General features: G+C 51.7%; 94 protein-coding genes and 2 pseudogenes (1 of these 96 running past the window's edge). 47 read left to right on the forward strand and 49 right to left on the reverse strand.

Going from position 1 to position 115,343, the window contains the following annotated elements:
• Positions 1 to 314: 314 nt before the first annotated feature.
• The 12 genes from EYC87_RS11425 to EYC87_RS11480 form a co-directional block, all read right to left on the reverse strand.
• Positions 315 to 2,111 (reverse strand): flavin monoamine oxidase family protein, encoded by a 1,797-nt coding sequence (locus tag EYC87_RS11425; RefSeq protein WP_279252991.1) that lies wholly within the window; start codon positions 2,109 to 2,111, stop codon positions 315 to 317.
• A gap of 73 nt (positions 2,112 to 2,184) precedes the next feature.
• Positions 2,185 to 2,496: a hypothetical protein gene (locus tag EYC87_RS11430; protein WP_279252992.1), complete on the reverse strand. Its 312-nt coding sequence runs from the start codon at positions 2,494 to 2,496 to the stop codon at positions 2,185 to 2,187.
• 23 nt (positions 2,497 to 2,519) lie between these two features.
• Positions 2,520 to 2,990, reverse strand: a complete 471-nt coding sequence (locus tag EYC87_RS11435; protein WP_279252993.1) for a type IV pilin protein — start codon at positions 2,988 to 2,990, stop codon at positions 2,520 to 2,522.
• Positions 2,990 to 6,910 (reverse strand): pilus assembly protein, encoded by a 3,921-nt coding sequence (locus EYC87_RS11440; RefSeq protein WP_279252994.1) that lies wholly within the window; start codon positions 6,908 to 6,910, stop codon positions 2,990 to 2,992. The genes EYC87_RS11435 and EYC87_RS11440 overlap by 1 nt, the downstream gene beginning before the upstream one ends.
• A gap of 60 nt (positions 6,911 to 6,970) precedes the next feature.
• Entirely contained in the window at positions 6,971 to 7,474 is a 504-nt protein-coding gene (locus EYC87_RS11445) for a pilus assembly PilX family protein (RefSeq protein ID WP_007228812.1), read from the reverse strand.
• Positions 7,474 to 8,499, reverse strand: a complete 1,026-nt coding sequence (locus tag EYC87_RS11450; protein ID WP_279252995.1) for a PilW family protein — start codon at positions 8,497 to 8,499, stop codon at positions 7,474 to 7,476. The genes EYC87_RS11445 and EYC87_RS11450 overlap by 1 nt, the downstream gene beginning before the upstream one ends.
• On the reverse strand, positions 8,496 to 9,152 hold the full coding sequence (pilV, locus tag EYC87_RS11455) for a type IV pilus modification protein PilV (protein ID WP_279252996.1): 657 nt from the start codon (positions 9,150 to 9,152) through the stop codon (positions 8,496 to 8,498). The genes EYC87_RS11450 and pilV overlap by 4 nt, the downstream gene beginning before the upstream one ends.
• The gene (locus tag EYC87_RS11460; RefSeq protein ID WP_279252997.1) at positions 9,124 to 9,816 is read right to left on the reverse strand and encodes a GspH/FimT family pseudopilin; all 693 of its coding nucleotides are present in this window, start codon (positions 9,814 to 9,816) and stop codon (positions 9,124 to 9,126) included. Before EYC87_RS11460 ends, pilV begins: the two co-directional genes overlap by 29 nt.
• A gap of 828 nt (positions 9,817 to 10,644) precedes the next feature.
• Complete coding sequence (locus EYC87_RS11465; protein WP_279252998.1) at positions 10,645 to 12,186, reverse strand: 4-hydroxyphenylacetate 3-hydroxylase family protein; 1,542 nt, start codon at positions 12,184 to 12,186, stop codon at positions 10,645 to 10,647.
• A 335-nt stretch (positions 12,187 to 12,521) separates the two neighbouring features.
• On the reverse strand, positions 12,522 to 13,946 hold the full coding sequence (locus EYC87_RS11470) for an ATP-binding protein (RefSeq protein WP_279252999.1): 1,425 nt from the start codon (positions 13,944 to 13,946) through the stop codon (positions 12,522 to 12,524).
• A gap of 8 nt (positions 13,947 to 13,954) precedes the next feature.
• Positions 13,955 to 14,476, reverse strand: a complete 522-nt coding sequence (locus tag EYC87_RS11475; RefSeq protein ID WP_279253000.1) for a YfiR family protein — start codon at positions 14,474 to 14,476, stop codon at positions 13,955 to 13,957.
• A gap of 33 nt (positions 14,477 to 14,509) precedes the next feature.
• Positions 14,510 to 15,547 (reverse strand): transporter, encoded by a 1,038-nt coding sequence (locus EYC87_RS11480; protein ID WP_279253001.1) that lies wholly within the window; start codon positions 15,545 to 15,547, stop codon positions 14,510 to 14,512.
• A gap of 719 nt (positions 15,548 to 16,266) precedes the next feature.
• Between EYC87_RS11480 and EYC87_RS11485 the strand changes: the two genes are divergently transcribed.
• Both EYC87_RS11485 and EYC87_RS11490 read left to right on the forward strand, forming a co-directional pair.
• Positions 16,267 to 17,418, forward strand: coding sequence for a hypothetical protein (locus EYC87_RS11485; RefSeq protein ID WP_040541017.1), 1,152 nt, complete (start codon positions 16,267 to 16,269; stop codon positions 17,416 to 17,418).
• 55 nt (positions 17,419 to 17,473) lie between these two features.
• A complete protein-coding gene (locus EYC87_RS11490) occupies positions 17,474 to 18,592 on the forward strand; it encodes a hypothetical protein (protein ID WP_279253002.1) in 1,119 nt (372 codons plus the stop codon).
• Between the two features lie 192 nt (positions 18,593 to 18,784).
• On the opposite strand, the gene EYC87_RS11495 is transcribed toward EYC87_RS11490, so the two are convergent.
• The gene (locus tag EYC87_RS11495; protein ID WP_279253003.1) at positions 18,785 to 19,081 is read right to left on the reverse strand and encodes a 4a-hydroxytetrahydrobiopterin dehydratase; all 297 of its coding nucleotides are present in this window, start codon (positions 19,079 to 19,081) and stop codon (positions 18,785 to 18,787) included.
• A 295-nt stretch (positions 19,082 to 19,376) separates the two neighbouring features.
• On the opposite strand from EYC87_RS11495, the gene EYC87_RS11500 reads away from it, so the two are divergent.
• The gene (locus EYC87_RS11500) at positions 19,377 to 21,176 is read left to right on the forward strand and encodes a DUF1800 domain-containing protein (RefSeq protein ID WP_279253004.1); all 1,800 of its coding nucleotides are present in this window, start codon (positions 19,377 to 19,379) and stop codon (positions 21,174 to 21,176) included.
• Positions 21,177 to 21,199: 23 nt separating this feature from the next.
• Positions 21,200 to 22,576, forward strand: a complete 1,377-nt coding sequence (locus EYC87_RS11505; RefSeq protein WP_279253005.1) for a DUF1501 domain-containing protein — start codon at positions 21,200 to 21,202, stop codon at positions 22,574 to 22,576.
• Between the two features lie 104 nt (positions 22,577 to 22,680).
• Here EYC87_RS11505 and EYC87_RS11510 read toward each other — a convergent pair whose 3' ends face one another.
• Complete coding sequence (locus EYC87_RS11510) at positions 22,681 to 24,117, reverse strand: serine hydrolase domain-containing protein (RefSeq protein WP_279253006.1); 1,437 nt, start codon at positions 24,115 to 24,117, stop codon at positions 22,681 to 22,683.
• 169 nt (positions 24,118 to 24,286) lie between these two features.
• Between EYC87_RS11510 and EYC87_RS11515 the strand changes: the two genes are divergently transcribed.
• Positions 24,287 to 24,748, forward strand: a complete 462-nt coding sequence (locus EYC87_RS11515; protein ID WP_279253007.1) for a pyridoxamine 5'-phosphate oxidase family protein — start codon at positions 24,287 to 24,289, stop codon at positions 24,746 to 24,748.
• A gap of 45 nt (positions 24,749 to 24,793) precedes the next feature.
• On the opposite strand, the gene EYC87_RS11520 is transcribed toward EYC87_RS11515, so the two are convergent.
• The 3 genes from EYC87_RS11520 to EYC87_RS11530 form a co-directional block, all read right to left on the reverse strand.
• The gene (locus tag EYC87_RS11520; RefSeq protein WP_279253008.1) at positions 24,794 to 25,177 is read right to left on the reverse strand and encodes a hypothetical protein; all 384 of its coding nucleotides are present in this window, start codon (positions 25,175 to 25,177) and stop codon (positions 24,794 to 24,796) included.
• A 398-nt stretch (positions 25,178 to 25,575) separates the two neighbouring features.
• Positions 25,576 to 27,921, reverse strand: coding sequence for a TonB-dependent receptor (locus EYC87_RS11525; protein WP_279253009.1), 2,346 nt, complete (start codon positions 27,919 to 27,921; stop codon positions 25,576 to 25,578).
• 28 nt (positions 27,922 to 27,949) lie between these two features.
• On the reverse strand, positions 27,950 to 28,642 hold the full coding sequence (locus EYC87_RS11530) for a TetR/AcrR family transcriptional regulator (protein WP_279253010.1): 693 nt from the start codon (positions 28,640 to 28,642) through the stop codon (positions 27,950 to 27,952).
• A 300-nt stretch (positions 28,643 to 28,942) separates the two neighbouring features.
• Here EYC87_RS11530 and EYC87_RS11535 point away from each other — a divergent pair, with 300 nt between their 5' ends.
• On the forward strand, positions 28,943 to 29,311 hold the full coding sequence (locus EYC87_RS11535; RefSeq protein ID WP_279253011.1) for a limonene-1,2-epoxide hydrolase family protein: 369 nt from the start codon (positions 28,943 to 28,945) through the stop codon (positions 29,309 to 29,311).
• An 86-nt stretch (positions 29,312 to 29,397) separates the two neighbouring features.
• Here the strand turns inward: EYC87_RS11535 and EYC87_RS11540 are convergent, their stop codons facing one another.
• The gene (locus EYC87_RS11540; RefSeq protein ID WP_279253012.1) at positions 29,398 to 29,742 is read right to left on the reverse strand and encodes a putative quinol monooxygenase; all 345 of its coding nucleotides are present in this window, start codon (positions 29,740 to 29,742) and stop codon (positions 29,398 to 29,400) included.
• A 172-nt stretch (positions 29,743 to 29,914) separates the two neighbouring features.
• On the opposite strand from EYC87_RS11540, the gene EYC87_RS11545 reads away from it, so the two are divergent.
• Entirely contained in the window at positions 29,915 to 30,940 is a 1,026-nt protein-coding gene (locus EYC87_RS11545) for an NADP-dependent oxidoreductase (RefSeq protein ID WP_279253013.1), read from the forward strand.
• Between the two features lie 58 nt (positions 30,941 to 30,998).
• Here the strand turns inward: EYC87_RS11545 and EYC87_RS11550 are convergent, their stop codons facing one another.
• Positions 30,999 to 31,436: a nuclear transport factor 2 family protein gene (locus tag EYC87_RS11550; protein ID WP_007228707.1), complete on the reverse strand. Its 438-nt coding sequence runs from the start codon at positions 31,434 to 31,436 to the stop codon at positions 30,999 to 31,001.
• Positions 31,437 to 31,759: 323 nt separating this feature from the next.
• On the opposite strand from EYC87_RS11550, the gene EYC87_RS11555 reads away from it, so the two are divergent.
• From EYC87_RS11555 to EYC87_RS11575, 5 genes are all read left to right on the forward strand, one after another.
• A complete protein-coding gene (locus EYC87_RS11555; protein WP_279253014.1) occupies positions 31,760 to 33,148 on the forward strand; it encodes an aromatic ring-hydroxylating oxygenase subunit alpha in 1,389 nt (462 codons plus the stop codon).
• Positions 33,145 to 34,752, forward strand: coding sequence for an AMP-binding protein (locus EYC87_RS11560; RefSeq protein ID WP_279253015.1), 1,608 nt, complete (start codon positions 33,145 to 33,147; stop codon positions 34,750 to 34,752). The genes EYC87_RS11555 and EYC87_RS11560 overlap by 4 nt, the downstream gene beginning before the upstream one ends.
• A 3-nt stretch (positions 34,753 to 34,755) precedes the next feature.
• Positions 34,756 to 35,763, forward strand: a complete 1,008-nt coding sequence (locus EYC87_RS11565; RefSeq protein ID WP_279253016.1) for an NADP-dependent oxidoreductase — start codon at positions 34,756 to 34,758, stop codon at positions 35,761 to 35,763.
• 239 nt (positions 35,764 to 36,002) lie between these two features.
• Entirely contained in the window at positions 36,003 to 37,022 is a 1,020-nt protein-coding gene (locus EYC87_RS11570; RefSeq protein WP_007228772.1) for a zinc-binding dehydrogenase, read from the forward strand.
• Positions 37,023 to 37,060: 38 nt separating this feature from the next.
• Positions 37,061 to 38,320: a cytochrome P450 gene (locus EYC87_RS11575; protein WP_279253017.1), complete on the forward strand. Its 1,260-nt coding sequence runs from the start codon at positions 37,061 to 37,063 to the stop codon at positions 38,318 to 38,320.
• Between the two features lie 42 nt (positions 38,321 to 38,362).
• Here EYC87_RS11575 and EYC87_RS11580 read toward each other — a convergent pair whose 3' ends face one another.
• The 3 genes from EYC87_RS11580 to EYC87_RS11590 are packed head-to-tail and all read right to left on the reverse strand — an operon-like array spanning position 38,363 to position 41,536.
• Positions 38,363 to 39,046 carry a glutathione S-transferase family protein gene (locus tag EYC87_RS11580; RefSeq protein ID WP_279253018.1) on the reverse strand — a complete coding sequence of 228 codons (684 nt, stop codon included), beginning with the start codon at positions 39,044 to 39,046 and terminating at the stop codon, positions 38,363 to 38,365.
• A gap of 29 nt (positions 39,047 to 39,075) precedes the next feature.
• Complete coding sequence (locus EYC87_RS11585; RefSeq protein ID WP_279253019.1) at positions 39,076 to 40,701, reverse strand: class I adenylate-forming enzyme family protein; 1,626 nt, start codon at positions 40,699 to 40,701, stop codon at positions 39,076 to 39,078.
• A 46-nt stretch (positions 40,702 to 40,747) separates the two neighbouring features.
• A complete protein-coding gene (locus tag EYC87_RS11590; protein WP_007228850.1) occupies positions 40,748 to 41,536 on the reverse strand; it encodes an enoyl-CoA hydratase/isomerase family protein in 789 nt (262 codons plus the stop codon).
• Between the two features lie 229 nt (positions 41,537 to 41,765).
• Between EYC87_RS11590 and EYC87_RS11595 the strand changes: the two genes are divergently transcribed.
• The 5 genes from EYC87_RS11595 to EYC87_RS11615 all read left to right on the forward strand — a co-directional run bounded on the left by EYC87_RS11595 (position 41,766) and on the right by EYC87_RS11615 (position 48,081).
• Positions 41,766 to 43,310 (forward strand): acetyl-CoA acetyltransferase, encoded by a 1,545-nt coding sequence (locus tag EYC87_RS11595; protein ID WP_279253020.1) that lies wholly within the window; start codon positions 41,766 to 41,768, stop codon positions 43,308 to 43,310.
• Positions 43,311 to 43,434: 124 nt separating this feature from the next.
• Positions 43,435 to 43,998 (forward strand): pyridoxamine 5'-phosphate oxidase family protein, encoded by a 564-nt coding sequence (locus EYC87_RS11600; protein ID WP_279253021.1) that lies wholly within the window; start codon positions 43,435 to 43,437, stop codon positions 43,996 to 43,998.
• A gap of 189 nt (positions 43,999 to 44,187) precedes the next feature.
• Positions 44,188 to 44,667 (forward strand): hypothetical protein, encoded by a 480-nt coding sequence (locus EYC87_RS11605; protein ID WP_279253022.1) that lies wholly within the window; start codon positions 44,188 to 44,190, stop codon positions 44,665 to 44,667.
• A gap of 143 nt (positions 44,668 to 44,810) precedes the next feature.
• Positions 44,811 to 46,109, forward strand: coding sequence for a spinster family MFS transporter (locus EYC87_RS11610; RefSeq protein ID WP_279253023.1), 1,299 nt, complete (start codon positions 44,811 to 44,813; stop codon positions 46,107 to 46,109).
• Positions 46,110 to 46,206: 97 nt separating this feature from the next.
• Positions 46,207 to 48,081, forward strand: coding sequence for a DUF3604 domain-containing protein (locus EYC87_RS11615; protein ID WP_279253024.1), 1,875 nt, complete (start codon positions 46,207 to 46,209; stop codon positions 48,079 to 48,081).
• 38 nt (positions 48,082 to 48,119) lie between these two features.
• Here EYC87_RS11615 and EYC87_RS11620 read toward each other — a convergent pair whose 3' ends face one another.
• The gene (locus tag EYC87_RS11620) at positions 48,120 to 49,139 is read right to left on the reverse strand and encodes an MDR family NADP-dependent oxidoreductase (RefSeq protein ID WP_279253025.1); all 1,020 of its coding nucleotides are present in this window, start codon (positions 49,137 to 49,139) and stop codon (positions 48,120 to 48,122) included.
• A 350-nt stretch (positions 49,140 to 49,489) separates the two neighbouring features.
• Here EYC87_RS11620 and EYC87_RS11625 point away from each other — a divergent pair, with 350 nt between their 5' ends.
• Both EYC87_RS11625 and EYC87_RS11630 read left to right on the forward strand, forming a co-directional pair.
• Positions 49,490 to 50,083, forward strand: a complete 594-nt coding sequence (locus EYC87_RS11625) for a pyridoxamine 5'-phosphate oxidase family protein (protein WP_007228937.1) — start codon at positions 49,490 to 49,492, stop codon at positions 50,081 to 50,083.
• A gap of 334 nt (positions 50,084 to 50,417) precedes the next feature.
• On the forward strand, positions 50,418 to 51,290 hold the full coding sequence (locus tag EYC87_RS11630) for an MBL fold metallo-hydrolase (protein ID WP_279253026.1): 873 nt from the start codon (positions 50,418 to 50,420) through the stop codon (positions 51,288 to 51,290).
• A gap of 138 nt (positions 51,291 to 51,428) precedes the next feature.
• Here EYC87_RS11630 and EYC87_RS11635 read toward each other — a convergent pair whose 3' ends face one another.
• Positions 51,429 to 52,649: an aminotransferase class V-fold PLP-dependent enzyme gene (locus EYC87_RS11635; protein WP_279253027.1), complete on the reverse strand. Its 1,221-nt coding sequence runs from the start codon at positions 52,647 to 52,649 to the stop codon at positions 51,429 to 51,431.
• Between the two features lie 409 nt (positions 52,650 to 53,058).
• Here EYC87_RS11635 and EYC87_RS11640 point away from each other — a divergent pair, with 409 nt between their 5' ends.
• From EYC87_RS11640 to EYC87_RS11650, 3 genes are all read left to right on the forward strand, one after another.
• The gene (locus EYC87_RS11640) at positions 53,059 to 54,333 is read left to right on the forward strand and encodes a TAXI family TRAP transporter solute-binding subunit (protein WP_279253028.1); all 1,275 of its coding nucleotides are present in this window, start codon (positions 53,059 to 53,061) and stop codon (positions 54,331 to 54,333) included.
• Between the two features lie 174 nt (positions 54,334 to 54,507).
• The gene (locus tag EYC87_RS11645; RefSeq protein ID WP_279253029.1) at positions 54,508 to 55,218 is read left to right on the forward strand and encodes a hypothetical protein; all 711 of its coding nucleotides are present in this window, start codon (positions 54,508 to 54,510) and stop codon (positions 55,216 to 55,218) included.
• 77 nt (positions 55,219 to 55,295) lie between these two features.
• Complete coding sequence (locus tag EYC87_RS11650; RefSeq protein WP_279253030.1) at positions 55,296 to 56,312, forward strand: SDR family oxidoreductase; 1,017 nt, start codon at positions 55,296 to 55,298, stop codon at positions 56,310 to 56,312.
• A gap of 123 nt (positions 56,313 to 56,435) precedes the next feature.
• Here EYC87_RS11650 and EYC87_RS11655 read toward each other — a convergent pair whose 3' ends face one another.
• The 3 genes from EYC87_RS11655 to EYC87_RS11665 form a co-directional block, all read right to left on the reverse strand.
• A complete protein-coding gene (locus tag EYC87_RS11655) occupies positions 56,436 to 57,449 on the reverse strand; it encodes a zinc-dependent alcohol dehydrogenase (protein ID WP_279253031.1) in 1,014 nt (337 codons plus the stop codon).
• Between the two features lie 150 nt (positions 57,450 to 57,599).
• Positions 57,600 to 60,791 carry an efflux RND transporter permease subunit gene (locus EYC87_RS11660; RefSeq protein WP_279253032.1) on the reverse strand — a complete coding sequence of 1,064 codons (3,192 nt, stop codon included), beginning with the start codon at positions 60,789 to 60,791 and terminating at the stop codon, positions 57,600 to 57,602.
• Positions 60,788 to 61,903: an efflux RND transporter periplasmic adaptor subunit gene (locus tag EYC87_RS11665; protein WP_279253033.1), complete on the reverse strand. Its 1,116-nt coding sequence runs from the start codon at positions 61,901 to 61,903 to the stop codon at positions 60,788 to 60,790. Before EYC87_RS11665 ends, EYC87_RS11660 begins: the two co-directional genes overlap by 4 nt.
• A gap of 541 nt (positions 61,904 to 62,444) precedes the next feature.
• Between EYC87_RS11665 and EYC87_RS11670 the strand changes: the two genes are divergently transcribed.
• From EYC87_RS11670 to EYC87_RS11685, 4 genes are all read left to right on the forward strand, one after another.
• Complete coding sequence (locus tag EYC87_RS11670; RefSeq protein WP_279253034.1) at positions 62,445 to 64,616, forward strand: TIR domain-containing protein; 2,172 nt, start codon at positions 62,445 to 62,447, stop codon at positions 64,614 to 64,616.
• 26 nt (positions 64,617 to 64,642) lie between these two features.
• Positions 64,643 to 65,074 carry a hypothetical protein gene (locus EYC87_RS11675; RefSeq protein ID WP_279253035.1) on the forward strand — a complete coding sequence of 144 codons (432 nt, stop codon included), beginning with the start codon at positions 64,643 to 64,645 and terminating at the stop codon, positions 65,072 to 65,074.
• A 401-nt stretch (positions 65,075 to 65,475) separates the two neighbouring features.
• Positions 65,476 to 67,599, forward strand: coding sequence for a S8 family serine peptidase (locus tag EYC87_RS11680; protein WP_279253036.1), 2,124 nt, complete (start codon positions 65,476 to 65,478; stop codon positions 67,597 to 67,599).
• 59 nt (positions 67,600 to 67,658) lie between these two features.
• Positions 67,659 to 67,949 carry a hypothetical protein gene (locus tag EYC87_RS11685; RefSeq protein WP_279253037.1) on the forward strand — a complete coding sequence of 97 codons (291 nt, stop codon included), beginning with the start codon at positions 67,659 to 67,661 and terminating at the stop codon, positions 67,947 to 67,949.
• A gap of 67 nt (positions 67,950 to 68,016) precedes the next feature.
• Here the strand turns inward: EYC87_RS11685 and katG are convergent, their stop codons facing one another.
• The 6 genes and pseudogenes from katG to EYC87_RS11705 all read right to left on the reverse strand — a co-directional run bounded on the left by katG (position 68,017) and on the right by EYC87_RS11705 (position 73,031).
• Positions 68,017 to 70,170: a catalase/peroxidase HPI gene (gene katG / locus EYC87_RS11690; RefSeq protein ID WP_279253371.1), complete on the reverse strand. Its 2,154-nt coding sequence runs from the start codon at positions 70,168 to 70,170 to the stop codon at positions 68,017 to 68,019.
• A gap of 637 nt (positions 70,171 to 70,807) precedes the next feature.
• Positions 70,808 to 71,173 carry a winged helix-turn-helix domain-containing protein gene (locus tag EYC87_RS19485; protein WP_423243977.1) on the reverse strand — a complete coding sequence of 122 codons (366 nt, stop codon included), beginning with the start codon at positions 71,171 to 71,173 and terminating at the stop codon, positions 70,808 to 70,810.
• A 168-nt stretch (positions 71,174 to 71,341) separates the two neighbouring features.
• Positions 71,342 to 71,620, reverse strand: a pseudogene (locus tag EYC87_RS11695) (integrase core domain-containing protein); the annotation flags it as partial.
• Positions 71,621 to 71,648: 28 nt separating this feature from the next.
• A pseudogene (locus EYC87_RS19490) lies at positions 71,649 to 71,789 on the reverse strand (transposase); the annotation flags it as partial.
• Positions 71,790 to 72,035: 246 nt separating this feature from the next.
• Positions 72,036 to 72,233, reverse strand: coding sequence for a CPXCG motif-containing cysteine-rich protein (locus tag EYC87_RS11700; protein ID WP_007228752.1), 198 nt, complete (start codon positions 72,231 to 72,233; stop codon positions 72,036 to 72,038).
• A gap of 180 nt (positions 72,234 to 72,413) precedes the next feature.
• Positions 72,414 to 73,031, reverse strand: a complete 618-nt coding sequence (locus tag EYC87_RS11705; RefSeq protein WP_279253038.1) for an HD domain-containing protein — start codon at positions 73,029 to 73,031, stop codon at positions 72,414 to 72,416.
• A 363-nt stretch (positions 73,032 to 73,394) separates the two neighbouring features.
• Here EYC87_RS11705 and EYC87_RS11710 point away from each other — a divergent pair, with 363 nt between their 5' ends.
• The 3 genes from EYC87_RS11710 (at position 73,395) to EYC87_RS11720 (ending at position 76,148) form a co-directional block, all read left to right on the forward strand.
• The gene (locus EYC87_RS11710) at positions 73,395 to 74,798 is read left to right on the forward strand and encodes an alanine dehydrogenase (protein WP_279253039.1); all 1,404 of its coding nucleotides are present in this window, start codon (positions 73,395 to 73,397) and stop codon (positions 74,796 to 74,798) included.
• A 194-nt stretch (positions 74,799 to 74,992) separates the two neighbouring features.
• The gene (locus tag EYC87_RS11715) at positions 74,993 to 75,538 is read left to right on the forward strand and encodes a hypothetical protein (RefSeq protein ID WP_279253040.1); all 546 of its coding nucleotides are present in this window, start codon (positions 74,993 to 74,995) and stop codon (positions 75,536 to 75,538) included.
• Positions 75,539 to 75,557: 19 nt separating this feature from the next.
• Positions 75,558 to 76,148 (forward strand): hypothetical protein, encoded by a 591-nt coding sequence (locus tag EYC87_RS11720; protein WP_279253041.1) that lies wholly within the window; start codon positions 75,558 to 75,560, stop codon positions 76,146 to 76,148.
• 561 nt (positions 76,149 to 76,709) lie between these two features.
• Here the strand turns inward: EYC87_RS11720 and EYC87_RS11725 are convergent.
• From EYC87_RS11725 to EYC87_RS11755, 7 genes are all read right to left on the reverse strand, one after another.
• On the reverse strand, positions 76,710 to 78,464 hold the full coding sequence (locus EYC87_RS11725; protein WP_279253042.1) for a DUF885 domain-containing protein: 1,755 nt from the start codon (positions 78,462 to 78,464) through the stop codon (positions 76,710 to 76,712).
• Between the two features lie 180 nt (positions 78,465 to 78,644).
• Positions 78,645 to 78,998 carry a UrcA family protein gene (locus tag EYC87_RS11730; RefSeq protein ID WP_279253043.1) on the reverse strand — a complete coding sequence of 118 codons (354 nt, stop codon included), beginning with the start codon at positions 78,996 to 78,998 and terminating at the stop codon, positions 78,645 to 78,647.
• A 358-nt stretch (positions 78,999 to 79,356) separates the two neighbouring features.
• Entirely contained in the window at positions 79,357 to 80,454 is a 1,098-nt protein-coding gene (locus tag EYC87_RS11735; protein ID WP_279253044.1) for an NADP-dependent oxidoreductase, read from the reverse strand.
• 110 nt (positions 80,455 to 80,564) lie between these two features.
• Positions 80,565 to 81,449 (reverse strand): SDR family NAD(P)-dependent oxidoreductase, encoded by an 885-nt coding sequence (locus EYC87_RS11740; protein WP_279253045.1) that lies wholly within the window; start codon positions 81,447 to 81,449, stop codon positions 80,565 to 80,567.
• A 243-nt stretch (positions 81,450 to 81,692) separates the two neighbouring features.
• The gene (locus EYC87_RS11745) at positions 81,693 to 83,117 is read right to left on the reverse strand and encodes an aldehyde dehydrogenase family protein (protein WP_279253046.1); all 1,425 of its coding nucleotides are present in this window, start codon (positions 83,115 to 83,117) and stop codon (positions 81,693 to 81,695) included.
• A 341-nt stretch (positions 83,118 to 83,458) separates the two neighbouring features.
• Positions 83,459 to 84,991 carry an alpha/beta hydrolase domain-containing protein gene (locus EYC87_RS11750; protein WP_279253047.1) on the reverse strand — a complete coding sequence of 511 codons (1,533 nt, stop codon included), beginning with the start codon at positions 84,989 to 84,991 and terminating at the stop codon, positions 83,459 to 83,461.
• Between the two features lie 163 nt (positions 84,992 to 85,154).
• On the reverse strand, positions 85,155 to 85,814 hold the full coding sequence (locus EYC87_RS11755; RefSeq protein ID WP_279253048.1) for a hypothetical protein: 660 nt from the start codon (positions 85,812 to 85,814) through the stop codon (positions 85,155 to 85,157).
• A 153-nt stretch (positions 85,815 to 85,967) separates the two neighbouring features.
• Here EYC87_RS11755 and EYC87_RS11760 point away from each other — a divergent pair, with 153 nt between their 5' ends.
• The 4 genes from EYC87_RS11760 to EYC87_RS11775 are packed head-to-tail and all read left to right on the forward strand — an operon-like array spanning position 85,968 to position 90,930.
• Positions 85,968 to 87,185 (forward strand): M24 family metallopeptidase, encoded by a 1,218-nt coding sequence (locus tag EYC87_RS11760; protein WP_279253049.1) that lies wholly within the window; start codon positions 85,968 to 85,970, stop codon positions 87,183 to 87,185.
• A gap of 56 nt (positions 87,186 to 87,241) precedes the next feature.
• Positions 87,242 to 89,482 (forward strand): S9 family peptidase, encoded by a 2,241-nt coding sequence (locus tag EYC87_RS11765; protein WP_279253050.1) that lies wholly within the window; start codon positions 87,242 to 87,244, stop codon positions 89,480 to 89,482.
• A 21-nt stretch (positions 89,483 to 89,503) separates the two neighbouring features.
• Positions 89,504 to 90,406 carry a DMT family transporter gene (locus EYC87_RS11770; protein WP_279253051.1) on the forward strand — a complete coding sequence of 301 codons (903 nt, stop codon included), beginning with the start codon at positions 89,504 to 89,506 and terminating at the stop codon, positions 90,404 to 90,406.
• The gene (locus tag EYC87_RS11775; protein WP_007228872.1) at positions 90,403 to 90,930 is read left to right on the forward strand and encodes an MOSC domain-containing protein; all 528 of its coding nucleotides are present in this window, start codon (positions 90,403 to 90,405) and stop codon (positions 90,928 to 90,930) included. The genes EYC87_RS11770 and EYC87_RS11775 overlap by 4 nt, the downstream gene beginning before the upstream one ends.
• 93 nt (positions 90,931 to 91,023) lie before the next feature.
• On the opposite strand, the gene EYC87_RS11780 is transcribed toward EYC87_RS11775, so the two are convergent.
• The 3 genes from EYC87_RS11780 to EYC87_RS11790 all read right to left on the reverse strand — a co-directional run bounded on the left by EYC87_RS11780 (position 91,024) and on the right by EYC87_RS11790 (position 93,618).
• A complete protein-coding gene (locus tag EYC87_RS11780) occupies positions 91,024 to 92,322 on the reverse strand; it encodes a serine hydrolase domain-containing protein (protein ID WP_279253052.1) in 1,299 nt (432 codons plus the stop codon).
• A gap of 265 nt (positions 92,323 to 92,587) precedes the next feature.
• Positions 92,588 to 92,899, reverse strand: a complete 312-nt coding sequence (locus tag EYC87_RS11785; RefSeq protein WP_279253053.1) for a hypothetical protein — start codon at positions 92,897 to 92,899, stop codon at positions 92,588 to 92,590.
• A gap of 188 nt (positions 92,900 to 93,087) precedes the next feature.
• Entirely contained in the window at positions 93,088 to 93,618 is a 531-nt protein-coding gene (locus EYC87_RS11790; RefSeq protein ID WP_279253054.1) for a glutathione peroxidase, read from the reverse strand.
• 217 nt (positions 93,619 to 93,835) lie between these two features.
• Here EYC87_RS11790 and EYC87_RS11795 point away from each other — a divergent pair, with 217 nt between their 5' ends.
• The 3 genes from EYC87_RS11795 to EYC87_RS11805 all read left to right on the forward strand — a co-directional run bounded on the left by EYC87_RS11795 (position 93,836) and on the right by EYC87_RS11805 (position 95,786).
• Positions 93,836 to 94,279 carry a hypothetical protein gene (locus EYC87_RS11795; RefSeq protein ID WP_279253055.1) on the forward strand — a complete coding sequence of 148 codons (444 nt, stop codon included), beginning with the start codon at positions 93,836 to 93,838 and terminating at the stop codon, positions 94,277 to 94,279.
• 61 nt (positions 94,280 to 94,340) lie between these two features.
• Entirely contained in the window at positions 94,341 to 94,769 is a 429-nt protein-coding gene (locus EYC87_RS11800) for a DUF3429 domain-containing protein (protein ID WP_279253056.1), read from the forward strand.
• A 12-nt stretch (positions 94,770 to 94,781) separates the two neighbouring features.
• Entirely contained in the window at positions 94,782 to 95,786 is a 1,005-nt protein-coding gene (locus EYC87_RS11805) for a zinc-dependent alcohol dehydrogenase family protein (protein ID WP_279253057.1), read from the forward strand.
• Positions 95,787 to 95,849: 63 nt separating this feature from the next.
• Here EYC87_RS11805 and EYC87_RS11810 read toward each other — a convergent pair whose 3' ends face one another.
• The 4 genes from EYC87_RS11810 to EYC87_RS19495 all read right to left on the reverse strand — a co-directional run bounded on the left by EYC87_RS11810 (position 95,850) and on the right by EYC87_RS19495 (position 99,711).
• Positions 95,850 to 96,710 (reverse strand): SDR family NAD(P)-dependent oxidoreductase, encoded by an 861-nt coding sequence (locus EYC87_RS11810; protein WP_279253058.1) that lies wholly within the window; start codon positions 96,708 to 96,710, stop codon positions 95,850 to 95,852.
• Positions 96,711 to 96,845: 135 nt separating this feature from the next.
• Positions 96,846 to 97,796, reverse strand: coding sequence for an alpha/beta hydrolase (locus EYC87_RS11815; protein ID WP_279253059.1), 951 nt, complete (start codon positions 97,794 to 97,796; stop codon positions 96,846 to 96,848).
• 6 nt (positions 97,797 to 97,802) lie between these two features.
• Entirely contained in the window at positions 97,803 to 99,269 is a 1,467-nt protein-coding gene (locus EYC87_RS11820; protein ID WP_279253060.1) for a flavin-containing monooxygenase, read from the reverse strand.
• A gap of 196 nt (positions 99,270 to 99,465) precedes the next feature.
• Positions 99,466 to 99,711, reverse strand: a complete 246-nt coding sequence (locus tag EYC87_RS19495) for a YgaP family membrane protein (protein WP_423243978.1) — start codon at positions 99,709 to 99,711, stop codon at positions 99,466 to 99,468.
• Between the two features lie 161 nt (positions 99,712 to 99,872).
• Here EYC87_RS19495 and EYC87_RS11825 point away from each other — a divergent pair, with 161 nt between their 5' ends.
• A complete protein-coding gene (locus tag EYC87_RS11825; protein ID WP_279253061.1) occupies positions 99,873 to 102,968 on the forward strand; it encodes a carboxypeptidase regulatory-like domain-containing protein in 3,096 nt (1,031 codons plus the stop codon).
• Between the two features lie 32 nt (positions 102,969 to 103,000).
• On the forward strand, positions 103,001 to 103,603 hold the full coding sequence (locus EYC87_RS11830; RefSeq protein ID WP_279253062.1) for a flavin reductase family protein: 603 nt from the start codon (positions 103,001 to 103,003) through the stop codon (positions 103,601 to 103,603).
• 89 nt (positions 103,604 to 103,692) lie between these two features.
• Here the strand turns inward: EYC87_RS11830 and EYC87_RS11835 are convergent, their stop codons facing one another.
• The gene (locus tag EYC87_RS11835) at positions 103,693 to 104,007 is read right to left on the reverse strand and encodes a DUF4197 family protein (protein WP_279253063.1); all 315 of its coding nucleotides are present in this window, start codon (positions 104,005 to 104,007) and stop codon (positions 103,693 to 103,695) included.
• Positions 104,008 to 104,224: 217 nt separating this feature from the next.
• On the opposite strand from EYC87_RS11835, the gene EYC87_RS11840 reads away from it, so the two are divergent.
• The 9 genes from EYC87_RS11840 (at position 104,225) to EYC87_RS11875 (ending at position 114,811) form a co-directional block, all read left to right on the forward strand.
• The gene (locus tag EYC87_RS11840) at positions 104,225 to 104,824 is read left to right on the forward strand and encodes a DUF2452 domain-containing protein (protein ID WP_279253064.1); all 600 of its coding nucleotides are present in this window, start codon (positions 104,225 to 104,227) and stop codon (positions 104,822 to 104,824) included.
• Between the two features lie 123 nt (positions 104,825 to 104,947).
• Complete coding sequence (locus tag EYC87_RS11845) at positions 104,948 to 107,095, forward strand: PQQ-dependent dehydrogenase, methanol/ethanol family (RefSeq protein ID WP_279253065.1); 2,148 nt, start codon at positions 104,948 to 104,950, stop codon at positions 107,093 to 107,095.
• 21 nt (positions 107,096 to 107,116) lie between these two features.
• Positions 107,117 to 108,586: a flavin-containing monooxygenase gene (locus tag EYC87_RS11850; protein WP_279253066.1), complete on the forward strand. Its 1,470-nt coding sequence runs from the start codon at positions 107,117 to 107,119 to the stop codon at positions 108,584 to 108,586.
• Positions 108,587 to 108,641: 55 nt separating this feature from the next.
• Positions 108,642 to 110,300: a M28 family metallopeptidase gene (locus tag EYC87_RS11855; RefSeq protein WP_007228817.1), complete on the forward strand. Its 1,659-nt coding sequence runs from the start codon at positions 108,642 to 108,644 to the stop codon at positions 110,298 to 110,300.
• Positions 110,301 to 110,479: 179 nt separating this feature from the next.
• Positions 110,480 to 110,830: a DUF3127 domain-containing protein gene (locus EYC87_RS11860; protein WP_279253067.1), complete on the forward strand. Its 351-nt coding sequence runs from the start codon at positions 110,480 to 110,482 to the stop codon at positions 110,828 to 110,830.
• Positions 110,831 to 110,971: 141 nt separating this feature from the next.
• Entirely contained in the window at positions 110,972 to 111,169 is a 198-nt protein-coding gene (locus tag EYC87_RS19430) for a hypothetical protein (protein WP_007228852.1), read from the forward strand.
• A 142-nt stretch (positions 111,170 to 111,311) separates the two neighbouring features.
• Positions 111,312 to 111,941: a PAQR family membrane homeostasis protein TrhA gene (trhA, locus tag EYC87_RS11865; protein WP_279253068.1), complete on the forward strand. Its 630-nt coding sequence runs from the start codon at positions 111,312 to 111,314 to the stop codon at positions 111,939 to 111,941.
• A 160-nt stretch (positions 111,942 to 112,101) separates the two neighbouring features.
• The gene (locus EYC87_RS11870) at positions 112,102 to 112,602 is read left to right on the forward strand and encodes a YehS family protein (protein WP_279253069.1); all 501 of its coding nucleotides are present in this window, start codon (positions 112,102 to 112,104) and stop codon (positions 112,600 to 112,602) included.
• Positions 112,603 to 112,813: 211 nt separating this feature from the next.
• Entirely contained in the window at positions 112,814 to 114,811 is a 1,998-nt protein-coding gene (locus EYC87_RS11875; RefSeq protein WP_279253070.1) for an alkaline phosphatase D family protein, read from the forward strand.
• Between the two features lie 56 nt (positions 114,812 to 114,867).
• On the opposite strand, the gene EYC87_RS11880 is transcribed toward EYC87_RS11875, so the two are convergent.
• Positions 114,868 to 115,343: the 3' portion of a pseudouridine synthase gene (locus tag EYC87_RS11880; protein WP_279253071.1), read on the reverse strand. 262 nt of this gene lie beyond the right edge of the window; 476 of the gene's 738 nt are visible here — the last part of the coding sequence; its start codon lies beyond the right edge, outside the window — the gene reads right to left on this strand; it ends in the stop codon at positions 114,868 to 114,870.

The following is a 115,343-nucleotide window of genomic DNA, read 5'->3' on the forward strand; positions in this document are numbered from 1 at the left end:
GGGTTAACCATTACAACCACGAGCGGTATCACGAATCACTGGAAAACGTGACACCAGCTGACGTGTACCAGGGTAGGAGAAACGACATTCTGGAGCAGCGTGCGATTATCAAATCCCGCACGCTGAACCAGCGAAAATTACACAACCTGCGATTTGCAGGCTAGACTGGAGAAGCAACTGGCAGAAAAGTGTCTCTTAAAAATCGGGCCCATTGGTCCCAAGTTGGCTGACGACGTACAATATCTTCCTGTCGCTGTGAAAAAAGTGGACATTCAAAACGGGTGAGCATTACAAAATGGCTCGCAATCGGACTGTCAGTACCCAGGAAGGTCAGGTGGATTATTGGGGTTTCCATTTACCACATGAACATCATTAGCGGCTCGTTCACCCTCATGTAGCGCACCGACCACTGTCGCTGAATGGGTGATATTTGAAGCCTCCCCAGCAAGGAACACTCTATTTTCTGCGATAGGTGCCTGCAGATCTCTGCGTTTGTTGTCAGCTCTGGACTTAAAAGTATCGACCTTGGGGTATGAATATACGCCCAATGTATAAGGGTCTGCGCCCCAATTTTGTACAAAACCCTCCAGATAGGTTTCCGTAGCCTGACCCGGAGCTTGGGGGAACGTATTATCAAGGTCTTTTAAAATGGCATTCGTAATTGCAGCATCACCGGCAACACCGCCACCGGCGGCAACTGCAATATTATTAAGTGCCACACTATTTTCCCCCATGGGATAGCACATCAAAATATGTGAAGTCGCATTTAACTTGTAATTGCTGGGCGGCCAACAGGCGCCAGCGACTCCCTCGGTCACCAACCAGGCCATCTTGCCACTTTCTGTTTCCCACCAGGGGGCGCTGAAACGCATAGGCACTTTCATGCCTTTATCGATACCAATGGCGTTGTAAGCCGCAACTGTTGAACTAGGCAAGTCAGGAATAAAGTCAATCATCTCAGCCTGTAAGACGCCAAGCGATACCGTCACTATCACCTGTCTCGCAGCATGCATATCGCCCGCAGCGTCTACGACAATCACATCATCACCGCGAGTGTCGATACTCACTACAGGGTTGTTAAGTAGCAAATCATTATTAGCGACTACGTCATTCCACCAGATATTTTCCAACACGTCTGCGTAGCCAAGCTCTTTATCCGCAAGCACTCTGATTTGCTCGGAAAGGTCCCACTCGTTGCTTTGTAGGGCAAGACTCCTCGCCCCCAGTTTATCCAAGTTGGTGGCATATGAGCCGCCAGCAAAGCCTGCATCATAAAGGTGGTAGGCGCGATGGCCGAAGCCGACGCCGTATTTGTGAAGCACATCTTCAGCGAGAGATGAAGCTGAATCCTGATGCTGCCCGGGTTTCCAGTACCACTGCCAGAATGCACCTACAGCGGTAACATCCGAATCTACGGAGCAGGGATGTAGCGCAGTGCTTGATGTCCAGCAAGTGCTTCTGCCATCGTCCATTGAGTAAACGTCAAGACCCTGGTACGCCAGCGCATAAATAGAGTCGCCATATTTTTGCCTCACTGCTGGCCATACCGGATTTTCTCCCGCTGCCATGTAATGCTCTTCGGCTCCAAGATCGACGCGCACATCGCCCAGCGTGCGACTCTTTACGCGACCACCGATGCGTTGGGCCGCCTCGATGATCAACACATCATATCCAAATTCGTGAAGAGTCTTTGCAGCATACAACCCTGCACTGCCTGCACCGACAATCACTACGTCGTGAGTCGTATTTTTTATGGGGCTGAAAACAGCGGTGAGTGCTGGAATGGGAATATCGCTATGCTTTTCGTCCCAGGACGCAACTGCTGAGGCATTCACATCAATGCGACAATTTTCATCGACAGAGAGAGGGCCACACCATCCGTCCCAGTGGCTAAAACGCCAACCTGTATTTGGCACTCCAGCATAATTTACAAAATAGTCACCTCGTACATCATTTTCGCATGCGGTAACGTCCGCGCTAAAGACTTCCAAGGTGCAGCCGAAACCCCCAGCATTAAGATCGACAATATCTCCTTCGCCCACAATCAGCAGAGGATGTTTACACGCCTGCAGGAATATCAGCAGCGTCAGAAAAGTTGAAATTCGCCACATAAAAAACACTTCACTCTTAATACCCTAAAATCTCACATCAGCCAGAATACTGCCGTCAAATGCGTTCCCTTTACTACTCCGCTAGTTCATCGCGCCAACCTTGAAACGCGGCATCATAAAAATTTTCATCGGTGGTCAAATCAATACACTGCACTACTGAGACTGCGGTTTCTATCACCTCTTGATCATTTAAGGCTTGAAGACCAACAACCCGTTGCATGGCGTCCTGACGTGTGAAAGTTTGCAAAGAAACCAGACCACGCGCACCTGATTCAGTAACAACCTGACACTCAAATTGTTTGTCTGGCCACTCTCGCTCGGCGAAGGCCCAATGAGCAGAAAGGCAATAGAACGTGATAACAGCGACATTTTTCAGCTTAGGCATGGTTGAAACCTCGAGTAATTAGCTTACCAACAGGCATTAGAATCAGTCCCAGTAGCGGTTTTAGCGCCAGTTGAATCCAATATGAAGGTCGCACAGCGGCTGTCTTTGGACTGCAGTCCGCCGTTAACCGGTGTAGCGGTTAGCACATAACAACGCTGAATGGTTCCGGCAGCGCAAATACCAGCATCGACCGTATAAAATCCATCCGCGGACGCCATAGGATCCGAAGCGAATCCGAGTTCGGTCATGTTCTGCGTATAGGTGCTGCGGTCTAACATGAACTGCTCCTGGCGATTTGCAACATCCATCAGGGCAGACATAGCGTCACTCCGGCGCCCCTTTTGCAAACTGTTTTGATAGCTTGGCAGTGCCACTGCCAGCAGTACGGCCACAATCACAACAACAAACATAATTTCGATCAAGGTAAAACCTGCAGCGAAACGGGCCCCCGCGCCCTGCGATGGTCCGCAGGGTTTACAACGTGATTGATTCACTAATAGGCCTCCTGGAACCAGTAGTTCCCGTAAGGCCGACGAAGCGACTCAAAGACATCACAGACACCGCCACTGCAATCAACATCACGGGGGTTATCCAAACTTGCTGCGGGCGTGCCCGGTGGCAGAAGCGCTCGAATTTTTCCGTCCTCTCCAAAGTGCACAGACAAGGTGTCTGGTATGATGCCGCCGAGATTTATAATGCCACGATCGCCATCGTACATGTCGATCACATAAAGCAAACCAGTACCGGCTTGCGGCTCGCAGACATTGATATCATCGAGTAAGCTCGACGGGGTGAAGGTCGTTGCGTAAATTCGACCATTAAGTGTGAGCGTCTTCGCGAGACTCTTTTCGCCCCCGTTGGCCAGATCCATGCGCCAGCCGTGAGACGTCTTCAGCGCCTCTTGTGCATTGGTTTTTTCAGTTTCTGTACCGTTGGACAGCAGATTTTCAGTGATGTCGTGAAGGTCACTTTCATAGAGCGGCAGATCGCATCGGAAATCAAGAACGTCCGGATCTGAACATTCCGATGTAGTTGGCGCCTCGGTGTTGTAAGGCACTGTTTTCTGATCCCGAATCATATACAAACTGTTATCGACATCCGTTGCATTAGGATTCGTGCGATCGCCACTTCCTATCACCACGGCGTCTGATGCCTGACCATTAAAGCGAATGCGAACAACGTCCGGCGCATTAAAGAAGCGACGGTCGGTTGGGTTCAGCCCTCCATTGAAATCTCCCAGCTTGGTAATGAACCAACTATCCTGGCTTGAAGAGGGAAGCGCATTGCCGGGTAAATCTATACGCCAAACGTTGCCGCCCGTATCGCCGAAGTAAATGCGATCGGTTAACTCATCGGCATTACTGTCCAGAACAGTGACGTCGCCAGGAACAGCATGTAACAAGCCAGGAGCAGACATATTCTTAGCGTCATTAGCTGCCGGTGTCAGGCTCCAGACCAATGCGCCGGTCTGCGCATCCACAATGAATATACCGCGCCCCTGGCTGTCGATCGTGCCTACCCCTGAGCCATCTTTGTTTGTATCGTAGCCAGCACCGAATATCAGTACGGGTTTCGGTATACCCTCATCGTCTTTATAGCCAGGAATTCGGGTGACCACTGGTTCTGACCAGGTTTGGCCGAGCTCGCTGAACCCGCTGACGTCTTGCCCTATGCGCCACATAAATGAGGGCGTGTTTGGGCTGGTGATATCCAACGCGTAATAGGAATTACCGCCACGGCGCATGCCAAAGAAAGCCCACACTTTATCGCCGTCTGCAGACTTGATCGTCCCGTCGGCATTAGCGTCCAAGGTATAGGCGACGGGGGTGAGGTCCATGCCATAAACATGCTCACTGGACATGGCGTCTCTTCGCCGAAGCGGCAATATCGAAGCCAGTTCCTTTGGGAAAAAGCCCCAGGCTTCCTGGCCATCGGAGCTCTTAAACATATGTACAAAACCAGAATTGCTTCCCACCAACAGCCGCATGTCAGGATTTTCTGCGGTATAGCCACCGCCAGTAGCACCATAGTTAACCACCAGAGGCTGGCTGTGCAATATGTCGCCTAAAACCCAGCTGCGAGAATTACCGGTATTGTCGGTGTTGGCGTCTCCTTCAGTGTTATAAGCGTCATAGCCCTGAGCCCATGCGACCTGCTTAACAAAGGCTGCTTGATTGGAGGCGCCAAAAAGACTGTAAAGAGCTCCATCACTGCCAGTGCCCATTGCTGCAGCGTCGATATTGGTAGTGTTCATCACCTCCAGGGCACCGCTTTCACCCGTATTAATATAAAGCGAGCGACTGTTGGGATCGCGCGCGGCCAATAACGCTCCAACGCCTCCTTCTCCTACCGAACCGCCATCCTGGGAAGAACCCCAAAATGTAACTGCCGTTGGCTTAATGTCGCCCGTATCGGCATCAATCGCTGCATTGCCATTAGCGTCAACTAATGAAGCCGTGCCGTTAACCACTTCGAGCCTCAACTTCTTGATGTTACCCGCCCAGTCGATGCTCTCGCGGGGCTTGAACATCGCATAAAACACTTCATCGCGACTCTGGGTTCGAGTAAAAGTGTCAACCGCGACTGCTGGTGATGTAAAGGTAGTATCCCGGGAGAGAATGCTGACTATAGCGCCTTGAAAGGCTTCGGTGAGCTCAGCTGCACTGTCTGCGGTGTAGTACTCACCTTTGCCTTTTTCAGCGGTATCTTGAAGCAACTGCTGATCAGTAGCGAAACCGATAGTATAGGTAATACCAAACTGGCTGCCATTGGTCGTGTCTCCGTCCAAATCGTTGGTGGCCATATATTCGGCGAGCTGAGGCATGCAATTTTTGCTGCTACCTTCTTCACTATCATACATATCACAGCCCTTTTGAGTCAGGGTCTCTATCGCATCATTGGCCCCCCCGTCTCGACCAGGTAGACCGTCGGTCATTATGATGATGTATGTGTAAGCACAGTCCGTATTCGGTGAGACATAGTTTCCGCCGCTCATGGCCGCAGAGTCACTCGCTGCTATATCGTAACGCCAACCCCTGGAGAGACCGCCACTAGCAGAGCCTGAGTACACTGGACTCTCGCCGGCCAGGTATCGGTATGCTTCGTAGGTGGATTCACATAACGGCGTCCAGCCAGCAGGCTCCAAGGCATCTACAAGATTAATAAGGTTGGTGCGGTTGGTTGCTGTCATGTTCTGGATAATTCGCTGGGTGACGCGTCCCCCCTCTCTATAGTTGAATTCCAATAGTCCGAAATCAACACTGGTATTAGTATCAATTATCGTGGTGATAACGTCTGCCGCGATGTCGATTTTAGGCCGCGGGGTTACCAGGGAATCATCGTGCCACCAGTTCATATAATGCGATGTATAAAAGGTGTAAGCCGTGTTACCCCAACTGATATCGCCATCGACAGACCCTCCATATTCGTTGCCGTCCATTGCATTACTTTGTGGATAGCCATCACCCTCACCACTGCCGTTGCCTGCATTTAAGCTGTTTACATCATCAAGGCACTCCACATGGTCGGGCGTATGCACGGTATTTGAGAGTGCCGCCCAGTTTCCAGGCACCGGGGTGTCAGGCTCACAAATTTCCACGCGGGGGCCAGAAAACTGCCACTCTGTTGTGACCGTTGTAACCGGTTCTTCTAAAAGTTCAAAACAAGCATCGTAACGGTCATTATTGCCTGAGCCTGCTGGGTTAACGATGAGACGGTTCATGCCAGAAGGACAGTTGTTTCCGCTATCGTTTTGGCGATACACCCAACCTGATATGGGATCGAGGGTAGTGACCGTGTCGTAGCAGCCTTTTTCATTGCTCGGTTTGATCCTCACCCAAGTCAATGAGTTTGAAGAGCTTTGGTTGCAGTTTGCCCTGTTAGTCGATTCCACGAACACCAGCTTGGGCGCAGGTGTTTCATTAGTGACCTGCTGATAACAACCAGCGTTGTTAGGCCCGGGCGGATTTTGGTAGGTCTCTCCCGCAGGACAAGCGGTGGTGCATTGCCCCTGCTGAATAGTCGAGTTCACCCAGCGCCGTGCCCGCTCTGGTGTGAATCGACCAGCGTCGCTGAGGCTGCTAAAAGAAGAAGCACAGCGATTTTTACTCGCTGAAAAATAGTCGTTGCTGCCAGTACCAGGCACACTGCCGTTCGTCGACCAGTAAATACGATCGGCGGAGACGCTGGTATCATAAGTCGCGTTAGGATCGTAAGGCGGGCGCTGCTGATCGATTTCATTGCGCATACTTCCCGAGTCATCGAACACGATAAGTACCTTGGGCCTGGCGCCTGTTGAGGCACTGTAATCTGCTTGGTATATCTCGGTGTCGTCTGCCAACACAAAGCCCGTAAACACTGCAAGCAACGCCAGCAGCCCCGGGGCTTTAAAGACACATAAAATCCTTTTCACCATTGTACTATCCTCCACAACCTGCCTTCCGTTACAGGCGTTCACTCAAATTTCAGTACCAATTTAGCCACTGCTACCAATGACGGTCTTGACGACACCCAGTTCGACTCTTGTACGGGCTTTACCCGGAAGGTCGTGTTCTGACTTGATTCGATAAAAGTCACAGTTCAGCAGGCCAACGCTAGTGCCACCGCCAGAGGTCGGCGGCCTTGGACATGTTCGTTCGATCGATATCAGAAATACATCTACGTCGACTGGCACATCATTGGGGTCAGTGGCCATATCGCGCAATGGGTGCTGGGTTACCGACGCAAAAGGCGCTTCCACAACGGCCTGTCGCATAAAAGGATCTTGCGCCGAGCCCGATTGTCCCAGGGCGGCGTAAATACCAGCCTCCGCAGCTGAGAACGATTGATAAGCATCCTGCATATTGGCCGACATGCGTAAGCCTAGCGCACTGCTGTTGGCCGCCGTCACGCTGATAAGAGTGACGACCAGCAAAAAAAGCAGAGAAGTTATCAAAGCGATCCCCTGCTCACGCGCGCTCAAGAATTTTTTCCTCGCCATCAGGCACCTCCTCTCAACACCAGCCGGGGGTTCCGGAGGGTGATTTCTGTTTGCATCAATAACCTGCGAATATCGTCTGCGGGCGCTAACGTGATATCGCCCAACCGATAGGTTTTCTCGTTGATATAGCCGGGGTCGGTCTCCTGGCTACGAAGCAAAATAAAAGCCTGCATCGAGATCACTCTATCCCATGCATTGGCTGCATCGACCGCAGCCAAACTGTTGATGCTGTCAACATCACCATCGTTATTGCTGTCAAAGCCAAACAGGAAGCGCATGTTCTCAACTCCCTGCACCAGGTTCTCACTTTCTATCGCCATTGCAGTGCCATTCCAACCCAATACTTTCCGACTGAGGACTGGGCCCGCGACACTGTTACGAATATAAAAGATCTGAATTCTGTAAGGCCAAGCGACGCCAAGCGCTAGTTCACTTCCCTCATACACGTCAGGCTTCGCATCCGCGCCATCGACAATCAAACCGGCTTCACTGTTGGCGACAACATAGACGGACTCTGCGTCCCATCCCCCCGCCGGAAATGAAATGACGCCATCGCGCAGAGCGTTTGGATCATCCGGATTGGCGTCGTACAGAGGCTTGGCCCTGACGTTTTTTAATACCAAAACATCGGTGTTGGGCATGGCATCGTCAATACAACCCAATACATCGGCACTCGTTGCCCGCACGGCGAAGAATGTGGCGGAAGTGTTGTAGGCGCTCGCGGGATCATCACAATCGCCTGACACAGCCCCGAGAGAAGCATCCTTGCGAATGTCTGCCGGTGCGGCACTGCCGAAAAAAGCAGCATGTCTGGCAGCATAATTTAAAATCTGCAGCGCGAAACGACCATTTTCAGAGACCGAGGCGAACTGCTCCGACTCGATGAGGGAGTTCTTGGAAGCGAGGTAGACTGAAGTTGCGCCGCTGATAATGATAAGGCCAAGCACCATGGCAATCATGAATTCTATTAATGAGAAACCACGATTAGTTTTACTGACTAATGGCATTGACAGCGTCACGCTCATATCTCAGCCTCATCAACTAGATAGCTGTCGATAACAACTTGCCTGCGCGTCGGATCAGAATTAGCCGACGCGCCGCCGCAAACTGACCCACCAATACCAACCGCATCGCTTGTTTCACGCATTCCTTGCCATTGCAAGATGACACTCACAATGCCGGTATTAGCTTTACCTGTATCAGCAGTAAAAGTGACGCAGCCGCGAAGACCGCTCATTGATGTGGCGCTTACCGTGTTTCCACCACTGGTAACGGTGACTGCTGAACCATCTAGTAACTGCTCCCAGACCCAACGGTCGTGAGCAGCCAATTGCAACGGCGTACAACTAGCAGAACTGCAACTGGGATCGGGCTCCTCGCTAATTGTGCTATTACCAAGGGGAAGGTTGAATCCCGAAGTGCCGGTGCGGTAAGTGGCGATGCCAGCTGGATTACGGCGAATACGTTCAAGCATATGATCTGCCATGGAGATTGCGCGAGTGCGCTGCATAGCTTCATGCTGAGACGCTTTCGCCATCGCCAGTAGGCTGACCACGCCAATTATCCCGATTGCTAAAATGAGACCAGTAATTAACGCCTCAATTAGGGTGACACCGCGAAGTCTCAGCGGCGGCGCTCTTCTGATAATGTTAACAGCCAATGTTGACGCCGCCGTCATCGTTAACTATGTCGTCACCATCGGTATCCAGAGCGCCACGCACCGACCCAACTGGATTTAAAATCAGCGCTCGTGCCTTGTTGGCACCACGCCTGTCACACAACGTAAAAGTGCCTTGTGAACTCAGGGCATAGCCTCGCGGATCGAACCGAACCACGTTACTGGCATTATCAAAAGCGAGCATGGCATCAACACCGAGTACGTATTGGATGATTTCCTCGTCTGGGTCATTAGGGTCGGGGGCCAAGTCGTCGTTAGTGTCGACAAAGCTCATATACCCAGAAAACCAGTTGGGGAGCGTTGTATCGCAAGTAACTCCATTGTTCGTCGGGCAGACCACCACCGGAGCGCGCCTGGTCATGGCCTCAGAACGGGCATTACTGAGTGCGGCACGCAAAGAATAAGATTCGCCGAGCGATCGATTATTGAGAATCAGGCTCTGATACCCCGGCACAGCGACCGTTAACATAACAATCAGCACTGCGATCACGGCCATCAGTTCTATCAAAGTAAAGCCCTGCTGCTGTCTTACCTTGGGCGAAAAATGCCCATGCTCTGTGTCATAAGGTACGTTGCCAGAGGTGCGAAGGCTGCTCCAGCTCTGGTTGACGTAGTCGCCACCAGGAGGTCTGGTCAACATTAGGTTGTTAGCATTTGTCTCCATATAAACCCACCTTTAACTCTTCTCGATCCACGTCTGGGCTTTAGCTGCTTCGACGGTGCAACTGTTATTGACGCACTGTTGAAACAGTCGTTTCAATTTTCCGTACAATAACACTAAAAACAACAAATAGTTGCGAACCGGTTCTCAAAATTGGGAAAAAATCGCAAACTTTCGTCAATAAATGCGCTGTCGCCTATCGCTGGAAGCCCTGCAGTGCCTGCGTATTAGTCGTCTGCGCGGAAGGGAAAGTGAATATCTTGCCCCTTGAGGGGAATGTAGGCCGAAAATGCCCGTGTGCGCCCACGAAGACTTCTACGTATCAGTAGAAAGGGGTTTTGCAGAATTTTAGAGGCAGTTGCCAGTGAATGTGGGATTAAAGCGCCCGCGGACGCAGGGAAATTAGCTGCGCTTAGGCATTACCCTTCCAAGATGAAACCGCATGGACTCCGGGAACAGGCTCATTCCTGCTTCCAGGTTGCTGAAGTGCGAGATCTGACTCACATTTCTCCCAAATCTTTTTCACCTGCTCCAGCCATTTTGAAACGATGTATTGAACGAACGCCGCCTTATTGGGGAAGAATCTCTACAACGAAGATATATCCACGCCAGCGCGATTCGCTATGGAATTGGTGTTCAGCGCAAGTACGCCCGATTCTTGAGCGATGGCAACGGCAGCGCCACAAATTTTATCCACCAAATCGCGTGAACGGGCCTGCTTAGGCTGTTGCCAATACTTGGAATTAGACCTGAACGTTGCGGCTAAGCTTATTGCCCAAAAGACTCCTTAAGCCGCATTTTTTTTCGCTAAAATAGCATTGCGAATTGGCGTCAGTCAGCGTCACTCGCGATGACGTCAATGCCCGCCAGATTTTCGGCGTAGCGCTTTTTACGCTCTACATCCATGCTGCGTAGAATTTGTATGCGCTGGGCTTGCGGTGAACCAGCCCCGTGCAATGACTCAGTCAGGTAACCCACAGCATTCCTGCCCAGGGTCATGTTCTCGATAAGGCGGAGCATGCGCATACGCTTTTCTACCGGTATGTCCGACCTGCCCTTCAGGTACTTTGCCAGTATTGGGCCAGCTTCTTCATGTTCAAAGTCCTGTTGCGATGGCAGCGTTACCATGAGGCCTCCGGCAAGATCCTGCGCAAATCGTGCAATCTCATAGGGAAAGCGCGTTACGTTGTGCTTACAGACGTTAGACAGCAGTTCATCGTTCATAAAGATGCCGGAATCTAACTGACTGGCCTGATACGAAGAGGCGATGCCTGAAGAAAATATGGTTTCGTTAAGGTGCGTCATTTCGACCAGCTTATCCTTGATATGACTAGCCTTGTCCGCACCGTTGTACTCAGCAATTGCAGCAGCGGCGCCGACCATGACGTCACCAAGTCCTGTTTTACAGACGTAGCTCGCACGGTGGTAGGCGGTGAAGCGTGAGACCATGGTCTGGGCAAACTCGTACTCTCCGTCCATAAGCACATGTTCCCATGGGATAAAGACGTCGTCGAAAACGACCAACACTTCCTGGCCGCCATACTCGGCGTTGCCCGCATCGATATCGCCCTCTTCCAAAGCCCTTGTGTCACAAGATTGACGACCGTATATATAACTTATGCCCTTCGCGTCTGCGGGCAACAGGCCTACCACCGCGTAATCGCGGTCTTCCTCTAACATGTTCATGGTCGGCATCACGCAGATCCAGTGCGAGTTAAGACCACCTGTCATGTGCGCTTTGGCACCCTTGACGTACAGCCCAGCATCGGTGCGTTTGGTGACATGCATAAACAGGTCGGGGTCGTCTTGTTCATGGGGACGCTTGCCACGATCGCCCTTAGGGTCAGTCATCCCCGCTCCAAGGATGATGTTATTGCGCTGGGCATGCACCATGAAATCCAGATATCGTTGATGATATTCTGTGCCGTGCTTCTGATCGATGTCATAGGTAATCGAGTGCAGCACGCTGATAGTGTCCAGTCCGGCACAGCGCTGAAAACAGGTCCCGGTCAGCTGCCCCATTCTGCGTTGCATACGGTTCTTGAGTACCAGGTCCTCCGGCGACTCAACCAGATGCAAAAATCGATTCACCGGAGAATCGATCAATGGCGACCATGCCGTCGCCAAATCCGGGTCGTCGATAGCCAGATCATAGGTAGCCCTGAGCGCGTTTATAGAAGGGCGTATAATTGGATGGTCGACCGGTTCATCAATTTGCTCACCCATCAAATAGACGGTGAGGCCTCTACCACGCAGGCTCTCGATATATTCTTCGCCGGTATTTATCGGTGTAAATCTGTCCCAGCGTTGCTGGCCTGTTTCTTCTTTTGAGATTGGTGTGATGGCGTTCAACTGTATGGCCTCTTCATTCATCAACGTTGCAGGGCAGTGTATACCATGCGGCCACAGTAATTCGAACAAACGCTTTAGAATGAAAATAAGATTGTCGGCAAGCTAGCAAGGATAGTGTAAAAAACTGACTTTTAATAAGGTTTTTGTACAATCGACAATTCGCGCTATTAGTTGAACGCAACCCACTATGTGCGCTTGTCGATTACACCCGCTTCCGATAAACCTAGCTCACTGCGTCGATCGCGATCTGCATCGTAGCCAGCTTCTCCTGATTAAAAATCTCGTACTTTAGGTGCGACAAAAAAAGTAGTCATCATTTTTTTCTCCCTGTGAAAATAAAGCGTTTTTCAACGTCTTTAATCACTAGTTAAGGGAAATGTAATTGTAAACTGTGCACCGTTTGCAGTATTTCCAGCGGCAATAGTTCCGCGCATATCTCGGACAATTCCATAGGCAACAGACAAACCTAGGCCCGTACCTTGATTGATGTCCTTGGTCGTATAAAAAGGCTCAAAAATTCGCGGCAGAACATCCTCCGGAATGCCTCCGCCAGTATCAGTAGAAGTAATGTGCACACCCTCAGCGTCTTCAAATACACGCAATGCGATTTTCCTTTCTCCGGAGTTTTGGTCAATGGCATCACGAGCGTTAGTTAATAGATTCAACATAACCTGTTCCATCAAGATCATATGGCCTAAGACCAACGAGCATTCTTCCGGAAGATCACTCGTGACTTCGATATTATTTAAACGCATTTGTTCCCCCATCAAATCTAGGGAATTCGTAATCACCATTTTAGGGTCGATGTACTCCAATTCTTCTTTGGCCTCGCGACCGAATATTCGCATATGATCGATAATGGCAGACGCTCTTTCTGCCTGACCATCAATGCGACTAAGTTTTTCACTGACGATTTCGAGGTCCGGGTTACCACTGGCTATTCTGTGAGAGGCATTTGCCACTGCCAGGCGGATAACCTGTAGTGGTTGATTTAACTCATGCGCGACCGAGGTCGCCATTTCGCCCAGCGTTGCCAATTTTGATGATTGTATAATTTGAGCCGATGCTTCTTCACGTTCCTGCTCATGCTGGCTCAATGTATTGAGCATCTCGTTGATACCTATAAAAAGTTCACTGAACTCTGGATCGTTAGGCACTGCAAGCTGCCGGTCATACTTTGCTTGGCGGGACACATATTTGATAACGCCCATCAAATTATTAATTGGAGCGCTTAGTCGCCTCTGTACAAACCAATTCAGCAAAAGTGCCAATGAAAGGCTTCCGATAATTACGGCGACCAGTGCCAGATAAAAATCCGTTCTTTTCGTTTGCCCGGCATAGTAGGTGTCTGCCGACAGGGTCACAAACCCAAGATGCTCATTATCAAAGATTATCGGACTGCGAAGGTAAATTATAGTTTCAGCATACTCAATCTCTTCATTGCTACTATCAAAACCACTAGAGTCAACCTCGTTTAACCGCGAATATTCAGAGAATAAATTGCTGTCTGCATCGTAGATCCTCGCGTAGCGAACATCCTTATCCTGCTCTAGCGTTGACAATATACTGTGTGCAGTATTGACGTCATCAAACAAAATAGCTGACGCCACGGTTGAGGAAAGAAAAGACAGTCGCTCTTTCAGCAAAATTTCCTGCGATTCCTTAATATGAGAATAGCTGGATGAAAGGAGTTCGGTAGAAACGAAAATTAGCGGTATAGAGTTAATGACAACAAGGGCTAGAAGTTGCCTATAGAAAAAACTGATTCGAATTTTTTTCATCGAAAAAATCATTTTATTTTTGCCAGCTTCAGTAGCTCCGAGCTTACGGTAATGTTTTTCTTTTTAAATTTATCAAGATCAATTTCAAACCTTAATTTTTTGTCAAGAATATAGAACTTGATTTCAGTTTCAGGAAAATAGTTGTCACCAGAGTCCGTAACAATAACAGAATTATTGAGGGTTCTTGGCAACTTATTATCTCTTTTTACGAGATAGATTAACTCGCAATCAACTGCCACATCGAGACTGACTACCTCCAGTAATTGTTGCGCTTCTCCGACCCGCTTATTATTGATTATCTCGCCCAGGAATTCGCGGAATACTGCAGGCGCATCAACGCAAATACTAATTTTCTCTGACTTTGACTCAAAACTGGAATCAGGCCAGCTGATATATTTGGTGAAGTTAAACAAATAAACGGCTTTTAGTTGATCGCCTCTTTCCAATGAGCTATCGGATCTCACTGTGCAATTGGCCATGAGCAAGACCACACTTCCAAAACTGACAATCAGTCGCCTGATCTTTTTCATTTTTATATTTTTCGGTTAACGTTAGCTACCTATTTATAGCTTTTTCGTCAACGAAAATGCACCTGTCCAGTTTTCTTTAGGTTGTGGCCCGTTGAGGTACTGATACACGGGTTTATTTATGTCGAGCTTAAGGTAAAAGTCGTTCGTAGCTTCCCACAATAAACCGATATTCAAATTTACTTTTTTACCGCCATAAAGGTCTGGGTTGGTTATTGAAGCGGGATATGGGAAAGGTGAGTCAATTAGTAGCGCATCGTCTTGACCGTGGATTGAATCGCTGTACACAAGGCTCAATCCACCAAAAACGTCTACTCTTTGAGATATTGCAGTAGAGTATTGACTGGTCAATTTGTAATTGTTACCAAGTCTATAGCCTCGATCATTAGTCCCTGTTCGAATATTGGCTGAGGCACCCAGTGTAATCTGATGTTTCCCGCTCAATTTATACATGACGTCGAGTGGAAAATCATAGGTGCCCGAGCCAAGTTGCATCGTATACGGGAGTTCTTGATCTCCCGGTGCGCGAGGCGTATCACCCTCTTCATCAATCGACCCGGTCGGCAGTCTCAAACCAAACCCGATTGCCCATGTTTCCGCGCTACCAGTATTCCATCGATAGGTCGCTTGCGTCGTGATGTCTCCCAAGCCGTCTGTCTCGATAACAAAAGTTTCGTAATTTCCGACGATACTGATGTGATCTGTTTCTTGCCGGATATAGGGAACTAACAGACTAACTTGCCATTGAGGGCTGATCTCATAGGCCAAGGATACAGTATGAACCTCCTGGGTAATTACTGTGGGTACCACAGGGAAATTGTCGGACGTCCTTGGTTCATTTCCCGGTTCCCACAAGACTTCGTCATTGCTTAACGATGAATCTCCATCAAGATAACCCTTGTACTCGGCAAATTTATACGCGTAGCCCAATGTCCATGGCGAAGTCGAAGCCGAAGGACTACTATCGATGAAAAACAGCTCATCGAAGCTCATTTCAGCAAGCTCGGATGGCGTGCTTTGCGCAAAACATTGGCTGCAGAACAAAAACGATGCGATATATTTAAAGTATTTCATAAACGAAGCTCCTGTATAGGAATGCATGAACCGTTACTGTAGTTATCACCCTGAGCACTATTAGGCTATCGTTAGAAGCGACCTGACTCATGTAATAGCATCGAGAAAGGCCACAATTTTGCCATCTCTCACTCCGCTGCGTGCCGTTGAAAAACGTTTACCACGGCAAACCAGCGAATTGAATTTCCCAATTGGTGACCAGCAGAGGAGAGTCTAGAGGACTAACGTGGAAACAATTACACAGATTCTTTTAAATTTAATTCGTGTTTAGCGGCTCTATTATCAGCATCTTGGGTTAGTCACGTTTCTTGAGTGCAAGTAAGGCTTCGCGGCCAGCAGACCTCCGCGTAAATTGCGTATTGCATCGCAAATTGCAACTTTACTCCTCAATTGGCCATCAAATACGCGCATGAGCCAGATTTAATCCGGCCTTACTAATCACCAGTCTCGCGATACCCTTGCGCTGGCAACCCTTTGCGGATGTGATGTCCGGTGATTGTAAGTCGATTTCTTGCCCATAAGCTCTTTAGCACGCCTAGGCTTTAACCTAAAAAACCCTAGTGATAGTGATAACTGGGGCCTAACGCATCGTTTTTTTACTATTTTCAAAACTTGGCCTAAGCTGTATTGTTATGACATTGAAGCCAGTCTCAGGGTTGGGTTGGTGAAGCGCACGACATTGGTGAGAGAACATCGCTAAGGTCGTTAGGGAGAAGCAATTGCCCCCTTTAGGCAGGCGCGACAAGATATTCATCGCCACAGCAGCGCTGCTGAGCGCGTGCTTGTGGCTGCTTAGTGCCCGTGCACCCGTCCTTACTAAATCGACACCGGTCGCGACCAGACTGCCAACAGACGCATCCCCCCCAAAAACGACCGCAGCACCATTGGGCTCCTTCCCTATTGTTTCATCAGCGCAAAGTGAAGCTGTTGAACAGACAGAGCAAAGCGGTCGCGACACACTACAACTCTTTAAAGACCTCAATCGTTACGGTGATGGCACCCAGGCCATCACGGAGAAAAACCTAGATTTGGTTGACCCTGGCGCCCGCCACGAACGCAGACGACCATTGTCACGCAACCCTCTTAGCCCAGATGCAGACTGGGATATATTGCTAACCGCTGACCGATTTTTTATTACAGGCGATGACGTTGCAGAGATCAGTCTGGAACTGTGGCGCAACGACCTGCCAGCGGCCGCAAATACGCTCAGCATGCAGGCCGAAATTCGAAGCGCCGATGGCACCGTACTAAAACGACAACTGGCGGTTACTGCAGCAGGCCAAGGCGCTGAGACGAGTTTTCAGCCTGACTTATTCTGGCCTGACTACACGGGCCCAATTAGGGTGAGAGTTGCATTCGGTAACTTTGGCGTTGAAACACGTGAAGCGATATTAGACTTTCATTTCACCGGTTCAAGCAGGGTCCCGGCTAATTTCACTGCCGTGTCCGCTGACTATCTGCACTCGGGCGATCTTGTTTTTGACGTCGGTATCGAAGTAAAACTGGCGGGCACCTACCGTATCAGTGCCAACATACATGATCGATTTGGCCAACCCTTTGGCAGATCGCAGCTGGACACTAATCTGGAACCGGGTTCCAGGGTAGCTAGCTTAGAATTCGATGGTTTGCTTTTTCATGATAGAGAGGTGCAGGGACCGTTTTATTTAACGACACTTCGCGGAGAACGCCTGAACCCAATGTCAATGGCAGGCAGTGACCATCTTGCCTTAATAGAAGGTCAATACATCAGCCAGGATTACGACCTTGACCAGTTCAAAAATACAGTAGTGCGTAGCTTGCGTACCGAACGGATGCTAAAACTCTACAAAGAAGCGCTGGCGCGTGGCGTTGAATTCGCGCCGCCCGAATAACAAGTACATAGCAACTGCCTGAAAGAATTCAGGCATATTTAGGGAGAGCATGGCGATGTTTTTACAACTGAATCGTTTGATGGTTTTAATGCAGGCCTTTGCATTGTTTCTGCTAATGGCGCAATTCGCTTCGGCAGGTTCTATTGGTGGAGGCAATTTTGGCCGATGCGAGATGCTGCAAAGTGAGGCGACTCAAGTCTGCGAAGGTAAGGGTAAAAAACGCAGCTGCGAGGTGATCGATAGCTATTGTGGAAGCAGCGGCAACGATGGGAGCTGCTCGTGCTTGCCCGATTGCGAATCACAGGGTAACTGTTGCGCTGACTATGCGCCCGTTTGCGCACAAGATTTCGGAGACTGCCAGAGCGATTCGGATCAAATTGCTTTTCTGCATCTTGGAGGCATGTGCTCGACGCAATGGGATTACCCCGGAGAGTCCGACAGATTAGCCGATGTGTCGGGGATTAGTGGTAACGCTGCTGCGGTAGAGATCAAGGCCGTGCAGACGGAGAACGCGGGGACGCAGGTTGCCGCTAAGACACTCACGCGATATCTCGACCATTGCTGCACGGATAGTAACAGCTGTGTGATTTATAATTATTCAAACGGGGATAATGTGTTGGGTTACGCACTGGACCGCATGGCTACGCAAGATGAGGTCTGCACTGGTAAAGGCAAACGCAGAGTGTGTGAGCGGTCTCTCAGCTGGAATATTATTGAGGTAAGGACTTCAGCTGGAGCCGGTGGCGGAAGTGAGTTGTCTAACTGGGGTAGCGTTGCTGATTTATTTGCATGCGATTTAGCAAGTGAGTTGTCCCCCAGCAAAGTTCGTAACCTATACAACCACAGCAACACACAGGGCGTACCAATCAGGCATATCGGTGGCTTTTTGGATGAAGTCGGTAGTGACGATGGCACGTTGAACGCAGGTTGGTGGTTATTGCCCTGGCACAGCGACGGCGCCGTGGCTTTTCATTCTGCCGGCGCTAGAAACTCCACAGTAGAGTGGTGTTCAGATTTATGGTTTCCACCGCTTTGGTGTAATCGCGAAGATATATGCGATAGCCGCTACGGCAGCTTATATCAGGGTCATGAAATGGCCTTCTGCGGTAGGGAGTTTCGCAATTCTGATCACTATGATCAGAAAATGGAGTTTATTGAGCAAATGGGGCAGTAGTTACACGTAGCAAGGATAGCGAGAAATTAGCTGCTCAAGACCAGGGAAAACCAGCTCCCGGTCTTGGGCCACCGCCCTACTCACCAGACAAACTAATTCCTCGATGACTCTGCCGGGCACCGACCAGGTGCCCGCTCAGATTGCAGTGCAACTTAGGCCAAACTGTGCAGCAAAAAACCAGCATCTTCCGCCTTATTTCTTCGTCCGCAACAACTTATTTATTTGTCCTGCCAGCGTAAAGTCCAGCTCAGAAATCCCACCTGCGTCGTGCGTCGTCAGATAAATATCCACTCGATTGTATACGTTGGACCATTCAGGGTGATGATCCATAGCCTCAGCCAGCAGCGCTACCTGAGTCATGAACCCAAAGGCCTCAATAAAGTCTTCGAAAATCAAGTGGCGATAAAGCTTAGTTTCATCAAGGGTCCATTCAGGAAGTTGGTCTAGTTGTTGCGTAATCATCGCAGACGATAGCTTTTGTGAGCGCATGGGAAACTCCTGTTGTTCATTCTGCATTGTAGTCCAGCTACAGTCGCTGCAACTAGAAAAATCATTGTTCTGCAGTGCAGATCAGTTCAGTTGGATTACGACAGGACTCCCACAGGGGAGTCGCAGCTCTCGACGTTAGCCAGTTGCCGCTTTACAATTTTTTACTCTTTTTCACGGAAATCTTGGTGAACTCTGATTCTCAATCGGATAACGTCCTCCCAATGTTAATAACGCCTGGACAGTAATCGAACCTGCTTGCAGTAAGGCTATTGATCAAGGACATACAGGCCACAACATGTCAGTTATTCACTTAATAAGATCGTTGGTATCTGCAATCTTAGTCTTGTTACTGGTCGCCTGCGGCGGCGGTGGCGGCGGCTCTTCTGCGCCCGCCGCAAACACCAGTCCCGCGCCAGTTGCAGCGCCCCCCACAGATTCTACTCCCGCGCCGGAACCTGAGTCGAAACCAACTACGTTGGTGTTTAAAGAGGCTGAGGCAGCACGATTCCTAAGCCAAGCAACGTTTGGCCCGACGCGAAATACCATCAACGCTGTGGTGGCTGATGGGCCCGAGGCTTGGCTGCTAGAGCAACTGGAGAAACCCGCAACCTTGCATCTCGAAGCAGTCTTGTCGCAATTTCCTGCGGACGGCCGGTTCTTCGACGAGAATGGTGACACCCTGCAAGAGCTAAAGCCGCTTCCCGCGGTGTCTTTCTGGACAGCTGCCATAAAAGGGGAAGATCAGTTGCGACAGCGCATGGCCTTTGCTCTGTCTCAAATCCTGGTGGTGTCAGCAAACAGCAGCGTCGGCGACGCCCCACAGATCCTGGCGCATTATATGGATACCCTGACCGAGGGCGCCTTCGGCAACTATCGCGACTTGTTGGAACGTGTCACCTATTCACCAGCCATGGCAATCTACCTGACCTACCTGCGCAATCGCCCAGCAGATGCAGAAACGGGCCGGGTGCCAGACGAGAACTATGCCCGGGAGATTCTCCAACTGTTTACGCTTGGACTAGTGGAACTCAAACCCAATGGCCAGCCCGTGAAGGCGGAAGATGGCAGTGATGTAGAACTCTACGACAACAGTGACATCACCGAGCTTGCAAAAGTATTCACCGGTTTAAGCTTCTCAGGGGCCAACTTTGACACCCGCCTAGACCGGGTGCCGCTCGCCTCCTTTCATGCATCGCTAGAAATGTTTGACGAGTATAGCGCAAGTGGTGCCAAACAATTCCTTGGCAATACGATAGCCGCTGGTACTGGCGGAGCAGCGAGCATAGAGCTTGCGCTTGATATCATCTTCGAACACCCCAATCTGGGCCCCTTTCTCGGGCGCCAACTCATCCAACGCTTTGTCACCAGTCATCCCACTAACGCCCACGTGCGAAGGGTGTCCGAGGCATTCGACGCAGGTAGTTACCAACTTCCTGGAGGTGAGGTGATCGGAACAGGGCAGCGCGGCGACCTTGCGGCGATGATCTCGGCTGTGTTGTTCGATATAGATGCAGGCGACGCCTCGGTTACCGATAACCCTGCGTCAGGCAAGCTGCGCGAGCCAGTTATTCGCTTTACTCATTGGGCCAGGGCATTTGAGGTAAACAGTGCCGACAGCAGCAATGAACGAGCTCTGAGAAACACAAGCAGTCCTCAGCTTTTAGGTCAGCAGCCCTATGGCTCTCCCTCCGTGTTCAACTTCTACCGACCCGGTTACATCGCAGCGGGCACTAGTACCGGCGATGCCGGCCTCACCGCGCCAGAACTGCAGATCACCAATGCGGGGACGATTATCGGCTATGCCAACTTTCTCACCCTGTTCGCGCTGCAAAACTCACCCCGGTATGACAACAGTCTCCCGCGGGCCTTTGTGCCCGACTATGCCCCCTACACATCACTGGCCGACGACATCACCGCCCTACTCGACAGTCTCGACCTGATCCTGACCCACGGAACCCTCGCTCCGGAGACACGCCAGCGCATCACTGATGTTCTCGCTAGTATTGACCAGCAAAGCACCGACACCAGCGAGCTCAAAACACAAGCAGCGGTAATTCTGATAATGACGTCGCCAGAGTACATCGTGCTGCGCTAGATGGGGCAATAAAGGAACAGATTATGCATAATCGAAGGCAATTCTTACGCAATACAATGGCTTTGCCACTGCTCGCAGGCGGTAACACTTTGCTGGGGAATCTCGCCAGTTTCCAGGCACATGCAGCGGACATCGAAGGCTATCGCGCGTTGGTGTGCGTTTTTCTTTTCGGCGGCATGGACTGCCACGATACCGTATTACCGTTTGATACTGCGTCCTACAACCAATTTGTTACTGCGCGTAAAACCCTTATGTCCACTTATGACGCGCTGCCACAGGGCTCCTCACGGGCTCAGAACCAATTATTGGCCCTGGAAACCGCCAGCAACCCTTTTGGCGATAGACAATTTGCCCTGCCGCCGCAAATGAACGGTCTGCACTCACTGTTTCAGCAAGGCAAGGCGGCTATCGTAGGCAATGTTGGCCCACTGCTGGAACCGACGAATCGGACCACCTTTAACAATCGCAGCACTGAACTCCCAAAAAGGCTATTCTCGCACAACGACCAACAATCAACCTGGCTGTCTTTTGCACCAGAGGGTGCTCAGGTAGGCTGGGGAGGACGTTTTGGCGATGCCGTTAGCGGTGCCAACACGGAAGCCGTGTTCTCGCAAATATCTCTGTTCGGTAGTACCGTTTTCCTCACAGGCAACAGCGTAGGCGCCTACCAGATCGGCACCGATGGCGTCCCCACGATCCGTGTCGTGGAAGCGGCGCCCGCCGGCGTCTCCGATATGCTCAGAGATCATTTTGCCTCGGTCGGTTCAACCCGCCAAAGTCTGTTTGAGCAGGACTTTATTGACATCAGCCGGGTTTCACTGGATGCCAACGATAAGCTTGCGCTAGCTACAGAAACCCCCCTTGACACTCCCTTTCCTGCGAGCAGCCTGGGCAGCCAGTTACGCGCCGTGGCTGAGACTATTGGCTCTAGGCAGGCCATTGGTGCTAAACGGCAGGTGTACTTCGTGGGCTTGGGCGGCTTTGATACGCACTCGAACCAGGCACAAGCACTGCCGGGACTGCAGCAGACCCTTAGCGATGCAATGACCGCTTTCTACAATGCCACCGAGGAGTTGGGTGTGGCGGACCAGGTCACCACCTTCACCGCTGCAGACTTTGGTCGTACTCTTACGGCAAATGGTGATGGCACCGACCATGGCTGGGGCGGCCATCACTTCGTGGTTGGCGGAGCCGTTCGCGGCGGCAATATTTATGGTGACATCCCCATAGCGCAGCTTGGCCATAATCAGGACGCCGGCAACGGTCGTCTCATTCCTACTGCCTCGGTAGAACAGTTCGCTGCCCCCCTGGGCCAATGGTTTGGTTTAAATAACCAGGAATTGGCCACCGCTCTGCCCGGACTAGCAAACTTTCCAAACGGCGCGCTTGGGTATATTTAGAAGGCACTGGCAATGTAACGCTTCGGCACCCAGTGAATTTGCAAGGCTAGATTAGGGCCGTGGACGTTTCATTTTCGAGCACGATGGACCAAGATTTGCGACGTTTAATGAACGGCTTTAGCCACCTCGCGCAATAGGTCCCAATAATCAAAACCCTCAGGGCTATAGTCTAACCCTCGCCTGACAATGACCAGGTCGAGTGTTGGAACAACGATCACAAATTGACCACGCGTCCCTGCCGTTGCATAGGCGGATGCGGGCACATCTTCACGCCCCTCTGGAACTAACCACCAGTGCCCCCCATAAAAACCACCATGCGACAAAGCAGTGGGTGCTGGTGTGCGCACAAAGGATATCCATTCTTGCGAAATAACTCGCTCACCCTGCCACATCCCATCTTGAGCATAAAGAAGTCCAAATCGCGCGAGGTCTCGAGTATTCGTGTAAACCTGAGAGCTCAAAATAAAATCACCAAAGCGATCAACGCCCACTAGGGTGCTCCTCATGCCAATTTTTTCAAGCAAAGCACGCTGAGGAAATGCCCGGTAATTCTCGCCGCCGCCAAGCGCTTTTTTCATAGCGTAAACTGCTAACAAGGTATCAAAATTTTCATAGTCCCAGTAAGTGCCGGGTTGACGGACCAGGCCGCGATCGCGCATGCCATCAATGGATGAGGCGCCCGCCCAGTAAGCAAGGCTAGATCCGGCTGTATATTTACGGTCAGTATCGTCAACCGGATATAAGCCGCTGGACATATGCAGCGTATGGCGCAAGGTTATAGCATTTCTGGGATCAGCCTCAGGGTGTTTCAGCACCGGCAACCAATCAATATTCAGAGGCTCGTCCAATTGCAACTTGCCTCTGTCGACAAGAATACCAATGAGTGTGGACGCGATACTTTTCGCAGTCGACCACGTTCGAGTGCGGGTATGTCTGTCAAAACCGTCGGCATATCGCTCATGAATTATCTGCCCCTGATACACAACAACAAGACTCGTCGTTACCTCTTGCGAATTGGGCCGCTCAAAGGCCCAGTCCGAGGCAGCCTGCAACGCTTCGATGTTAATGCTATCAGGTATTACCACATCGTTTATCAGGTCACCAACAGGCCAGGCAATTGAGTCAGGATCGTGATCGGGGACTGACAACTCAAGCTTGGGCAACGAATCGATCTCGTTTTCGCTCTGATCAGGCGCCATAACGACGCAACCAATGCCGGCGCGAAAAACCGCACTGACAATAGGACCCGAGTCGCCGCCACCTACGGCTACTGAGCGCAAATTTGAGTTAATTTTATAATCCCCGCCATCAACATCGCCGACAATACCACCGAATCGCTCACCGGCAAGGTAAGCCAATTCTTGCTCAAAAATTCCTCCGAGCTGGCGATGAGAGGTGTAAAGCCCGTTGCACATCAGCACGGCCTGCATACCGTTGCGCACCAACTGGCGGTTAACCGAAAAATAATCATAGGATGCTTGAATATTGATCGATGTGCATAAAAGCAGTGTGATGCTTATATAGCGAAATTGTATACGCATGCTAGTTACCCTACCGTTGTTTATTGCTTTCAGGACACTACGCCAGGCCTAAGAAAACAGTCTAACAGGGATCAGCAGTCCATGACTGATTACCCGTATACATGGCTTCTTCGATGACGTATAGCGCTATTACAGCTATGCTTGAAATACAATTCACAGGTGACAGAAAATGACGAATATAGACCCTGGTAAGGAAGACGAATTCTTCATGGAGGTGGACGCAGCGGCCAAGAAAGCGGTCTGGTGTGCGTTGGCTACAATCAGAAACAATGCACCCCGAGTACGCATGGTTCATCCCACTTGGGAAGGCAAAGTCCTATGGATCGCAACGGGGGCGGAGACTGCGAAAGCGAAAGAAATTCAAAAAAACGCGGCAGTCGATATTCAGTTTCAGGTGGCACCAGATGATTTCGTTCACCTGATGGTTCGAGGAACAGCGGAAGTGAGGGTCGATGCGGCCACTAAAAACAGGGTCTGGGAGGTTCTCGATTACGACCTGACCCGGTTCTGGCCTGACGGGCCAGCAGACGAATCTTACTGCCTCATTCGAATAGAACCATTTCGTGTGGAATTGTCAGAGATGTTCGGCTCCAGAAATAAAAGAGTCTGGCGCTCGCCCAGCGATTCTTGACTTAAAAACCCCGCTCTCGCGGGGTTTCGTGCCACGGAGCACGCGTTAGCTTCTGGTCTCAGGACCAACGTCGTCCGACTCTGCGACAAAGTCTTTCTGGACTGTCGACTCCCCCGCTAGCATTTCAGTCGTGCGCTCAGCTCCGACTGCCGCTGCGAAATCGTCCAGCGCCATGTTATTGCACAGGTATCCATTGCGTGCGTCTCGCAGGCGACCGCTTCCTGGCGCTAGCGCCACCACGGAGTACGCTGATGGAATGCGGTAATCTGCAAGCAATCGAGACAACTCACTCACATCGTCCTGCAGTACTGCGCGACATACTGCCACGGCGTCAGCGGGACCGGCCTGTGGCGCTGCTGCCAGCCCTGACGCCATTCCCAGTCCTGCAACAACCATTGCAGCTTTTACAGTTAAAGTCCTTGTAATCATAGTGTTTTCCTTCCCGTTTTCGTTAAGTGGCACGTGCCGCACCGGTTAAGTGTTGCCTTTGATTCGTCGGACGCCCATAAATGGTTCTGTATGGTAGTTAAATTTCTTGCGCAGATATGAACAAAAGCGAAACAGAAGCTCTGTCACAGTCTTCGCAAAATCGATTAAATCTTGGGATACACGGGTTGAAGAAGGGTTCGACTCGCTAGCTTCAATGCAAGTGACTATCACCTTTGGTTAAGGCGACAATAACGCTTTGGATGGGGCAAGAAAGAAGGAATAGAAAGAGCAATTGAAAGAAAAACTTGGCTTGCGTGTTGAAAACTACCTTGACTGTCTGGAGAAAGGGTCAGTACAACCCAGCCGGTTAAAGCTGGGTCGCACTGCAGTGAGTAAAGTTACATGCTTATGGCGAATTCCATACCGTAACTCGCAGGACGGTTCCAGGCATACCAGCCCGTCAAGCCACCGATTTCAGCAAAATTCGCCTCCCGCTCATCGGTGATATTTCGACCAAAGGCCGATACACGGTAACGCCCATTTTCACCAAAGCTATAGCTAATCGTGGCGTCGAGGTTTTGAATGCTATCGAGCAGACTCTCAGGCTCATTACCAGCAAGCGTGTACACTTCATCGCGCCATCTGTATGAACCCATCAGCGATAGCTCACCGTTACCCAACTGCATCACGTAAGTTGAAGTAATGCCGAACGAGTTTTCTGGAGTATTTCTGGGCGTCAGACCAGAGTTATCCGTTACTACCGTATCGCCGTTCAGGTCTGCATCGAAGCTGTCATACTCGGCATCGAGGTAGCCATAATTTGCGCGCAGGTTCCATGCCTCCGTCACCTGGAAAAGAACCTCCAATTCAGCGCCGAAAATATCTAGTTCACCGGCATTTCGCACAACCGTTGACACGTTGGTAAGGCTGATTGGTATCAGGACAGACTCCTGTTTATCCTCATAACTGTTTAAGAAAATCGTTGGATTGACGATCATTCGACCACCCAACCATTCGCTCTTTAAGCCTAACTCGAAGGTGTTCACATATTCCGGCTCGTACTTGGCATCCACATCGACAAAGTTCGACTGGCGACCAAAATACCCTCCGCTCTTGAAGCCTTCGGTGTATGACCCGAACACCATCATGTCGTCATTAGGTCGGTAACTGAAACCAACCTTGGGAGTCACTTCACTCCACGTCTCATCAAAATCCTGATAAACCGCAGATACATCAGGTCGTGGGCTGCCGTCTTCATAAAATTGACCTCCGTTACCTCCACTGAAGTCTTTTTCTTCCTGCGTATAGCGCGCTCCAGCAGTTAAAGTCCACTGATCATTCAGGTTCCAATCGCCAGAAAAGAATGCGGCAATGGAGGTCGTTTCCTGCTCTTGACCATTGGTCGATAGTGTATTTTCTGTAAATCCAGCACCACCTGGCACACCTGTAATTGCTCCGACCCGGTCTAGGTTGTAATGCAGCTTGCCCACATCCCAGTACTGCTCGTAGGCAACATCCCAGTAATACAGACCGCCGACAAATTGAATAGTATCCGAGAACTGCGACGTTATTCGGAGTTCCTGACTAAACTGTTCCCATTCGTTGAAATAATTCAGGTAGAGAAAATCTGCTGGGGAAGGGTCAAAGTTATTCAAATACTGCTCATCCTTATCCTGGTAAGCAGTGATAGACGTCAACAGAAACTTGTCCAAGTCCCAGTTGGCGGTCAGTATCGCCATCTCGGTTTCAGCCTCCGCATAAGACTCCCTGCCTCCAGTGACGTTATCTTTGTCGCTAGCAGTATCGGTGCTTGCACATCCCACCGGCCATAAGACGCCCTCCAAGTCACATGCAAACGCACCCGGCGTATTGCCGTTAGCGGCCGTTAATACATCAGAATCGTCCTCGAACACCTCGTAATGGAATTTGAGGTCAAAGTCTTCAGTAGGGCGCCAGAGTAACGCGGCGCCGTAGGTTTGCATGTCGTCTCCACCCACATCCTTATCAAGCGTGACATTCTCAAAATATCCGTCGCTTTGGACGCTGCTAACCATCACTTTCATACCCAATGTGTCGTCGATAAGCGGCACATTAACCACCGCCTTGACTTCTTCCCTGCCATCGGTCCCTAGCGCGAGGCTGGCATCCACCCCCCACTCCATGGTGATATCTCCACGAATAATATTAACAACACCTCCCGTAGTGTTTTTGCCGAACAACGTACCCTGAGGCCCGCGCAAAACCTCTATCTGCTTGGTGTCAAAATTTTGCATCATGCTGCCGCTCGCCGTGCCAAGCACTAAACCATCCATGATAACGCCGATTGATGGGTCAAAGCTCTTGTCATACTCCGACGAAGACACGCCTCGAATAGCAATTGATAAGCCACCGGGCGCGGAGCTGTGTTTCCTTAGATAAACATTGGGTGTAAAAGACTGAATGTCATCAAGACGACGGAGACTAGCCTCTTGCAGTTCAGTGGTGAGCGAAGTGACCGATACCGGCACGTCCTGAATCGATTCAGTACGCCTGGTTGCGGTGACGAGGACCTCCTCCAGTGCAAACGTACTTTCTTGCGCTATTGCTACGGTTGGCCCAGCAAGCGTCGCCGCCACAATCGCAGCCAGGGCCGCTGGAATAGTTTTGCGGGACGTGCGTGACGACAGAGATGACCTTGCAGAGCATGCGCTGGCCAGCGCATGCCGGGCTGTCCCGGGCTTCATTAGTGAGTTGGAGTTTTTCATCGATATTTCCTCTTGGGTTTTATAGTTGTTAGGACAAAAGCCGAATCGGCTGGTTTGATACAGGTGTTATCGCGGGGTGTAACATCTCCATGCGCTTTTCAAGCCACTGTTTGCGGCCGCCAATGCAAAAGGGTATCAGCGTGATCACATGATTAAGGTTGGTTTGTCTGATCAGTTGCTCCAGTGAAATCATATTTTGCTGCCACATTAAGGCCACCCCCCATTGGTTGGCAGCAATAATCAATGACAATTCCTGCAGATCGACCCCAGATTTAAGTTCGTCGTTTTCTCTAGCAACCACCAGCGCGTCATAGGCCAGCATTTGCACCCTGCCCACTCTCTCGCCCGCACCGGGGGTGTTTTCGTTCGCAGCAATAACGATTGCGACCACGGTCTTCATAAAGTCTGGGTTATCCCTAAACGGCATCATAGCGAGCTCTGTTATGGCCAGTAACCTGGGAATTCCGGGTGTTGCTAACTGAATTGAGGCACTCGCTACCAGCTCATCAAGTCGGTTGGCGGCTGCTTGTAAGAGCAAACCCTCCCGATTAACGAAAATATTGTAGAGAGTTTTAGTGCTGACGCTGCTCATTTTAGCAATGCGAGCCATACTAATACCCTCGATACCCTCTGATTCAAGTAGTTCTCGAGTGTTAAGCAGGATTTGACTGCGCCTTTGGCGCTGCAAATCAGAGGCATATGGACCGCGCTTTACCGCCATTATTTTTGTTCGGTTAGTGAGCCATAAGTAAAAACTACACCACTATGTAAAATTAAGCAACCCAGGCCATTAGGATATTTTTCCAGAGGTATCGGGGGCCGCTATCGGCGATAATCCGCAAGTGCACTGCCAAACTACCCGCGAATATTGATCAGCCGTTTATGCCTTGGAGGATAACTCGCAGCATTCAAGCGCAGGCTCAACGGCGGTAATATCAGTCGCTTGCAGGTTGTAACCAGCTAGAAAATTTTGTAATCGGATGGAACACAAACACAATGAACGCTGACTATGGACATTGACATGAGTAATACGCAGATCGTGCTGGACTTTATCGCAGCTTGGAATCGAATGGATTGGGATGCTGTCGTCTCGGTGTTCAGCGAGGACGTGCTCTATCACAATATTCCCATGGAACCGTTAAGAGGAAAGGCCGCAGTGACAGAATTCATCACCACTGGCATGGACCTTGATGCCGTAGACTGGCAATTGCTCGCAATTGCGGAAAACGGCAACAAGGTACTCACTGAACGCGTCGATAACTTTTATCTTGTTGGCGGCAAAGCAGTGTCGATGCCGGTTATGGGCACCTTCGAAATCGTAAATGGGCAAATCACCGCCTGGCGAGACTACTTTGACCTGGCGACATTCACTTCACAAATGGCGCACTAGCACTCTGCGATTGGAGCGCGCTAGCGGCACAGGTATTACGCTGTTCCCCAAACTTGCTGGGGCACCTTGCGCAGACGACTGAAGCATCAGCCGGTGAAAAAGTCTCCTCTGGGCACTCCGTTAGGGTCGTACACAGGTTCGGCGTGGTCAATGCGATACTTTAGAATGTCGGTTGCGAGCATCTCGTACTGGCCGAGAAGACCCAGCATATCAGCGTAGTAACGACCGGCCAGGTGTGCATTGAGATCCTCACTGGATTCCCAATTTTCATAAACGTACACACGGCCTGGAATAGTAGGGTCGAGGCTCCAAACGTACTCCCTGCAACCGGCCTGGCTGCGGGTTTCAGCCATTAATTGAGCCGCAGTCTGCACCGCCTTACCAGCATTTTCAGGGCTGAACTCTACCCATCCATTGATAATTACCGTCATAGTGTATCCACGCGTTGTTAATGGTGTCGGAACACTAGCAAACGCTTGTTAAGAAAACAAACAAGGTTGATTGCACCCTAAACAGACGGTATGTTTCTCTGCCAGTGAAGCAACTGAGCGCCCGCTCGATGACTTTCTGAAGTTTGAGAACGCGCAATTTAGGAGAGAACAAGTGACCCAAGCTGTCAATCGCCAGTTTTACCTGGCCCAACGCCCCAGTGGCTTGCCGACTACCGACGATGTCATCCTGCGTGAGCTACCGATACCCGAACCCGGAGTGGGAGAAATTGTTATTCGCAATTTATATATGTCACTGGACCCCGCCATTCGCGGCTGGATGAGTGACGCCCCTAATTACATCGAACCGATCCCTGTTGGCAGTTGCGTGTGGGCAACCACGATCGGACGTGTTGTCGCGTCCAATAGCCCTGAGTTCGCCATCGGCGATATTGCCCTGGGCATGAATGGCTGGGAGGACTACAGCCTTTGTGCCGCAGAGGCTGCCAGTAAAATCGAAGACACGATGGGTCTACCGTTGACCAATTTCTTGAGTATTCTTGGCTCCACCGGATTGACGGCCTACTTCGGGTTGCTCGACATTGGCAAACCTCAAGCAGGAGAGACGCTATTAGTCAGTGGGGCTGCAGGTGCAGTGGGCTCTCTCGTGGGCCAGATCGCCAAAATTATCGGCTGCCGTGTTGTGGGTATCGCCGGGGGCTCACAAAAATGCAGCTGGCTACTGGACGAGTGCGGTTTTGACGAGGTCATTGACTATAAGACCTGTGGGGACCTGACCGCCGCAATTGCAGAAAAATGTCCGGATGGTGTTGATATTTACTGGGAAAACGTGGGTGGTGACATGCTGGACTCTGTACTGCTTAATCTTGCACACGGTGCACGCATTCCTTTTTGTGGCTGGATAGCTACCTATAATGATGCCGAACAGCGCCCGGGTCCAAAAAATCTGTGGCAACTGCTGGCCAAAAGCGCTCGGATGGAGGGTTTTCTGGTTTTAAACTATATACCGCGTTTTCCCGAGGGCATCGCGGCAATGGCTCAATGGCTGCTCGAAGGGAAATTGCATCACCGTGAGCATGTGGTATCCGGATTGGAAAATGCACTGGACGCTTTTCACATGCTGTTTGACGGGCGGAATACCGGCAAACTGATTATCAACATTGGTGACATGGACGACTGACTGCGATAGAGACAACGGTGTTCTGCGGAGCCAGACGTAGCCACTGTAACGCGTTAGGTCAGGAATACGGTGTGTAATCGCCGCTCAGGTCTTCAGATCCCCGGTAGATTACGTGGTAATCGCGTCTTGCAAATACCCAGCGTCCATCTTCGCGAACATACTGATCGTCATATACACCTTCGATATGCAGGCCGTTGCCATCCTGCCCCAACAGGTGCTCGGTGACATACCAGCGCCCGGTTGCGGTATCACCGCTAATATCAATAGTTCCTGAGTTGAGCACCATGAACGCGAATTTGAAGCTGGCCATGGCAGTCTGCCAAAAGCCAAAAAGTTCCTCGCGTCCAGAGACCTCTTGCCCCATCAGGATCCACGTACCATCGTGGCTCCAGGTTGCCTTCCATGCTGCGCCATCAGTGCGGTTTACTGCGTCGATGTAGTTAGCGGCCAGTTCACGTATCGCCAGATTGTCTGCCAGATTTGCATAATCACTCAATGTTTTGCTCCCAATCTACCCAAATGTGTCCAGCTTACTCTGCGTGCAATAGAAAAGAAACAATCCGTACTGTTTTAGGAAAGTGTAGTCTGCTAATATTTAAGCTTCACTCTTGTGTTCATTAGTCGCAGTGGGAAACATATCGATGCGTACAGTATTTACAGAACTCAGCATGCACCCCTTCAGGCGCGCAGCGAGAGCCCCAGTAGCTATCGATGGACCTACCTTCTATTCGTCTAAATCAGCGTTCGAGCACACTGGTATCAGCGCGGTAACAACATCAGAGCGCTCATGCAGCGCCCCACTCCCATGGAGGAACCCAAATGAGCAATAAAATAAATCTGACCGAAGAAGAAATTGCTGCGCGCAGTCCTGCCTACTCCTACCAGGACTTGCTGGACCAGGAAACTAACGAGGTACCCGAAGCACTGCGATCGGATACGGCAACTTACCTGGGATCTGAAGATCTGGACATAGAACGATGGACCTCACGAGCATTCCACGAACTGGAAGTTGAAAAATTGTGGAGCAAAACCTGGCAGATGGCGTGCCGGGAATCACAAGTCAGCAAGCCAGGCGACTATTTCGTTTATGACATCGTTAATCAATCAGTGCTCATCACGCGCACTGAGGCCGGAGAACTCAAAGCACACATTAACAGCTGTTTGCACCGCGGCAGGGCTTTAAAGCGAGGACAGGGCAAGAACGCCAAGGAACTGCGTTGCCCATATCATGGCTTTACCTGGGAATTGAGTGGTGAATTTCGCGGCATGCCCTGTGAGTGGGACTTCGCGCATGTCAAAGAGGAGAACTTTTCTCTGCCAGGCCTGCGAGTCGAGACCTGGGGGGGTTGGGTGTTCGTCAATTTTGACCAGGATTGTATGCCGCTTGAGGAATACATGGGGATACTGCCTGAACATTTTCAGCGCTGGCCCGCAGAGCGGCGCTATGTTGCCATGCACGTAGAGAAAGTCATCAATTGCAATTGGAAGGCGGCAGTAGAAGCCTTTATAGAATCCTATCATGCGATCCATACCCACCCACAGCTAATGCCATACCAGGGAATTGACAACTCACAGTACGACGTTTGGGGTGATAATGTCAGCCGCACCATAACAACCTACGCCACTATCAATCCCAGTCACGAAGACCAATATTCTGAACAAGACTCACTTGACAGTATGCTGGGCGTGGAGGGGGAGCCGGAAAAAGATAATGTTGTTGAAGGAAGGTTTTCTGCTCGTCATCGCTTTGCAGAACTAAATTACGAGGCCTACAGTGAAATGAACGGCGTCGATCTGAAGTCCTTCGCCACGGAAGCGGAAGTGATGGATTCTATTTTGTACCTGCTGTTTCCAAATTTCGCTCCCTGGGCCGGATACCATACTGCACTTACCTATCGCCACCGACCAAACGGTGATGATCACGAAAGTTGCATCATGGATATTTTCTTGCTCAACCCATTCCCTGAAGGTACTGAAAGGCCAGCAGATGCCGCCACTGTGCGACTGGGTGCAAACGAACCTTTTGCAAAAGCAGTCGATGTCATGGGCGAGGGTCTGGCCAACATCTTTGACCAGGATGGTGCCAACCTACCCCAGGTTCAGCGTGGTATGAAGGCGTCCGGAAAAGGCACTATCACCCTTGCCAACTACCAAGAAGTGCGGATACGACATTTTCACAAGACCCTAGACAAGTATCTTAACGCTTGAGCACCGCGGCATTAACCGCCGCGCGTCACAAGCGGGACAGTCACAGCTGGAGGAATACTACGGTCGCGGTTGAGGCGTTTGAGAAAGCGCGAACCCGGCCCAATGACGTTGCTTTTTTTCTTGAGTCAGAGCCAGATGCAACCTATGGCTCAATTGCGGATGAAGCGCGTCGTCTAATTTCTGCATTGCTCGAGCTGGGTCTGGGCAACGGCGATGTCGTCAGTTTCCAGATTCCCAACTGGCGCGAGGGTGCGGTCATCGACATTGCCGCTGCTGCCCTGGGACTGGTGGTAAACCCGATCGTGCCTATTTATCGCGATGCTGAGCTAAGGTTCATTCTCGCTGATGCTAAAACTCGCTTGATGTTTATTCCGCAGTCGTTTCGCAGTATCAACTATCTGGAAATGTTGCTGTCGCTGCGCCCGCAGCTACCTGACCTGGAATACCTAATTACGGTGCGCGGTGACTCAGATAGTCCTGATGTGCTGGCATTAGAAACACTGCTGCAGCGAGATCCGGCCGACGAAACATCGCTGCCCCCGGTAGACCCTGATTCAGTGAAGTGTCGCCTTTACACTTCGGGCACAACCGGTTTCCCCAAGGCAGTTTTACATTCTCACAACACCCTCACCCGCATCATGGATAATTCAGCCGAGCACGCCGGAGTCAGCGCGGATGATGTGATGATAATGCCCTCGCCCATTACTCACATCACTGGCTACGCCAGCGGCATTAACTTTCCGTTTATTGGCCGCGGTCGAACAGCATTGATGGAACGCTGGGACGCCAATCGCTGTATCGACCTTATCAAGCGTGTTAACGGTACTATGTCGGTAGGTGCCACGCCGTTCCTTAGGGAATTACTGGATGCGGCGGAGCAACGGGGTGAGTGTCTACCCAGTATGCGGCAGTTTTCCTGCGGAGGCGCTGCGGTGCCTCCAAATCTGATTCTGAGAGCCTATGAAGTGCTCAAAAACTGCCGAACAACCAGAGTATATGGCAGTACTGAAGCGCCAATTATCACTCTGGGCTGGCGCGAAGATGCACAATTGGCAGCGACCACAGATGGCCAACCCTATGGATACGAGGTGCGCATACTCGATGACAATGGCGCTGATACTCCTGATGGCGTAGACGGAGAAATTGCGGCTCGCGGCCCAGGCATGTTTCTGGGGTATGCGGATGAAGAGCAAAACGCCGACGCGCACACCAACGATGGATTTTTCTTGACCGGCGATATTGGGCGACGAACGCCTGAAGGTGCAATCCTGATTACTGATCGGAAAAAGGACATTATCATCCGCGGTGGTGAAAATCTCAGCGCGAAGGAAATTGAAGATTGTCTCGATAGTCACCCGCTTATCAAAGAGTCGGCTGTGGTAGCGATACCTCACGAACGACTTGGAGAAGGCGTCTGCGCCTTCCTGATCATGAATTCTGACGACGACTCATTATCAACAGCAGAAGTTGCCAGTTATGCAAACGATATTGGCATGGCTCGCCAAAAATTCCCGGAGCGCATTATTAAAGTCGACGACCTGCCCCGCACTCCAAGTGGCAAAGTGAAGAAAGACATCCTGCGAAAGCAACTGAAAGAGAATTGAAAAGTGACTACAGCAAACCGCCAAATCTTACTCAATGCGCACCCTAAGGGTGACTTAAAGCAAAGCGACTTCCGCATGGTCGATGCTGAGATACCAGCCATAGCAAACGGCGAGGTTCTCATTCAAACCTTGTACCTTGCCCTGGAGCCAGCCATGAAGGGCTGGATGGAAAATCGTGCCGACTATGTGTCACCACTGGAAATTGGTGATGTTATGCGCGGCTATGGTACCGGCCGTATTATTGAATCTCGCAATGATCGATTGCCAACCGGGACTATCATAGGAGGAAGCCTGGGTTGGCAGGAATATGTGGTAACGGATGGTAAATCTTTACCGGTAAATGTTTTACCCAATGACATCGACACCCCGGCGGCAATGGGGGTTCTGGGCATTACCGGCCTGACAGCCTACTTTGGCATGCTGGAAATTGGAAAGCCAAGAGCGGGCGATACTGTGCTGGTGTCCGGTGCTGCCGGCGCCACCGGTTCGATAGCCGGTCAGCTAGCCCTGATTGAAGGCTGTCGAGTGGTCGGCATTGCCGGTAGTGATGAAAAGTGTCAGTGGCTGACACAGGATCTGGGTTTTGATGACGCCATCAACTACAAGTCCGAAGATGTTGCAGCTCGCGTGCGGGAAACCTGTCCGCAAGGGGTCAACATCTATTACGATAATGTGGGCGGTGAAATACTGGACATTGCTCTCAATAACCTGTCCGACAATGCGCGAGTGGTTATTTGTGGCGGCATATCCCGCTACAATTTAACGGGAGCAATTCCGGGGCCTAAAAACTACTTCAACCTGGTTTATCGTCGCTCCCGTATGGAGGGGTTCATTGTTAGCGATTTCGCCAAGCGGTTTCCTGAAGCTACCGCAGTGCTTCAGGAACACCTCCATTCCGGGCGACTTAAACACCGTGAAACCATTCTTGAGGGTTTTGAGCGCATGCCCAATGCGCTGATGAGTCTCTTCAGTGGTGACAATATTGGCAAGCTGCTGGTTCACGTTTCGTAAAAAACAAACAGTATTGACTGTATTTTTTTATTGGGTTACGGTGCTCACTTTCACAATCACCACCAATCTGGTGTACTCCGCCAAGGTGATTATTTTATCAGTGCGCGGTTCGACCCAGGGGTCCACTGCTCATCATATACAGTGGAAGTCTGAAGAAATAGCATCAAAGCCAGCGCTTTAGCCAGCGCCACTGATGCGAAAACAGTAATAACAAGTCAGTCTCTTCGAAAGGTAAAGCCATGAGAGCAGCAGTGTTTAAAGAAGTCGGAAAGCCCATGGTGGTTGAGACGATTGCTGACCCAACGCCGGAGGCCAACGAACTGGTCGTCAAAGTGGGCTACTGCGGAATCTGCGGCACCGATCTGCACTCCACTCGCGAAGGCGCCGCTACAGTGCCTTGCGACTCCGTTTTGGGCCATGAATTTTGCGGAGAAGTGGTTGAAACTGGCAGCGCTCTGAAGAGCAAGTGGCAAATTGGAGACCGCGTGGCCTCCCTTCCATTCGTAGCCTGCGGGCACTGTGAATTGTGCGCTCGAGGCCGACCGTTTGAATGCCTCCAGGTGAAGCTAACCGGTTTGGAAGTGCCGGGCGGGTTTGCCGAGTACGTTAAGACCGGTGATGCTGAGACCCTGAAGTTACCCGATCAACTGAGCATGGAAACAGCGGCACTTATTGAGCCTTTGGCGGTAGGCCTGCACGCCGTGCGAGTGTCGCGACTGGCAGCGGGAAGCCGAGTGCTCATTATAGGAGGCGGCCCAGTAGGGTTGGCCGTCGCGCTGTGGGCCCGGTTTATGGGCGCGCGCGATGTCCTGGTCTCTGAGATGGCGCCCACGCGCATTGCGCTTGCCAGTCGCCTCGGTGCTACTGGAACGCTGATGCCGGGAGAAACCCTGGGTGAGCAGTTCGCAGACACCAGTGGCGCTGCCCCTGATATCATTTTTGAGTGCGTTGGCGCACCCGGCTTGATCCAGCAGTGTATTGAACTTGCACCACGCAGGGGGCAAGTTATTCCCGTCGGCGTTTGCGAACAACAGGATAACTTTATGCCGTTCCTGGCTCTGGTCAAGGAATTGAGCATGCAGTTTGCGATAGCCTACACGCGGGACGACTTTGAGACTGTAATCGCGATGCTCGCGCAGGGCAGGATAGATCCAAGTGCAATGGTTACCGATGTTGTTAGCCTGGATGATATGCCAGCGGCCTTCGAGGCATTACGAAACCCCAGCCACCAGTGCAAAGTGCTGACCCGCTTTGACTGACGGCCAATAAATAGCACGGATTATCGAGAGGAGATCACATGGAAAACCTGGAGCAGAGCCAATCGCTGGATGGAATGAAATTGTTCGATACAGAGAACTTAAAATGCCCGTATCACTATGATCGCAGCTTGCGCGAGGCCGCACCCGTCTATCAGGATCCTGACTCAGGAGTATTTGCGGTATCAACCTATGAGTTGGTGCGTGAAGCCCACCGCGCAAAAAATGTGTTTTCCAACGAGTTCACCCTGGCTTTAGGGTCCACTGATAAACTTGATCCAAAAATTCGTGAGGCCACCCAGAACACCTACGACCTTGGCAAAGGCACATTGTTGACGCTTGATGAACCGGGACACACGATGTTTCGCGATGCGGTGAAGGAGCTCTTCACGGCGACGGTGATGGCCCAACACGAGCCCTGGATCAGGGATCTGGCGCGGACCCTTGCTGACAAGCTTGCGACCAAGAATGAGTGCGACTTTATTCAAGAGTTTACCAGGCCCCTGCCCTTGTCAGTGATTATGAATGTGCTGGGCATACCACTAGAGGAATTCGATCGAGCCTTCCAGTGGACACTGGATAATGTCACCGTACTGTCACAGGTGGCCGACCAGGACAAACTACTGGCAGCTCATCATGGGCTCAAAGATGAGTATGACTGGTTTGTCGCTGCCATGGCAGAGCGCACTGACAACCCTCGCGATGACCTACTGACCAAAATCAATAACCTGCGTGTTGAGGGCCGTGAACTCACTGTCGAGGAGAAGCTGTCTTTCTGTACCCAGTTTTTGGTTGCCGGCAATGAAACCACCACAGCAACCCTGGCCGAGGGCATGCGCCAACTCTGTCTCAACCCGGAACAGGAGCAATTGATCCGTGCGGATCGCAGCCTGATTCCAAATCTGGTTGAAGAGTCGCTGCGCCTGGCGTCGCCCACATCAAACATGTGGCGCGTTACGAAGTCTGACTACGAGTTGGGCGGTGTATTGATTCCTGAGGGGAGCGCGGTCCTGCTTAAATATTTCTCCTCGAATCACGATCCCGCGATGTTTGAAGAGCCGATGAAATTTGACGTACAGCGGGCTAACCTGCGACGGCACATAGCATTCGGCTTCGGCAACCATGTCTGTATCGGGCAGCATTTATCGAAACTGGAAATGACTATCGCCTGGGAGGAGTTGTTTGACCGATTCGAAAACTTTTCACTTGCAATCGCAGACGGTGAATTGGAGTACATGCCGAATATTCTATTACGAGGACTCGAAGAGATTCCTATTCGCTATACTGTTGTCGGTGCCTGAAATTGAAATGATGATAAATAAAGCCAGACCGCATCATTAGTTTTATCGACCGGGCACCGCATTCTTCGCTAAAAAGTCGCGGATGTAGGCGTGAAAGTCCGGTTCGTCAGCTTTCCTATCTGCCTCGATGGTCCGCGCGATTTGGGATTCACGCATGCCCCTGTTCCACTCTCGCATCCCCGGAACCTCGGCCAGAATATCCCAGTCTAATTGCCGCGATCCGATAGAGTTGACCACCGAGTTAACATAATGCACATAGACATCAGCCAGGGTCATGTCTGCGCCAGCGATGTAGGGCGAAAATGCACACAATCGCTTCATTGCAGTCAGTCCTCGATTCGTGACATGCCGCGCGTCGTCCAGCGCTTTTTGCGGGGCAGGTTTACCTGAAAATGCATAGGCGATAAGGCGTCGACTGGGCAGTTCCAGATAAAGTTCAGCGACTTTCATGATTTGCCTGATTCCAGCCTTCGCTGCGGGATCCGCGGGATACAGCGGCGCATCCGGATAGGTTTCTTCCAGGTAATCGCAGATAACCGTAGTTTCAGAGAAATGCTGACCGTCCTCAGTCGTCAATGCAGGTATTTTGCCAACGGGGCTGATGGCAAGCCAATCCTCACCGCCGCTATAAATAAGGCGCTCCTGAAACGGAATGCTTTTGTAAAGGAGCACGTACTTGACGATGTTGTAATAGTTACTGGATGCGAATCCGTGCAGGGTTATCATGGTCTTAAATCTCTTCTAATTGCGGTTCATTAAACAACAATGACAGCATTCATCGCTGACACTACTATTGTCGGCGACTGGACAACGCTATCGCGCAGCTCAGTCTTCAAAATTTTACCGATATGACTGCGCGGCAATTCCTTGATCTGCCTAAGCGCCGTGAGTCGTTGGGTTTTACCTAAATCAGCATTAGTGTTGCTCTTGAGTTGATCAAGATCAAGCTCAACCCCATTTCGCGCGACAACAAAGCCGAACGGAGTTTCGCCCCACTCCTTCGAAGGCACGCCAACAACAGCCGCATCGATTACATCAGTTTGTTTCATCAATGCTTCTTCAAGGTCTCGAGGGTAAATATTAAATCCGCCAGAAATAATCATATCTTTTGAGCGACCCATGAGGGTTACAAACCCCTCGTCATCCACTCTACCGATATCACCCATACGCTGCCAACGTCCACCGTTTGCATCATACCAACTGCACTCTTCGGTTTTCTGCGGCTGATTCTGATAGCCCGTCATCATCGTTCGGGACCGGCCAACCAACTCGCCCATTTCACCGGCAGGTAACTGATTAAGATCCTCATCGACTGTAATAACTTCGCTGCCATCCCAGGGAACGCCAACCGTATGCAGTTTGTCAGGATGTGCGTGGGCGACCAGTATGCACACCACCCCCCCCTCCGTCATGGAGTAAGCTTCAATTAAACCCCCGGGCATTCGCGCCAGCACTTCAGCTTTCAGCTCAGCAGAGAACGGGGCGCTAGTGCAATACTTGTGCGTAAAGCTGCTCAAGTCATAGTCATCGAACCCATCAAAGTCCATGAGGCGCTGATACTGGACAGGAACAAGCATTGTGTGGGTAGCTCGATGTTCCTGCGCCAGTTCCAGCCAACGCTGGCAATCGAACTTTGGCATCAGAACTGCAGTACCGCCATAGGCAATTGTGCTTATAAAAATACTGAGAGTGGTGTTTGAATATAGCGGAGTGGAGAACAACGAAACCTGCCCGGGCTTACCATAACGGGCGCCCTCTCCCACGGCCATCTGGTGCCAGCGCATTTTTCGGCTGTGAACAATACCCTTGGGCGTTCCCGTTGTTCCACTGGAGTAAATAATATTAAAGGGATCTTCAGGGCTAACACACAAATCTTTGGGCAAAGCACCATCCTTCGCCATCCAGTCAAACAAAAACTGCACACCTTCAACCGGCTCATTTAACATTATTTGGTTAAGCTGCGGGAGTTCAACCCCACTTTGATTGAGTTCCTGAAGCTTTACGGTGTCGACGAACAAATGGTCTGCACCGCTGTCGGCCATCATGGCAGCCAGTTGTTTCGGTGTTGCCGACGTCGTCAGCGGCGCAGCACAGCCGCCTGCGACTATTGCAGCCAGATAAACCAGTGCATAGCGAACGCTTGTCGCGCCCACGATGGAAACGGCTTGACCTTTAACAAGACCATCAACCTGCAACTGTGCTGCTATTTGATTAATCAAAGGCACAGCTTCAGACCAGCTCAACTTTTCGGTGCCGTCATCTAGCGCAATTCGATCTGGCTGATTGCGCGCATGCGCGTTAACGAGGTCTGCAAATTGCCCGAACGGTTGTTCCAGGTATACCACCGGGTCTATAGTTTCCGGGGCTGTTAGAATAGTCATAACTGAGCTTCCAATCCGTGATTTATGTTGAGCATGGCGAGCCAGGTTAAAAGCGAGGGGCGCGTTTTTGTTTGGCTGCGTTTAAACCCTCTGCAAAATCTTCGCTGGATAATAGCAGCGCCTGATTCGGTAAATTAGCAGTCCACTCAGCCTCCATATCACTAGACAACCCGCGGTGGATTGACTCCTTGATTGTCGCATATGCGGCCTGTGGCAGAGCTGCAAGTTCCAGTGCCACCTGCAGTCCACGAGGCTGCAAATCTTCGGGCTTTACCACTTCACTGACAAGCCCTGCAGTCAGTGCCTGGTCTGCAGGCATCGGAATACCGCGCAAGCACATATCTTTTGCGCGCCCCATTCCAATGATTCGCGGTAGCAGAAATAATCCGCCCAGAGGCGGCATAATTCCAAACTTGATCCATACCTCCATGAATGAGGCGTCGCTTGCCGCTATTCGAAAATCGCAGGCGAGTGCTAATTCACAACCAACAGAAACTGCAGCACCCTGCACCAGTGCAATTGTCGGTTTCTGACAATGCCAGAGACGTCGCGCAGCACCCTGAAAATATTGATATACCTGATCCTTGATTTGTGCGGGTGTTTTTTGCCTGAGGGATTCCAGAAATGCGATATCGGCTCCCGCAGAAAAATGTGCCCCATCCGCCGCGAGCACGATTACTCTAACCGCCTCATCAGCGCTCAAGATATCCATAGCTTCGCAGACTTCAGCCAGGCCTTCCGGTCGCGAGGTATTGTTCACATCGCCCCTGGCAAAAATAATTTTCGCTATCCCGTGATCGAGGTACTCAACGCGAATATCGCTAAAGTGGTTCATAACTTGAGGGGCTTCCGGGGATAATGTGCAAGCTGGAGACCTGCCGTCTGAAGAATTCGCTGTAGACGTGCCAGTTGGACGGGAGGCGAATATTGGCCGTATTTATTGCTCATCAATGAAGTTCCTCCAAAGCTTGGCACTTGTTGAATTTTACACTAACATGTAATATTTGACAAGAATACGCGGGGACCTCGCCCGCCCTTGCTTGAGTGACAGATGGATACAACTCGTGAGTGATAAAAACATTCCGGTGCTCATTGGTGCGGGACAAATAACGGATAAGCGCGATCCAGATAAGGCCGCTACTCCAGTTGAGTTAATGGCTGAGGTAGCCCGGCTCGCGGCAGATGATGCCGGTCCCGGCCCATCATTGCTCAATTGCGTAGACGCGATTGTAGCAGTCGGCATTACCGTGGATAGTCCCGAGGCCAATAATCCAGCAAAAGGGATGTACACCAACATTCCTAAAACCGTCAGTAATTTACTGGGCATTGATCCCGCCATCCAGCTGTATTCGGCCACCGGGGGTAATACGCCGCAGATGCTGGTGAATAAATTTTCGGAAAAGATTGCTCAAAATGAAGTGTCTACCGTATTACTGACTGGCGCTGAAGCACTCAACACAATGATTGGTCGACTAAAAAAAGGACTGCCTTTGGATGACTGGTCAGATGATCCAGGAGGCACGCCACAGATCATCGGCGATCAACGCCCGGCAGCCAGTGAGCACGAAATCAGCTTTGCTATGCAGACCCCCTCCATTACCTATCCGTTATTTGAAAATGCGCTGCGTGGAAAATATGAGTTGAGTTTAGATGAGCATCGTAAAAAATTGGGGGAGCTTTACTTTCGCTTCAACCGTGTGGCCACGCAAAACCCACTGGCCTGGTTTCCCACTCCCCGCAGTGCGGATGAGATTGCCACTCCCAGTGAACTCAATCGCTACGTTGGCTTTCCGTATACCAAATATCTTAACTCCATTATTCAGGTGAATCAGGGCGCAGCGGTGATTCTCACTTCAGTCGCCAAGGCCAGAGAGCTTGGTGTCAGTGAAGATAAAATGGTCTACCTACATGGCTGCGCAGATGCTAACGACATCTGGAATGTTACTGAACGTGTTGATTACCATTCGTCACCAGCCGTGAGAACCATGGGTAAAAAGGCGTTCGCCATGGCCGGCAAAACAGTCGCTGATATGGACTACTTTGATATTTACAGCTGTTTCCCTTCCGCCGTACAAATCGCTTGTGATGAACTGGGCATTGCCCACGATGACCCTCGGGGGCTGACTGTCACTGGCGGATTGCCCTACTTTGGCGGCGCCGGTAACAACTACGTTATGCACTCAATTGCTCATATGATGGGTGTATTGCGCAGCAATCCGGGAACGTTCGGACTGCTCAACGCCAACGGCTGGTTTATAACCAAACATGCACTGGGTATTTATTCGACTACGCCTGTCGATAAAGCCTGGAAGCGGGAGGCCCCTGCTGACTACCAACAGCCTATTCTGGAGCAGCCTCACCCGCCGTTCACCGAAGACCCACAGGGCGACGCCTGTATAGAAACTTATACAGTGCTCCATGGCAGACAAGGCATCGAGCGCGGACTGATCATTGGTCGACTCGCTGACGGGACAAGGTTTGTAGCGCAAACGCCCGGTGATGATGAAACTCTGCGCAAACTGATGCAAACCGATGCGCTTGGAATGTCAGGCACAGTAAACAAGGTTGAAGGGGTAAACACATTCGTACCCAATTTTGAGAGCGTGTAATTTGCGGGGCGAACAATATGAGAGGTCCCTCTATGGGAATATCAAAAGACAGCCCAGCAACACCTGCAAGTTTTCTTAATGCTTACAGGTGTACTTTAAATTTTAACGAGCAATGGGAACAATTATGACCGAGCAATCTGTAAATTATGATGACGTAAAACGTTATAGACTCGACCCGGACAGAGAGCAGGAAATGCTTAAAACGGCCGGCGAATGTACCTTTATTTGGGCAAACAAGGCCGGGCACCCTCTGGGGGTCACCACCGCCTACGTGCCGGTGGATGGTAAGATCTGGATGACAGCTACCCGTGAGCGTGTTCGCATTAAAGCGATTGCCCGTGACGGTCGTTCGGCAATTGTGGTGTCCAGCAAAGGCACCCCCATGGGCGGCGGTAAGACAGTCACCTATAAAGGGCACACGGTCATTCACGATGACAAAGAAACCAAGCTCTGGATGTACGGGCTGCTCGCCGCAGGTATGGCAGTAAAAGGTGCTCAGGACGAGGGTAACGAGTTCACTTCGGGCATTGACCCCGATATGTTCATCCGGTTTCTGGATACCCCTGAGCGTATAGTGATGGAATTCACTGCAGAAATGTCGATACCTTTTGACGGCGACAAAATGGCACAGGGCACGGCTCAGGCTTATGCTGAGTTCGCCGCGGAAGATGAAAATAGCAAGGACTAGGCTGTTGCCCCCTATCCTTCTACGATACCCCATTGCCATATCGTTTGAGGTTCTTGCCTGGCCTGAGCTGCAAAACGGATGGACAGTGCAAACCTCATCCGAACTGGCCGACAATTTGCTCGCCCTCAGCAGCGAATCGCGCCTATAATCGGAAAACTTTAATTTTACTCAAATACGGTAGGTCTTTATATGTCGGCAGTGGCAGTACCCAACTTCGGGGAATTACTCGCACAGTACATTTCTGCAGTCCCAGAAACTGCGGTTCCCGCTTTTCTCGCGCGGCTGGAACGCACTGCAGCGGACCGCTACAGAATGTGGGCAAAAGCTGTTCCTGAACATGCAGAGGGTCTTTTGACCTGTGCTGCACGGGAAGACGATATCGCCGATCGTGCAGAACAAATCTACCCTGCGACAGAAGCCGAACAGATTGCCGCAATGGACAGTGCCATTGTCCCAGCACGTGAGACGTATTATCAGGTTTTCGCTAACCTGACAGCTATTGAACAGATGACAATTCAAGCGAAGGCGGAACGCCAGGGCGCAGCAGCCTGGCGGGCTATGATTGCCGCCGAAAACGATGCAGCCACTAAGGCAAGCCTGGAAAAGATGGCCTTGATTGAAGAAGCAAGTGCTGACTATTTAGACGCATTGCTCAGCGAGCTGATGTAAAGCAGACACCGACATAAAATACTCGCTATGTCAGTTCAAAAACAACGTCGGCACAAGCCTGCCGCAGTTACCGTTAAGCGGCGTTCTGGTTTATTGCAATGCACCCGCGCTACCTAAACCATTGATGTGAGTCTGGAATAATAATGAGTAAATATTATCGATATTACGTCCTCATTATCCTGACCGTAGTCTCGATGGTCAACATCATGGATCGACTGATAATGTCGATCTTGCTGGAAGATATAAAAGCTGAATTTGCGATGACAGATACTCAGCTGGGCTTGCTGGCGGGGTTGGCGTTTGCATTATTTTATGCACTGATGAGCATTCCTATAGCGCGCTGGGCCGATGTCTCTAATCGAAAAAATATTTTAGCTGGCGCCTTAATTATTTGGAGCGGAATGACTGCTTTGTGCGGAGCAGCCACCGGATTTGTGAGTCTTTTTCTCGCTCGGTTGGGCGTCGGTATCGGAGAAGCTGGTGGCAGCCCGCCAAGCTATTCGATAATGGCTGACTATTTCAAGCCGAGCGAACGCGCACGAGCGATGGGCATCTATTTCACTGGTGCCGTATTAGGTACTGGTGGAGGGCTAATTGTAGGCGGCCTGCTTGGCGAATGGCTCGGTTGGCGTATGACTTTTTTCGTCCTGGGTGTACCCGGGGTTTTGCTCGGGGTACTACTGTACTTCACTGTCAAAGAACCGCCCCGTGGCCGCTATGATACGGGCAATCAGGCCTCAAAGGAGGCCACCGATTTAAAGCGCACCCTGAAATCCTTGGCACGTAACAAAGTCTATGTTCGCGTTAGCATTTCTTTTGCGATGCTCACTATGGTCGGCTATGCGATGGCCATGTGGTTAGCACCTATCATGTTACGAAATTTCGATGTCTCTTTGGGGAAGGTAGGCCTGTATCTGGGTATCACCTATATCTGCGGCGGCATACCGGGGCCACTGATCGGAGGCTATTTAACCGATTATATGGTCAAGCTCGATTCACGATGGAGAGCCTGGATACCGGCAATTGCTGTTCTTTGCTCTGTAAGCACCTTTTGGTTTTGTCTGTCTGCCGAAAGCCTCTGGGAGTTTCTCGGATTTTTTGCACTTACTTATGCCATTTTCATGATTCCTCAAGGCGCAAGCATGTCATTGCTGCAATCTTCTGTTGGTTCTGGTGAACGTGCGTTGGGAACCTCGTTTGCCTTGCTGGTCAACAGCATGGTCGGATTGGCCCTAGGCCCCTTACTGATTGGAATATTAAGTGACGCGCTGGCTCCCTCCTATGGTGTAAAGTCGCTGAACTACGCCCTGATGACAGTTTGCGGTATAGCGGCCCTGATCGCCACGCTGTGCTATCTTTGGACCTCCAAAGCAATGCTTTCTGGGCCAGATTTAGATGAAAGCACAGGCAATGCCGTTGAGCAAAGGACTAGCGCCGCGTAAGCCGGTTATAGGCTTCATTCAGCTGTCATGAATCACGTTTAAGGTCGTTTTGAACTTACGCACTTTTTTCTCAACTACCAATCGGGAAACCTTCACAATGTTAAGGGTATCGACACTCAGAAAAATCACTTCATTCACTGTCTTTTTTTTCGTCTTTTCTGCGTCATTTACTCAGGCACAGGAGTATTCGACGCCCATCAATGAGGTCAATAAGACGGATGTCTATTGGGGTGACCTGCATGTCCACAGTAATTATTCTCCCGACTCTTTCGCCTTCGGCAACACTCGCCTTAATCCTGAAAATGCCATTAAATTTGCAAGGGGTGAACTGGTTACCGCCAATAATGGTATGAGCGTGCAGTTGCGCAGGCCGCTGGATTTTATATTGGTAGCTGACCACGCGGAGTTTATCGGTGTACTCCCCATGCTGATAAACCGCGACCCGGTTATTCTGGAAACAGAACTAGGACAGCAATGGAGTGACCTGCTGGAAAAATCAGGCGGTGATATAGGCGTCATCATCGACCAGTGGCTGGCTCGCCTGTCCAATCCTGACTATGAGCAAGAGTTGTCAGAGGAGTTTCGCACCACTATTTGGAAAAAAGCAGCCGGGTTTGCCGAGAGTCAAAATGATCCCGGTGTGTTCACAGCCTTTGTCGGTTATGAATGGACGTCGATGGTTCAGGGCAACAACCTTCATCGTGTGGTTTTGTTTCGTGACGACGCTGAAACAGCGACTCAACTGCCTCCCTATTCATCACTCGATAGCCTGGATCCGGAACAGCTTTGGGCCGCAATGCAGCGGTACGAAACCAAGACGGGCGGAAAAGTGATGTCGATCCCGCACAACGGCAATGTGTCCAATGGCCTTATGTTTGCTCTGGAAGACCTGAACGGAAATCCTATTGATTCGGACTATGCAGAGCGTCGTGCGCGCTGGGAGCCTATCTACGAAGTTACGCAGGTCAAAGGTGACGGGGAGGCCCATCCGTTTCTATCGCCAGACGACGAATTCGCCGACTTCGAAACATGGGACGAGGACAACATTGCGCGCACAGTAGCGAAAGAAAATTCGATGCTCAAACACGAGTATGCGCGTTCAGCCCTTAAGCTGGGGCTGCAACTGGACAATGAGCTGGGCGTAAACCCTTATCAATTTGGAATGATCGGTTCCACAGATTCGCACACGACTTTGTCTACCGCGGACGATAATAATTTTTGGGGTAAATTTCTCGACTCAGAGCCCAATCCCAAGCGATTAACTAATGATATGGCAGATATCCTTTGGCAAAACTGGAGACTCGCTGCCTCAGGCTATGCTGGCGTTTGGGCCAGGGAAAACACCCGCGCGGCGCTCTATGATTCGCTTGCACGTAAAGAGGTTTATGCGACCACCGGCCCAAGGATCGCTCTGCGGGTGTTCGGCGGTTGGGAGTTTGTAGAAAGTGATATCAACTCACCCCAACTAGCAGACATTGGCTATACCAAGGGTGTGCCTATGGGTGGGCATTTGTCTTCGGCGCCAGAGGGAGACTCGCCAAAGTTTTTGATCCAGGCATTCAAAGACCCCGATGGAGCGAATCTTGATCGCGCCCAAGTAGTGAAGGCCTGGCTGAACAAAAACGGTAAACCAGAAGAGCATATTTATGAAGTTGCACTCTCTGATGGACGCAGCGTTATTGCCAAAACAGGTCTTGCGCCACCAATCACCTCCACTGTTGACGTAGAGCAGGCGAGCTATAGCAACAGCGTTGGAGAGGTCAGTTTTAGTGTGTTTTGGCAAGACCCCGATTTCGATCCTCTACAACATGCTCTTTATTACGTCAGAGTCATAGAAATCCCGACACCGCGGTGGACAGCCTATGATGCCAAATACTTTAGTCTTGACCCGCCGAAAAATATTCCAATGATCACCCAGGAACGTGTTTACAGCTCGCCAATATGGTACGACCCAAAAGGCGGCACAGACTGAGCTGATGTGAGTATTGAAGAGTTCACAGTGGGTGTCGGTTAAGACGCAGCGACTTTGACTACAGCCTTACCGAAGTTTTTCCCGGCGAACATATCACTGAACGCAATACCGCACTGGTCCACGCCGCAGTACATATGCTCATGCGCCTTTAGTTCGCCGGAAGCCAGCCACTGCGCCAATTGCGACCTCGCTTCGGGGTAACGCTCTAATTGAAAATGAGTCATGAAACCCTGCAGAGTGACGCACTGTGCTACTAACTGAAACAAGTTAGACGGCCCGCCTCCCCCGCTTTTTTGCGCAGTGTAATCGGCCACCGCGCCGCAGAAAGGAATACGCGCACCGTGGGCAATATGCTCCAGAATGGTCTCCAGCAATAAGCCACCTACATTGTCAAAATAGACGTCAATCCCGTTCGGACAGTGTTGTCCAATCAAAGCAGATAAATTGTCAGCCTTATAGTTAATGCCGACATCGTAACCAAGCTCATTGACCAACCGTTGACACTTCTCGTCACTACCTGCCAGACCAATGACACGAGCGCCCATGATCTTGGCAATTTGCCCGGCCACAGAACCAACGGCTCCGCCGGCCGCAGAAACAACCACGGTGTCGCCAGGTTTAGGTTGACCAATGTCGACTAAGCCAAAATACCCGGACATACCCGTATCGCCCAGCACTCCCAGATGATAGCTAAGGGGCAATTGATGTTCGTTGTCGACCTCGACCCACCAGTCGCCCTCGTTTACCACTGAAAACTCCTCCCAAGCAAGACGCGCCATTAAGAGGCATCCCACTTCAATACCGGAATTTCTGGATTCAATCACTTCACCTAAAATCAGACCCATAACCGCTTTACCCAATGGCATGGCGGGTAATACCTCGTCACCGGAGTCTTCATCCATCCAGTTGCGAAAGCCTGCATCCAGCGAAATATAAAGATTTTTTACCAGGGCCTGGCCGTCTTCCAATGGCACTGTTTCCGTCTCTACAACAGCAAAATCGTTGGCTTTAGGTGCCCCTTCAGGCCTTTGGGCCAATACGACCTGGGTGTTCTTCATATATTCTCCAGTCAATGCAGTGACATGCTATTACAGGTGCAAATCTGTACCTGCGGATATCTTAGTCCGTTAGGCACTATACAACGGGGTATACAACAAAACACTTAAACGGGCGTCATTACTTCATTTTTTGTCCCTCGCAGATTGCAATCAACGCATAGCGCTAATTGACAGTAGTTAGCGTTAGTAAACCGATTCTGGATGATATAAAGTTGCTACAACTATAAAGAAGCCAATCAGCTTAAGCAGTCAGGAAGCCCCCGCAAAAAACAGCATAACGACTTTGTCGAAATAATTGCACGGCTTTGGCGATACCCGTCAAAACGTCAGTCGCAAGCAAGGAAAATAATATGACCAAGGTACAGACCAAAGATCATGAAGTTGTCTCCATCTATCCGTTTACCGAGGAAGAGACGGAGCAATTGATGACCAATGCGGTTGAGGCAGTCCTTATGTGGTCCACTAAAGATGGTTGGCCCATAGGGGTCACCCACGCCTTCGTCTGGCACGAAGGTAAGGTCTGGCTAACATTCACCGCGCAGAGGCACCGCGCTGCGGCTATACGACGGGACAACCGGGTATCAGTTAACATCAGCAGCGCCAGCTATCCAGAAGGTGCTGACCCATCGTTGCCCCGAGGCGCGATCACGTTTAAGGGGCGCGGTGAATTCTTCGAGGACAGAGCAACAAAAGAATGGCTGTACACAGCGCTTTCTCGCAAGCTCAACCGCGGCAGCCCAGAAGGTGAAGCCGCTTTTTACAGCCTGCTGGATTCCCCGCTACGGATTTTGCTAGCGGTTACACCCGAAAAACGCATTATGTACAACGCCGGACTTGCCGAACGCCATATGGCAGGAACGGTTGACGACACCGAACTTGGAGAAAGGTTGGCGAGCGACACGGCTCGCATTGATCAAGAGCGCAAGGCTCGGGCACTGGACTAGTATTGCCTTAGATAAGGTTCTGCATGCAGAAGACAGTCCGGCGAGCGCTTATGGCGGTTACACGAACATGGCGCAAGCTCCAATGTCCGATCACCCGGAAAATATGATATCCCAATGTTTCAATGCAGCAGTGCGCAATAGTCGGACTGCTTCTCTTGCTGTTTTAGTAGCGCTCGCGCTCACAGCTCTGGTCAGTTGCGCACCAAACACAACGCAGAACAACCAAGATTCAAATCAGTGGAATACCGCGACAGACCGTTTCGAAAACTCGCCCGTGACTCCTATCAGTACATCAGAAAATTCATCGGCGGGTTCAGCGTGGGACTTTTTCTTTTTGAAAAATGAGCGCATACCCGGCGAAAAACTACCAGAGATGCAACCCACTGACACTGAGCTCGCTGCACCTGGCGATGGACTGGGCTTCATCTGGTTTGGACATTCAACAATAATGCTGGATCTCGGTGGTACGCGCGTGTTGTTTGACCCAATTTTTTCGAGCAATGCGTCACCAGTACCATTCACTGTGACGAGATTTCAACCTCCGGCGGTCGACCTTGAAGCTATTGGTGGCATAGACCTGATTCTGATTTCACACAACCATTATGATCATTTGGACAGACCGACGATAAAACAGCTTAAAAGCCTCCCGGTTAATTTTCTGGTGCCATTGGGCGTAGGAGCCCATCTTGAATCCTGGGGCATCGATAGCAGTCGGATAACTGAACTGGACTGGTGGCAGTCCATCACTATTGATGGCACAAAATTTACCGCCACGCCTGCACAGCATTTCTCCGGCCGCGGCTTGTTTGATCGTAACAAAACACTGTGGTCGTCTTGGTCTGTTGACCACTATGGCAAGCGGGTATTTTTCAGTGGCGACTCTGGCTATGGGCCTCACTACAAGGCGATTGGTAACCGGCTCGGACCATTTGACCTCACCTTTCTGGAAAACGGCGCTTACAATAAGTCCTGGGGTTTAATCCATCAATTTCCTGAGGAAGCTGTGCAGGCACATCGCGATTTGAGGGGCAATACTATGGTGCCTATCCATTGGGGCATGTTCAATCTTGCCATGCATTCCTGGTATGACCCTATTCGGCGTGTTCACAAAGCCGCGCAGAATGAGGGAGTGCACTTACTCACCCCAAAACTCGGGCAATACGTATACCCCAGTGCAGTTCCGCCAATGGATCGGTGGTGGCCATAACCTGAAACCGCTGGCAATCAATATACCTAGCCAGTAAAAATCAGGCCGGCGTCGGTTCTTCTGTTCATCCGCAAATGATTTTAATACGGTGCTCGCAGCACCTTATTTCTCTCTGTAATAAAGTCAAAAAGCGTTCAATTACAACACCGCATCCAGTGCGCGAAGCAATTGTGTTATTTCGTTCTCGCTGGTGTAGTGAACGAAACTAAGCCTAAGCAAACCGTGCTCAGGTCGCTCACCCATTGCCTCGATGATACGACCGCCATAAAAATCGCCATCTCCTGCCATGATCCCGTGGAGCGCAAGTTCTGCCGCCGCTTGTTGGCCCGGGACTGACAGAGCAACCGCAACAGTCGGCGCTCGATGCTCCGCGTCACATGGCCCTAACAAGCGTAGCTTATCTTTCGACATGACATAATCCAACAGCGGCTGCAGTAATTCCCGCTCATGGGCCCTGAAAAGGTCATGCACAAATTGTGCTTTGGCATGAGGGCTTTGCGCATCACAACCATGATGTGCAGCAATACTATTCAGGTAATCACTGATCCCGGCACAGGCCGCGATTTGCGCATGATCTGGTCCAGCGGGGGTAAATTTCTTGGTGAGATCACCACCATTAAAATAGTGACCTTGATTGGGCAGGCGCTGCGCAAGCGGCTCTCGTACCACCATGACTCCTTGATGAGGACCGTAAGTTTTGTAGGTGGAAAACAGGTAAATGTCAGCGCCCAGGTCGCAAACGTTAGGTAAACCATGGGGCGCATAGGACACGCCATCAACGCAGCTGACTGCGCCCGCCTCTCGTATCAATTGGGTGATAGTTTGCACGGGGTTAATCTCTGCCACAATGTTTGAGCAGTGTGGAAAGCACACCAATTTAACGCGTTGATCAAGAAGTTGTTCCAATGCTTCGATCTCCAGGCTACCGGAGTCCGGATCGACGCACCACTCCCTGATCTCAATGCCTGCATCCGCAAGCCGTCGCCAAGGCCCGGAGTTAGCCTCGTGATCTTGATTCGTTACAATAATTGCATCACCGACTTCAAGCATTTGCCGAAACGCCTGTGATAACACGTAGGTATTTTGCGTGGTAGACGGTCCAAAACTCAGCTCAGACGCGTCCACACCTAGCATCGCAGACAGACCGCTGCGCGCTTCATCCATTTCCTCACCACCGAGTTTTGATGCTTCAAAACCATAATAAGGCTGAACTTTGCGAGATCGATAAAACCGATCCAGACGTTCGGTCACTTGGCGGCAAGGGTAAGAACCTCCCGCATTTTCAAAAAAAGCGCGGCCTTTTAGGGATGGTTCTGAAAATGCAGGAAACTGAGCCCGCACAAAGTCTATATCAAGCATAAAGCCACTCCGATCATAAAGATTCTATCTTCTCGAGTTGCGTTTTGATTTATCGCATTACACCACAGAACTGCATATCTGGTATTGAGCCTGCGATCCTGTTCAACATTTATACACAAATTAGGTCATGACACATTAACTTCTTATCACATGATGGGTCCGTCGAGATAGAGAAGTCGCAGATAAAAAGGTCGCGCTGTTTATCTCGCCTCTTTTGGCTTCGCTTTCGACTGTGAGTAGACTTTAATGTATGATTTTTGGCTGCGTCTAACTCGCTCACAAGATTTAAGCGGGTTTAAGAGCTGTTCATTGGATTCACGTGACCTGGTGAAGTTAAACTACAGTTCAAAGGCCCGCTAAACGTAATTTCGCTCCGTCCGTCATTGGCGCAGGAACGAGGTAAATAAAATTGAATCGAGTTACAGTATTGCTATCCGCGATCGCTCTGTTGATAACCGCGATCAGCGTGTATTTGAGCTTTCGTCTATTGGATCCAACGCCCCCGAAAACACTGATACTGGCCACTGGAACGGCCGGCAGTGCCTACGAGGAAATGGGACGATCATACCGAAAAACATTGAGAGAGAGCGGCGTCGAAGTTCAATTATTGGCCTCAGGCGGGGCACTAGAAAACCTTGAGCTGTTGAAAAGCGGGGAAGCCGATATTGGCTTCCTCACTATGGGATACCCTGCTGCTCAGGATGCGGTTAACCTTCGGTCCCTTGGCGCAATGTTCTTCGAGCCGCTATGGGTATTTACCCAGGACAATGACCTTCTGGAGGGGAATCTTGACTCGCTTCGTCGCACCCGCATATCAATTGGCCCGAGCAAAAGTCGTTCAAACTCTGCATCAAGGAAGCTGTTTGAACTTAACGGCTTGGCAACAAGCGACCTTAACCTCTTTGAACTTGATCCCACCACCGCCGCCCAGCAGTTAAAACAAGGTAAGCTGGACACACTATTCATTACCGGTAACTCAATTTCACCGGTTATCAAGCAATTACTATCCAGCCGAAACACCGTGCTAGTCGATTTCGAACGAGCAGATGCCTACGTCGCATTATTTCCCGAACTCACCAAACTGACCGTACCAGCTGGTGTCGGTGACCTGGCTCTTAATATACCTTCCAGTGATACTCGCCTGCTGGCATTTACGGCGATGCTCGGAGTTAACAAAGACCTACATCCAATTACCCAAAGCCTGGTCCTGGAGGCTGCGGAACGCATTCACGCTAAACCTGACCTATTTCATCAAGCGGGTGTATTCCCCCAAGCCAGAGATCAACTGATTATTTTAAGCGATAGTGCAAAAGCTTATTACGCAGATGGTAGACCTCTGCTGCTGCGCCTTCTGCCTTATCCCGTTGCGGTGCTCTTCATGCAGCTGATCGCCGCTGCTATTCCCTTGCTCGGCATCGCTTACCCGATGTTTAAACTATTGCCGTCTGCCTTTCACTGGATCATGCGCCACCAGTTTTATCGAGTTTACAGTGAGTTAAGGCAGATAGATCGCAGTATTGGAAATATCACTGAGGCTGAACTGAAAACGCATCTAGAGCGTCTGGAAAATCTGGAGCAAAAAGTCACAGGCCTGAAAGTTCCGATCACCTATTCAACAATGCTTTATGCCCTCAAGGGACATATCGGATCAGTGCTCAAGCGAGTCAGAGATGCTCTGGGCTAGAGTGTCATGGCAATATTATAATGTTCGACTCACGCTGCAACCTGATCCACAGCCCGCCAGCATTTCCGCTATTGACGTCACCAGAAAACTGGTGGCGTTTACAGACACACTGATCAGAGACGCGGGTCGAAATCTATCGCTGTCGAAAAAACCAAAATACAGGAAGTAAAAACTATGATACGCACTGCCCGAAAAGTCCATCGCATTGCGGGCTATATCGTTTTCATTCAGGTCATGCTGTGGATTGCTGGTGGAGTGGTGTTTTCTCTCGTGCCTTTTAACTCTCTAGTCAAGGGAGGCGCGGCAGTTGATCTTCCTCTCAACCCTCCCTTTCCCAGCAACTGGCAAACGGATATTCGCGGCCCGCTGGCTGAAATGGACAGTATCAGCGAGATCAAAAGTCATAATAGCAGCCAGGGGTTACTGCTGGAGGTTCGCGCCGACGAATCGATTCATTGGCTGCGCTTGGCAGACGGGCAATCAATAAAGCCACCATCGCCCGATTCAGTTACAGCCTATGCTCGATCAATTTACCGAGGAAATGGCGAGCATCGTTCAACCCTGAGATTACAGCAACCCGAGCCTTACGTTATGGGACTGGTCGACGAGTTGTACGGCAGAAAAGATGTCTGGCAGGTAAGCTACGACGACAGTCCGGGTACCCGGTTATATTTTGACGGTGCCACTGGCCGTTATCTCACCGTGCGCAACGACTATTGGGTGGTGTTTGACGCGCTCTGGCGCCTGCACATCATGGATTACTCTGAAGGAGAGGATTTCAACAACTGGTTCCTGCGTATTTTTTCTGTGCTGACCGCCATTTTCGCACTGTCTGGCTCGGTACTGATCATTAGCGCTTTAAAGCGCGCGGCCCGAAAGTTGTGATTGCGCCGGCTTAACTCGGCAATACCAGGTTGGTAAATTGTTCTATACTTGCTGCTAATCTTCAGGAGAATCATCCGATGAGCAAATCATTCTCTCCAGGCTTTAATCGACGTCTTTTTATTCAGTCTGCTGTAGCCGCGGCTGTGTTTCCAACGGCATGGGCCTATGGAAGTCCATGTCGCGGCCCTCAACCAAATCCTCCGGGCGACCTTCCCAGGGGGCCCTTCGGAATAGAGAGCACTGCCGAGCAAGTGACCGCAGGTTTGGACCTTAACGGCATCAACGTTGTCATCACAGGCTGCAACTCCGGACTAGGTTACGAGACAATGCGAGTATTGGCTTCTAGGGGCGCTCATGTGATCGGTACCGCTCGGACTGCGGAAAAAGCAGAAAAAGCTTGCGCCAGTATTGCCGGAAAAACGACGCCGGTTGTGCTGGAACTGGGAAGTTACGAGTCTATTCATGCCTGTACGGACTCTATTAATGCCTTGAATATTCCGCTGGACGTCTTGATGTGTAACGCTGGCATCATGGCGCTTCCAGAAATGAAGTTGGTGAACGGCCTGGAAGCACAGTTCGCCGTAAACCATCTCGGCCACTTTCTATTCACCAACAATTTAATGCCTGCCGTCAGCAAGGCAAAGAATGCCAGAATTGTAATCCTCAGCAGTTGTGCACATTTTCTAGCCCCTGAAACGGGTATCGAATTCGACAATCTGGATGGATCAAAATCTTATGCCCCCTGGGCGGCCTACGGGCAATCCAAACTTGCCAACGGTTTGTTTGCGGCTGAATTGTCCCGTCGCCTTGATGGCACGGGCATTACTGCAAACTCGCTACATCCTGGCGTCATTAAAACCAACCTTGGCCGTCATTTGGCACCAAGAGAGGACGACAAAAAAGATGAGGATATTTACGACAAAACTACGCCGCAGGGAGCCGCTACCCAGGCCTATCTGGCCGCACATCCAGCACCGGCCAACATAAGCGGGCAGTATTTCGCCGACAGCAATCCAGCGCTGGCCAGTGAGCACATGTACAACGAGGAGCTAGCCGCTCAACTTTGGGACGTGTCAGAAAAACTGACCTCATAGAAAATCTGCTGATGGCTCCGGGAGCTTGTGCAGAGGAGCGGGGGCATCGCGCCGGCATTTTGGCGCATCGGCACGAGGAAGCGAATTCATATCTCTAAAGCAGCGATGACGCACCAGGCCGGTTCAATAATGAATCTGCACCTTGATAGACCGCGTTGATTTGTCCTCGGCAACGGCGAAAGCCTGATCGACCTCGTCAAGACTAAATGTATGGGTCACCAGTGGTGTGGTGAGATCGGCGTGTTGGGTGACAAGCTGCGTACCCAGATAAAAGTCACTCAACGTAGACTCGCGACTATAGCAATTCGACGCGGCGATTGTGAGTTCCTTTTGAAAAAAGGCCATACCCGGGATCGCGGGTGAACCCTGAAACAAGCCCAGCACGGAAATCCGGCCACCCGACCGCGTGATTCGTACCGCTTCATCCAAAGTATTGCCTTCACCGCCAACAGTCTCAATGACGATATCTGCATGTTGATCACCGATCTCTGACAACAAATGCTCCGCACTCTGGAAGACCTTATCAGCGCCCAGTGCCAAGGCAAGTTCCTGCTGGTGTGGGTGGCGAGCGGTGATCAAAACCTCTCCAGCCCCAGCCTGTTTTGCAGCGAGGATACTCAAAAGACCGATGGAACCAGCGCCAATAATTGCGACACGATCACCAATACCCACTTGGGCGATCCGCGCACCGCGAACACAGACTGCCATGGGCTCGCTCAACGCGGCACTGCTTTTGTTGAGATTCTGCGGCAACCGATAGAGCAAACTTTCGGGTACGAGAATATATTCAGTAAGGCCGCCCGGTAGCGCAATGCCAATAAACTCATGGTCAGCACACAGGTTGCCGCGCGCAGTGGAGCAAAAGTGACAGCTGTTACAAGCGACAATGGGTTCAACGGCAACATGGGTGCCCGTTGTGATGCTGACACCATCTCCAACGGCATCGACGATGCCAGCTATCTCATGACCGGGTTGGATACCGGCGGGGTCGCCGAGCGCGCCATGTTTGATGTGCAGATCTGAACCGCAAATTCCTGCAGCTGTGATGCCCAATCGAACCTGACCCGGCCCTGGTTCAGGCCGCTGCTGGGTGAGGACGCCAATCCCGCCTCCTGACTGAAACACCGCCGCTTTCATGTGATCACCTTCCCTGCCTAATCCTCAACGAAAATAGTATAAGCCGCCACATGCGACCGCAACTGAGCGCTGTCTTGACTTTGCAATAGAACCTCTGACGGTTTTATCTGGAACCTTTCTGCCGACCGAGCTGCTCTCCTTGCAGCGCCCTCACCCGCCTGTTGGCAAGCGTTTCGATATGCTGGTATCGCCCTTTGCAAGCGTGCTCCGTAGCCTTTTTAGCGTGTCTTTAATCGCCAGTGGTAGCGCCAGCATAGCGGGCGTCGCAACCAGCGTCAGCACCGTCGCAAACGTCAAGCCGAACACTATCGCCTGAGACAAAGGGCCCCAAAAAATAGCCATTTCACCCTCTGCCGTAATCGTGCGCGAAAGCAAGTCGACCGAGTAGCCACACGCTAGTGGCAGGAGGCCACAGACAGTGGTCACCGTGGTGAGCAGGACTGGCCTCAGTCTCTGTGCGGTTGCCCTCACGATCAGGGTCCTGCTGTCCAGTTCGGGATGCAAACGAGCCATATGGTTGAACGTATCGATCAGAATGATGTTGTTGTTTACCACAATACCGGCTAGAGCCAGAATACCAACGCCGGTAAGAAGAGCGCTAAAGGGGTTCCCCAATACCAGCAGGCCGAGCAAAACGCCGGCGGTGGACATGACTACAGCCGCCAGTATGAGCGTGCTCTGATAGAAGTTATTAAATTGCGTGACGAGTAAGATAAACATCAGCGCAAGCGCAAGGCTGAATGCGGCAGACACAAAGGCCATTGAGTCCGCCTGCTCCTCATTGGCACCTCTAAACCGGATAGAAACGGCGGGGTCGAACGCCTGCTGCTGCAGCCAGTCGTCGATTTCACTGACCATGGCATCCGCCATGACGCCCTCCTGAACATCTGCTCGAATCAATTCAACAGGAATGCCATCAATGCGTTTGAATGAATCTACTCCTGGAGCAGGCACAATCTCTACAAAATTGCTAAGCGGTATCATCCCCTGGTCAGTACTGAGCCGGAGCTCCTCAATGGCCTTCATGCCACGCTCCTCCCGTGGGTAGCGAACCCGGATATCCAGCGAATCATCAGCATCGTCCGGCCGATATTCTGCGACCTTGACGCCATTGGTAACCAACTGTACGGCGAGACCGGCGGCAGATACATCCGCTCCGTAAAGCGCCGCTTGAGTTCGGTCGACTTCGACCCGCCATTCTATCGACGGTAATGCCGCTGTATCATCAATGTCCACCAGTTCAGGGAGCGTATCGAGATAGGCGCGCACTCGAGCCATTGCCGGCTCCAGTAACGGGCGGTCTCGCGAGGTCAGTTCGATCTGAATCGGCTTGCCAACAGGAGGGCCTTTTTCTAAAGGCGCTATTTCGACTCTTATCCCGGCCAGATGTGCAGTGCGTTCACGCACCTGACGCATGACATCATTACCCTTCAGATCTCTTTGAGCCTCTGGATACAGCTCCAAGAAAATAGATCCAATCTGATCGGAGCTGCTGCGTCCTAAGCCATTAGTAACGCCTGGTAGCATCGTCTGCGTATTGACAAAACGAATGCCCGGTATCTCGAGAATTTCACTCTCTACTTCCAGCACCAGCTTATTAGTTTCACGCGCCGAAAAATTCCCGCGACCCAGAACCGACACCTGAATAAATTGCGGGTCGGCATCGGAAAAGAAAATCGTGCCTATGCCAAACTTGCCATAAGCCCAGAAGATGCTGCCAAGCAGTCCCAGCACCACGACCATCGTAAACCCGGGGCGAGCGCATACGACGGTTAGCAAACGGGCAAAGTATCCAGTAAATGTTTTTAGCTGAGTCGGATCACCGCTTTCCAATTGAGTCTGGTCGCGAAGTGCGCGCGCACTTTGCGCAGAGGGCCTTCCCAACAATGAACCCAATACAGGGCCAAATAGCAACGCGTAAAAAAGTGACCCTATAAGCACCGTGAAAACGGTAACGGGGAGGTAACCCATAAATTGGCCCGACACACCAGGCCAAAACAACATCGGTAAAAAAGCCGCAAGTGTGGTGGCGGTGGACGCAGTCACCGGCCAAAACATGCGTTTCACAGATTCCGCATAGGCCTCGCGATGGTCCCACCCCTCGGCCATCATTCTGTTGGCGTACTCGGTGACAACAATACCACCGTCAATCAACATGCCCAGCCCCAGTAACATGCCAAACATCACCATGAAATTGAAGGTATAACCCAACAAATAAATTACGATGACAGAAAATAATAGAGAGAACGGAATACCAAGCCCTACAACTAACCCACTACGGAAGCCCATAGCAGCAACCACCAGCACCATCACCAGCGCAAGTGCAGTCAGAATGTTGCCCTCCAACTCGCGCACTTGAACCATGGCGAATTCCGCCTGGTTTTGTGACACGATCAGCTCCATTCCTGCCGGGAGGCTGGCCCTGGTCGCGTCTACGCTTTTCAATACCTGCGCTACGCTGTCAATGACGTTAGCATTGGCACGTTTTCTAACGTCAATTGAAATAGTTTCACGTCCGTTATAACGCGCATGACTGGCGCGGTCCTTGAAGGTTCTGCGCACGGTTGCAACATCCTTCAGCGTGACAGCAGCTTCTCCAGAGGTGCGGATAGGAATACTCAGCACGTCGTCGGACGATTCAACAACGGCAGGGACTTTAACGGCAAACCTACCATCGTCAAGATCGACGCTGCCCGCTGGAATCAGGCGATTGTTACGCTGCAGGGTTGTGATTAACTGCTCCGAGGAGATGCGATAGGTGTTGAGGGCGTCGGGGTTAATAACGACTTCTAGCACTTCTTCCCTTTGGCCCTGTAGATCGGCACTCAGCACAGAGGGTATAGATTCGATTTCATCGCGCAGCTTTAACGCTGCCTGATAAACCTCGCGCTCGCTGGTGGTGCCCTTGATGAAATTCACTTGCAGCATGGGGAAGGCGTCGGCGGTCAACTCTTCGACAAACGGCTCCTCAGCAGTTGCCGGGATTTCGGCTCTGGCCCGGTTGACCGCCTCTCGGACCTCGGCCACGGCTCTGCCGAGATCTTGTGATACATCAAATTCAACAAAAAAGGACGCCATACCCTCCGCGGCAGTAGACTTCAGCTCTACTACGCCCTCGAGCTTGCGCAGCTCGGCTTCCATAGGCTGCACCAGCAACCGTTCGGCGTCATCCGGGGAGATACCGTCGTGGACCACACCGACGTAAAAAAGGGGCAATTCAACGTGCGGATCATTAGCAATGGGTAACGCTATGCGCGCCATGATGCCGGCCAGCACTAGCACTGCAAACAGTGACAGCGTGGTGCGCGTGCGACTGAAAGCGGCGGCGATCAGGGCGTTCATCGACTCACGATTAGACGCTTGCCTGAACTACCAAAAACTGGCTCCACGATATCGCCAAGCGCAACGTATTCTTGACCCACGGTGATCAGGTTGACAGTGCCCGGAAGCCCTGTCACCCACATACCATCCGCGCCATCCTCCAGGATTTCGACGGCCCTGAAGGCTACTCTATTTGCCGAATCCAGAATTCGCAAGCCGACGTCGCCTGCGTCATTCAAGGTCAGCAATGACGGCGCAACTTGATGAGCGGCGACCCGATCTACTTCAATAAGGAGCGTTACGGTGAGACCAGACCGAATGCCGTAGTCCTCGTTCGCTACCGTGATCTCGACTGGGTAGGTGCGCGTGACCTCGTCGCTTTGACGAGCTACAAACGTAACTCGCCCCTCTATGCTGCGTCCGGTTGTCGTGGTGCCTGTTACTAGCTGCCCCTGCGTCAAACTATCGACTTCAGCTTCGGTGACGTGCGCCAAAACGAGCATCGGATCCAAATCAATCAGCGTTGCACATGGAGCGCCCGGCACTGCGTAGTCGCCAGCGTTCATGTGCAGATCTTCCACCACACCAGAAAACGGCGCGACTACCTGGGTGCGGGCGAGATTCAATTCTTGCCGATGCAGATGCGCAGCTGCAGCTTCCTGCTTGGCAGCGGAATTAGCAATGGCGACATCAGACAACAGACCCTTGGTTTTCAGTCGCAGGCTCCCCTGGTGCTCGATCTTCGCAGTCTCAAAAGCTGCGCGAGCTTCTTGCAGGGTCACAGCCCTGTCGTCAACTGCAATTTCGCAAAGCAGGTCGCCCTTCTCCACTTGCATGCCTCGGTCAACCGGTCGAGCAACAACCTGACCGGTGATCTCTGCTTTTACATCGACCGTTCGCTCACTGTCTGTCCTGCCTCTGAGAGTCAGACTTCGCGTTCGTGCTTGTGCGTCCAGCAATGTTACGCGCACTCGCTCTCGAGTCTCGTCTGGCAATATCTCGCCAGCAGCTCGAACGCCGTCGCGGCTTCTGTCCTCAAGCTGCGTGCTATCGCCTTCTCGCAGGCTGCCCGACCCAAGCCAGACAGCGAGGACTGCAATTACGATTCCGGCGGAAACAAAATTTTTCGACATTACTTACAACCTGTGTGAGATACCGCGTCAAGCCCTCGTCATTGAAAGCTTCAACAGATATACGCAGTACCAGGGCGATTAGACTACCCCGCGTGCTAAGTCTCTGTGTTGCGCCCATGAGAATCCGTGGAGGCAAAAAATAGACGGCTCTTCGCCATCACTTGTGAGCACATGACGCGTAAATAAAGCCAGTCTGCTGTGACTACCGGCTATTTTTCATAAGAAAAACGTCATTTTATCCCACTTGAAGGGCTTTTATGCCAAAATTTAGCCTTAAAACTCCACTCAACAGGGAAAAAGAAGCAATATTTCTGAATAATGCTAAAAAAGCTGCACTCCTTCTCCCGGACTAAAGGCGCCAAATAAAGATAGCGGCTGCCAGCTGACAGACATTAGGTGTTATTCTTTAGCTGCAGTCTTGTTTCTCTCAACGGGCCACTCCACAGTCAGGGCACTGAATGTCAGGATCACACAAAATCAACCGTAGCAAAGGGCCTCATTTTACCCCCATGAATTTGCACAGCTCGCTCTAGGCTTTAGCGTGGAAAAGCCATTTTCAGCCTATCGGGGGCATGACCCCTATGTGTTTATCTGTTACGCCCATCGTGATAGCACCGTTGTTTACACCGATTTGGTATCTCTCAAAGAACGAGGTGTGAATGTCTGGTACGACGAAGGCATCCCGGGCGGCACCTCCTGGCGAGCAGAAATCGCAGAGTCTTTAAGGAGGTCGCGCCGTCTGTTGTTCTTTATATCGCCTCGGTCGCTTACCTCCGAACATTGTATGAAGGAAGTGCGTTTCGCTCTGGATGAGTCCATTGATATCGTCCCGATTTTTCTGGAGGACTGTAAACTGCCTGCCGAATTTGCACTAGCACTGGGCGGCGTTCAGGCAATTTACCGAGATTCAGATATCTTATATGCCCAACACCTAGAGGCAGCAGCGAAAGGGAAGTTGGCTGGTGAGTCGTCTGCAGGGCGTCGTCGTCGTGAGAAGAAATCATTCATTACTCCGTTCGCCCTTGCTCTCACCTTACTGGTCTTAGGGGGTATAGCGGCCTTGTACTTCAAACCCGGCAGCGGTGAGATCGGCGAAGCTTCGCAAGCAGCAGCGGAATCAAGCCAGGTGGACCAAGCGTCGATAGCGGTCATGCCTTTTACCAACTTTAGCGACGATAAGGATATGGGCTATTTTGGTGATGGACTGGCAGAAGAAATTTTAAACCTGCTGGCGAATCTGCGGGAGCTTAATGTCTCTGCCAGAACCTCCTCTTTTTACTTCAAAGATAGGACGGTGGATATACCTACCATCGCGCGTCATCTAGGCGTTCGTCATGTGCTGGAAGGCAGCGTGCGTTTCGACGGGGATAGGGTTCGAGTGACTGCACAGCTCATCGATGCGGAGAAAGGATTCCACATCTGGTCAGACTCCTACGACCGGGACATGTCCAATATCTTTACTCTTCAGGATGAAATTGCGGGGGAAGTGGTCAAGAAGCTGGAGATCGTGCTGTCGAGCTCGTCCAAAGGTGTGTTGGCCCGCAAAGTCAGTCTTGATCCTGACGCCTACGATCGCTATCTACGCGGCAGGGACTACCTGCGTCAACCCCACGATGACGAGACGCTATCCAGGGCTGAACTGATGTTTCAGCGCGCATTGGAAATTGCACCGGACTACGCTGATGCCTATGCCGGGCTCTGTGACACGCTGTTGCTCTGGTACCTGGTGGATATGGATGCCAGCCGTTTTGCCGCTTCAGAGGATGCCTGTCTGCAGGCGCAAACCCTGGATAGTCGCGCGCCTACCGTCCATGTGGCACTTGGCAATCTCTATCGAGGTTCAGGTCAATATGCGCTGGCAGAGCGAGAGTTCAATGAGGCTATTTCACTGAACACGTCTGGAGTCGACGCCTATGTAGGGCTTTCCCAAACATTCGCCGCCGCAGGCAAACTTGCGCTGGCTGAGCAAACGCTGGTCAGGGCGATCGAACTGCAACCCAATAATTGGTCTGTTTCCATGGCCATGGGCAAGTACCTGGTTAATATTGGACGCGTTGAAGAGGCCATTTCTTACTTTGAGCGTATCGATAGCCTGCTGCCTGAAAGTGGCGCAGCCGCTAATAATCTTGGCTCGGCATTTTTTCTCACCGGACGCTTTGAAGACGCGGCAGAAGCCTGGGAGCAGGCAATTGCCCGCACACCTACAGTCGATATTTATGCCAACCTGGGAGCCAGCTACTTTTTCCTCCAGCGCTTTGATGAAGCTGCAGCAATGTATCGCAAAGGTCTGAACTTGGCACCCAAACACTTTGAAATGTGGGGCAACTACGGGGATGCGCTGATGGCGGCTGGGGCGCCTGACGATGAACGCGCTCGTGTCTATTTGCGCGCCTATGAACTCGCTGAAGAAAACTTGCGCATTAACCCATCAGATGCCATTACCTTAAGCCTGATTGGCCACTACCTCGCAAGGCTGGGTCGCGATGAAGAAGCTCTGAAAAATGTGAAGTTGGCTCTGGAATTGGCGCAAAAAGATATCTACGTCTATTATTTTTCTGCCATCACGCTCTCCACGCTCAATGAGTTGGATCGCGCACAGCAGGCTGCTGATGAGGCATTGGCACTGGGTTACCCCCAATTCATGCTCGATGCGGATATTGGATTACAGCCATTGCGAGAGCAATTGCGCAGTAAGCAAAACACTGTGCGATAAATAAGTGTTTATCTTCGGAGAAAAATATGAAAATGGATTTTAATACCTTGCAAAGCAAGTGTTGTGCGACCGCCCTATTGGCAGTAGCCTGCATTGGGCTAACAGGCTGCGCACAGCAAAAGTCGGCAGCCTCTGTGGCGAATATTCCTGTCAATATCGTTTTCGATAGCGAGAATTGTCCTGTGGAGGTGCGCCCCAGTTCAGGCGTCAACATCAGTAAGGCGGCCGACCAGCGCATTCTTTGGCAGTCAATCAACTCAGCCGAAGAACCTATCAAAGCAGACTACTGGATATTTTTTGATCCGTTCAAAAATGGGCACCTGAAGTCAAATGGTAAAGGCTTCAGAAAGTCTCCCAAGATTTCGTCCGATGCGCCTACAGGAGTGGAGTACAAGTACACGATCGAGGGTCAAGACTGCAAAGCAAAGCCCTTCGACCCGCGCTTTTTCCTCACCTGAGTCAACAGATTTTAAGGTTCGCTTTCAGGGGCAGCGCCCTCCGCGGTAGCCAGGCCCCTCAAGTTCTCAGCACCTGCCATGCGTTACTGCTGCGGTGCCTCGTGCAGCCCAGCAGGGGCAATTTTGGCAAAATGACCTGACGTAGCTCAGCGTGCTGTTTACATCAGGCGGTGAGGTGCACTTATTCGCAAATTGCGTTTCATTACGCAATTTACAAGGCGACAATTTTCTCACTAAATAACTAGCGCATTTTGCAACTCGGCGTACACTTAAAGCAGTGAACAAAGTCTACTGCCGAGCTTAGGGAAAAGTCGGTTCGAAGACATTCATTTGAGGACTGTGTCTTGGAAGCGCCACCGAAGGTGCGATGAGACCGAATTAAAACCCCAAAGGCTCAAGCAATGAAACACATCAAAAGACCAATTACCCAAACCCAATTTGTTAATTCCCTGTATCAACTCACAGCCGCTTTTTTATGCTCGATGATGGTTATGTCGGCAAACGCAGATGACAGCCGGTTCATCATTCAGGTAGATGAGGCCAACAAAGGCCTGGTCAAAGCACTCTCAAAACGAGCAGGCGGCAGACTAAAACTGGAAGCGAGAGGTTTTTTCGCTGCCGAGTTCCCGGGCCGCTCTTTAAATGATGTTCGTGGTCTAGTGAATAATCCGCATGTCATCAGTATTGAAGAAGACTTCAGACGCTTTCCAATGGGATTTGTTGATGTGGGTGCTAACCCGATGACCTCCCAGGTGATTCCCTACGCTATTATCCAGTCCCAGGCAGATCAACTGCAAAGCGAACTCAGTTCAGGGGACCTCATGTCTCAAAAGGTTTGCGTCATCGACTCGGGAATCGCATTTTCCCAGGGCGAGACAGGCGGCCTTAATAGCGATTTCGACTGGACTGTCATTACAGGCGATAGTGACTCTGGCACCGGTTATTGGGGCAGCGACGGCGGCCCACATGGCACCCATGTTGCCGGCACAATCGCTGCAGCGAACAATACGGTGGGGGTTATCGGGATGGCCCCGGGTGTGCCATTGCACATCATCAAAGTTTTTAACGCTGCAGGTTGGGGCTACTCCTCTGACCTGGCTTACGCTGCACAAAAATGTACAGCGGCGGGTGCAAATATAATATCAATGAGCTTGGGTGGCGGCGGCAGCAATAACGCGGAAAGGAACGCGTTTGATAATTTTGCGGCAGATGGTGGCCTGGTGTTGGCAGCCGCAGGCAATGACGGCAACAATGTTGTTTCCTATCCAGCCGGTTACGAGTCGGTAATGATGGTTGGCGCCAATGATGCTGACAACAATATTGCATCGTTCTCCCAGTATCCCACCTGCACCCAGACTACCGGCCGCGGTAAAAAACGCACCACGGTCGTCAAGGACGGTATCTGTGTAGAAATCTCAGCAGGAGGCGTCAATACCTTGTCGACTTACCCTGCCGGTGGAGCATCGGTCGCGATTGCCTCATTGGACGGCACTTCACTGGCGGTAACCGCTATGGAAAACCAGGGTGCTGCGGAAGCTGCAGTTTACGGTTTCGGGATCGGTGATAGTCAAGATCCAGGTGCGGACGGAAAAATCTGCGCAATAGACAGAGGCAGCATTTCCTTTTACGACAAAGTGTATAATTGCGAGGAGTCAGGAGGCGTTGGCGCTATCATTGTCAACAATGAGCCCGGAGCACTCTCGGCAACTCTGGGCGACGCTAATGACACCTCCATTCCCGCCGTGGGGGCTGCACAAAGCGACAGGCCTGCTGTATTTGGGGCTACCAATGCGGCCATTACCATAGGCGCTGTCGACTTTGGATATATGAGCGGTACGTCAATGGCGACGCCGGCAGTAGCGGGTGTGGCGGCATTAGTATGGTCTCAGCACGCCAGCTGCACCGGAGAAGACATTCGTAATGCGTTGAAACAATCGGCTCAAGACGCTGGAGCGCCAGGTAAAGACCTTTATCATGGATACGGCATCGTCCAGGCAAAGGCGGCCAGCGTTTGGCTGGAGCAGAATAGTAGTTGCGGCGGTGGCGGTGGCGGTGGCGGTGGCGACAACCCTCCCACAGCCAGTTTCTCACAGAGCTGCGCATTACTGACTTGCGAGTTCACTGATAACAGTTTCGATGATGTCGGCATTGCTACTCGCGCCTGGAACTTTGGTGATAGTAATAGCAGCACCCAAGGCAGCCCTATCCATACTTATGCTGAGCCCGATACCTATCTGGTCACACTGACAGTCACCGATACTACTGGCCAGACCAACAGCCAGTCGGAATACGTGACAGTGACTGATGGAGGAGGTGGCGGTGGTAGCGACTACACCGTTGCGACCTACAACGCAGGCCGGAACTGGTATGCCGTAGTGTCATCACCCGATGGCGTATGGGGCAGCTTTGACAACGGCGCAAATTGCAATGGCGGCACCACCTGCCAAAGCAATCAGCAACGTAAGAAGAGCGGGACCATGGTCTTCTCCCCGAGTTCGGGCGATCCGATTACCATCATCTGGTAAGGCCAGGATTTTCTGTTAAAACCGGCTTACGCCGGTTTTTTTTGTCGAGTCTTGTATTAATGAACAACGCTTCGTCACTGGTAGACGCCCCACTCGGGTCCGCGATGTTTTGTCGGGTCGTCCCCGGAGTGATTGGGGCTGCAAAACGCTGCGCCTCGTTGGTATTCTTTGTCGTTCCGGCCGATTGGCTTATCAGTATGCCATGCTCTGTGATGAGAGGCAGCGGTGCCCTGGTAGGGCCTGCATTGGTCGCCGGTGCCGCAGTTATTTATGGCGTCGTCGTGGCGATGGGCCTCAGTTACTGCGCGCCCCATCTATGGTCATTTCAGGATCGAAGACTGCTTACCTAAAGTTCCACTCGTCTCCATAACAAAGTTGAACGTGATGCGCCTCGCCAGCAATTTATACCCAGCTTGTTTATTGAAGATCATAACGATCAGCCTGCATCACTTTCACCCAGGCATCGACAAAATCGCTCACAAATGTTGCGTTAGCATCATCAAATGCATAAGCCTCAGCAACAGCGCGCAATTCTGAGTTCGATCCAAAAATTAAATCCACAGGTGTAGCGGTGTACTTCACAACACCCGTTTTTCGATCGATTCCCTGGTAAATGCCAGGACTGTCTGATTTTCGCCACTGGGTAGACATGTCCAAAAGATTAACGAAGAAGTCGTTACTCAAACGGCCCGGATTGTCGGTAAACACTCCATTCTGACCACCGTCATAGTTGGCGTTTAAAACACGCAGGCCACCAACCAGCGCCGTCATTTCTGGCACAGTGAGGGCAAGTTGATCCGCTCGATCAACCAACATCTCTGCTGGAGAGCGATAGGATCGTTCCACGCTGAAGTAATTTCGAAATGCATCGGCGGTCGGCTCCAGCAAAGCGAATGACGCCACGTCAGTCTGGATCTGGCTTGCATCGCCACGGCCTGGTGCGAAAGCCACCTCCAGTTTGACGCCACCATCATCTGCAGCCTTCTCAATCGCAGCTGCTCCGCCCAACACGATAACGTCGGCTAAAGATACCTTACGTCTATTGGACTGATTAAAATCCTGCTGCACAGCGCGCAGCACAGTTAACGCTTTAGCGAGTTCCTGCGGGTTATTGGCTTCCCAATTTTTTTGTGGAGCCAGCGCGACACGCGCGCCATTCGCTCCGCCACGCATGTCACTGGCACGGAAGCTTGATGCTGATGCCCAAGCGGTCCTCACTAATTCAGACGTAGTCAGCCCGGAGTCCAGAACTTTTTTCTTCAGCTTTTTGATCTCGCGGCTACTAATTAATTTACCTGCTCCAGTCGGAATCGGGTCCTGCCATATCATGGTTTCTGTCGGCACCTGATCACCCAGGTAACGGATGCGTGGTCCCATGTCACGATGTGTCAATTTGTACCACGCTTTGGCGAACGCCTCCTGGTAATCGTCCGGGTTAGCCAAGAACCGTTCGGTGACTTTGCGGTATTCAGGATCGAACTTCAGCGCAAGATCGGCTGTGGTCATCACCGGCGCATTGAATTTACCGTCCACATGCGCATCGGGCACAGCGCTATGCAATGATTCGTCTGTGGGTATCCACTGAATTGCACCCGCCGGGCTGCGAGTCTGTTGCCACTCAAAATTCAATAAGTTTGAAAGATAAAGCGTTGTCCACTGTGTGGGGGCCTGCGTCCATGCACCCTCTAGTCCACTGGTGGTGGTATCCTCTGAGTGTCCTTTACCACACTTATTCTTCCAGCCCAGGCCCTGGGCCTCAACAGGCGCTGCGGCCGGTTCCGCGCCAACACAGTCAGCCGGTTTGCGAGCACCGTGCATTTTACCGAAGGTATGACCGCCTGCTATCAAGGCCACAGTTTCTTCGTCGTTCATGGCCATGCGGCCAAACGCAATGCGAATGTTCTGGGCCGATGCGACAGGGTCAGGTTTGCCCATTGGTCCCTCAGGATTCACGTAAATCAAGCCCATATGGGTAGCGCCCAGCGGGCGTTGCAGTTTGCCATTGTCATCGCGACGATCACTCGCCAGCATCTCTACCTCAGGACCCCAGTAAACCATGTCGGGCTCCCAGTCGTCCGCTCGACCGCCGGCGAAGCCGTAGGTCTCGAAACCCATATTTTCAAGGCCCACGTTACCGGCTAAAACCATCAGGTCTGCCCAGGACAGGCTATGGCCATACTTCTGCTTCACTGGCCACAACAGGCGTCTCGCCTTGTCGAGGTTGCCGTTATCAGGCCAGCTGTTGAGTGGTTCAAAACGCTGCTGACCGCCATCGGCTCCGCCGCGCCCATCCAGGGTGCGGTAGGTACCGGCGCTGTGCCAGGTCATGCGGATGAAGAAAGGTCCGTAATTGCCAAAATCAGCAGGCCACCAGTCTTGAGAATCAGTAAGCACCGAGTCGATATCTTTCTTAACCTCTTCAAGGTCAAGCTTTGAAAACTCCGACGCATAGCTAAAGCTCTCCCCTGCTGGGTTGGAGCGCGCGTCCTGGTCGCGAAGTGGCGATAGATCCAGTTGGTCTGGCCACCAAAACTGATTCGATTTAGCTTGCCCCGGCGCTACTGTACCCATGCCAATGGCTGCCTCTGGTTTGCTGACGGCAGCCGCCTCTGCTAAGAGTGACTGGGGCACGGCCCAGAAGCACAGCGCTCCAGCGATAGCGGATAACGTTAACAGTTTTATATTTTTCATGATCGCGTCTCTCTTGAGAGCTGCGGCTGCAGCGTGATGTCGCTCACCGTCGCTGGACTTAAGCCAAGCCTGACTTCTGACGTAACCGCGTTGCGACACTGGTTGAGGCAGTAGTCCCTGATCCGCATACTTTGACCAATAGACCACTTCCTATTATCACACGCTATCGCTTGTCGGCGTCAATGTATAATTGTTAAATCTGATGATCGTGATAGGTTTTATTAAAACGCCAGCAAACAAACCCTCTATATCCAACCCCTCGTAGCGATAACAGCCTGAAATAGATTGAATATAGTAAGCCAATCTCCGGGACCGTAGCTGTAGTTAGCCCAATTTCCTGGGGCACAGCCTTGTAGACTTACTATGAATAACGAAATGCTCATTGCTACCATGAGTCTTTTAGCTGAACTGATCGAATCCGACATTTATAGCCTTTTGCCGCGGATTACTTCCTTGGCAAAATACTAAGCTTAAAGTGTAGGTCTAATATGTAGGGGCTGTAAATATTTGTAGAAAACTAGTTACTCCATGTGACAGCCGAACAAAACTTATAAACTTGTCCTCTTATTGTTTTTATATACTCGCCGTTTTCACACTGCAGTTTTTTCCTGAGTTTTCCCACCAGTACGTCGATACTTCGATCATACGGTGTCCAGTTTCGACTACTAATAGCGTTGAGCAGAAAGTCCCTGGGAAGAACACGGTTATTGGATTTTAAAAGCGTAAGCAGAATGAAGTACTCGTGACTGGTAAGCTCAGGCGTGGAATTGTCCTTACCAGAGATTTCTTGAGTGAGGCAATCCAGTTGCCAATTTCCAAAATGGGCCTTCAGGTGGCCGGCATCTGACTCACTCCCCGAAGAATTTTCAGTGACGTGATCCAAACGACGCAGGACGTTCCGTATCCTGGCCAGAAGTTCTCTGAAGTCAAACGGTTTCTGGATATAGTCGTCTGCTCCCAGCTCCAGACCGACGATTGTGCGTCGCCAAAGGATATGTCACCAATCGGCCCGTTTTCTAAGAGACACTTTTCTGCCAGTTGCTTCTCCAGTTTAGCCTGCTAATCGCAGGTTGTGTATTTTCCGTTTCGTCATGGTACTGGCTTTCACCAGGGCGCGTTGATCCAGTATCTCGTTACGCCTGCCTTCAAACACGTCGACTGGTGTGACGTTGTCCAGCGACTCGTGATAACGCTCGTGGTTGTAATGATCCACCCACTCGGCAATGGCCTTTTCCAATTCCCACGGGAAGTAGTAATGCTCTAGCTTCACCACATTCTTCATTGAGCAGTGATAGCGCTCGATCTTGCCCTGCGTCATCGGGTGATATGGCGCCCCCGGGTGTGTTCAATTTGGGGTTGATGCCTTCCTTGCGGCACAGTTCAGCGATCGAACTCTCGCCCCGCAGGCCATCCAGGACAATACGGATCTTCTCATCAGTGGAGAGCTTGCGGCGGGTCTTGCGACGGATATCTTTAACCGCCTTCTCAGTGTTGGACATGCTAATAATGGGACTCCTCTGCTTTAGTTTAAAAGTAGCAGAAGTCTCTCTTAGTGAATCAGGCCATTTGGTCCTTCATGCTTTGACGGCGCACGGGCCGAAGTAATCCAATAAAGACAAGTCCTGACCATATTCGACAGGCTAAAGAGTGACTCAATAAAAGCACAACCAGAAACCAGAAAGATCAACTATACAGTTTGACTGACGACCTAAGACAGCGTGCTGCGCACACCTGTCTCTGCCTGGCTAATAGGACTCGTTTTCATCTCGCACTGACACAAATAAATTGCCCATGGAATCTGATGTCACGCTAACGATTATAGGTTTACAACACACCTGGCAGTCTTCAACATACTCATGACCGACCTCTTGCTGGTCTATGAGGACCTCTATCTGCTCACCGCAATAGGGGCAGCTAATAAGCTGTTCTTCTAGTGATTGCATCAGTTCATTACCGCGCTCAAAAACACCGATATATTAGGCCGTCAGTAAGCAGTTGCAACTAAGAAAGTCATCTTGCAGGCCGCTGGCGACACTATAAAACCATAAGCTCTTTCTAGGAAGAGGAAGCGAAAGCAGAACCCGCAGTTACTTAAAGGCACATACCTTGCGCCTAACTGATCATTAGCCTTCGAAACGCTCATTGAGTTCCATATGACCGCAGTTTTTCACGAACACACGTCTCAGCATTGGTTCAAAAAACTCAAGCGGTTTACTATCAAAGCAAGGGTCGAAAGCGCACTGATCGTAGTGCTGGCAAAAATAGATGCAGTCTTCGTAATGAGGACTGTCACGGTAATTTTCACGCGCGTTGCGATCCCCGCCGAGATAGTGATTGTAGTAATGACCCTGAAAAACGGGATGATGTTTGACAATCCAATAGGTCTTTTCAGACACATAGGGTTTGAGGATAGCAGCCGCCACCTCACCGTGGTTATAAGGCGCAACAACATCGCCAATGTCGTGCAATAGCGCGGCAATGATCATTTCTTCCGCAGCGTCATCGTTAAGCGCGCGAGTCGCGGCCTGCAGCGAATGCTGGTAACGATTAATCGGGTATGGTGTCGACTCCTCGTCGAGCACTTTGAACTGTTGCAGCAGCCGATCTACCAGCCCTGCATTGAATTGGGCCTCGTAATCCGAGACGGCCTCCCAGTCTGCCTGGGTCGCACTTTCAAAAGCGGTCCAACTAGCCTTGTATTCTTTGCTCATTTTTTCCTCGACCTCAATTATGGTCAGCATCGAACCCCGCTGCTTTTTGACCATACGCCGACGGCCTTCCCTAATCAAATGGTCGCTCTTGGCAGACTTTCATGGTGCTGCTGGCAAATGTGCTACATCAGAGCGTACTGATAGAGTAACTTCAGCAGGCGAATACCTTTTGCGCTGTAGTGCTCAGTTCAGAGGCTGCCTGGTTATGCTCCGGAACATAGATTAAGACCCCATCAGTAGAAAACGCCTCGCCGCAGCGCCGGTATTCTCATTTCGATCCGCGCGTTAAATGATCAGGGGCATTGCACGCTCTTTGTGCTTGCTATCCACTAAATTAAAGTATGATGTGCGGTCATTATTACCGCTTGATCATTAAATTGGACAGCACTACCCATGGCAAAATCATTCAGATCCATCGGTCTCGCTCGCGAATGTGAATCACCCGAAAACCCCGGCGCTCTGGAAAAACGCGTAGCGCTCACCCCGGAAGATGTGGCAGCACTGGTCGCCACGGGTGCAGAGGTTGCCGTAGAGCACCATGCAGGAGAAGGTGTTGGTTTTAGCGACGAAGAGTATCGTGCAGCCGGAGCGCTGCTTCAGTCTGAAGACAGTATCTATCGTAACAAGGACCTACTGATCAAGTTCAAGGGGCCCTCTATGGCGTCCATCGAAAAGATGCAACCAGGCACCACTCTTTTCTGCATGGCGCACTTTCACTCCTACCCGCAACGTGCAGCTTTATTGCAGGAGCGGCGAATTAACGTTATTGCTATGGAGGAAGTGCTGGAGTCGCCGCGGGTGCAAACCAACACACGGATACTTGGGCGCATGGCGATGAACAAAGCGCTAACGCCATTCATCAAAAACAATACCATTGGCGGCACCCGGGTGCGGGTGCTGGATTGGACCCCGCGGCTGGACAGCGCCATTCGCCGAGCGGGCAACCGTGATCCGCGCTCACTAGACGTGCTGCAGGGCAACTCCAAGCACGATGAACTCACCGCACTGGGCAGTGAAGCACTGTATTTCTACGACAGCGCGAGCTTTCAGGATAACAACGACATACTGCCCCGCCTGCAGGCCTCAGGCTGTCACCTGTTCGATATGCATGAGTTTGAGCAAAACGAGGGCGAGGACGCCATTGCTACCTATCGCGCCGCCCACCCTCCCCTGGAAATGGGCCTGCGTCGCATTCAGTGTCTACATGAGACAGGACGCGCGGGGGCTCGCTATGGCCTGGAGTTATTGCGCAAAAACAAACCCGATCTGGATCTGCGCTATGCCCGGGTAGCGGTACTGGGTTACGGCAACGTCGGCCAAGGCGCGATTCATGAAGCCTATGCCCAGGGCGTCGGCTGTGTTCACGTGCTGGGCCGTACCCATACCGTCAAGGGCCGAATCGATTACTGGCTCAGAAATGCGGACCTTGTAGTCAATGGTGCCGAACAGAGCCCGGCGCTGCGTGGCATCAATTTCCTGATCAGCAACAAGCAACTGCAGCAACTGATTCCCAACGGTTCTGTCATTATTGACCTGGTCGGTGGCAGTGAAACCAATCGCAGCCCGGTGGAACCGGTAATCAATTGCAGTTTCCTGACTGATCCACACTTTGTACAGGACGGAGTCACTGTCTCTGCACTCTGGGGATGGCCCATGATGGGCATGATGCGGGAAACGGCAATTCGCTACTCTGACCAGATCAGGGACGTGCTACTAGGACCCGAGCGACTGGTCGATGGATTAGACACTTTAACCCCGGGAGTGGCCAGGGCACTGGTGTGCGGTCCATTCCAGTAGCCGCGTTAAACAGGTACTGGCGTTAAACCACCCCTGGACATTACGCAGCAATACAGCACACGCACACTGATGCCCGGCACGCAGTGACTTATTGCCTTGTTCATATCGCCGCTAAAAAACATGTCTAATTTTCGGTACTGTACCGATAGGGTGTTGGGCATTACACTGAGCTGATAGACGTTAGCGTGGTTTACATGGCGAACAGGGATTATTCGGAAGCGGCCTTTCTCGATTTTTTACGACAGGGCACCATGGCAGGCCTTATTCGCCCGGGTACGGCCCGCTCACGTAAAAAAGCCGCTGAACAACTGCTTGTACAACTCAAATCTAACGAGCGCGTGGACTTACGTCAGCTCGATATTGACGAGCTCTGTACACGTTTTCACAAGCTGCAGGGTTCTACTATTCGTCCTGAAACTCTGCAGATTTACAACGATAGGTTGCAGGCAGGCTTGCGGGATTTTTTCAGTTGGATCGAAGATCCCAATAGTTTCTCCAGTGACGAGGGTGAGACATCGGAAATACAACTGGTCGCAGAACGCGACAGCCCGGATCAAAGTCGCGCGCGCGAAGAGTTACTGCTTAATCCGCCACGCAGTCCTCATGAAATTTTCCCAGTTCCAATTCGCGAAAATTTGGTTGTGTATATTCAGAACCTGCCATTGGACCTAACACCAGCGGAAGCTGAGCGCATAGCAAGGGTCGTCAGGGCATTGGCCAATCCGGAGGAAGCGGAATGAGCGCCGGGAAGTTGCAACGATGAGGCGTTTTATGGTTTTTGCGCCGCTGCTTTTATTCGGATTGGCCGGCATCTACTTCCTATCTTATTTTTTGCGCGTCGCCTCGGAAGGCGCGGTGCAAGAAAATTTACTACCTGAACTGATCGGTTTTTGTCTTGAAGGCTTCTTCATTGTGGGCCTTTTTTCATTAGTTCAACGGCGCATGGAACGTGATCGCCGACACGAGTTGCGCCAGAGCCTTCGCGGGGCGCTGCGCGACGTGCTGAGCCATCTGGATGTGGCGCTGCTAGAAAAAAATGCCGAGCCCACCAGTTCGCAGGCACTGGAGCGAGACCCTAAAGTGGCCGCAATATTGTTTCAGAAGCTCAATCGGGTGGAATTGAATCTGGATGATATGGCAAAATTGAAGTCCGCTGCCGAGCGTGGCTATGGCGTCACTCGCGATCTGATACCTGTCGCCGCGCAGTTAAGTGCAGAGCATATGCGGTGGTGGCTGGCAATCACCAATAGCGTGCGGCACTTGTCTGAGTCCACCGACCGGGCAGCTGTAACATTCGCAGCGCATAAATTCCTGATCCATCTGGGTGAATTTGATGAACTTCATCTCTGACTAGCGGGTAAAAAAACCATCGCCACTGCGGCTGGAAAGGCGAACACGAGCTTCCCTCCTTCATTAGAATGTACCAACTGATACCCGCACTACTGATACTCCCAAATGGCCTTGAGGGGCTTGGCAATTTTTCACGAACCCTCAGTTACGGCCTTTGTAGCATTAGGAAAGCGATTCTCATTTTTTCTGGCGTATAGGCTGAGAGATTTTTGACTGCGTCCCCCTGTTAGTCTCTTTTATGCAACGGACGGTATGAGGGCAAGGACGCGCTACTTTTCGCAAGCCTACATAATTAAACTGAGTTCCTCTCGCAATTCCACTATGACGGCCTACGCGCCCTTAGCGCTCACTTAGCGAGATATGCACACACGTCTGCTCTCACCTGGAAGCGGTTATGGCTATGCTGGCGCGTTCGGATATGCTCAGACGGCTGTTAAAGACGGCTCGAATAGGCTTAATGCGCCCCAACTGGCCTGATTCGCGACCAACCGACAGGCTGCGCCCAGCCACTAGTCCTTAAATATTTTTAAAGCTATCCTTAGCTTTGGTATGGTCTGAGCGTTACTTGTTGCTCTTGGTTATTGTGATGTAATCATCAATTTCTAAGCGCAATAGCTCTAAAGGTAGCCCTCCACGTGCAACCACAGCATCGTGAAATTCACGAATATCAAAGCTCTCCCCCAATTCACGTTCGGCTTTCTCTCGCAACTCCCAAATGGTCAGCTCGCCCATTTTATAGGCCAGCGCCTGGCCCGGCCAAGCAATGTAGCGATCAACCTCAGTTTGCACATTGTGCAGGGCGAGCGCTGTATTTGAAGCGAGATAATCTATCGCCTCCTGTCGAGACCAGCCCTTGACGTGTATGCCGGTATCAATGACCAAACGACAGGCGCGCCACATCTCCCATGTGAGACGGCCAAACTGATCGTAAGCGTTCTGGTAAACACCCATTTCAACGCCCAGCTTCTCAGCATACAACCCCCACCCCTCACCAAAAGCGTGTGGGTAGAAATTGGTTCGGAACATTGGAGCGGCGTCTATTTCCAGTGCCAGCGCCACCTGCAGGTGATGCCCAGGAACAGCCTCATGCAGCGCCATCGCTGTCAGTTGGTAAAGTGGACGAATCTCGTGCCTGTATGTATTCACCCAGAATTGCCCACCTCGATCTGCGTCCAGGGAGGCACCGACGTACCGAGCATTCGTGTAGTTCGCTGCAATTTCTGCCGGAACGGGTTCGACGGAATAGGGCTGTCGCGGTAGCTTGCCAAAAAAAGCCGGCAAGCGGCCATCAATATCCTTAGCGATCCAGGCTGCGCGATCCAACAGTTGCTGCGGTGACGCTGCGTAAAACTGCTTGTCATTGCGCAAGTAAGCGATGAACTCGGCAAAATTTCCCGCGAAACCGGTGTCGCGAATCACTGCGTCCATCTCCTCGCGAATACGCGATACTTCACGTAAACCTAACTGGTGGATGTCATCTGCGTTGGCATCGTCGAGGGTTGTGAAGTAACGAATCAGTGCCTCATAACGTGCTTTACCCTCAGGCAGTTCCGATGCTCCAAGAGTATCTCGCGCATTCGGAACATATTCGTCTCGCATAAACGCCAACAGGCGCGCATAAGCCGGGATCACCGAATCAGAAAGTACCGCCTGAGCCTGCTTTTTTAACTGCTTTTTTCGATCGCTATCGATTGCCGCTGGAATAGCTTTAAAAGGCGCGTAATAGGGGTGATCTGTAGAATCTGCAATGACCTGCGCCTCAAATGAGGGCAAGATGAAGGGCAGAATTTCACTGGGTTGGGTAAATCCGTCTGCGAGCCCGCGCCGCATGTTTTGTATGTTTTGCTCGATGAAAACTGGCAGCGCCTGCAACCGTTTTAAATAATCTAAATAATCATTTTCTACCCTGAAAGGCATTGCACTCACCACATAGCTGAAATCTGTGTGAAATCCGCTATCGGCTCGGAATGGCATCCGCCATTCATCAAAAGCAGCCAGTGCGACCTTGTGCTTCAATATAAACGCAAACAATTCTGCATTGAGTTGGTCTTCCCCGCTTAAATCGGCAGAGTCGATTGCATTGAGACGATCCAGGTAAGACGACACCTCGATTAAACGCCGTTCCTGGTCGGCGGGGCTAACAGAAGGCACCCGGTCATTGAACTCGAAGATTCCCGATTTTGTTGCAGAGAAGGGATTCTCTTCCATTTCATTAGCCCAGTACTCTTCAAACAGTCCATGCAGCGCCATCGTTTCCGAGGCGAGTGTTAGTTGAGTGCTAAACAAGAACGTGCAAAATAGTACAATTCGAAACATGGCAATTCACTCCTATCTCTTTTATAGGCCCTCGATCGCTATAACGTCAACTGCCGGTTTGTATTAACTCCTCCTATATGGCCCGCTAGTGATAGCCCGTGTATTGCTCGTTTAGTTATGGTCCGGAATATAGGAAGGCGCATTAATTCATTAGCTTACCCTCAAACATGTTTGAGGGTGTCATTGCGTGGAGGCGACCAGGCCGGGGTCGAACTGGGCCATTGCTTCGGCAATTGCACGTTCATAACAAGCCTGGTTCCTGGCGACAGCGTGCAGTGAGAGCGTGCCTGAGGCCCGATGACCTGTAGGTCCACACACTTGCTTTGCAGCGAGCCGTATCCGGCGCTCAACCGCCGCACGGCCTTCCGTCGTATTTAATTCGGAACTCTTGAAGCTCACGGTCTTGGCTGGAATTGCGAGGCCTTTGCTGGTTGCTTCTTCCATTGTGTCCGTCGCTGCAGTTACTGAGTGTGACGTCGTCACAGCCAGCAGCAAGGCAGTGGACAGGATGCTTCTGAACGCGCCTACTTTCATTACTTATCTCCCTCAAAGGTCTGGCTTATTGCCTGTTTTAACTGGCTCGGGCTATGGCTGTGCCGGTATTGAGGCCCAATATGAGGGAAATATGGCGGTATCAAAACGGAGTATCGTTGAGTAGTGGTCAACTCAAGATCAGAGGCTGGTTATTTGCGATGAACCGCGTAAGTGAAGCCCAAACTGCTGGGGGGATAGCGCTATTGGCAGCTATATAAGGAATGAAATTGAGAGCAGTCGCTACCGAAGCTCACTGCCGCTATAGCACCTGGTAGCATCATGGTTGGCTCAGTTGGTAATGTTGGCCGTGAAGCGCCGCTTTAAATAAGCGGCTCGGACGAGAGTTGTGGCTATTAGATCAACTCACCTTAACGACCAACTTGCCAAAATTCGCGCCTTTAAACAGACCGAGAAAAGCCTCGGGCGCGTTTTGCAATCCCTCCACCATATCCTCCCGATATTGTATTTTTCCTTCTGCCATCCATGTGCTCATATCACCGATAAAGTCGGGTGCACGATGAATATAGTTACTGACGATAAAACCTTGCATCTTGATGCTTCGGGACAAAATCATTCCCTGGAGCATGCTCATTCGGTCGGGGCCAGGAGGTAGCTCCGTCTGGTTATAGTGTGCAATAAGACCGCAAACTGGCACCCTGGCAAAGTTATTAAGCAGTGGCATTACGGCTTCCCAACTCGAACCACCAACGTTCTCAAAATACACGTCAATACCTTTCGGGCAGGCTTCCTTTAATTGTGCAGCCATGTCGTCATCGTAGTGGCTTACACAGGCGTCGTAGCCCAGTTCTTTCACTGCGTATTCACACTTCTCCTTAGCGCCGGCAATACCCACCACACGACAGCCCTTGAGCTTGGCGATTTGTCCAACAACCGAACCGACCGCGCCAGTTGAGGCAGCAAGCACTACTGTTTCCCCCGGTTTTGGCTCCCCAAGGTCGAGAAGACCCACGTAGGCGGTTAATCCCGGCATGCCCAAAACCCCCAACGCATAGGATGGCCTGGTAATTCTGGTATCAAGCTTCATCAACCCTTGGCCAGTCGATACGTCGTATTCCTGCCAGCCTGAGAAAGCACTGACTAAATCACCTTTGGCATAGTTGGGGTGATTGGTTTGTACCACCTCACTCACAGTCCCGCCGACCATCACATCACCCAACTCCACCCGATCTGCGTAGCTTTTCCCGGCATTCATTCGGCCGCGCATATAAGGGTCTAATGAAAGATAACGGGTACGCAGCAAAACCTCTCCGTCTCCTACTTCGGGTATTGCCACACTCTCTTGACGAAAATTCTCGGTACTCGGTTTTCCTACCGGCCGCGAAGCTAGCAAGATGCGTCGGTTAACTGCTGGTTCCGCAGCAGCCAGTGGATTGATACTGACGGCTCCTAGTGCCGCAACAGATGCCATTGAAAATTGGCGCCGACTCATACTCATTTATTTTCTCCAGACTTGATTCGTTAATATAAAAATTCTGCAAGCAAGCGCAGACACCACTGTATTGTCTTGTTTTGCGCAATGTCGCCCCAAAGAAACCGCTCCGATGATCAGTTGAAGGACGGCAGCATAAGATCTTTATAATTGGCCAACAATGGACTCTGGATAGCATTATCGAATGCAACCGCGGTGGCATTGAAGCGAACGTTCACGAGAGGTCGATAACTGGGGTGAGTAAACACATAGAGTTCCTTGGCTTCCAGCGCTTCTATTAAGCGCTCGGCGACCACACCGCTTGGCATGCCTGTCTCTACAACTTTTTTCAGCGTGCTATTTAAGCTACTGGCACTTTTACTCTCGTCACCGGACTCATTATTAGTGTAACGATCGTGTTTGTTTCTCTCAGATAGATTGATACGAGTTTGCGTGAAGCCAGGACAAAGGACACAGGCATGAATACCCTCAGGCGCCAGTTCCTGTGCCCAGTTTTCTGTCATAGCCACCACGGCAGCCTTGGTCGCTGTGTAAGGCGTTGCCAGCGGCAATGGCCCAAAACCCGCCATAGAAGCCACATTAACAACCCAGCCACCTTCTCCATGGGACTTCATCAGTGGCACCATCACCTGAGTGCCGTAAACAACGCCCATCAAATTAACATCGATAACCCACTGCCAGGTGCTCGAATCGGTTTCTTCGATCGTGCCCCCTTTACCGCCGACACCGGCGTTATTGACCACCATGTGCACTTTGCCAAAACGCTCGATGCTCTGCTCGGCTACCCTCTTCCACTGGCTAAGGTCAGCCACATCCAGTGTTGTTGCCAGCACCGGGATTCCTGCGCCAGCCAGTTCAGCTTCAGCCACTGAAAGCTGTGTTGCATCTATATCGGCAATAACGATGTTCATACCGCGCTTACCCAAAGCGCGGGCAACCGCAAGCCCAATACCTTCTGCGCCGCCACTAATGACGACTGTTTTGTTTTCGAATATGTTCATAGAGTAGACCTAATACAGAGTTTTTTGAGCCCGCAGACTATAGTTGTCCACAAGAACTGACACAAGCATATATCCTCTGCCCGGTCGGCGCAGTGCAATCTGAGGAAGACCCTGCTGGCACTGAACTGAAGCATCTGACGTCTACGCACTGCAGCCGAAGGCGCCCAGCGACTCGCAAGCGGCATCGGCTTCAACGGTAAAGAACTTTATTACATCTATTGGGAACTCGCCTTATCGACCCACTTAGCCAAAATGCAGCGTCTTGATCTCTTGATAATCTTCCAGCCCCTGAATGCCACCCTCGCGGCCATTGCCGGACTGCCTGTAACCACCAAAAGGCGAACCGTAGTTAAATTCACCCCCGTTTATATGCACTGCCCCTGCCTTTAGCTGTGCAGCAACTCGTTCAGCACGGTCCGCGTCGCCGGTTTGCAGATATGCAGCAAGCCCGTACGAGGTATCATTTGCCAGCTTGATAGCCTCGGCTTCATCGTCGAAAGGCATGATTACCAAAACAGGGCCAAATATTTCCTCACGGGTGACTCGCATAGTGTCAGTGACATCCACAAATATCGTGGGCCTCACAAACCAGCCTGTCTCAAGGCCCTCGGGCTTGCCGGCTCCGCCGCAAAGCACCCTGGCACCCTCGTCAATTCCAACCTTGATCAGGGCTTGCACCCGATCGAACTGAATCTGGTCAAACAGTGGGCCAATGTGGTCGCCCTCCTGGCATGGATCACCTACTGCCTGGTCCATTGCCACCCGCCAGGCTATCTCCAGTGTCTGGTCATAACAAGAGCGCTCGACCAACATACGAGTGGGCGCATCACAGGATTGGCCAGTATTGTAAAAACATTCCAATACCGAGGCGGTTACGCGAGCCTCAAGATCACAGTCGGCAAACACCAGGTTCGGAGACTTGCCTCCCAGTTCCAAAGTCACTCGCTTAACAGTATCTGCAGCATCCCGGGTGATAGCCTTGCCCGCACGTGTTGACCCGGTGAAAGACATCATCTGGACATCCGGGTGACATGAGAGCGCCGAGCCAACCGATGGGCCATCGCCCTGAACCAAATTAAAAACACCGGCGGGATAACCCGCCTCATGAATAATCTGGGCATACACTGTGGCCGAAATCGGGGTGTGTTCGGACGGCTTGAGTATGCAGGTGCAACCGGTCGCCAGCGCAGGAATCACCTTGAGTGCGATCTGGTTAATTGGCCAGTTCCACGGGGTAATCAAGCCACACACACCAATCGGTTCGTACAAAAGGGTGTCAGCATTGGCTAACACATTGCGCTGGTGCTGTGCCTTGAACGCCTCAATATAGGCCACCAGGTGGCCCACCGCTGCGTCGGCCTGAGCTTCGCGCGACATGGTTATCGGTGCGCCCATTTCCAACGTCATCGCCTGAGCCAACTCTTCAAGGTGTTTTTCTGTTACCTCCAGCAGGTTTTCCAGCAACTCGAGTCGGTGTTCTTTACTGGTGCGGGAATAGGTTTCGAAGGCCCTATTTGCCGCTGCCACTGCAAAGTCTACGTCGTCGGAATTGCCCAATACAATTTCGCCCAATTGCTGTTCTGTCGTCGGGTTCAGCACCGCAAACATTTGCCTGGATTGTGGAGTGATCCAGGCACCGTCGATGTAAAACTTGTTGAGATTTTCCATAGGTTTGATCCTGTCCAACATAGAGATATATCTCCGTACCGCTATTTTCTCACCCTGGTCATTGGATTCAGGCTTAGGGCCGAAGCACCCTGTCAGTATAGAACTGAAAATGAGCTAAGCACATGCCTTCAAGCACAGTACTGCAAGTACTCAATAAGATTGTGTGCGTGGAATCGCGATGACCAACGCCGCAACATCAGAGAGGAAATGATGGCGTCAACCGGGAAGTTAGGTGATGAACAGGTTAGCGTCGCGGCGGACGGCATCTCCCTGTTGCAACCTCTGGAGCACTGCGTGCCCCAGAGGACTGGCAAGGCCCTGTGTCAACAGGCCTCGCTGGTTTATTGTGGGACTTGCGCTTGCCACTGCGACGGTGCCCACTCGATTATAACCGCGGCATCCTCATCTAGCAGAAAACCTGCTTCAACTGCCGCCTCGGCGGAATCCTTAACAGCATTCACATAACCCGCCTCATCAACGTAGCGCGTAGCCAGTTCTTCTGCCGCAAACAACTTCGTAGTACCAAATAGCCGGCAAAATCCATCTCCGGTATTTCCCACTCCAGACAACACCGCAGTTGGGGCATCGACATAAGGAGTGCGAATACCCCCTACTACGTTCCCGGAATCATCGAGTTGATAACCACCCTGCTCATTCAGGGCAAGCCGAGGTGCATTGGGCGGCAGTTCGCCAGTGCGCATCCATTGGTCCATATCACGAAGCGCGGTGTTGAACACATAGTGCATGGGGCCTGAATTGAACGGTAAGTCGCAGCTAATAAAGCCGGGAAGAGAGCTGCTTTCGACAACAGCGGCAAAACGGGCGGCCCCGTCGCTGTCGAGCCGTCCCGCAACGATCGTGTAGTAATCTGCATGAGATGTACCGGCGACCTCCCAGAGCAGCACGTTGCCCTCGTCGGGTTGCCGTGCCTCACTAAACCCAAGTTCAGTCACGTCTGTCTCAGTCTGGAAAGTCATCACCGGAACGTTGACATCGTCGCGAATAATCGGCGCACTCGGTGCAGGTATTCCCGCCAGCGGTTCCTGGGCCAAGGGTGCGCTGCCGCCTCCTCTGCTGTGCACAATATATCCATCGTAGGGATTGTAAAGCGGATGAACAGCATTGATATAGGTCACCAGCCGGCTAGCCGATTGTGATTCCCCCAAAGCCAGCAAATAGTCAGCCTCCCGGTCGCCCAAAAGCTCAGCTGCCTCGGGGCCGCGCAGTAGACCGGCAACCTGAGTGAAAATGTCGTAAGAAAAGCTATCACCGGGATGTAACAACTCTCCATAGCGGTCGGGGTTTACCGCTTTCAGGTAAAGCGGCGCGAGACCACCTTCTCTGCCATCAATACCCACTTTTTGGGCGCTAACCCCAATCCAGATATGACCGCTGCGATACATTTCCACGTGCCCTGTGCCCCAACTCGGCGGCGTATCGAAACCGGAGGTTACGTTTAACCACTCTACGATGACGGTGCCGCTAAAAGCTGCTCCCTCCTCGGGCCGCTGGACAACAATACGAGTCCGATAAGCTTGCTGCTCGGCCGGTTCAGCCTCCCAAAAGCCATCAGGCGAAAATTCATTGAGATTCGTAAAAGCGCTAGCCTCACCTCCGATAAAGTACTCTTGATCTTCATACCCAATATCGGACAGATCAAAAGATTGCGCCAACAGCGACAGAGCACCCGAATCAGGCGGCGTCGATACTTCAGCTTGGGCAATGGGTAAGTAGGTCGGCGACGGCTCTGGAGGCTCAGGCTCGGGCTCAGGCAAAGCAGGCGAGTTACTATTGGAGTCGCTGCATGCTGCGAGTACTAGCCCTAATGTCAGGGCAACAGCGAGCTCTGTGATGGAAGAATTTAATAGTTTCATTAGCGATCACTATCCTGTTCTGGGCGCTCTATAGTACCTGACAGTTGCACGCTCTACCTATTCTCTCGGACATTGTGTCCTGAGCTGTTAAACCAGCACTGGTATTTTGAAGATTTTCTATCTGGACACAATTACGCCCCGGGAATGTTGCTACCACCCGACATTAACCGCCTTCGATAGCAGCTATCGGCACCTCCCACACTTCCCCATCATCAAAATTGAGTATCCAAGTGTCACCCTCTAAACGCGAGCTGAGCTCGCGATTGGTTGCGTTGACGTAATCGGACATAAAATTGATAGTGAATTGCTCGCCATGCTGATTCTGTACTGTGATGGAAGCCTGACTATTTTCCATGCGAACGATACCCGCGGGACAGCTGGCAAACGCCTGTTGGCCGGCGCGGCGACACCGCAACCGTGTAGTTGCATCAAAGTCCTGCGTACTGAAGGGCGCTGTCCCGGTGTCGTCTGCAGACACTGTCAGTCGATCGGCGTTCCAGTACAAATAAATACTCTCCTCAGGGAAGCGAAAAATTTGCCCCTGATCACCCAGGCCGCTCTGGCGGATCACAGAGCGCCCGTGCTGGTCTGCAAAATACCCCGGCGCGTCGCCCTCGGGCGACAATTGGTGCGTCACGCCATCCCCACGGTTAATAGTGATATAGCCCTGCCGCTGACTGAAGGTGCAGGGAAGAAACACATCGGTGTGATCCTCGCCGCGCGGATAAATTTTGCAAGCCGCTTCCGTCGTGTCCGCGATCGCGACTGCTGCCGAGCAGCTAAGGCATATTGCTGCGACTGCTCGGTAAACTTTTCTCATCATATTCCCCCAGAAGCATTCGCCCCGGAGGGCTTTTGTTACGAACAGCTTACTGAGCGGACGAATTTTAGCAATGCCTGAAAATCTCCTCCTAATAGTCCGTTTATTTAACTTATACTGCTGTACCTACGATTCTATAAGATACTGGAGATCACTTTGACAATTGGAGTTGGTGGATCGACCCCTGCAAAAGAGTTGGCCGATCTCGATAATATGACAATGGGTATCACCCCCATTGCACTTCCGGAGTATGAGGCCCGCATTCGCGAAGCTCAGAGGTTGATGCGTGAAAAAGATATTGCCGGGATCTACGTCAATGCAGGCACCAGCCTCTACTATTTTACCGGAACTCGATGGGGTGCCAGCGAACGTATGGTAGGTGCCATTATTCCCGCCAGTGGCCAACTGGAGTACATTGCTCCAGCTTTTGAAGAGGCAACGCTCGTTGAATACATGACAATCACTGGCCGGGTCAACTGCTGGGAAGAAGATGAAAGCCCCTATGCGTTGATGGGCTCTGCACTCGCCCGCATGGGCCTGAAAGAGGGCACCATCGGGATCGATGAAGCAGCTCCTTTTTTCATCGCTGATGGAATCAGACAAAGCAACCCGCAATACCAGTTCAGAAACGCCGCAGAAGTCACTGCAAGCTGCAGAATGATAAAATCCTCTACTGAATTAGCACTGATGCAGAGAGCGAAAAATATAACTCTTGAAGTACACAAGTGCGCAGCTCGAATTCTGGCACCGGGCGTCACCACTACCGAAGTCGAGGCGTTCATTCACGCAGCACACAAGGCAGCGGGAGCCAGCGCAGGGTCTTACTTCTGCATTGTATTGTTTGGTGAAGCCACTGCCTATCCACACGGCGTTAAGGACCCGCAGGTACTGCAAGATAACGACATGGTGCTTATCGATACCGGTTGCCAGCTAGAGGGTTATATTTCAGATATCACTCGCTCCTACGTTTATGGAGAAATCAGTGATCGTCAACGCCAAATCTGGAACCTGGAGAAAGAGGCTCAGGCTGCCGCTTTCGCAGCCGCCAAAATTGGCCAACCTTGCAGTGCAGTAGATACGGCTGCCAGAAAGGCATTGGAAGCCCAGGGTCTGGGCCCAGGCTACAACATTCCCGGGCTACCCCATCGAACCGGCCACGGTATCGGCCTGGATATTCATGAGTGGCCTTATCTGGTCAAAAATGAAACAACGAAACTCGCACCAGGCATGTGTTTTAGTAACGAACCCATGATCTGTATACCCGGGGAGTTCGGCATCCGTCATGAAGACCATTTTTACATGACTGAGTCGGGTCCAAAGTGGTTCACCGAGCCAGCCTACTCGGTTGACGATCCCTTTGGTTATGAAGCATAAGCAGGCGCGGATATCCGGATTGAACTCACCTCACTCTCACTGCGTAGATAGAAGTTATGACTACACAACTTAAGCACCCGGCTTCAGGTCAGGTACTACTGACTAACGAAGCAATCTTTAAAGACTGGTCGTATAGCGCCAAGCGCCCGGGAACGGTGCGATGGGCTGATCAGGGCGCGACGTATACCGCGCTGGAGATTGCGCCAGGTTATGAAGACGCTGTGCTCGAAAAAGACGCGAATGGCAACGACATAAAAATCTATCAGGAAGTTGTTCAGTACGACCCCGTTAGCGGGGACCGAAAGATCTTGATTTCTTTACAAGACCTCACTCCCGAAGGTCACGACAACGCGCTAGTGGTAGACGACTACCGCTGGTCAGACGGCGGAGATCGCATACTCGTTTATACCGACGCCAAATACGTTTGGCGTGAAAAAAGCCGCGGTGATTACTGGCTAATCGATCGCAAGGACAACGAACTTTGGCAACTCGGAGGTGACCAAGCTGGTACCAGCCAAATGATGTTTGGCAAGCTCTCTCCTGATGGTTGCTGCTTCGCCTATGTTTGGCGCAACAATATCTACCTGCAAGATTTGTCAACAAAAGCTGTCACAGCACTCACGCATGATGCTTCCGATACCATTATTAATGGGCTGTTTGATTGGGCCTATGAGGAAGAATTCAGTATCCAGGATGGATTTCGCTGGAGCCCAGACAGCAGCCGAATCGCCTACTGGCAACTCGATACACACGCTGCCAAAGACTTCCTGATTATCAACAATACCGACACCCTGTATCCCGCCATTACAGCCATACCCTACCCTAAAGTAGGCGAGGAGAACGCCGCAGCACGCATTGGCATTGTCGCTATCGCTAAGCCACAGACGCTATGGATAACGCTGCCAGGCGCGTCGAAGGATATGTACGTTCCGCGCATGGACTGGGCCAACAACAGTGAGCAACTGTTTATTCAGCAGTTAAATCGCAAGCAGGACACAAATACGATTTTCCACGCGGATGCCAAAAGCGGGCAAGTAGACGCAATATTTGCGGAAACGGAAGATACTTTTATCGAACTGCTGGAAAGTCCCCAATGGCTCGAGGATTCGCTGACCTATATTTGGCAAAGCGAACGCGATGGCTGGAAGCATCTATATCGGGTCTGCCGTGACGGCCAGACCTTTATCGACCTCACGCCCGGCGACTTCGACGTCACCAAACTGGTATCAGTGGACGAGGGTAACGGCTGGGTTTATTTCATTGCCTCACCTGATAACCCGTCACAGCGTTATTTATATCGAAGCCAGCTTGATGGCAGCGGAAAAATAGAGCAGGTCACACCCTCGCAATTAAGTGGCTGTAATTTTTATCAAATTTCAGCAGACTCCAACTGGGCCATTCACACCTATTCCAGTTTTTTGCAGCCGCCGGTGTTCAATCTTGTTTCTTTGCCGGACCACAAGGTTCACCAAGTTCTCGAAGATAATGCGGAACTCACCGCCAAGCTCTCAGCACTTCAAATAGGGGAATTAGAATTCTATTCAGTTGAGGCTGCCGATGGCCTGGAACTCAATGGCTACCTGCTAAAGCCTCCCAACATGGATAAGACCAAAAAACATCCCATTATCAATTACGTCTATGGGGAACCCGCCGGTCAAACGGTCATTGATGCCTGGCAGGGTTCTCTCACGATGTGGCACATTTTGATGTCCCAGCGGGGCTTCATCATCTCCTCAATCGACAACCGAGGTACAGCGGCACCTCGCGGCCATGCCTGGCGACGTTCAATTTATGGCGCAGTAGGCACTTTGGCTTCGAGCGATCAATCCGACGCTCTCAAAGCAATCTGCGCACGCTGGCGTTATATAGACGCCGATCGGGTGGGTGTATGGGGCCATTCAGGCGGAGGCTCTATGACACTGAACATGTTGTTCCGCTACCCCAACCAATACAAAGTGGGTATTTCCTTAGCGCCAGTTCCAGACCAACTCCTATACGACTCTATTTACCAAGAACGCTACTCTGGCCTGCTGCAGGACTTTGAAGAAAGCTATCGACAGTCATCTCCTATTACGCATGCGAAAAATCTCCGAGGGAAGCTTCTGCTCATTCACGGCACCGGTGACGACAACGTTCACTACCAGGGCACCGAACGCTTGTGCAATGAACTGATTAAACACAACTGTCAGTTTGATTTTATGGCCTACCCGAACAGACGTCACGGTCTTGTCGAAGGTGAAGGCACCCCATTACATTTACACACGCTAAAGAGTCGGTATTTTGCTGATCACCTTTAGCACAACTGGCAAGAGCCACAAATGCAACCACCGCAACTAAAACACTGGCTCTTACTGTTCCTGCTCAGCCTCGCCTGGGGCTTTGCATTCTATCTAATTGCAATTGCTCTTGAGTCTTTTCCGCCTCTGACGATCGTCAACATACGCCTCGCAGTCGGTGCAGCAACCTTGTGCATGGTGATGCATTGGCAAGGGCACCGTTTACCCCGTGAGGCAGGCTGGTGGTGGCGCTTCGCACTACTGACAATACTGGGCAACTTGATTCCCTTTTCGTTAATCACCTGGGCAGAGACCGAAATCAGCAGTTCCCAGGCGGGCCTGCTCATGGCCTTGATGCCAATCAGCACTATGGTGCTATCGCACTTCTTTGTTCATGAGGATGCACTGACTCCGCGCCGACTGTGCGGGGTAATGCTTGGATTTGGCGGTGTCGTTGTGCTCGTAGGTGGTGAAGCACTTAAGGGTATCGGCGGCAGTGCCCTGCTCGCTCAATTGGCAGTATTAACCGCAACCGTGGCCTATGCCAGTAATACGGTCTATGCAAAACGTCTTCCACCCATCGATACGGTCGCGGTCGCCACCGGCTCCCTGAGTGTTGGCACTCTACTCCTACTGCCTTTTACCCTTTATCTGGAGCATGCGCTCTGGGTAGCGCCGTCCTTTAATGCGCTGGCCGCAACCTTAACGCTGGGTATCGTCTCAACCGGACTCGCCACCTGGACCTATTTTCGCGTGGTTACAGACTGTGGCCCCTCGTTTTTATCTATTATCAATTACATTATCCCTGCCATCGCCTTCGCAGCCGGGGTAATGTTCCTGGGCGAAAGCGCTGAACCCAGCCAATTCGCCGGATTGCTGCTGATTTTGGCAGGCATCGCTCTCACCCAAAACCGCGCTCTGCGCAAAAAAATGAACAACCCATGATAAAGAAACGCAACAACCCGCTGGACCGCTTTGCCCGAGACCTTTCGCCGGGCGTTTTAGAATGGATAGGGGTTCGACCTGAGCGACGTGGCAATTTGTTAGAAATGCAGCGGGTTGTCGCCATCGCCGGCGCTGGTCTGGAAGGCGATCATAGAACCGAAAAAGCCAATGGCTCTGCGCGTCAGGTCACTATCATCTCTCGCGAGTTTATTGCGCAAATTATGCACTACAGCACAAAGCAGGACATTCATCCCGGCCTGCTTCGCCGCAACCTGGTGATCTCGGGCATCAACCTTAATGCCCTACGCCACCAGCGCTTTGAAATTGGCGATGCGCTGTTTGAGGCTGGCGCGCTGTGCCACCCTTGTTCTCGCATGGAAACAGCGCTCGGCAAAGGCGGTGTGGCGGCTATGATTGGGCACGGGGGCCTGTGTTGCAAAATCTTACGAAGCGGCAGCATCGCCTTGGGCAATACTGTTGAAGTAAGACCAGAAGGTGAAAACCTGGACTTGTTCACGTCTTGATTGGCACAGGTGGCAGTTGCATCGATGGGAATGGAGCGAGCCGCTTGTTGAGTCACTCAACTACCAACAATGAATATAGCGAGGGGCTCTTTGCTATAAGCCGGCAAACGCGAGTGCTTGTGCAACATACAACGCAATAGGGTGCTCGCTGTACTCGCCGGGTTCATTCTGTGATAACAGTACGCCTACCAATCCGCTCTCTGGACTCACGAAAAAGTGCGTACCGAAGTAACCGGCCCACCAAAAGTCACCGGTGCGGTCCGGAGTGAGACTGGCATCTGCATCTGCTACCACGGCAAAACCCAGACCCCACCCGATGCCATCGATCCCTTCTTCGCTGAGAACCCCCGATGCCACGTGCAAGTCTCGCATTTCACGCAAGGTATCTTCGTCTATAATCCTGGTGCCGAGGTATTCGCCGCCACTCCACAGCATTAAGGCAAATCGCATATAGTCACCAGCGGTCGATACCAGCCCGCTGCCGCCCTCCGGATAGTCAGTATCGCTACCCGGCACGACGGGGATAAGATCCCCTTCCCTGCTGTGTGTATATACTGTTGCCAGCGTTGACCGCTCAGCTAGCGAGGGCAAGTAACTCGTTTCGTTCATCCCCAAGGGAACAAACACGTTGTCATTCAGGTAATCGTCCATTCGCTGCCCGGAAACGATTTCTACCACGACGGCCAGCACATCAGCGGACCAGCCATAGCGCCAGCGAGTGCCGGGCTCTTCGAACAGCGGAAGTTCCGCTATGGTTTCAATCCGTTCCCGAAGCGTACCTGATGGCAAGGTTCGCGGCCCACTCGCCTGCCAATATCGCCAGAGTTCTGTTTCTTGATCTCGCCCTGGGCCGATTCCCGAGGCAAACATGAGGAGATGACGAATCAGGATCGTCTGTTTGACCGGCACACTCAAAAATTCACCGTCTGAACCCCGGGTTTGGTGGGTTGCCACCCGACTAGCACTGAATGCGGGGATAAACTTGGAGACCGGATCGTCCAACCCCAGAAGCCCGCGTTCCACCAACTGCATGGCTGCAACGGCGGTAACCGGTTTAGTCATCGAAGCAAACCGCATACGGGTGTCGAGTTCCATGGGGCGCTTGCTTTCGATGTCTGCCCAGCCGTAGGCATTGGCATAAACAGGCACGCCCTCATGCGCGAACATTACGACATACCCTGACCGATTACCGCGCCACGCATCCTGTCGTAAGTAAGCGTCTATGGCCGCCCTGCTCCACCAACTCAAGCCAACCCCGGATTGATCAGACCCGTCCACTGATGGCACGTTAGTTTCAAGGGACTTTCCACTGCAACCGATCAAAACAAACGCAGAGGCAATGATAAGGACAAGGGCGGACGCCCCCCTCATGGTTTTAGCACTATCAAGCATGTTAGCCAGCTCTTCTCGCATCGTCGCAAATGCCGATCACTGTTGCGGTGAACGACTACAACATTAACAATGCCACCAGCGCCTTCGGCTTTCAAACACTGTTTGTAGATAGGAGCACACAATGCGACAGCATGGGCTTCGAGATTGCCCGGCGACTCTCTGCAACATGGGGCCCTCTAAAACAAGCAAGCCTGCTGTGGATGGCAGCCTCTACCGATTCTGGGCTGCTGACGAACGAGATTACCCACGCGATACGACCTAATCCTCAGTTACTCGCGAGCGACTCTTCCCGTTGATTGAACCGTATCAGTGTCTCGTTGTATTCCTTAGCGGTCTGGAATGCCGAGTCGACAAAGAAGTTGTGCTTCATGTCACTGACCTCTTTTCTCGGGCAGTCCAAGAATGCAGCCACAGAATCGACATAAGCCTGCGCGTCCACCTGGGCCTGCTCTATTTGCAGCCTCGTGGCAGTGGCACCTTCCGGCATGGAAGGTACCTCAGCGGGGAGACCCGACTGACAATCTGCGCCGGCGTTCATTGCGATAACCAGTACTGGCACTGCAAGAAAAACTTTCATCATACGTCCTTTGGATTCGGGTGCATTTCTGCGCGTGAGTGTCCATATCATTCATACTGCCGACACCCGACTTTGGAGCACTCCCGGGCAACGCAAAAACCGGACAAAACCTGGAACTCGACCAGCTACGACTGTATTTGAAGAACGCTCTACAATGCTGTGCGTCAGGCCCTTAAAGACGCGACCTGCTACAAAACTCCTTCGATCGCCAGTTCCAACACCTTGCTGTCTGGCGTGGTACCACCGTCAAAGTGCTTGACCACATCGCCGGAAGCGTTCACCAGGTACTTGTTGAAGTTCCACCCGGGGGCCTGACTTTGCTTGGCGAGCGCCTGAAAGACAGGATTTGCTTCCGGGCCCTTCACGTGACTGGGAGCGAGCATGGTAAACGTCACGCCATAATTGACGAAACAAACGTCGGCGGCGCTCGCTTCATCTTTTGCTTCCTGCCTGAAGTCGTCGCTGGCAAAACCAACCACTACGAGGCCCTGTTTGCCGTATTTTTGGTGCAGCGCTTCCAGTCCTTTGAACTGTGGCGTATACCCGCAGTGGCTAGCAGTATTCACAATTAACATCGGCTTTCCTGCCTGAACCTCGCACAGATTGGCCTGTTCCTTAGAATGCAGCTTCCTCATCGAGCCCTCCAGGAATTCGGGGCAGGCAGCTAAGCTGAAGTTGCTAAGCGAAAGAAAAGCGAGTGCCATAATGTATCGATACATATCGTTGCTCCTTAAAATAAGTTTTAACTTAATCACGAAAAGATACGCACAGGAATCGACAACAGTTCTGCGAGTGGCCCCAAAAAGCCTCCACACTGACGTTTCTACCTCTTTACTTCCCTGCGGCGATTCTATAGGTTCGAGTTACCGCTAAATAAGAGCGGATCACGACATCACGCATAAGTACAAAAATTATCACTCACTAGTAGGATAAATTATGAATATTCAAAAAATATTAGCTGCAGTAACCTCCGCTGTGTTGCTGCTCTCACTGTCTGCGTGTAGCAAAGAAGACATGGATAAGGCCGCGAGCCAGGTCACTGACACAGTAGACGCCGTTGCAGAAAAAACAGAAGCAGCAGCCGACGCCGCTGGCGACATGGCAGCTGACGCAGCTGAAGCCACTGGCGAAGTCATGGCTGATGCGGGCGCCGCTGTTGAGGACGCAGTCGAAGCCACTGGCGACATGGCAGCTGACGCGGCTGAAGCCACTGGCGATGCGATTGGCGAGGCAGCAGAGGCAGCTGAAGCTATGGCTGACGATGCTATGGATGCAGCCGGTGAAATGGCAGAAGATGCAAGCGCAGCGGTTGAGGGTGCAGCATCGGACGCTGCCGATGACGCCAGCGCCGAAATGAACAAGGCTATGGGCGACCACTAAGCCTCAACCAGCAGCAAAAAAACGGGGAGACGTCACTCCCCGTTGAAAGCACTGCCTTGCCATGCGAGAACCATCGCTACCAACGGTTGCAAGTTGGTTAGGAAGAGCCGGTTTACTGCCGTTCATCGGTCTCTCCCTGGCCACTTATCTCGACCCCGAGCGAGGCAATGTGTGGCGTATGGTGCTGGCAAGCTATGCGCTTTCCATCCATTGCTTTCTTGTGGGCGCCTGGTGGGGAATTTCACTTATCAGGCGTCACTGGATTGTCCTGATTATCAGTAATGTGTTTGTACTCGTTGCGTTTTTCGGTCATATATCTTTAGCGGTTGAAACATTTTTGCTACTTTGCGCGCTACTTTTTCCATGCACACTCATCATTGAAAGATTGCATCCCCTGTTCGAGCCACAACCTATTTACTATGCACAACTCAGACTGCAACTCACTGCGGTAGCAACCACTGCGCTACTGTTAGCAGCAAACTCACATTGAAAAGGATTTAACATGCAGGCAATGACACTAAAGTCGCCAGGCGGGCTGGATCAGTTGAGCCTTAAGAATATCGAACCCACCGTACCCGGCCCCGGTGAGGTACAAGTTGAGGTTAAAGCCAGCTCTCTCAACTTCCACGATTACGCAGTGGTTCTGGGTCTACTGCCCACTGATGATGGCCGTATACCTCTGTCAGACGGCGCCGGTATTGTCACTGCGGTCGGCGAAGGCGTTAGTAAGTTCCAGGTAGGAGATAAAGTGTTGAGCCATTTTTTCCCGCTGTGGCAAGACGGCAGACCCAATTTCGAACGCATTCAGGGTGTACCTGGCGACAACGTAGACGGCTTCGCCGCGGGCAGCGTTACAGCAGCAGCCAGCACATTCAGCCGAATGCCCCGTAATCTTGACTTCGCAGAGGCTGCGACGCTTACCTGCGCCGGCCTTACCGCATGGCGGGCGCTAATGGTGGAAACACACTTACTTCCCGGTGATTGGGTACTCGTCCAGGGTAGCGGCGGTGTTTCGGTCTTTGCCCTGCAGTTTGCAAAAATGATTGGCTGCCGTGTCATTGCAACCTCTTCTTCCGATGAAAAGCTTGAGCGCCTCAAACAACTGGGCGCTGACGTATTGATTAATTATAAGCAAACGCCAGAATGGGGCGACAAGGTACTGGAGCTCTCTGGTGGTCACGGCGCTGACCTGGTTGTTGAAGTTGGCGGTTCGGGCACGATTGCCCAGTCGGTGCGCGCGGTCGCATTTGATGGATGTATCAGCATGATTGGCGTGCTCACTGGCATTTCAGGTGAAGTACCCACTGCTGAGCTGTTTCAGAAGAATGCTCGAATCCATGGTATTACCGTGGGCAGCCAACAGCACCAGGCCGATATGATCGCCGCTATTGAAGCCAATGATATTCATCCAGTGATAGATAGTCGCTTTGAACTGGCAAAACTGGCCGATGCCTTCCGCCTGCAAGAGTCACAGCAGCACTTTGGTAAAATCTGCGTAGAAATCTAGCGATTAGTCCGTCGCCGGGTTCCCCGGCTTTTATCACTATTGCTACGCCAGTAAATGCGCTGTTCAGGCATCAGCTTCAAACGCACTTTCCATATCCAAAGCTGGCGTAGCCAGTGAAGATAGGTGCCTGGCGCGTTGTTCTGCCATCATTTGAGTCATTTCGGGATGGGTAGAGACCCAGAATTTGCCCGCTGACAATTGCTGTAAAATAGTTTGCGCCGCGGCTTCAGCACTCATTCCATTGGTGTCGAGCAAGGCCATCATTTGCTGTCGATGCTCCGCCGCCACAGTATCAAGCTGCTCTTCAATACACTCGAATATCTGCGTCTTTACTGGACCCGGTAGCACAGCCGATATTTGCACATTCGCCGACTTCATTTGCATTTCGAGATGCAGGCACTCGCTAAACGCCAGCACCGCGTGTTTACTCATTACATAAGACGCCTGTATAGGTGCGATACTAATGCCAGCAATCGATGACATATTAGCGATGACACAGGGTTGGCCAGAATCAAGCATTGCAGGTGCAAAGGCATTGACGCCGTTCACTACCCCATGAACATTGATCCCAAGAATCTTCTCCCACTGCGCGGTTGGAATCTCCCAACTGAAGCCAAGGGTCTCTATGCCGGCGTTATTCACCAGCAGACGGACGCTGCCAAAATGCTCCCGCGTTTTTGCCGCTAAGCGTTCCATCGAAGCAGCATCGGCAACATCAGTAGCAACCGTTAGCAACGAGGCTCCCTGCGCGGAAAGATCAGCTGCCACTCGCGCTAGACCTGCCTCATCGATATCGGCAAGTACCACTTTCATACCTAGTTGCAATGCCGCTTCGCGCGCTAACGCTTCGCCAATGCCTGCGGCGGCTCCAGTGATCACCGCGACACCACCCTGCAAGTTTACTGCTGATGCTTGGTTATTCATCACAACCTCTTTTGCACTGTTCTTGATGGCCCGGGATATTGCAAAAAGCGGCCAGGGGCCGCTTTGGTGTTTTGCATGCGAGGCAAATACACGGTATCTGCCCTACTCATTTTCTGAAGACGGTGTTATCGCCCCTTAATCACACAGCATTGATTTCATGTGCGCGAGCCTCTGGGTCTTGCCCTGCGTCGAAATTTCGCAATCCACGTGATCATAGCCATGCACAGCAGCGCCGATCATGACTTGCCTTACCTCAACGCCAGCATTACTAAGGGCTTCCCCATAGGCCAAAGCCTCGTCCCGCAGGGGGTCAAATTCTACACGTTCAATATAAGCGGGCGCGAGACCCTGAAAATCGTTTCTGTGCATGGGCGAAGCATACGGGGGAGGCGGCGCCGGATAGGGCGAATCGTGCAAATAAACCTTCCACATAACAAGGTTGTTGTGGGCATTCCATAATGGAGTGTCATGGAACTGAGTTGCCGAAACCGTCTTGCAATCGCTATCAATAACCGGATAAATCAGCAATTGCGTGCGTATTTTTTGCGGCAGTCCTGCTGCCCGGCTTTCATCGTAGGACTGCTGCGCCACTGAGGCTGCCAGACAACCTCCCGCACTATCTCCCATAACAGCAATACGCTCGGAGTTTACCCCGAGAGTCGCAGCATTGTCATAAACCCAATCAAGCGCAGACACACAGTCGTTCAAAGGCCCGGGGAAAGCGACCTTGGTGGACACACGGTAACAGACGAAAAAAATACGCACCTGCAATTTCTCTGCGTAGGCCTCTACCTGCTTCAAGTGCCCTGCCCCATAGCTCATAAAAAAGCCACCACCGTGAAAATAGACGATCGCGGGCGCTGAACCGGTGATCGATTCGGGGGCTATTTCGATGACTTTAAGCCGATTACCCTCTCGCCCCTGAATCACGTGGCTGGTGGCAGATAGTCCGTCATTCCAACGGTGGAACAGTCGGCTACAAGAAACCAACAAACTGAGGGCACGTAAAACCCACGTACTACCTGAAATTTTTATTCGAGGTAAGCGAGCGAACGCGGGATCGATTTCGTAGGGAGAATTCTTCATCAAATATTAGCCTTTTAGCATCACAAAATGGCGCATGTCCGGTTCTTTCATCGCTTCAACAAAGCGCGAGTAGTTCCATGGCCAACTGGCCGGAACTCCCTCAGCATCAAGATACCAACTCTGACACCCGCCCGTATACCAAATCGTTTTCTTGGCTGCCTCAACCCGCGCCTGATCAAACTCCTGAGTTGCCTGGGCAGATGGATAAACTGCAAGGCACCGCCCGTCTCGCACCAAGTCCATCAGTTGAGCGATGTAATCCCACTGCAGTTCGGCAATATCGATCAGTGAAAAGTTGCCCACGGGACCATTGGGGCCATTAAGCATAAAAAAGTTGGGCATACCGGGCATTGCAACGGACAAGTAGGCCACTGGCTTTTGCGACCACAAATCTTCCAAATCGACGCAATCAAGGCCAGCAACGTTCATGGGACGCACAAAACGGTCAGGACGAAAGCCCGTCGCAAAAACGATGACATCACATTCATGCAATTGGCCATCGCTGGTACGGATACCCTTTGCCTCTGCGCACACGATCTCCTCTCGTACCAATTGCGCGCAGTCCTTCTGTATCGCCTGATAGTAATCCGGCGAAAAAATTAGCCGTTTGCACATGGGTTCGTGATCAGGCGTCAGTTGCTCTCGCAGCTTGGGGTCCTTGATACTCGCCGTCAGATTTTCTCGGCAAGCCTGACTCATAAACCATGAGCCCTCAGACTCAGGATCAGTCAGCGCTTCGGTATAGCGCTCTACACTGGCGCTGTAGCCCTCGAAGTCCATCGCTTGGGCAAGCGCCTCTGGATCTGCACGAAATGCCGCCCTTTCGGCCTCTGTGTAATTTCCATTTTCCACCGGCATAATCCACTGCGGGTTACGCACAAAATGGCTGACCTCTATGCCTCGCCTGGCCAGGTTTGCAATTATTTGAACGCCCGTCGAGCCCATCCCAATTACCGCGATTCGCTGACCTTCCAGTGGTTCAGAATGGTCCCAGCGAGCGCTGTGAAAATGCCGGCCTGCGAAGCAGTCCAGACCCGGCAATTTAGGGTCATTGATGTGATGAAGCACGCCGGTTGCGGCGATCACTATATTTGCGCTGTCCCGACGGCCGTCACTGAGTTGCAGTTGCCACAAATGGTCAACGAATAAAGCCTCTGTCACCTCCGTATTAAACTCTATCACCTCATGTAGGCCATAACGGTCTGTAGTGCGCTCGAAATAAGACTGTATCTCTGCGCCACTCGAAAGGTGTTGGCTCCAATCCGGGTTGCGTTCAAAACTAAAGGTATAATGATGTGCTGGCACGTCACAGGTCAGCCCTGGATAGGTATTCTCCCGCCAGGTTCCGCCAACAGTAGCCGCTTTCTCATAGATTGCGATATTGCTGTAGCCCGCTTCGCGAAGCTTGATCCCTGCAAGAATACCGGCCATGCCGGCTCCAATCACCACCACTCGTAAACTCTTATCTGGCATATGCTGTGTTCCGATCGACCGCTACCCGCACAATACTAAACCTACCAGGGAAAAACCTACAAACGAGAACGTGACCGCTGACGCGGCATTCAAGAGTAAAACTGGGTGAGCCGGAAACTGCCTACTCCGGAAGGTGGGATAATGGCCTGACATGGCACCGGGGCTCAGTCAGCCCCGTCGCAGTGCGATTCTGTCTTTAACCTTGAGTCGAGGTCTCTGGAGAGCACTTCCCGTGGCGTTTGGTCTTGGTGTTGATATCCAACACGTACCATAGATAGCACCGTGAAAAGATCCCATTCAAAATTAGTGCCGTTGAGATAATAGCCACAAACCACTCTATTCCATTCAAGTGAGGCGAAGTTAATCCCAACCAAATTAGAAACGTACCCAGTACAAGCCGCGTCACTCTCTCGACGTTGCCCAGGTTTTGTTCAATACTCATTGTTGCTGTACTCTTGGTTGCATGTCAGTATCTACGCCGGTTTCCGCCAATTGGATGAGTGCAAGTTTCACTGCCGCGTGGACTAACGCCCCTGTCTTCACTGGAGCCAACAATTGGCCCAGACTGTGTTCACTAGCCATAACGCGAGGAACCCCACTCTGATGAAAAATGTCGTATTTCAGCTCCCTCGCCTGGCCCCCGTGTCGGTCATTAGTCTGCTCTTTATCATCCTGCTGCTGCATGCTTGTAGCGACAGCTCAAACCCGCGCCCCGACCCTGTTGAACCTGAACAGCCAGTTGAACCCATAGCACCCGCTTCGTCTGTTTCAGCCAGAGTTGCTGCGGACGAGGATCTTCTGACGGGACCTCTGGCACGCGGGCGTGCTGGCGATTTTGTACTCGAAAACGAGCACCTCAGGATCATCATTCAGCAAGCGGGTCGTCAGTGGTTAAGCATCGGCACATTTGGCGGCAACATTATCGATGTTAGCCGCAAGGATTCAAAAGGTGGTCTGCTACCTGATCACTTGGAAGAGTTTGTGATCGGTTTAAATATCGAAAACACCGCGAATTATACCGAAGTGAGCATCGAAAACGACGGCAGCGATGGGGAAGCCGCGGTGATTTGTGCTTCTGGTCCAGACGATTTATTGGAACTGGCTAACGCGAGCTCCGCAATCCTGGAGTTCGGCGTGCCATTGCCGCCCAGCGCGGACGACCGAGACCTGCCTGTAGAAGTCGAAACCTGCTATCGCCTTGAATCTGAAGCGCGATATATCACCATGGACACTTCCGTAATAAATCTTGGCCTGGACGATATTCCAATTTACATGACTGAATATCTGAACGGCTCCGGGCAGGTTGAATTCTTTCAGCCCTACGCAGGCTTTGGCGAACCCGCATTTACGTCCTCTTGTCCCGAAGAAACCTATGTCGCCTGTGACGCACTGGAAGGTGAATTATGTGATCAATGCAACTTCGTCGCATACAGCGGGTTGGACGGCGCTTCTGGTGTCTCCTACGGATTAATCCATAGCGAGCAGCGTTCATCCAGCTTTTCAACCGCTGGCATTAACATTGTGGTTTATGGCGAGGCAGTGCTCAATCTTATTCTTGGCATCGTAGGCCCTAACTATACCGTGCCCGCTGACGATGCTTTCACTCTGCGCAGATACTTCGCAGTAGGCGATGGCACAGTCAACAGTATCGCAACTGTTCGCAATGAAATATTTGGCATCGAAACAGGTGAAGTCAGTGGCGTGGTCAGCAGCAATGGCGATCCGCTGCAGTACGGTCAGGTGGTTGCTTACCAGGTATTGAACGCGAACACGAGTCCGGCCTCTTTGTTCATGGTGAATCACAGCCGAACAAACGCCGCTGGACAATACAGCCTTAGCCTGCCCCCCGGTGAGTACGAAATCAGGGCGAATGTCGAGGGCTACCGCTACCCCGAGAACGGCCCGTCCCAACTCACAGTTGCAGCCGGGGAAGTAAAGACACAAGACTTCGAAATGCCAGCGTCGGGATTCCTTGAAGTTACTGTCGTTGACGAGATAGGGCCGGGGCCGGCGAAAGTGCAGTTGGTTGGCTTCGACCCAAGCCCGCCTCTCAGCAACCCAGTGGCTGGCGGTAACGCCGGTATATTCGGCGACAATAACGCAGACAACCTTCCCTACGGTATCGCACAAGCGCTGTTTATTGATCGTGATGGTGCGAGCCAAAAGATCACGATTGAGCCTGGAAACTACCAACTTGTCGTTTCCAGAGGCCCGAGATACTCAGTGTTCAAGCAGGCCATTACTATCGCGCCAGACCAGGTGACCACTGTACAAGCCGAAATAGTCAAAGTGCTTGATACCGATGGCTTCGTGCACGGTGATTTTCACGTGCATTCAATAGACAGTCCAGACGCTGAAGTAACACGCGAAGAACGAGTTGCCGTTATGTTGGCTGAGGGGATAGACTTTTTTACGCCTTCGGACCATGGAGTGCGCTCGGACTTCCTGCCCACGCTTCAGGCAATGGGCGTTGAGGACCTTATTGGTGTAGCCGCCAGTAGCGAGACCACGACCTTTGACTACGGGCATTTCAACAGTTGGCCTGTATGGGTTGATCCGGACAGCATCAGCGGAGGTTCCTTCGACTGGGCTGGTGAGGCGTCGCCTGGCATGGACTTTCCTGTCTATGGCAATTACAGCTTGCCCCCCGCTGAGATTATTTCCGGGTTAAAAAGCGACCCCATGGACAACCTGGTGCAAATCAATCACATCAGTTCACATTTTGGCCCCTCCGGTTTGGCAATTGACACCGGCATGACACCACCAAGGTCAAGTACAGACCTGGCCAGCAGAAGGCTGGACCCGGCACTTGATAATGGTTTCGACGAAGGATTCGATGCCCTGGAAGTGTGGATTGGTGCTAACGGTCGCGGCGGGATATTGAATGGATTTCTCGGCCAGAATGCCGGCGATTGGTTTAATTTGATCAATCAAGACCTTATCAAGATTGGGATTGCAAACTCCGATACTCACGACCGGCGATTTACGCGCACCTCTGCCCGGACGCTCATCGCAAGTGATATTGAAGATGCTTCCGCGTTGTCATCAGGCGCGGAAAGTCTTGCTGCCAATGTGCTGGCCGGTAAAGCTGTCGCCACCAATGCACCTTTCCTGCTACTGCAGGCCGACGGCGAGTTTAAAGGCTCGGAACAACGCGCCAGCCTCAGACTGGAACACGAAACCACTTTGGCGGCGGATTCAGGGAGCGATGTGTTACTGACGGCCACGGTAGCCACGCCGTCTTGGGCTGAGGTAGATACTTTAGAGTTTTACATTAACAATCAGCCTCAGCGAGTAACGCCAGAAAACATTGCAGCGCGCTATGGCGTTTGCCCAAATATCACTGTCAGAGCCGGCGACCAGGGATGGATAGCAAATGAAATCATTGTTAATGAAGCCGTTCAGGGTGCATCGCGCACCGAGATTACAGCTACCGTTAAGCTTCAAGACATCAGCGAAGATACATGGGTCGTGGTCATAGCACGCGGCAGTGATGGTATTTCAGAGCCCCTCTTCCCGGCGCTACCCGCCAGCCTCAATGAAGCCTCTAACCAGACCTTAAACGATCTGATCGACGGCAATCTCGGTGAGGGCGGTACCCCTGCATTTGCCTTTACTAACCCACTATTTATTGATGTCAACGGTGACAGCTGGAGCGCCCCTGGGGTTGCGAACGCGGCCTGCTCATCGCCACCCTGATATCGGCACTCTCGGAGTAGAACTCGAAAAACATGATTTTTGATGCCGCCGACACAGAAGCCCGCAAAAACTATCAACTGCTTAACGGTGGAGTAGCGCCCAGGCCCATTGCATGGATCAGTACCCGTTCTCGCGATGGTGTTGATAATCTGGCGCCGTATTCTTTTTTTTCTGTCGCCAGTTGTAATCCTCCGGTGTTGCTTTATACACAGGTAACGCAGCGCAGCGGCGTCGACAAAGACACCCTAAAAAACCTGGTTGATACTGGAGAATGTGTCGTCAACATAGTCAGTGCTCATCTTTTGGAACAGGCCAATAGATGCAGCGCCGGTATTGACGCGGGTGAAAGCGAATTTGACTTTGCCAGTGTAGAGAGCACTGCTAGCTACAAGGTTTCGCCTCGTTCGGTAAAGGCATCACCAGTGCGCTACGAGTGCTCATTGAAAGAGGTAATTTCTATTAGTAAGTTACCCGCGGGAGGTACAGTTGTGCTCTTGGACGTCAAGGCCATTTACGTGGACGATAGTGTGTATATCGACAACGCTATCGATCAAGCGCTACTGGATTCGGTAGGCAAAATGGGTGGTGATCTTTACAGCTATACGTCCGCTCAAGTCGCACTCGAGCGCCCCTAGATTATTGCACCTGAGCAGCCTCTGTAGCTGCCGCTATTGACTAGAAGAAAAGACCAAAGGCTAACGTCAGGCACCGCCAATTCCAGTCGTTAAAAGTCGAATACCTTTTTCAGTAATTCCCAAGACCGGGCTACTGGGTCATCCCTGATGCGCTTTTCTTCCTGCGCGACAACTTCAAACAGTCCGTTTAGCGCTTCATCGGTAACAGATTGATCTAAATCCACTGATTCCGACTGCAGAAAACTGCTGAAGCTATCTACTTTCTTCATGATATCTTGGTAGGTAGAAGTCACACCTGCTCTGGAAGTAGTTTGCTGGACGATTGGCAGGTCTTGCCAACCTGCCTGCACGCCAATGGCGATGCTCGTGAAAAATATTAGCGAAATTGCTTTTAATGTTTGCACGCAGGTTTACTTCGAGAAGGGGTGGAGATGGCGGTATCTCCTAGTATAGGAATTTGTTTAAGAACTTGCCTAATTTTCTACCTCTTTCGCACCTCACTAACAAAATCGGATGGCAAAGTCGCGATCTGTGCGAGCGCCGATTCGCCTTCGGATTCCCGCTTGCTGCATCACTGATTGCCTGAGTCATCCACTTGGTGAGCGATCACGTAAATTCCCTATGCCAGATAATCCAAACCCTCAGGGGAAAGCCAACCTACCGCTGCTTAGCGACCTGCAGATGTGGCGCAGCAACGCGGCACTGCCTGCGAACATGCCTCGTCGAACGCCCCGAACGGTCGTTGTAGACTATCTTACAGCGCTATTAGTACTGTCCGCCGAATTCAAGTTTCGACCCGTGCTGGGTAAAAAATACCATCTCTACTTTCGGGACAAGCAATGGCAGCTATCGCTGGTTGCCCCCGCAGAGTGGCGGCCCACTCGCGAGGCAAATTATCTTGCTGCATGCCGGCTGCGACCCGATGCTTCCTGGGAGATAGAGCCGGCTGACGGGCTTGACCAGCGACACGATTTATTAGCAGCGCTAGCGGACTTTGAGCAGCAGTTTCGGAACCACGTGCAGTCGTCAGACACGCTCGCCGAAGGCCTTCCCCATTATGAAGCGCACTTGCCCTACTACAGGAGAGTCCTGGCATCAGGACTAGCGAGTTCTCTTCAGCGGTCTCTGGTACAACTGGGACTGGAGCAAGCGAAAGGTGAGCAAATGCTACTCACCCTAAAGGTTAGCGATGACGCAGCGAGCTTTACCGCAGCCTCCTGAGAGGCACGAACTGCTTGACATCGTAGTGACGAAGACCGAGCTCTGGTCCATGTTGTTATCCCACTAGGAACAGGCAAACTGTTATCCTTGCGGGCACATATAACGCCAGAATGTAACATCTTGATGCGAGTCGTCTTTAAAACCCCCCTGCTCAGCGCGGGCCTTGCTTTGCTCTTTTACAGTGTGGGTCTGCCCGCCGCGTCAGTGACGCAAGACCGTCTTGTTTCAGCTTCCACTGATGCTGACCATTGGCTCAGCCATGGGCGCGACCTGAATGAAACCCGGTTCAGCCCGTTAAATGACGTTAATACGACCTCCGTCGACAATCTCGGTTTAATCTGGAGCTACGACTTCGACGATACCCGTGGGTTGGAAGGAACCCCCTTGGTAGCCGACGGTGTTATGTACGTCACTGGCAACTGGAGCGTTGTCCACGCCCTCGATGCATCGACTGGCGAGCAGCTCTGGGTTTACGATCCAGGTGTGCCGCGGGAGCGCGCTAACGCCTTCTGCTGTGGTGCAATTAATCGTGGCGTAGCCCTATGGGAAGACAGTGTTTTGCTGGGCACCCTAGACGGCTATCTGATCGCTATTGACCGAACTGACGGCCGCGAGCGCTGGCGGTCACTCACTATAGACCCAAGCAAAAACTACTCGATCACTGGTGCGCCCCGTGTTGCTAACGGTGTTGTTGTCATCGGCAACGGTGGCTCTGAATACGGCGTTCGCGGCTATGTGAGTGGCTACGACGCCGCAACCGGCGAGCAGCTATGGCGCTTTTACACCGTACCGGGCAATCCCCAAGACGGCTTTGAAACCGAGCAGATGGCACTCGCAGCAGAGACGTGGACGGGCCAGTGGTGGACGATGGGGGGAGGCGGCACGGTTTGGGATTCTATTGCCTACGATCCGGAGTTAGACCTCTTATACATCGGTGTTGGCAACGGGGCGCCCCACAATCGGGAGATGCGCAGTCCCGATGGTGGAGACAATCTCTACGTTGCCTCCATTGTTGCCCTGCGACCGCAGACCGGCGAGTACGTATGGCATTATCAGCAAAATCCAGGGGAAACCTGGGACTATACGGCTACCCAGCAAATGGTGCTTGCCGACATCAGTTGGCAGGGTCAAACCCGTCAGGTGCTGATGCAGGCGCCAAAGAATGGCTTCTTTTTTATTATTGATCGGATCACGGGGGAACTGCTCTCAGCAGAACCTTTCGTGCCTGTGAACTGGGCTAGCCACTACGACCTCGATACCGGCAGACCGGTTGAGAATCGGGCTGCCCGCTATGTCGACGAGCCCTTCAACGTGCGCCCCAGTGGCCTGGGTGGGCACAACTGGCACTCAATGTCCTACAGTCTGCAAACCGGCCTGGTCTATTTACCCGCCCTGGACTTTGCAGCCCCCATGGAGCAGGAAGAGGAATACACCTGGTTCGAGGGGCAATGGAACCTGGGCTACAAGATGGGCCACTCACCTTTTGGCCGACTGCTCAGCCAGGCCCTGTTGCGGCGTATGCTGGATAGCTACTTATTGGCCTGGGACCCGGTCAATCAACAGGAAGTCTGGCGAGCCCCGAATCCCGAAATGGGGGGCGGCGGTGTTCTGTCCACTGGAGGCGGGCTTGTATTCCAGGGAACAGCCAACAATCGTTTCACCGCTTATGACAGTGAAAATGGTCAGGCGCTCTGGTCCTTTGATACCCAGCACGGCATTGTCGCAGCCCCCATCACCTACAGCGTCAATGGCCGCCAATATGTTGCAGTGATGGCGGGCCAGGGAGGCGGCTACAGCATGATGATCGGCCTTAAAAGACAGGCCGCGACGCCCAAGCGCCGAGTACTCACATTTGCGCTGGGTGGTGACAGGGTATTGCCGGGGTACGAGTTACCCTCAACTCGAAACAAGCCCCCCACCACCACTGCCAGCGCCGAAGAGATTGATCGCGGTGGTGTGGCCTATACCCGCTTCTGCGCTCGCTGTCACGGTGCTGGCGTCGTGTCTGACGGCAGTGTGCCCGATCTGCGCAAGCTCGATAACAGCTGGTATGAGAACTTTGATCAAGTCGTTCTCGAAGGCCTAATGCTGTCGGCAGGCATGCCTCAATTTGATTCCGTGCTCACGCCGCACCAAAGCGCTGAAATCAAGGCTTACATACTCGACAGGGCCGAGGATGAGTGGGTACTGCACAACGACCCCAGCTGGTGGCTCGCAATTAAGACATGGCTCGCTGACAAAGTTGCAGCGCTATTACTATTGTTTGTTTGACCTGGAAGAGAAGGAAGCAGCATGGCGAATTCCGAAACGCGTTCTTTTAGAGTAGCGATCATTGGTGCTGGACCCGCAGGCATTGGCGCTGGCCACGAACTGCTAAAGCAGGGGTTTAAGGAATTCACCATTTTCGACGCCCTGGATGCGCCGGGCGGCACTTGGCACTTACACTCATACCCGGGGCTGGCCTGTGATGTTTGGGCACACTCATACAGTTTCTCCTACGCGCCCAACCCGGAGTGGTCGGCAAATTTTGTAGAGGCGGCGGAGATCCAGTCCTACCTGGCACGCTGTGCCAGCGAATTCGGTCTGAACCCGCATATGCAGCTCAATACCCGGGTTACCAGAGCCCATTACCAGGATAATAATACCTGGCTTTTGCAAACCAGCACGGGTGAAAACCACGAATTTGACGTGGTGATTAATGCGATGGGCAACCAGCACACACCCCTTTACCCCAATGTACCGGGCATGGATAGTTTTACCGGAGAAAGTTGGCACGCAACGCGATGGAACAATGATGTCGACCTCACAGGCAAGCGTGTGCTGATTGTGGGGTCAGCCGCCAGCGCGGTCCAAATAGTGCCAGAGGTCGCTAAAATTGCGGGACATTTGACAGTATTGCAACGATCCGCCAACTGGATCATGCCCAGAAACTGGAAAGAGTACACCCCCTCCCAGCAGCGTCGCTGGCGTCGATTCCCCTTTCTCATGTCACTGATTCGCAAGATTCAGGGCACGATGATGGGCCAGGTAGAGCATGCCGTCACCCTCGGTCATAACCGCATGGGCCAGTTCGAGAAAGTCGCAACAAAATTCATTGATCGCAGCGTGGATGATCCTAAAGTGCGCGAAGCTCTTGCTCCTGACAGTCGTTACGGTTGCAAAAGAGGCCTGGTTTCAGACGACTTTTATCCCGCCCTGAATAGGGACAACGTTGACCTCGTTCATGCAGGCCTCAGGGAGGTGACAGCCGATGGCGCGATTACCGATAATGGAACCAAGCTTGAAGTAGACGTCATTATTTACTGCACGGGATACAGAATTCTGGACTTTGATCGTATCGAAGTCATCGGCCAGAACGGCAAGAATTTGGCGAATCTAATGGCCGACAATCCGCGCGCGCACAAAGGGATCGCCATGCCAGGATTCCCCAACTATTTCTTTGCCATCGGCCCCAATGGCCTGGTGCTCAATGTCCCCTATTTCAAAACTGCTGAAAAGAGCTTGAGCACTATCGTGCGCCTGCTCACCGAGATGCAAGGCTCCGACGTTACCGCGATCTCTGCCAAACCAGAGGCCTTTGACCATTACAATGACTGGATGGCCGATCGCTTTGGTTCATTTTCCTGGGGAGCAAGTGACTGCAACAGCTATTATCGCAACGCATCTGGTCATGCCCCCTTCCTGTTCCCGGGCAATTTTAAAGAGTACTGCCGCTCCCAGGATGAAGGCGGACTGCATGAATATGAGCTAATCAAAACCTGAAGAACAAAAAGGTTACCATTCCGTTAAATTGTCCTACCACCGGGAGTACTCATTTATGCAGTATCAAAAGATCCTGCTGACCCTGTCGATCCTGTTTTCTATGTCCTGCGTCGCAAACGATCAGCAAATAGACGTCGAACGACTTTCAACCACTGTCAAAGTTCTCGCTTCAGACGAGTTTGAAGGCCGCGCACCAGGGGGGGTGGGTGAACAAAAAACGGTCGCCTACCTCATTGAGAGATTCAAGAGACTAGGCCTGCACCCCGGCGGAGACGATGGTAGTTGGACGCAGGCGGTACCGCTGGTCCATACCCAATTGCAAGAATCGGTTGGTCTGACTTTTCACCACGCAAAGGCTAACCAGAGTTTGACCCAGGGAACTGACATCGAAGTCAGTACTGTGCGTGCGGTAGAGCAAATTGCGATCGAGGAGGCCCCTGTCGTCTTTGTTGGCTTTGGCGCTAGCGCACCGGAGCGACAATGGGATGACTATGGTGATATCGACCTTTCCGGCAAAGTCGCCCTGTTTCTGGTAAACGACCCCGACTTTGCGGCAGAGGCGGATGAACCGGTCGCCGGAATTTTTGGCAACAAACGTATGACCTACTATGGCCGCTGGACCTATAAATTCGAAGAGGCCAGCCGCCGAGGCGCTATTGCAGCACTGGTCATTCATGAAGACGTAGCCGCTGGTTATGGCTGGAACGTAGCTTCATCGTCTCCAGGAGAAAATTACTCCATTGTTCTCGCAAAAGGGGCACCCAGCCCAATCGCATTGCAGGGATGGCTGCATGGCGATGCAGCGGCACAATTATTGACAAGCGTCGGTCTCAATCTGGACGAGCTACGGGTGCAAGCGCGCAGCTCATCCTTTCAGGCTTTTGAACTTGAGGGCGTCAGTTTCAGTGCTGCAAGTACTGTTACAAAAGAGATTATTGAAAGCCAAAACGTACTGGCATTATTACCCGGCAGCACCCGTCCCGAGGAAACCATAATGGTATCAGGCCACTGGGATGCCTATGGAATGGGTGAGCCTGACGAGCAGGGCCGCCGCGTGCGCCCCGGAGCCAATGACGACGCCCTGGGTATTGCGGGTGTACTGGAGCTCGCTAGAGTACTCAAAGCAGGCGCTCCGCTGCAGCGCAGTGTGGTATTTGCGGCCTGGACAGCGGAAGAAAGCGGTCTATTGGGTTCAGAAGCCTATGCCAGGGCGCCCATCTATCCGCTGGAGAAGACTGCTGCCAACTTGACCCTCGACATCCTCCAAACCGCTGGCCCAGCTCGCGATGTCATTTTAGTAGGTGAAGGTCAAAGCGACCTTGAAGATGACCTTGCCCGGGCAGCCACACTACAGGGGCGCGTATTAACACCCGAAAGCCTGCCCGAGAACGGCTTGTTTTTCCGCGCCGACCACTTTTCCGTCGCTCGACGAGGCGTACCCGTATTACTGATCATGGGTATCGCCGGCGGATCGGACCTGGTCAAAGGCGGTCGAGCTGCCGGCGACCAATGGGTCGCCGACTACGTGGGCAGGTGCTATCACCAAACCTGTGACGCATGGAATCCCGACTGGGACCTGCGTGGCGCGGCACAGGACATTGAATTATTCCAGACGATCATAAGCGCTTTGGGTAATTCTACGCGCTGGCCTAAATGGCGCGAGGGGTCTGAATTCAAGGACGTGAGAATGGAAAGCGCCAAACTGCGTCACTAAGCCACCGTTGGCGTTTGCCCGGTGATGGCTGGCACCTCGGCCAAAAGACAGGATAAGAAACGATCAATCAATATCGCCTATATGCAGTTATTTTGCTGGCCTGATAGCAACGGCCGCTAGCAGAGGATAAACTGGCCACCTCGTGGTGACTGACACTGGATTCGATCGGAGAAATTTGCGTGGCATATGATTTAACTGGAAAAATAAAACTTATTCAGGATGCAAAAACTTTTGACAGCGGGTTTACCAAACGAGAGATGGTGGTCATCGTCGAAGACGGCAAATACCCTCAAGAAATCAACCTCGAATTCGTTCAAGAAAAAGTGACATTGCTAGATTCGCTGCGGCCAGGACAAAAAGTAACCGTCACCTTTGACATTCGAGGAAGGGAGTACAACGGTCGTTATTTCAACAACCTCCAGGGTTGGAAAATCGATGCCGCGGAAGACGCATCAGCAACTGGTATCGACGAGCAATCACCACCCTTCCCTACTCCGTCTGACTTTGGGGACGAAGATATACCGTTCTAGCATGCCCGGTTTTTTGTCGCCAGCAGGATCAAAAGCAGGCTGATCGACCAACAGCGATATAATAATATACGCTGATGTTTCCTCCATTTTTGACTCGTTTTTGTGTATGGTAGGGAACCAGATAACGCATTTAGACATAACATGGCTACGAAACCACTGACAACATTAGGCAAAAAGAAGCAACCCGCTGCTGTGGAGACTTCATCTTCTCTTGACGACAAAGTGAAAGCTTTTCTCGAAGCCGGCGGAAAAATAGAGAAAGTCGAGTCTGGAATTAGTGGGCAACCCAGCATGGCACCCCCTAAACCCAAACCGTCCGAATCCAAAGAATCTGAATAAACCGAGGTGATGGCCCCTAAGCTGTTGAGGGGGCTTGTACCCAGGTTTTATCTAACCCTACCTTGCTTCATTTTGCTTCCCGACCTGCACCTCTCGGGATTTCCCGTAGATAAGCCATCACCCACAGGGCCTGTCGTAGAAAATGTACTACGGAGAAAAACTTAACAGCATCAGCCATTTGGTCGGGGCCGTCATTGCACTGATCGCGCTTGGTGCGCTGCTCGCATTGGGCATTCAAACTGGCGACCCTGCGGTCATCGTTGGCTTTACAGCTTTCGGCCTTGCCCTGGTACTGTTGTACACCATGTCAACGCTTTACCACAGCTTCCAGGAACCTCGACTTAAAAAAGCCTTTCAGCTTCTGGATCACATTTCGATCTACCTGCTTATTGCTGGCTCATATACTCCTTTTATGCTGGTCAGCTTGGGCGGCAGTGAAGGAAAGATGATTCTTTCCCTGGTTTGGACACTGGCCATTATCGGAATCCTTTCTGAAGTGTTCTTATCTGGGCGAGTGGTCAAGACGATTCAACTCGTCATTTACCTCAGCATGGGCTGGGCGTGCTCCCTGGAATTCGCCAGTTTAAAAGCAGCCCTGCCTGAAGCGGGTTTCTTTTGGCTGACCGCAGGTGGAATCGCATACACAGCAGGAATTGTATTTTATTTACTCGACAAGATGGATCGACTTGATCACTCCCACGGTATCTGGCATTTTTTTGTTCTTGTCGGTTCTGTCTGTCACCTGATCGCTGTCATTGGCTATGTTCGATAAACGTCGACTAAAGCAAAATTCAGAAAAACAGAGCGGCAGCGGCAGACAAATAATTCCCTCGTGGACTCTTCAGGCAGCATCGTTTACTCCAGCTAACGCACCGGAGCCCACATGCCTAATAGCAACGTAACTTTTATCCAATTAAGTAGAGACCAGGAAAATGACAAACAATGACGTTCTACGCCGCCTGCGCTTTATCTTCGATTTTGACGATGCAAAGATGATTAAAATTTTCGCATTGGCCGGGGCAGAGGTGAGGCGTGGCCATATTATTTCCTGGTTGCTCAAAGAAGATGAAAAATCTTATCAGGAGTGCAATGACAAAATGCTCGCGACTTTCCTCAATGGACTAATCAACGAGAAGCGGGGCAAACGTGATGGTCCGCAGCCCAAGGCTGAACATTCATTGACCAATAACCTCATTTTGAAAAAACTGAAAATCGCCTTGAACCTGCAATCCGACGATATTATTAACATCCTGAATCTTGCCGACTATGAATTGAGCTTATCAGAACTCGGCTCATTTTTTCGAAAGCCAGGGCACCGAAACTATCGACAGTGTAAAGATCAGGTATTACGAAACTTTCTTATGGGCCTGCAGATTCAGCAGCGAGGTCAGAAAGAAAAAAAACCGGATTCCATTTGGCCAAGCAGAAACTGAAGCAAAGGTGGATTCTTGTTTCACTCGCCAGCGAGCAAAGCAACTTGTTTTCCCATACCATTAATCAAGGTACCGTTGATGGTATCGCTTCGTTAGCCGGGCCAACATCGCCGGTCGCGCTGATATGTCGCGGTTTTATTACTGCCCGGACTTTGCCGATAGGATAGTCTGGGCTACAGTAGCGTCATCCTGAGCCACTGAATTAATTATTATGCCCATCAGCAGAAGGACCGTTCTAGGCCTACTTTCCAGTAGTACATTTTTGCTGACCGCAGGCAGCTTGGGCGCTTCCAGCTCACCAGGGCCCACTCTTGCTTTGCGTTTCCCCCAGGGGGTTGCCTCTGCCGATCCGCAGCCTACTGCGGTGATGCTCTGGACGAGGGCTGTGCCCGAGGCTACTGCCGACGAGACAAGTGTCCAGGTACAACTCAGCCTGGACAGTGATTTTTCCACCCTGGTTGCGCAAGAAACGGTTGCTACCAGCCGAGAGCATGATTTCACTATTAGAATCTTGGTTAGGGAGCTCAACCCGGACACACGCTACTACTACCGTTTCGTAGGTGCGAACAGTACCTCTCGTATCGGCCGAACACGCACCGCCCCCGCGCCCGGGCAAGAGCGCAACGTCAACATGGCCTTCGTCAGTTGCCAGAGCTATGAGCAGGCTTACTATGGTTCCTGGGCTCGTATGCTTGCCGATGACAAAGCCAAAAGCGACAGTGAACAGATCGATTTCGTCCTGCATCTGGGGGATTTTATTTATGAACGCAGCTGGCCCAAGCTAGCCAATGACATGCCGGTACCCCGACCGTTGCCCCCATTTCCTGATGGCGTCCAGCAGGACGAGTACAGTTACGCTCTGACTTTGGCTGACTATCGTCACCTGTATAAAACCTATCTAAGCGACCCAAACCTGCAGGAAGCCCGCGCTCGCTGGCCTTTCATATGCACCTGGGACGACCATGAATTTAGCAACGACAGTTACCAGGTTTACACCACATACCGAGAAAGCCCGGTCGCTGAGAGCGAGCGCAAAGTGGCCGCCAACCGCGCTTGGTTCGAGTTTATTCCCGCAGTGCTGGATGAGCTTGAAGAACAACCCGCGCATAACTTTCGCAAACCCAGCACAAATGTCACCAGTTCTAATGATGGCGCTATAGAAAGCCTTTGCATTTACCGCCAACTCAATTGGGGCAAGTACCTGGATATTTTACTGACGGATAGCCGCAGCTACCGCAGCCCTGCTTGTCTGCCAGATGACTTCGCGGAGTCGCTGGGCCTGGTAATGAGCTCAGTACAATTGGTCGAAATGGCCGATGCTGGCGACGAATACAATAACGGCAACCCACCCGCTACCCTGCCCTATGCCGACGGTAACACCCCCAATCCCGGTAAAGGCCGAGCGCCGGGGTCTTTGTTGGGAGAATCGCAACGAGACTGGTTACTGCAGGGACTCTCGTCCGCTGAGGTGCCCTGGAAACTGTGGGCCAATGCCCTACCGATGATCCCCATGCGACTGGATTTATCCACTCTCCCCTTCACCGATTATGAAGACGGCATCTTTCACCTTGATGCCTGGGCCGGTTACCCACACGAGCTCGGCCTGATCATGAAGCAACTGCAGGCAGAGGAAGTCACCGGCGTAGTATCCTTCTCCGGAGACCATCATATGCACGGAGCGGGAGCGCTGCGACACAATGCCAATGATACTGAAGCAAAGCCGGTAGCGGTAGACTTCAGCGTCGCAGGTATCAGCTCCCAACCGATGTTTGAAGAGCTTTATAAAGTCGGCAGTCAATCCCATCCCGATTTCGCGGCATTGGTTTACAGGCTTGAAGAAGGCGAAGTCACTCCGACCTGGAACATGACCATGTTGGACGGTGCTCTGGCCTCATTTGCATATTCTCAAACAGGATTGCGCGCACCTGCCCGATGGCTGGGACCAAACGGTGCGAATCCAGATCTTAAGTACCTCGATAGCACGGCGAATGGCTATGGACTGGCGCAGTTCAGCGCAGAGCACTTGAAGGTATCCATGGTCACAATGGAAAGCCTTCTTTCGCCATTTGAATCAGCACCCCAAATCAAACACATTGCCCACTTCGAGTTACCCATTTGGTCGGCAGCAAACTCGCCTGAGCTCAGCGAACCTGTGTTCGAGGGAGGCGCTTCCTTTCCGTTTACACCGCCTGACCCCGCGGCAACATAAACACCTCATTCCAGCAGACAAGCGAGCACTGACGACCATGCGCCTACCTTACTGCGTTATTCTGTTGGGCTCAGGCAGCAGTGCTCCAAGCCCAGTAAATCCAGCTCCGACAGGGTCAGTTCTCGCCATTGCCCAAGCGCAGGGCCAGCCGCCATTGATAGTGAGCCCACCGAGGTCCTATGCAGCGCTTTAACCCGGTTATCGAAACGACCAAACATTCTTTTGATCTGGTGATAGCGCCCTTCGATCAGGTCCACTTCTGCCTCGTATTGACCAAGAATTCTTAATTCAGCTGGTCGCGTAGTCACACCCTCAAAATCAAAATACATGCCATCGGCAAAAGCCTTCACGTAGCTATCGTCCAGTGCTTTTTCAAGCAGGACCCGATATGTCTTGGCGATATTATTTTGCGGATCAGACAGGGACCTCGACCAACGCCCATCGTTGGTCAACAGCATCAGTCCGGTAGAGTTAAAGTCCAGCCGCCCTACGATATGCAATTCGCTGCTATAGGGCACAGATACCAGATCGA

The sequence above is a fragment of the Candidatus Seongchinamella marina genome, from assembly GCF_026262685.1.
Lineage (GTDB): Bacteria > Pseudomonadota > Gammaproteobacteria > Pseudomonadales > Halieaceae > Halioglobus > Halioglobus marinus.

What these genes read in the sequence shown, in the direction of transcription:
- EYC87_RS11425 (WP_279252991.1), bottom strand. Translation starts at nt 2,111, where the DNA reads ATGTGGCGAATTTCAACTTTTCTGACGCTGCTGATATTCCTGCAGGCG.
- EYC87_RS11430 (WP_279252992.1), bottom strand. Translation starts at nt 2,496, where the DNA reads ATGCCTAAGCTGAAAAATGTCGCTGTTATCACGTTCTATTGCCTTTCT.
- EYC87_RS11440 (WP_279252994.1), bottom strand. Translation starts at nt 6,910, where the DNA reads ATGGTGAAAAGGATTTTATGTGTCTTTAAAGCCCCGGGGCTGCTGGCG.
- EYC87_RS11445 (WP_007228812.1), bottom strand. Translation starts at nt 7,474, where the DNA reads ATGGCGAGGAAAAAATTCTTGAGCGCGCGTGAGCAGGGGATCGCTTTG.
- EYC87_RS11450 (WP_279252995.1), bottom strand. Translation starts at nt 8,499, where the DNA reads ATGAGCGTGACGCTGTCAATGCCATTAGTCAGTAAAACTAATCGTGGT.
- pilV (WP_279252996.1), bottom strand. Translation starts at nt 9,152, where the DNA reads ATGACGGCGGCGTCAACATTGGCTGTTAACATTATCAGAAGAGCGCCG.
- EYC87_RS11460 (WP_279252997.1), bottom strand. Translation starts at nt 9,816, where the DNA reads ATGGAGACAAATGCTAACAACCTAATGTTGACCAGACCTCCTGGTGGC.
- EYC87_RS11465 (WP_279252998.1), bottom strand. Translation starts at nt 12,186, where the DNA reads ATGAATGAAGAGGCCATACAGTTGAACGCCATCACACCAATCTCAAAA.
- EYC87_RS11470 (WP_279252999.1), bottom strand. Translation starts at nt 13,946, where the DNA reads ATGAAAAAAATTCGAATCAGTTTTTTCTATAGGCAACTTCTAGCCCTT.
- EYC87_RS11475 (WP_279253000.1), bottom strand. Translation starts at nt 14,476, where the DNA reads ATGAAAAAGATCAGGCGACTGATTGTCAGTTTTGGAAGTGTGGTCTTG.
- EYC87_RS11480 (WP_279253001.1), bottom strand. Translation starts at nt 15,547, where the DNA reads ATGAAATACTTTAAATATATCGCATCGTTTTTGTTCTGCAGCCAATGT.
- EYC87_RS11490 (WP_279253002.1), top strand. Translation starts at nt 17,474, where the DNA reads ATGTTTTTACAACTGAATCGTTTGATGGTTTTAATGCAGGCCTTTGCA.
- EYC87_RS11495 (WP_279253003.1), bottom strand. Translation starts at nt 19,081, where the DNA reads ATGCGCTCACAAAAGCTATCGTCTGCGATGATTACGCAACAACTAGAC.
- EYC87_RS11500 (WP_279253004.1), top strand. Translation starts at nt 19,377, where the DNA reads ATGTCAGTTATTCACTTAATAAGATCGTTGGTATCTGCAATCTTAGTC.
- EYC87_RS11505 (WP_279253005.1), top strand. Translation starts at nt 21,200, where the DNA reads ATGCATAATCGAAGGCAATTCTTACGCAATACAATGGCTTTGCCACTG.
- EYC87_RS11510 (WP_279253006.1), bottom strand. Translation starts at nt 24,117, where the DNA reads ATGCGTATACAATTTCGCTATATAAGCATCACACTGCTTTTATGCACA.
- EYC87_RS11515 (WP_279253007.1), top strand. Translation starts at nt 24,287, where the DNA reads ATGACGAATATAGACCCTGGTAAGGAAGACGAATTCTTCATGGAGGTG.
- EYC87_RS11520 (WP_279253008.1), bottom strand. Translation starts at nt 25,177, where the DNA reads ATGATTACAAGGACTTTAACTGTAAAAGCTGCAATGGTTGTTGCAGGA.
- EYC87_RS11525 (WP_279253009.1), bottom strand. Translation starts at nt 27,921, where the DNA reads ATGAAAAACTCCAACTCACTAATGAAGCCCGGGACAGCCCGGCATGCG.
- EYC87_RS11530 (WP_279253010.1), bottom strand. Translation starts at nt 28,642, where the DNA reads ATGGCGGTAAAGCGCGGTCCATATGCCTCTGATTTGCAGCGCCAAAGG.
- EYC87_RS11535 (WP_279253011.1), top strand. Translation starts at nt 28,943, where the DNA reads ATGAGTAATACGCAGATCGTGCTGGACTTTATCGCAGCTTGGAATCGA.
- EYC87_RS11540 (WP_279253012.1), bottom strand. Translation starts at nt 29,742, where the DNA reads ATGACGGTAATTATCAATGGATGGGTAGAGTTCAGCCCTGAAAATGCT.
- EYC87_RS11555 (WP_279253014.1), top strand. Translation starts at nt 31,760, where the DNA reads ATGAGCAATAAAATAAATCTGACCGAAGAAGAAATTGCTGCGCGCAGT.
- EYC87_RS11570 (WP_007228772.1), top strand. Translation starts at nt 36,003, where the DNA reads ATGAGAGCAGCAGTGTTTAAAGAAGTCGGAAAGCCCATGGTGGTTGAG.
- EYC87_RS11575 (WP_279253017.1), top strand. Translation starts at nt 37,061, where the DNA reads ATGGAAAACCTGGAGCAGAGCCAATCGCTGGATGGAATGAAATTGTTC.
- EYC87_RS11580 (WP_279253018.1), bottom strand. Translation starts at nt 39,046, where the DNA reads ATGATAACCCTGCACGGATTCGCATCCAGTAACTATTACAACATCGTC.
- EYC87_RS11585 (WP_279253019.1), bottom strand. Translation starts at nt 40,701, where the DNA reads ATGACTATTCTAACAGCCCCGGAAACTATAGACCCGGTGGTATACCTG.
- EYC87_RS11590 (WP_007228850.1), bottom strand. Translation starts at nt 41,536, where the DNA reads ATGAACCACTTTAGCGATATTCGCGTTGAGTACCTCGATCACGGGATA.
- EYC87_RS11600 (WP_279253021.1), top strand. Translation starts at nt 43,435, where the DNA reads ATGACCGAGCAATCTGTAAATTATGATGACGTAAAACGTTATAGACTC.
- EYC87_RS11605 (WP_279253022.1), top strand. Translation starts at nt 44,188, where the DNA reads ATGTCGGCAGTGGCAGTACCCAACTTCGGGGAATTACTCGCACAGTAC.
- EYC87_RS11610 (WP_279253023.1), top strand. Translation starts at nt 44,811, where the DNA reads ATGAGTAAATATTATCGATATTACGTCCTCATTATCCTGACCGTAGTC.
- EYC87_RS11615 (WP_279253024.1), top strand. Translation starts at nt 46,207, where the DNA reads ATGTTAAGGGTATCGACACTCAGAAAAATCACTTCATTCACTGTCTTT.
- EYC87_RS11620 (WP_279253025.1), bottom strand. Translation starts at nt 49,139, where the DNA reads ATGAAGAACACCCAGGTCGTATTGGCCCAAAGGCCTGAAGGGGCACCT.
- EYC87_RS11625 (WP_007228937.1), top strand. Translation starts at nt 49,490, where the DNA reads ATGACCAAGGTACAGACCAAAGATCATGAAGTTGTCTCCATCTATCCG.
- EYC87_RS11635 (WP_279253027.1), bottom strand. Translation starts at nt 52,649, where the DNA reads ATGCTTGATATAGACTTTGTGCGGGCTCAGTTTCCTGCATTTTCAGAA.
- EYC87_RS11645 (WP_279253029.1), top strand. Translation starts at nt 54,508, where the DNA reads ATGATACGCACTGCCCGAAAAGTCCATCGCATTGCGGGCTATATCGTT.
- EYC87_RS11650 (WP_279253030.1), top strand. Translation starts at nt 55,296, where the DNA reads ATGAGCAAATCATTCTCTCCAGGCTTTAATCGACGTCTTTTTATTCAG.
- EYC87_RS11655 (WP_279253031.1), bottom strand. Translation starts at nt 57,449, where the DNA reads ATGAAAGCGGCGGTGTTTCAGTCAGGAGGCGGGATTGGCGTCCTCACC.
- EYC87_RS11660 (WP_279253032.1), bottom strand. Translation starts at nt 60,791, where the DNA reads ATGAACGCCCTGATCGCCGCCGCTTTCAGTCGCACGCGCACCACGCTG.
- EYC87_RS11665 (WP_279253033.1), bottom strand. Translation starts at nt 61,903, where the DNA reads ATGTCGAAAAATTTTGTTTCCGCCGGAATCGTAATTGCAGTCCTCGCT.
- EYC87_RS11675 (WP_279253035.1), top strand. Translation starts at nt 64,643, where the DNA reads ATGAAAATGGATTTTAATACCTTGCAAAGCAAGTGTTGTGCGACCGCC.
- EYC87_RS11680 (WP_279253036.1), top strand. Translation starts at nt 65,476, where the DNA reads ATGAAACACATCAAAAGACCAATTACCCAAACCCAATTTGTTAATTCC.
- EYC87_RS11685 (WP_279253037.1), top strand. Translation starts at nt 67,659, where the DNA reads ATGAACAACGCTTCGTCACTGGTAGACGCCCCACTCGGGTCCGCGATG.
- katG (WP_279253371.1), bottom strand. Translation starts at nt 70,170, where the DNA reads ATGGGTACAGTAGCGCCGGGGCAAGCTAAATCGAATCAGTTTTGGTGG.
- EYC87_RS11700 (WP_007228752.1), bottom strand. Translation starts at nt 72,233, where the DNA reads ATGCAATCACTAGAAGAACAGCTTATTAGCTGCCCCTATTGCGGTGAG.
- EYC87_RS11705 (WP_279253038.1), bottom strand. Translation starts at nt 73,031, where the DNA reads ATGCTGACCATAATTGAGGTCGAGGAAAAAATGAGCAAAGAATACAAG.
- EYC87_RS11710 (WP_279253039.1), top strand. Translation starts at nt 73,395, where the DNA reads ATGGCAAAATCATTCAGATCCATCGGTCTCGCTCGCGAATGTGAATCA.
- EYC87_RS11715 (WP_279253040.1), top strand. Translation starts at nt 74,993, where the DNA reads ATGGCGAACAGGGATTATTCGGAAGCGGCCTTTCTCGATTTTTTACGA.
- EYC87_RS11720 (WP_279253041.1), top strand. Translation starts at nt 75,558, where the DNA reads ATGAGGCGTTTTATGGTTTTTGCGCCGCTGCTTTTATTCGGATTGGCC.
- EYC87_RS11725 (WP_279253042.1), bottom strand. Translation starts at nt 78,464, where the DNA reads ATGTTTCGAATTGTACTATTTTGCACGTTCTTGTTTAGCACTCAACTA.
- EYC87_RS11730 (WP_279253043.1), bottom strand. Translation starts at nt 78,998, where the DNA reads ATGAAAGTAGGCGCGTTCAGAAGCATCCTGTCCACTGCCTTGCTGCTG.
- EYC87_RS11735 (WP_279253044.1), bottom strand. Translation starts at nt 80,454, where the DNA reads ATGAGTATGAGTCGGCGCCAATTTTCAATGGCATCTGTTGCGGCACTA.
- EYC87_RS11740 (WP_279253045.1), bottom strand. Translation starts at nt 81,449, where the DNA reads ATGAACATATTCGAAAACAAAACAGTCGTCATTAGTGGCGGCGCAGAA.
- EYC87_RS11745 (WP_279253046.1), bottom strand. Translation starts at nt 83,117, where the DNA reads ATGGAAAATCTCAACAAGTTTTACATCGACGGTGCCTGGATCACTCCA.
- EYC87_RS11750 (WP_279253047.1), bottom strand. Translation starts at nt 84,991, where the DNA reads ATGAAACTATTAAATTCTTCCATCACAGAGCTCGCTGTTGCCCTGACA.
- EYC87_RS11755 (WP_279253048.1), bottom strand. Translation starts at nt 85,814, where the DNA reads ATGATGAGAAAAGTTTACCGAGCAGTCGCAGCAATATGCCTTAGCTGC.
- EYC87_RS11765 (WP_279253050.1), top strand. Translation starts at nt 87,242, where the DNA reads ATGACTACACAACTTAAGCACCCGGCTTCAGGTCAGGTACTACTGACT.
- EYC87_RS11770 (WP_279253051.1), top strand. Translation starts at nt 89,504, where the DNA reads ATGCAACCACCGCAACTAAAACACTGGCTCTTACTGTTCCTGCTCAGC.
- EYC87_RS11775 (WP_007228872.1), top strand. Translation starts at nt 90,403, where the DNA reads ATGATAAAGAAACGCAACAACCCGCTGGACCGCTTTGCCCGAGACCTT.
- EYC87_RS11780 (WP_279253052.1), bottom strand. Translation starts at nt 92,322, where the DNA reads ATGCTTGATAGTGCTAAAACCATGAGGGGGGCGTCCGCCCTTGTCCTT.
- EYC87_RS11785 (WP_279253053.1), bottom strand. Translation starts at nt 92,899, where the DNA reads ATGAAAGTTTTTCTTGCAGTGCCAGTACTGGTTATCGCAATGAACGCC.
- EYC87_RS11790 (WP_279253054.1), bottom strand. Translation starts at nt 93,618, where the DNA reads ATGTATCGATACATTATGGCACTCGCTTTTCTTTCGCTTAGCAACTTC.
- EYC87_RS11795 (WP_279253055.1), top strand. Translation starts at nt 93,836, where the DNA reads ATGAATATTCAAAAAATATTAGCTGCAGTAACCTCCGCTGTGTTGCTG.
- EYC87_RS11800 (WP_279253056.1), top strand. Translation starts at nt 94,341, where the DNA reads ATGCGAGAACCATCGCTACCAACGGTTGCAAGTTGGTTAGGAAGAGCC.
- EYC87_RS11805 (WP_279253057.1), top strand. Translation starts at nt 94,782, where the DNA reads ATGCAGGCAATGACACTAAAGTCGCCAGGCGGGCTGGATCAGTTGAGC.
- EYC87_RS11810 (WP_279253058.1), bottom strand. Translation starts at nt 96,710, where the DNA reads ATGAATAACCAAGCATCAGCAGTAAACTTGCAGGGTGGTGTCGCGGTG.
- EYC87_RS11815 (WP_279253059.1), bottom strand. Translation starts at nt 97,796, where the DNA reads ATGAAGAATTCTCCCTACGAAATCGATCCCGCGTTCGCTCGCTTACCT.
- EYC87_RS11820 (WP_279253060.1), bottom strand. Translation starts at nt 99,269, where the DNA reads ATGCCAGATAAGAGTTTACGAGTGGTGGTGATTGGAGCCGGCATGGCC.
- EYC87_RS19495 (WP_423243978.1), bottom strand. Translation starts at nt 99,711, where the DNA reads ATGAGTATTGAACAAAACCTGGGCAACGTCGAGAGAGTGACGCGGCTT.
- EYC87_RS11825 (WP_279253061.1), top strand. Translation starts at nt 99,873, where the DNA reads ATGAAAAATGTCGTATTTCAGCTCCCTCGCCTGGCCCCCGTGTCGGTC.
- EYC87_RS11830 (WP_279253062.1), top strand. Translation starts at nt 103,001, where the DNA reads ATGATTTTTGATGCCGCCGACACAGAAGCCCGCAAAAACTATCAACTG.
- EYC87_RS11840 (WP_279253064.1), top strand. Translation starts at nt 104,225, where the DNA reads ATGCCAGATAATCCAAACCCTCAGGGGAAAGCCAACCTACCGCTGCTT.
- EYC87_RS11845 (WP_279253065.1), top strand. Translation starts at nt 104,948, where the DNA reads ATGCGAGTCGTCTTTAAAACCCCCCTGCTCAGCGCGGGCCTTGCTTTG.
- EYC87_RS11850 (WP_279253066.1), top strand. Translation starts at nt 107,117, where the DNA reads ATGGCGAATTCCGAAACGCGTTCTTTTAGAGTAGCGATCATTGGTGCT.
- EYC87_RS11855 (WP_007228817.1), top strand. Translation starts at nt 108,642, where the DNA reads ATGCAGTATCAAAAGATCCTGCTGACCCTGTCGATCCTGTTTTCTATG.
- EYC87_RS19430 (WP_007228852.1), top strand. Translation starts at nt 110,972, where the DNA reads ATGGCTACGAAACCACTGACAACATTAGGCAAAAAGAAGCAACCCGCT.
- trhA (WP_279253068.1), top strand. Translation starts at nt 111,312, where the DNA reads ATGTACTACGGAGAAAAACTTAACAGCATCAGCCATTTGGTCGGGGCC.
- EYC87_RS11870 (WP_279253069.1), top strand. Translation starts at nt 112,102, where the DNA reads ATGACAAACAATGACGTTCTACGCCGCCTGCGCTTTATCTTCGATTTT.
- EYC87_RS11875 (WP_279253070.1), top strand. Translation starts at nt 112,814, where the DNA reads ATGCCCATCAGCAGAAGGACCGTTCTAGGCCTACTTTCCAGTAGTACA.